This window comes from Corynebacterium sp. A21 (assembly GCF_052266655.1).
In the GTDB taxonomy this organism is placed as follows: domain Bacteria; phylum Actinomycetota; class Actinomycetes; order Mycobacteriales; family Mycobacteriaceae; genus Corynebacterium.
The window spans coordinates 1-115,343 of record NZ_JBQPQY010000007.1 but is presented as its reverse complement, the minus strand read 5'-3'; the positions used below and the strand labels follow the sequence as shown (position 1 = coordinate 115,343).

97 protein-coding genes (1 of these 97 running past the window's edge) are annotated in these 115,343 nt (G+C 63.3%); 60 read left to right on the top strand and 37 right to left on the bottom strand.

The genetic code is table 11. The annotated features are described in order from the left end of the window. From dnaK to ACTU46_RS11330, 6 genes are all read left to right on the top strand, one after another. On the top strand, positions 1–1,272 hold the 3' portion of the coding sequence (gene dnaK / locus ACTU46_RS11355) for a molecular chaperone DnaK (RefSeq protein WP_443381785.1). The gene continues 591 nt to the left of window position 1, outside the view; only the last 1,272 of its 1,863 coding nucleotides appear in the window; its start codon lies beyond the left edge, outside the window; the stop codon is at positions 1,270–1,272. Continuing rightward, positions 1,269–1,922 carry a nucleotide exchange factor GrpE gene (gene grpE / locus ACTU46_RS11350; protein WP_443381784.1) on the top strand — a complete coding sequence of 218 codons (654 nt, stop codon included), beginning with the start codon at positions 1,269–1,271 and terminating at the stop codon, positions 1,920–1,922. Before dnaK ends, grpE begins: the two co-directional genes overlap by 4 nt. A 357-nt stretch (positions 1,923–2,279) precedes the next feature. Further along, a complete protein-coding gene (dnaJ, locus tag ACTU46_RS11345) occupies positions 2,280–3,473 on the top strand; it encodes a molecular chaperone DnaJ (protein ID WP_443381806.1) in 1,194 nt (397 codons plus the stop codon). Between the two features lie 67 nt (positions 3,474–3,540). Further along, positions 3,541–3,996, top strand: a complete 456-nt coding sequence (locus ACTU46_RS11340) for a heat shock protein transcriptional repressor HspR (RefSeq protein ID WP_443381783.1) — start codon at positions 3,541–3,543, stop codon at positions 3,994–3,996. A gap of 265 nt (positions 3,997–4,261) precedes the next feature. Next, complete coding sequence (gene exaC, locus ACTU46_RS11335) at positions 4,262–5,782, top strand: acetaldehyde dehydrogenase ExaC (RefSeq protein ID WP_443381782.1); 1,521 nt, start codon at positions 4,262–4,264, stop codon at positions 5,780–5,782. A 484-nt stretch (positions 5,783–6,266) separates the two neighbouring features. Then, positions 6,267–7,505: an MFS transporter gene (locus ACTU46_RS11330; RefSeq protein WP_443381781.1), complete on the top strand. Its 1,239-nt coding sequence runs from the start codon at positions 6,267–6,269 to the stop codon at positions 7,503–7,505. 92 nt (positions 7,506–7,597) lie between these two features. Here the strand turns inward: ACTU46_RS11330 and ACTU46_RS11325 are convergent, their stop codons facing one another. Together ACTU46_RS11325 and ACTU46_RS11320 are read right to left on the bottom strand one after the other, a co-directional pair. Then, positions 7,598–8,779, bottom strand: coding sequence for an alpha/beta hydrolase (locus ACTU46_RS11325; protein ID WP_443381780.1), 1,182 nt, complete (start codon positions 8,777–8,779; stop codon positions 7,598–7,600). Then, complete coding sequence (locus ACTU46_RS11320) at positions 8,776–9,042, bottom strand: hypothetical protein (protein ID WP_443381779.1); 267 nt, start codon at positions 9,040–9,042, stop codon at positions 8,776–8,778. Before ACTU46_RS11320 ends, ACTU46_RS11325 begins: the two co-directional genes overlap by 4 nt. Before the next feature lie 91 nt (positions 9,043–9,133). Between ACTU46_RS11320 and ACTU46_RS11315 the strand changes: the two genes are divergently transcribed. Beyond that, positions 9,134–9,943, top strand: a complete 810-nt coding sequence (locus ACTU46_RS11315; protein WP_443381778.1) for a carbon-nitrogen hydrolase family protein — start codon at positions 9,134–9,136, stop codon at positions 9,941–9,943. Between the two features lie 27 nt (positions 9,944–9,970). Here the strand turns inward: ACTU46_RS11315 and ACTU46_RS11310 are convergent, their stop codons facing one another. From ACTU46_RS11310 to ACTU46_RS11300, 3 genes are all read right to left on the bottom strand, one after another. After that, positions 9,971–11,134 (bottom strand): FAD-binding oxidoreductase, encoded by a 1,164-nt coding sequence (locus ACTU46_RS11310; protein ID WP_443381777.1) that lies wholly within the window; start codon positions 11,132–11,134, stop codon positions 9,971–9,973. 46 nt (positions 11,135–11,180) lie between these two features. Further along, entirely contained in the window at positions 11,181–12,248 is a 1,068-nt protein-coding gene (locus ACTU46_RS11305; RefSeq protein ID WP_443381776.1) for an LLM class flavin-dependent oxidoreductase, read from the bottom strand. 84 nt (positions 12,249–12,332) lie between these two features. Further along, positions 12,333–13,475, bottom strand: coding sequence for an NAD(P)-binding domain-containing protein (locus ACTU46_RS11300; RefSeq protein ID WP_443381775.1), 1,143 nt, complete (start codon positions 13,473–13,475; stop codon positions 12,333–12,335). 148 nt (positions 13,476–13,623) lie between these two features. On the opposite strand from ACTU46_RS11300, the gene ACTU46_RS11295 reads away from it, so the two are divergent. After that, the gene (locus tag ACTU46_RS11295) at positions 13,624–14,997 is read left to right on the top strand and encodes a sodium/glutamate symporter (RefSeq protein WP_443381774.1); all 1,374 of its coding nucleotides are present in this window, start codon (positions 13,624–13,626) and stop codon (positions 14,995–14,997) included. Positions 14,998–15,186: 189 nt separating this feature from the next. Here the strand turns inward: ACTU46_RS11295 and ACTU46_RS11290 are convergent, their stop codons facing one another. Then, positions 15,187–15,318 (bottom strand): putative transporter small subunit, encoded by a 132-nt coding sequence (locus ACTU46_RS11290; RefSeq protein WP_443381773.1) that lies wholly within the window; start codon positions 15,316–15,318, stop codon positions 15,187–15,189. Continuing rightward, complete coding sequence (locus ACTU46_RS11285; protein WP_443381772.1) at positions 15,315–17,024, bottom strand: sodium:solute symporter family transporter; 1,710 nt, start codon at positions 17,022–17,024, stop codon at positions 15,315–15,317. Before ACTU46_RS11285 ends, ACTU46_RS11290 begins: the two co-directional genes overlap by 4 nt. A gap of 1,372 nt (positions 17,025–18,396) precedes the next feature. Between ACTU46_RS11285 and clpB the strand changes: the two genes are divergently transcribed. Continuing rightward, a complete protein-coding gene (clpB, locus tag ACTU46_RS11280; RefSeq protein ID WP_443381771.1) occupies positions 18,397–20,961 on the top strand; it encodes an ATP-dependent chaperone ClpB in 2,565 nt (854 codons plus the stop codon). Between the two features lie 177 nt (positions 20,962–21,138). After that, positions 21,139–21,555 carry a DUF4265 domain-containing protein gene (locus tag ACTU46_RS11275; protein ID WP_443381770.1) on the top strand — a complete coding sequence of 139 codons (417 nt, stop codon included), beginning with the start codon at positions 21,139–21,141 and terminating at the stop codon, positions 21,553–21,555. A gap of 14 nt (positions 21,556–21,569) precedes the next feature. Here ACTU46_RS11275 and ACTU46_RS11270 read toward each other — a convergent pair whose 3' ends face one another. Beyond that, entirely contained in the window at positions 21,570–22,070 is a 501-nt protein-coding gene (locus ACTU46_RS11270; RefSeq protein WP_443381769.1) for a hypothetical protein, read from the bottom strand. 36 nt (positions 22,071–22,106) lie between these two features. Then, the gene (locus ACTU46_RS11265) at positions 22,107–22,679 is read right to left on the bottom strand and encodes a hypothetical protein (protein ID WP_443381768.1); all 573 of its coding nucleotides are present in this window, start codon (positions 22,677–22,679) and stop codon (positions 22,107–22,109) included. A 119-nt stretch (positions 22,680–22,798) separates the two neighbouring features. Here ACTU46_RS11265 and ACTU46_RS11260 point away from each other — a divergent pair, with 119 nt between their 5' ends. Further along, entirely contained in the window at positions 22,799–23,380 is a 582-nt protein-coding gene (locus ACTU46_RS11260) for a TetR/AcrR family transcriptional regulator (RefSeq protein ID WP_443381767.1), read from the top strand. Positions 23,381–23,532: 152 nt separating this feature from the next. Further along, on the top strand, positions 23,533–25,242 hold the full coding sequence (locus ACTU46_RS11255) for an alpha/beta hydrolase (RefSeq protein ID WP_443381766.1): 1,710 nt from the start codon (positions 23,533–23,535) through the stop codon (positions 25,240–25,242). Here the strand turns inward: ACTU46_RS11255 and ACTU46_RS11250 are convergent. Further along, positions 25,236–26,654, bottom strand: a complete 1,419-nt coding sequence (locus ACTU46_RS11250) for an MFS transporter (protein ID WP_443381765.1) — start codon at positions 26,652–26,654, stop codon at positions 25,236–25,238. The genes ACTU46_RS11255 and ACTU46_RS11250 overlap by 7 nt on opposite strands. A 228-nt stretch (positions 26,655–26,882) precedes the next feature. Here ACTU46_RS11250 and ACTU46_RS11245 point away from each other — a divergent pair, with 228 nt between their 5' ends. The 12 genes from ACTU46_RS11245 (at position 26,883) to ACTU46_RS11190 (ending at position 39,240) form a co-directional block, all read left to right on the top strand. Then, positions 26,883–27,851, top strand: coding sequence for an ABC transporter ATP-binding protein (locus tag ACTU46_RS11245; protein ID WP_443381764.1), 969 nt, complete (start codon positions 26,883–26,885; stop codon positions 27,849–27,851). Between the two features lie 38 nt (positions 27,852–27,889). Next, positions 27,890–28,735 (top strand): ABC transporter permease, encoded by an 846-nt coding sequence (locus ACTU46_RS11240; RefSeq protein ID WP_443381763.1) that lies wholly within the window; start codon positions 27,890–27,892, stop codon positions 28,733–28,735. Between the two features lie 618 nt (positions 28,736–29,353). After that, positions 29,354–30,565, top strand: a complete 1,212-nt coding sequence (locus ACTU46_RS11235) for a sensor histidine kinase (RefSeq protein WP_443381762.1) — start codon at positions 29,354–29,356, stop codon at positions 30,563–30,565. After that, the gene (locus tag ACTU46_RS11230) at positions 30,562–31,185 is read left to right on the top strand and encodes a response regulator (protein WP_443381761.1); all 624 of its coding nucleotides are present in this window, start codon (positions 30,562–30,564) and stop codon (positions 31,183–31,185) included. The genes ACTU46_RS11235 and ACTU46_RS11230 overlap by 4 nt, the downstream gene beginning before the upstream one ends. Before the next feature lie 80 nt (positions 31,186–31,265). Next, positions 31,266–32,132: a sulfurtransferase gene (locus tag ACTU46_RS11225; protein ID WP_443381760.1), complete on the top strand. Its 867-nt coding sequence runs from the start codon at positions 31,266–31,268 to the stop codon at positions 32,130–32,132. Positions 32,133–32,215: 83 nt separating this feature from the next. Beyond that, positions 32,216–33,481: a hypothetical protein gene (locus ACTU46_RS11220; RefSeq protein WP_443381759.1), complete on the top strand. Its 1,266-nt coding sequence runs from the start codon at positions 32,216–32,218 to the stop codon at positions 33,479–33,481. 48 nt (positions 33,482–33,529) lie between these two features. Next, on the top strand, positions 33,530–34,084 hold the full coding sequence (gene pyrE / locus ACTU46_RS11215; RefSeq protein WP_443381758.1) for an orotate phosphoribosyltransferase: 555 nt from the start codon (positions 33,530–33,532) through the stop codon (positions 34,082–34,084). A gap of 25 nt (positions 34,085–34,109) precedes the next feature. Further along, complete coding sequence (locus ACTU46_RS11210; protein ID WP_443381805.1) at positions 34,110–34,775, top strand: TrmH family RNA methyltransferase; 666 nt, start codon at positions 34,110–34,112, stop codon at positions 34,773–34,775. Between the two features lie 61 nt (positions 34,776–34,836). Beyond that, positions 34,837–36,066, top strand: coding sequence for a glycoside hydrolase family 76 protein (locus tag ACTU46_RS11205; RefSeq protein WP_443381757.1), 1,230 nt, complete (start codon positions 34,837–34,839; stop codon positions 36,064–36,066). 140 nt (positions 36,067–36,206) lie between these two features. Further along, entirely contained in the window at positions 36,207–37,241 is a 1,035-nt protein-coding gene (gene fbaA / locus ACTU46_RS11200; protein ID WP_443381756.1) for a class II fructose-bisphosphate aldolase, read from the top strand. 42 nt (positions 37,242–37,283) lie between these two features. Then, entirely contained in the window at positions 37,284–38,480 is a 1,197-nt protein-coding gene (locus ACTU46_RS11195) for an FUSC family protein (protein WP_443381755.1), read from the top strand. 127 nt (positions 38,481–38,607) lie between these two features. Beyond that, positions 38,608–39,240 (top strand): septum formation family protein, encoded by a 633-nt coding sequence (locus tag ACTU46_RS11190; protein WP_443381754.1) that lies wholly within the window; start codon positions 38,608–38,610, stop codon positions 39,238–39,240. Here the strand turns inward: ACTU46_RS11190 and ACTU46_RS11185 are convergent. Then, complete coding sequence (locus ACTU46_RS11185; RefSeq protein WP_443381753.1) at positions 39,237–40,235, bottom strand: hypothetical protein; 999 nt, start codon at positions 40,233–40,235, stop codon at positions 39,237–39,239. The two genes, ACTU46_RS11190 and ACTU46_RS11185, sit on opposite strands and share 4 nt — an antisense overlap. Before the next feature lie 155 nt (positions 40,236–40,390). On the opposite strand from ACTU46_RS11185, the gene ACTU46_RS11180 reads away from it, so the two are divergent. Continuing rightward, a complete protein-coding gene (locus ACTU46_RS11180; RefSeq protein WP_443381752.1) occupies positions 40,391–41,683 on the top strand; it encodes an adenylosuccinate synthase in 1,293 nt (430 codons plus the stop codon). A gap of 97 nt (positions 41,684–41,780) precedes the next feature. Here ACTU46_RS11180 and ACTU46_RS11175 read toward each other — a convergent pair whose 3' ends face one another. The 3 genes from ACTU46_RS11175 to ACTU46_RS11165 all read right to left on the bottom strand — a co-directional run bounded on the left by ACTU46_RS11175 (position 41,781) and on the right by ACTU46_RS11165 (position 46,163). Further along, the gene (locus ACTU46_RS11175) at positions 41,781–43,307 is read right to left on the bottom strand and encodes an MFS transporter (RefSeq protein ID WP_443381751.1); all 1,527 of its coding nucleotides are present in this window, start codon (positions 43,305–43,307) and stop codon (positions 41,781–41,783) included. Positions 43,308–43,440: 133 nt separating this feature from the next. After that, positions 43,441–44,937 carry an MFS transporter gene (locus ACTU46_RS11170; RefSeq protein WP_443381750.1) on the bottom strand — a complete coding sequence of 499 codons (1,497 nt, stop codon included), beginning with the start codon at positions 44,935–44,937 and terminating at the stop codon, positions 43,441–43,443. Further along, positions 44,937–46,163 (bottom strand): amidohydrolase, encoded by a 1,227-nt coding sequence (locus ACTU46_RS11165; protein WP_443381749.1) that lies wholly within the window; start codon positions 46,161–46,163, stop codon positions 44,937–44,939. The genes ACTU46_RS11170 and ACTU46_RS11165 overlap by 1 nt, the downstream gene beginning before the upstream one ends. 195 nt (positions 46,164–46,358) lie before the next feature. Between ACTU46_RS11165 and purT the strand changes: the two genes are divergently transcribed. Further along, entirely contained in the window at positions 46,359–47,573 is a 1,215-nt protein-coding gene (gene purT / locus ACTU46_RS11160) for a formate-dependent phosphoribosylglycinamide formyltransferase (RefSeq protein WP_443381748.1), read from the top strand. An 18-nt stretch (positions 47,574–47,591) separates the two neighbouring features. Here the strand turns inward: purT and ACTU46_RS11155 are convergent, their stop codons facing one another. After that, a complete protein-coding gene (locus ACTU46_RS11155) occupies positions 47,592–48,113 on the bottom strand; it encodes a GNAT family N-acetyltransferase (RefSeq protein ID WP_443381747.1) in 522 nt (173 codons plus the stop codon). A gap of 99 nt (positions 48,114–48,212) precedes the next feature. Further along, the gene (locus ACTU46_RS11150) at positions 48,213–49,580 is read right to left on the bottom strand and encodes an FAD-dependent oxidoreductase (protein ID WP_443381746.1); all 1,368 of its coding nucleotides are present in this window, start codon (positions 49,578–49,580) and stop codon (positions 48,213–48,215) included. Positions 49,581–50,297: 717 nt separating this feature from the next. Between ACTU46_RS11150 and pta the strand changes: the two genes are divergently transcribed. Both pta and ACTU46_RS11140 read left to right on the top strand, forming a co-directional pair. Then, positions 50,298–51,692, top strand: coding sequence for a phosphate acetyltransferase (pta, locus tag ACTU46_RS11145; RefSeq protein ID WP_443381745.1), 1,395 nt, complete (start codon positions 50,298–50,300; stop codon positions 51,690–51,692). Between the two features lie 2 nt (positions 51,693–51,694). Next, on the top strand, positions 51,695–52,891 hold the full coding sequence (locus tag ACTU46_RS11140) for an acetate kinase (RefSeq protein ID WP_443381744.1): 1,197 nt from the start codon (positions 51,695–51,697) through the stop codon (positions 52,889–52,891). 54 nt (positions 52,892–52,945) lie between these two features. Here the strand turns inward: ACTU46_RS11140 and ACTU46_RS11135 are convergent, their stop codons facing one another. From ACTU46_RS11135 to ACTU46_RS11125, 3 genes are all read right to left on the bottom strand, one after another. Beyond that, complete coding sequence (locus ACTU46_RS11135) at positions 52,946–55,330, bottom strand: tetratricopeptide repeat protein (RefSeq protein WP_443381804.1); 2,385 nt, start codon at positions 55,328–55,330, stop codon at positions 52,946–52,948. Between the two features lie 493 nt (positions 55,331–55,823). Continuing rightward, positions 55,824–56,891, bottom strand: coding sequence for a glutamate ABC transporter substrate-binding protein (locus tag ACTU46_RS11130; protein ID WP_443381803.1), 1,068 nt, complete (start codon positions 56,889–56,891; stop codon positions 55,824–55,826). After that, on the bottom strand, positions 56,891–58,480 hold the full coding sequence (locus tag ACTU46_RS11125; RefSeq protein WP_443381743.1) for a hypothetical protein: 1,590 nt from the start codon (positions 58,478–58,480) through the stop codon (positions 56,891–56,893). Before ACTU46_RS11125 ends, ACTU46_RS11130 begins: the two co-directional genes overlap by 1 nt. 226 nt (positions 58,481–58,706) lie before the next feature. Between ACTU46_RS11125 and ACTU46_RS11120 the strand changes: the two genes are divergently transcribed. The 3 genes from ACTU46_RS11120 to ACTU46_RS11110 are packed head-to-tail and all read left to right on the top strand — an operon-like array spanning position 58,707 to position 60,994. Beyond that, positions 58,707–59,216: an NUDIX hydrolase gene (locus ACTU46_RS11120; protein ID WP_443381742.1), complete on the top strand. Its 510-nt coding sequence runs from the start codon at positions 58,707–58,709 to the stop codon at positions 59,214–59,216. Positions 59,217–59,239: 23 nt separating this feature from the next. Continuing rightward, complete coding sequence (locus ACTU46_RS11115) at positions 59,240–60,238, top strand: ABC transporter ATP-binding protein (protein WP_443381741.1); 999 nt, start codon at positions 59,240–59,242, stop codon at positions 60,236–60,238. Between the two features lie 6 nt (positions 60,239–60,244). Then, positions 60,245–60,994 (top strand): multidrug ABC transporter permease, encoded by a 750-nt coding sequence (locus ACTU46_RS11110; RefSeq protein ID WP_443381740.1) that lies wholly within the window; start codon positions 60,245–60,247, stop codon positions 60,992–60,994. A 195-nt stretch (positions 60,995–61,189) separates the two neighbouring features. Here the strand turns inward: ACTU46_RS11110 and ACTU46_RS11105 are convergent, their stop codons facing one another. Then, entirely contained in the window at positions 61,190–62,482 is a 1,293-nt protein-coding gene (locus ACTU46_RS11105; protein ID WP_443381739.1) for a Na/Pi symporter, read from the bottom strand. A 70-nt stretch (positions 62,483–62,552) separates the two neighbouring features. Then, a complete protein-coding gene (locus tag ACTU46_RS11100) occupies positions 62,553–63,011 on the bottom strand; it encodes a hypothetical protein (RefSeq protein ID WP_443381738.1) in 459 nt (152 codons plus the stop codon). An 8-nt stretch (positions 63,012–63,019) separates the two neighbouring features. Here ACTU46_RS11100 and ACTU46_RS11095 point away from each other — a divergent pair, with 8 nt between their 5' ends. Then, positions 63,020–64,249, top strand: a complete 1,230-nt coding sequence (locus ACTU46_RS11095; protein ID WP_443381737.1) for a multidrug effflux MFS transporter — start codon at positions 63,020–63,022, stop codon at positions 64,247–64,249. 31 nt (positions 64,250–64,280) lie between these two features. Here the strand turns inward: ACTU46_RS11095 and cls are convergent, their stop codons facing one another. Both cls and ACTU46_RS11085 read right to left on the bottom strand, forming a co-directional pair. After that, on the bottom strand, positions 64,281–65,792 hold the full coding sequence (cls, locus tag ACTU46_RS11090; RefSeq protein WP_443381736.1) for a cardiolipin synthase: 1,512 nt from the start codon (positions 65,790–65,792) through the stop codon (positions 64,281–64,283). Between the two features lie 14 nt (positions 65,793–65,806). Then, positions 65,807–66,616 (bottom strand): exodeoxyribonuclease III, encoded by an 810-nt coding sequence (locus tag ACTU46_RS11085; protein ID WP_443381735.1) that lies wholly within the window; start codon positions 66,614–66,616, stop codon positions 65,807–65,809. A 104-nt stretch (positions 66,617–66,720) separates the two neighbouring features. On the opposite strand from ACTU46_RS11085, the gene tatA reads away from it, so the two are divergent. After that, positions 66,721–66,891 carry a Sec-independent protein translocase subunit TatA gene (tatA, locus tag ACTU46_RS11080; RefSeq protein WP_443381734.1) on the top strand — a complete coding sequence of 57 codons (171 nt, stop codon included), beginning with the start codon at positions 66,721–66,723 and terminating at the stop codon, positions 66,889–66,891. A gap of 14 nt (positions 66,892–66,905) precedes the next feature. Here the strand turns inward: tatA and ACTU46_RS11075 are convergent, their stop codons facing one another. Both ACTU46_RS11075 and ACTU46_RS11070 read right to left on the bottom strand, forming a co-directional pair. Continuing rightward, positions 66,906–67,907: an N-acetylglutamate synthase, CG3035 family gene (locus tag ACTU46_RS11075; protein WP_443381733.1), complete on the bottom strand. Its 1,002-nt coding sequence runs from the start codon at positions 67,905–67,907 to the stop codon at positions 66,906–66,908. Between the two features lies 1 nt (position 67,908). Beyond that, positions 67,909–68,544: a peptide deformylase gene (locus ACTU46_RS11070; protein ID WP_443381732.1), complete on the bottom strand. Its 636-nt coding sequence runs from the start codon at positions 68,542–68,544 to the stop codon at positions 67,909–67,911. Between ACTU46_RS11070 and ACTU46_RS11065 the strand changes: the two genes are divergently transcribed. The 4 genes from ACTU46_RS11065 to ACTU46_RS11050 are packed head-to-tail and all read left to right on the top strand — an operon-like array spanning position 68,543 to position 71,312. Further along, positions 68,543–68,806 (top strand): DUF3263 domain-containing protein, encoded by a 264-nt coding sequence (locus tag ACTU46_RS11065; RefSeq protein WP_443381731.1) that lies wholly within the window; start codon positions 68,543–68,545, stop codon positions 68,804–68,806. The two genes, ACTU46_RS11070 and ACTU46_RS11065, sit on opposite strands and share 2 nt — an antisense overlap. A gap of 10 nt (positions 68,807–68,816) precedes the next feature. After that, a complete protein-coding gene (locus ACTU46_RS11060; protein WP_443381730.1) occupies positions 68,817–69,515 on the top strand; it encodes a LytR C-terminal domain-containing protein in 699 nt (232 codons plus the stop codon). Between the two features lie 41 nt (positions 69,516–69,556). Continuing rightward, positions 69,557–70,690, top strand: coding sequence for a glutamate--cysteine ligase (locus ACTU46_RS11055; protein WP_443381729.1), 1,134 nt, complete (start codon positions 69,557–69,559; stop codon positions 70,688–70,690). Then, positions 70,683–71,312, top strand: coding sequence for an alpha/beta fold hydrolase (locus tag ACTU46_RS11050; protein ID WP_443381728.1), 630 nt, complete (start codon positions 70,683–70,685; stop codon positions 71,310–71,312). The genes ACTU46_RS11055 and ACTU46_RS11050 overlap by 8 nt, the downstream gene beginning before the upstream one ends. 10 nt (positions 71,313–71,322) lie before the next feature. Here ACTU46_RS11050 and ACTU46_RS11045 read toward each other — a convergent pair whose 3' ends face one another. After that, the gene (locus tag ACTU46_RS11045; protein ID WP_443381727.1) at positions 71,323–71,847 is read right to left on the bottom strand and encodes a hypothetical protein; all 525 of its coding nucleotides are present in this window, start codon (positions 71,845–71,847) and stop codon (positions 71,323–71,325) included. Positions 71,848–72,083: 236 nt separating this feature from the next. Here ACTU46_RS11045 and ACTU46_RS11040 point away from each other — a divergent pair, with 236 nt between their 5' ends. Then, positions 72,084–73,451: a TrkH family potassium uptake protein gene (locus ACTU46_RS11040; RefSeq protein WP_443381802.1), complete on the top strand. Its 1,368-nt coding sequence runs from the start codon at positions 72,084–72,086 to the stop codon at positions 73,449–73,451. Beyond that, the gene (locus ACTU46_RS11035; RefSeq protein ID WP_443381726.1) at positions 73,444–74,136 is read left to right on the top strand and encodes a potassium channel family protein; all 693 of its coding nucleotides are present in this window, start codon (positions 73,444–73,446) and stop codon (positions 74,134–74,136) included. The genes ACTU46_RS11040 and ACTU46_RS11035 overlap by 8 nt, the downstream gene beginning before the upstream one ends. A gap of 70 nt (positions 74,137–74,206) precedes the next feature. On the opposite strand, the gene ACTU46_RS11030 is transcribed toward ACTU46_RS11035, so the two are convergent. The 6 genes from ACTU46_RS11030 to ACTU46_RS11005 are packed head-to-tail and all read right to left on the bottom strand — an operon-like array spanning position 74,207 to position 80,631. Further along, entirely contained in the window at positions 74,207–74,587 is a 381-nt protein-coding gene (locus tag ACTU46_RS11030) for a monovalent cation/H(+) antiporter subunit G (RefSeq protein ID WP_443381725.1), read from the bottom strand. Further along, entirely contained in the window at positions 74,587–74,862 is a 276-nt protein-coding gene (locus tag ACTU46_RS11025) for a monovalent cation/H+ antiporter complex subunit F (RefSeq protein ID WP_443381724.1), read from the bottom strand. The genes ACTU46_RS11030 and ACTU46_RS11025 overlap by 1 nt, the downstream gene beginning before the upstream one ends. A gap of 4 nt (positions 74,863–74,866) precedes the next feature. After that, on the bottom strand, positions 74,867–75,376 hold the full coding sequence (locus ACTU46_RS11020; protein ID WP_443381723.1) for a Na+/H+ antiporter subunit E: 510 nt from the start codon (positions 75,374–75,376) through the stop codon (positions 74,867–74,869). Continuing rightward, positions 75,373–77,136, bottom strand: coding sequence for a Na+/H+ antiporter subunit D (locus ACTU46_RS11015; protein ID WP_443381722.1), 1,764 nt, complete (start codon positions 77,134–77,136; stop codon positions 75,373–75,375). The genes ACTU46_RS11020 and ACTU46_RS11015 overlap by 4 nt, the downstream gene beginning before the upstream one ends. Then, positions 77,129–77,620: a Na(+)/H(+) antiporter subunit C gene (locus ACTU46_RS11010; RefSeq protein WP_443381721.1), complete on the bottom strand. Its 492-nt coding sequence runs from the start codon at positions 77,618–77,620 to the stop codon at positions 77,129–77,131. Before ACTU46_RS11010 ends, ACTU46_RS11015 begins: the two co-directional genes overlap by 8 nt. Positions 77,621–77,622: 2 nt before the next feature. Further along, on the bottom strand, positions 77,623–80,631 hold the full coding sequence (locus tag ACTU46_RS11005; RefSeq protein WP_443381720.1) for a Na+/H+ antiporter subunit A: 3,009 nt from the start codon (positions 80,629–80,631) through the stop codon (positions 77,623–77,625). A gap of 402 nt (positions 80,632–81,033) precedes the next feature. Here ACTU46_RS11005 and ACTU46_RS11000 point away from each other — a divergent pair, with 402 nt between their 5' ends. Continuing rightward, entirely contained in the window at positions 81,034–81,795 is a 762-nt protein-coding gene (locus tag ACTU46_RS11000; protein WP_443381719.1) for a TVP38/TMEM64 family protein, read from the top strand. Here ACTU46_RS11000 and ACTU46_RS10995 read toward each other — a convergent pair. Beyond that, positions 81,786–82,346 (bottom strand): acetyl-CoA acetyltransferase, encoded by a 561-nt coding sequence (locus ACTU46_RS10995; protein ID WP_443381718.1) that lies wholly within the window; start codon positions 82,344–82,346, stop codon positions 81,786–81,788. The genes ACTU46_RS11000 and ACTU46_RS10995 overlap by 10 nt on opposite strands. A 200-nt stretch (positions 82,347–82,546) precedes the next feature. Beyond that, positions 82,547–83,929 carry a dipeptidase gene (locus tag ACTU46_RS10990; protein WP_443381717.1) on the bottom strand — a complete coding sequence of 461 codons (1,383 nt, stop codon included), beginning with the start codon at positions 83,927–83,929 and terminating at the stop codon, positions 82,547–82,549. 186 nt (positions 83,930–84,115) lie between these two features. Here ACTU46_RS10990 and ACTU46_RS10985 point away from each other — a divergent pair, with 186 nt between their 5' ends. From ACTU46_RS10985 to ppk2, 13 genes are all read left to right on the top strand, one after another. Further along, on the top strand, positions 84,116–84,649 hold the full coding sequence (locus tag ACTU46_RS10985; RefSeq protein ID WP_443381716.1) for a hypothetical protein: 534 nt from the start codon (positions 84,116–84,118) through the stop codon (positions 84,647–84,649). A 5-nt stretch (positions 84,650–84,654) separates the two neighbouring features. Next, entirely contained in the window at positions 84,655–87,444 is a 2,790-nt protein-coding gene (locus ACTU46_RS10980; RefSeq protein ID WP_443381715.1) for a vWA domain-containing protein, read from the top strand. A gap of 74 nt (positions 87,445–87,518) precedes the next feature. After that, complete coding sequence (locus ACTU46_RS10975) at positions 87,519–91,121, top strand: tubulin-like doman-containing protein (RefSeq protein ID WP_443381714.1); 3,603 nt, start codon at positions 87,519–87,521, stop codon at positions 91,119–91,121. Further along, a complete protein-coding gene (locus tag ACTU46_RS10970) occupies positions 91,121–93,925 on the top strand; it encodes a hypothetical protein (protein ID WP_443381713.1) in 2,805 nt (934 codons plus the stop codon). The genes ACTU46_RS10975 and ACTU46_RS10970 overlap by 1 nt, the downstream gene beginning before the upstream one ends. Beyond that, positions 93,926–96,184 carry a hypothetical protein gene (locus tag ACTU46_RS10965; RefSeq protein ID WP_443381712.1) on the top strand — a complete coding sequence of 753 codons (2,259 nt, stop codon included), beginning with the start codon at positions 93,926–93,928 and terminating at the stop codon, positions 96,182–96,184. A 40-nt stretch (positions 96,185–96,224) separates the two neighbouring features. Continuing rightward, positions 96,225–98,288 (top strand): GAP1-N2 domain-containing protein, encoded by a 2,064-nt coding sequence (locus tag ACTU46_RS10960; RefSeq protein WP_443381711.1) that lies wholly within the window; start codon positions 96,225–96,227, stop codon positions 98,286–98,288. Then, positions 98,288–99,238, top strand: coding sequence for a hypothetical protein (locus tag ACTU46_RS10955; protein WP_443381710.1), 951 nt, complete (start codon positions 98,288–98,290; stop codon positions 99,236–99,238). Before ACTU46_RS10960 ends, ACTU46_RS10955 begins: the two co-directional genes overlap by 1 nt. Positions 99,239–99,242: 4 nt before the next feature. Continuing rightward, positions 99,243–100,643, top strand: coding sequence for a TRAFAC clade GTPase domain-containing protein (locus ACTU46_RS10950; protein ID WP_443381709.1), 1,401 nt, complete (start codon positions 99,243–99,245; stop codon positions 100,641–100,643). Then, positions 100,644–100,967, top strand: a complete 324-nt coding sequence (locus tag ACTU46_RS10945) for a hypothetical protein (RefSeq protein ID WP_443381708.1) — start codon at positions 100,644–100,646, stop codon at positions 100,965–100,967. Between the two features lie 294 nt (positions 100,968–101,261). Then, positions 101,262–102,902, top strand: coding sequence for a chaperonin GroEL (gene groL, locus ACTU46_RS10940; protein ID WP_443381707.1), 1,641 nt, complete (start codon positions 101,262–101,264; stop codon positions 102,900–102,902). A 630-nt stretch (positions 102,903–103,532) separates the two neighbouring features. Beyond that, a complete protein-coding gene (locus ACTU46_RS10935) occupies positions 103,533–103,721 on the top strand; it encodes a PorH family porin (RefSeq protein WP_443381706.1) in 189 nt (62 codons plus the stop codon). A gap of 95 nt (positions 103,722–103,816) precedes the next feature. Next, positions 103,817–103,942, top strand: a complete 126-nt coding sequence (locus ACTU46_RS10930) for a PorA family porin (protein WP_443381705.1) — start codon at positions 103,817–103,819, stop codon at positions 103,940–103,942. A 212-nt stretch (positions 103,943–104,154) separates the two neighbouring features. Continuing rightward, positions 104,155–105,054, top strand: coding sequence for a polyphosphate kinase 2 (ppk2, locus tag ACTU46_RS10925; RefSeq protein ID WP_443381704.1), 900 nt, complete (start codon positions 104,155–104,157; stop codon positions 105,052–105,054). A gap of 296 nt (positions 105,055–105,350) precedes the next feature. Here the strand turns inward: ppk2 and ACTU46_RS10920 are convergent, their stop codons facing one another. The 3 genes from ACTU46_RS10920 to ACTU46_RS10910 all read right to left on the bottom strand — a co-directional run bounded on the left by ACTU46_RS10920 (position 105,351) and on the right by ACTU46_RS10910 (position 110,156). Then, on the bottom strand, positions 105,351–109,247 hold the full coding sequence (locus ACTU46_RS10920; protein ID WP_443381703.1) for a Pls/PosA family non-ribosomal peptide synthetase: 3,897 nt from the start codon (positions 109,245–109,247) through the stop codon (positions 105,351–105,353). An 8-nt stretch (positions 109,248–109,255) separates the two neighbouring features. Next, a complete protein-coding gene (locus ACTU46_RS10915; RefSeq protein WP_443381702.1) occupies positions 109,256–109,702 on the bottom strand; it encodes a MarR family winged helix-turn-helix transcriptional regulator in 447 nt (148 codons plus the stop codon). A 160-nt stretch (positions 109,703–109,862) separates the two neighbouring features. Continuing rightward, a complete protein-coding gene (locus tag ACTU46_RS10910) occupies positions 109,863–110,156 on the bottom strand; it encodes a rhodanese-like domain-containing protein (RefSeq protein WP_443381701.1) in 294 nt (97 codons plus the stop codon). Positions 110,157–110,360: 204 nt separating this feature from the next. On the opposite strand from ACTU46_RS10910, the gene ACTU46_RS10905 reads away from it, so the two are divergent. The 7 genes from ACTU46_RS10905 (at position 110,361) to ACTU46_RS10875 (ending at position 115,273) form a co-directional block, all read left to right on the top strand. Beyond that, positions 110,361–110,729: a hypothetical protein gene (locus tag ACTU46_RS10905; RefSeq protein ID WP_443381700.1), complete on the top strand. Its 369-nt coding sequence runs from the start codon at positions 110,361–110,363 to the stop codon at positions 110,727–110,729. Between the two features lie 82 nt (positions 110,730–110,811). After that, positions 110,812–111,600 (top strand): DUF4178 domain-containing protein, encoded by a 789-nt coding sequence (locus ACTU46_RS10900; protein WP_443381699.1) that lies wholly within the window; start codon positions 110,812–110,814, stop codon positions 111,598–111,600. 118 nt (positions 111,601–111,718) lie between these two features. Beyond that, positions 111,719–112,333 carry a DUF4178 domain-containing protein gene (locus ACTU46_RS10895; protein ID WP_443381698.1) on the top strand — a complete coding sequence of 205 codons (615 nt, stop codon included), beginning with the start codon at positions 111,719–111,721 and terminating at the stop codon, positions 112,331–112,333. A gap of 3 nt (positions 112,334–112,336) precedes the next feature. Next, entirely contained in the window at positions 112,337–112,837 is a 501-nt protein-coding gene (locus ACTU46_RS10890) for a DUF2617 family protein (protein ID WP_443381697.1), read from the top strand. Then, a complete protein-coding gene (locus ACTU46_RS10885) occupies positions 112,834–113,247 on the top strand; it encodes a DUF4247 domain-containing protein (protein WP_443381696.1) in 414 nt (137 codons plus the stop codon). Before ACTU46_RS10890 ends, ACTU46_RS10885 begins: the two co-directional genes overlap by 4 nt. Positions 113,248–113,270: 23 nt before the next feature. Then, on the top strand, positions 113,271–113,696 hold the full coding sequence (locus tag ACTU46_RS10880) for a DUF350 domain-containing protein (protein ID WP_443381695.1): 426 nt from the start codon (positions 113,271–113,273) through the stop codon (positions 113,694–113,696). After that, complete coding sequence (locus tag ACTU46_RS10875; protein WP_443381694.1) at positions 113,684–115,273, top strand: polyamine aminopropyltransferase; 1,590 nt, start codon at positions 113,684–113,686, stop codon at positions 115,271–115,273. The genes ACTU46_RS10880 and ACTU46_RS10875 overlap by 13 nt, the downstream gene beginning before the upstream one ends. Positions 115,274–115,343: the final 70 nt, after the last annotated feature.

Here is a 115,343-nt window from a genome sequence, read left to right as displayed (position 1 = left end):
AAGCTCGGTGGCGATGACTGGGATCAGCGCGTCGTCGATTGGCTGGTTGAGAAGTTCAAGGCTGCCAACGGCATCGACCTGACCAAGGACAAGATGGCGCTGCAGCGTCTGCGCGAGGCCGCTGAGAAGGCCAAGATTGAGCTCTCCGCTTCTCAGTCCGCCAACATCAACCTGCCCTACATCACCGTTGACGCCGAGAAGAACCCGCTGTTCCTGGACGAGACCCTGTCCCGCACCGAGTTCCAGCGCCTCACCCAGGACCTGCTGGATCGCACCAAGAACCCCTTCAACCAGGTGATCAAGGATGCGGATCTCTCCATCTCCGAGGTCGACCACGTGGTCCTCGTCGGTGGTTCCACCCGTATGCCGGCCGTGACCGACCTGGTCAAGGAGCTCACCGGTGGCCGCGAGCCGAACAAGGGTGTTAACCCGGATGAGGTCGTCGCCGTGGGCGCTGCCCTGCAGGCCGGCGTGCTCCGCGGCGAGGTCAAGGACGTGCTGCTGCTCGACGTCACCCCGCTGTCCCTGGGCATCGAGACCAAGGGTGGCGTGATGACCAAGCTCATCGAGCGCAACACCACCATCCCGACCAAGCGTTCCGAGACCTTCACCACCGCCGAGGACAACCAGCCCTCCGTGCAGATCCAGGTCTTCCAGGGTGAGCGCGAGATCGCTTCCGCCAACAAGCTGCTCGGTTCCTTCGAGCTCGGCGGCATCGCACCGGCACCGCGTGGCGTCCCGCAGATCGAGGTCACCTTCGACATCGACGCCAACGGCATTGTCCATGTCACCGCCAAGGACAAGGGCACCGGCAAGGAAAACACCATCAAGATCCAGGACGGCTCCGGCCTGTCCCAGGACGAGATCGACCGCATGGTCAAGGACGCCGAGGCTCACGCCGAGGAGGACAAGCAGCGCCGCGAGGAGCAGGAGACCCGCAACTCCGCTGAGTCCATGGCCTACCAGACCCGCAAGTTCGTCGAGGAGAACTCCGACAAGGTCTCTGAAGACCTGAAGACGAAGGTCGAAGAGGCTGCCAAGGCTGTCGACGAGGCGCTGAAGGGCGATGACCTCGAGGCCATCAAGGCTGCCGTGGAGAAGCTCTCCACCGAGTCCCAGGAGATGGGCAAGGCCATCTACGAGGCTGACGCCAACTCCGGTGCCACCCAGGCCGAAACCCCGGATGCCGATGACAACGTCGTCGACGCCGAGGTTGTCGACGAGGACTCCGCTGAGGGCGCCGAGGATAAGAAGGAGGGTGACGCGAAGTGACCCAGTCCAACGGCATGCCGGAGAACCCCGGCGACCCGGAGAACACCGATCCGGAGGCAACTTCGGCGGAGCGTGCCGAGGCTGCTACCGAGGAGGCCGAGATCGGCCAGACGGCAGCGCCCGAGGATGCGGCTTTCGATGCGACCCTGGAGAGCGACATCAATGCCGCGCTCGCTGATCTGGACGCCGAGCTTGCCGACGCCGAGGCCTCCTCGGAAGAGGGGCTCGAGGCCAGCGTTGAGGCAGAACTCGCCGAGCGCACCGAGGATCTGAAGCGGGTCAGCGCGGAGTACGCCAACTACCGTCGTCGTACCGAGCGTGACCGCCAGGGTGTCATCGACACCGCCAAGACCACGGTCATCATCAAGCTGCTGCCGATTCTCGATGATCTCGATCTCGCAGAGCAGCACGGTGACCTCACCGAGGGACCGCTGAAGGTCTTCGCCGATAAGTTCCGTAGCACCTTGACGGAACAGAAGCTGGAATCCTTCGCGGTTGAGGGTGACCCCTTCGACCCGGAGATCCACGAGGCAGTCCAGGATCTGTCCTCCGGCGATGAGAAGGTCATCGGCACGGTCCTTCGCAAGGGCTACCGCTCCGGCGAGCGGATGATCCGCACCGCAATGGTCATCATCGCCGACCCCGCCTGAGATTGAACCAATCCTGACCGGTGTATACCGGTCAGAACATTCAATCGGGGATCAGGAACCCGCACCTTCTCATCGGAGAGCGTGCGGGTTCTTCTCGGCTCAGGTGCTGATGGATGCAGGTGTTGTGGCACAAAGTGCCGTGGGTCAAGTTCAAAAGCGCTGGCTGAAGGGAGCTTCGGTTCAACAGGCTCAGGCCGGGTACAGAGCATCAGAGGGACTGTGGTTTTCAGTGGGATCCAGCCTCAAACTTCAGTGCGTTAGACTCAACCACAAGTAATAACCAGCATTTGGCCGATGCTCTGCGGTTGCCGCTGAAATCAGTTGAAACGAAGTTCTACAGAAGTTAAAGGAGAGTGTCTGATGGCACAGAACGAGTGGGCAACTAAGGATTACTATGCCGACCTCGGGGTGTCTTCGACCGCCAGCGCGGAGGAGATCAAGAAGGCCTACCGAAAGCTCGCCCGCGAGAACCATCCGGACGCCAAACCCGGTGACACGCCCGCGGAGGAGCGCTTCAAGAAGGCCGCCGCCGCCTATGACGTGGTCGGCGACGAGAAGCAGCGCAAAGAATACGATGAGATGAAGGCAATGCTGGGTGGCGGAGGTTTCTCCGGCTTCGGCAGGGGCGGGGGCGCCGGATTCCCCGGCGGGTTTCGCCAGACGTCGGACTTCAACACCTCCGACCTCTTCGGCGACCGATCCAGTGGAGGATTTTCTGAAGACGGCGGTCTGGGCGATATCTTCAGTGGCCTTTTCAACCGCAGCGGCGGTTCTCGCGGGACAGCTCGGCCGACGCGGGGCGCAGATGTCGAAACGGAGATCACCCTTGATTTCGTCGAGGCGGCGAAAGGGACGACGATCCCGCTTCAACTGACCGGTGATGCGCCCTGCAATATCTGCCACGGTTCGGGATCCAAATCCGGCAACCCCTCCACCTGTGGCGACTGCTCCGGCACCGGCTTCACCTCAGAAAGCCGAGGTGCCTTCGGACTCTCCGCACCCTGTGCCACCTGCGGTGGCTCCGGCCAGGTCATCACCGACCCCTGTACCCACTGCTCCGGCACCGGTACGGTCAACCGCACCCGCTCCATCACCGTGCGGATTCCCTCCGGTGTGATCAACGGGCAGAAGGTTCGCCTCGCGGGCCAGGGCGAGGCCGGTCCCAACGGTAAGCCCGCCGGTGATCTCTTTGTCACGGTGCATGTCCGTGAGGACAAGGTGTTCACACGATCCGGAGATGACCTCGAGGTCACGGTTCCGGTGTCCTACACCGAGCTAGCCCTCGGCGAGACCATCACGGTGCCGACCTTGGATTCCCTGGTGCGGGTCAAGGTACCGGCGGGTACCCCGAATGGCCGCACTCTTCGGGTGCGGGGCCGCGGCGTCCCGAAGCGCAGCGGCGAGGCCGGTGACCTGCTGGTTACTGTGCAGGTGAAGATTCCCAAGGACCTGAATGCGGCGGCAACCAGCGCGCTGCGGACCTACGCCCAGGCCGAGAAGGACTCCGGTTTTGATCCCCGGGCAGAGTGGGCCGGAGCGCAGCGGAAGTAGTGTTCCGGGATTCCGGTGTGAGCTGATAGTGGTGGGATTCGAGAGCGGAGGGAGGTGAGGAGAAATCATGGCGACACAAGAATCCGGAACGTCTTCCGGCCAGGATCCGGTGGATTCCATCGAGGTCGGTGAGGTGTTCGTGATCTCGGTGGCGGCGGAACTGTCCGGCATGCATGCGCAGACATTGCGCACCTATGACCGGATGGGTTTGGTGACCCCGATCCGAACCTCCGGTGGCGGCCGGCGTTATTCGCGCCGGGACGTGGCAATGCTCCGAAAGATTCAGCGCCTTAGCCAGGACGAGGGGGTTAATCTCGCCGGTATCAAGGCGATTATTGAACTCACCGAGGCCAATGATGTGCTGCAATCCGAGGTGGCTGAACTTCGGGTGGCGAACCAGCAGCTACGTGATCATCTGGAACGTGGCGGCGGACGCTCCCGTGGGGAGATCGTGCACGTTCCCCGCTCCACCGCTGTGGTGATGTGGGAGCCGCGCCGTTCCCGACGCGAACGGCAACGTTAGCCAACTTCGCCGGGGATGCGCCCCTCCCCATCCTGGAAACCCTCGCCACCCCCATCTGGGGCGACGAGGGTTTTCTCTATTTCCTTCTGACCAGCGGCTATCGTGGAACCGTGTCATCTTCTCAGAATTTCCAATGCTGCAGTTCACACCTGGGAAATGAAAGTTGCTTGCGTCACATCTGGAGTGCGGATACAAAGGGGGGTAGTCATCACAGCCCCAGCAGGACTGTTCGGGCGACTCGAATTTTCAGAGGAAAGGCTTCACCATGACCGTGTATGCAAACCCGGGTACCGAAGGCGCGATCGCCAACTTCGAGAAGCGATATGAAAACTACATCGGCGGTAAGTGGGTGCCGCCGGTGGAGGGTCAGTACCTGGAGAACATCACCCCGGTCACGGGTGAAGTCTTCACCGAGGTCGCCCGCGGCACCGCCGCAGATGTTGAACTCGCGCTGGATGCCGCCCATGCCGCCGCTGATGCCTGGGGCAAGAGCTCCGTGGCGGAACGCGCCCTGATCCTGCACCGGATCGCTGACCGCATGGAGGAGCACCTCGAGGAGATCGCGGTCGCCGAATCCTGGGAGAACGGCAAGGCCGTCCGCGAAACCCTCGCCGCCGATATCCCGCTGGCCATCGATCACTTCCGCTACTTTGCCGGTGCCATCCGGGCGCAGGAGGGGCGCACCTCCCAGATCGACAATGACACCGTGGCCTACCACTTCCAGGAGCCGCTGGGCGTGGTCGGTCAGATCATCCCCTGGAACTTCCCGATCCTCATGGCGACCTGGAAGATCGCCCCCGCACTGGCCGCCGGTAACTGCATCGTCCTCAAGCCTGCGGAGCAGACCCCAGCGTCAATTCTCTACCTCATGAACATCATCGGTGATCTGCTCCCGGATGGTGCGCTCAACATCGTCAATGGACTGGGGGGCGAGGCCGGTGCGGCACTGTCCGGCTCCAACCGGATCGCCAAGATCGCCTTCACCGGTTCCACCGAGGTCGGCAAGATCATCAACAAGGCCGCCTCCGACAAGATCATCCCGGTCACCCTGGAGCTCGGCGGTAAGTCGCCGTCCATCTTCTTCAAGGACATCATGGACGAGGATGACGGATTCCGGGAGAAGGCCCTCGAAGGTTTCGCGATGTTCGCCCTCAACCAGGGTGAGGTCTGTACCTGTCCTTCCCGTGCGCTGGTCCACGAGTCCATCGCCGATGAGTTCCTGGAGCTGGGCACCAAGCGGGTCGAGGCCATCAAGATCGGTAACCCGCTGGATACCGAGACCATGATGGGCGCCCAGGCCTCCCTGGAGCAGATGGAGAAGATCAGCTCCTACCTCGAGCTCGGCCCGAAGGAGGGCGCCCAGACCCTGACCGGCGGTAACGTCAATAAGATTGAGGGTCTGGAGGGTGGCTACTACATTGAGCCCACCGTCTTCCGCGGTGACAACTCCATGCGCATCTTCCGCGAGGAGATCTTCGGCCCGGTGCTCTCCGTGGCCACCTTCAAGGATTTTGATGAGGCGATCCGCATTGCCAATGACACCAACTATGGCCTGGGCGCCGGTGTCTGGTCCCGCCAGAACAACATTGTCTACCGTGCCGGCCGCGCTATCCAGGCTGGTCGTGTCTGGGTGAACCAGTACCACAACTACCCGGCGCACTCCGCCTTCGGTGGCTATAAGGAGTCCGGTATCGGCCGCGAAAACCACCTGATGATGCTGGACCACTACCAGCAGACCAAGAACATGCTGGTCTCCTACACGGAGAAGCCCTCCGGCCTGTTCTAGGTTCTGCTACGAAAGTCGTGTGAGCCACCGGTCGATGTTCGCGATTCGGACGGTGGCATCGAAACACACTGCGAGGTCGTGTTTGAGCGCGTTAAACACCACGCAATGGATGTTTCGGCCCTTGTGCGCCCCCGGATCACCGACCGGTGGCCTGCCACCGCGTGATCCTTTCGCCGCGCGGTGGCTTTCTGGTTTTCTTTTATCGGAATCCATCGCTGCGATGGCTCGATGCCGCAGGTAGGGTCGGTTCGCCCGCGAAGGGGATGCCTTGTCCACCAACCGCCGATCCATCCGTTGTGGCGAGTCCCGGTGGTCAGGTTGCGCAGCTCGTGGCATCGGGGTCTGCCGGACTGCTGGGATGTGGGGAGCAGGGGGTGCAGTACTACCCATTAACTCAATCTTGCGGATAAACGCCGGTAAAGCCAGTGGAACTGGGCTAGGGTCACCTACCTAAAGCAACCTCTTAAACTAGGAGCTCCACGGCATGACCACTGTCTCGCAGCCGCCTACCCTCACCGGTCGACGATCGGGGAACGCGACGTGGATCGTCGTGGTGGTCTGTGGCGTCATCGCAGCGATGCACGTATGGAAACTTCCCAGTGCGCTCACGGAGGTCCAGGCCGATCTCAGCATCAGCCTGGTGCAGGCCGGCCTACTGTTGGGGCTGGTGCAGCTGGCGGGAGTATTCGGCGGAATTCCGGCATCCATCATGGGCGAACGCGTGGGGCTGCGCCGGACCGTGATCCTCGGCCTGGCCCTGCTGGTGACGGGCACCGTGATCAGTGCTCTGGCGACCACGTCAGCGGTGATGATGTCCGCCCGCGCCCTGGAAGGCATCGGGTATCTCGCAGTCACTGTGATGGCTCCGGCGTTGATCCGCCGCGACACCCCGACCGACCGGTTGACCATCGCGATGGGGGCCTGGGCGGGGTTCCAGGGGATGGCGACCTTCATTGCCGTGCTGGGCAGCTCACTTCTCCTGCAGGTCACTGATTGGCGCATGTGGTACTGGATCATGGCTGCCGTGACCGCCGTCGGGATTCCGCTGCTGCTGAAGTTCACGGCCCCAGATTCCCGGCGGGAGGGTGGCGTGGGAGCGGCCTTCGGCCGGGTCTGGGTGACGGTGCGCAGCTGGAAGCCGTGGATCGCCGGTGCGGTGTTCTCCTGCTACACCGTCCAATGGACTGCCGTGATCGGGTTTCTGCCCACCGTCTACGAGGCGTACGGGGTCGGCCCCGTGCTGGGTGGGGCGCTCTCGGCCGTCGCCGGCGGGGTCAACGCCGTGGGCGCGGTAATGGCCGGATTACTGCTGCGGCGCGGAATTGCCGTCCGCAAGCTGGTCATCACTGCCTTTGTGGTCATGGGCATCACTTCCTTCGGTGTCTACGCCGTGGATTGGTCTGTCCTACCCGGTACCTTCATCCCGCAGTTTGTGCTGGTCTGTATCTTTTCGATGGTTGGCGCCCTGATCCCCACCTCCATGTTTCGGATTGCCGTGGACCTGGCCCCGCCCGGGGGTTCGCCGCCCGGTGTGGTCGGGCTGATGCAGCAGATGCAGAACACCGGAAATTTCCTCGGCCCCATCCTGTTGGCATGGTTGGCCGCACAGGCCCATGGCTGGCACACCTCCTGGTGGCTCACCGCTGCCGCGGGCACCCTCGGCATCGCATTGATCATGCTCTTCTCCGAGGAACGGCTGGGTTTTTCCTTGCGGGAGAAGTAAGCGTCGAGGCATCGTCGAGGGGAAGCTCGCTGACCAGAAGCTAAAAAAGAACCACTGGTGTCCCGCGTTGAACAGCGCGGCACCTCAGCGCCTCATCTCCCGGCCACTACCGAGCGAAGCTGCCCGAGAAACTGCGGATCATGCCAATACTCGGAGTGATTGGCCGGTGATTCCCACACCGTGGCGCCAAAGGTCCGGGAGGTGGGGTCAACACCGTGGATCCCGCCTAAAGCGGTGGCAGAGAGGCCGATCGGGTCCGTTGATCCGGTAACCGCATGAACGCGGGGTGTCTCGCTGTCCAGATGAAGGTGCTCGGCTTTGGCCACCCCGACGCCGGGACTGCCGATCAAGACCACATCATCGGCGGCCAGCCCGGGTCCCCGCCGGTTCGCGGCCCGGCCGACCACCACTGATCCGTAGCTGTATCCGAGCATCACCCGATGTTGTCCCGGATTCCGGCGGGCCAGTTCAGATTGAAACTCACGGAGCTTTGGTGCCGCCTGTTCCGCGGGAATCCGGCTCAGTGCCTCGGGCACCGTGGCGGGGGCAGGGTGGCCCATCCACAGGACCGTGGCGGCACCGGTGGCCTGGGAGATATTCCGCGCGCGGTCAACGTAGGTGGGCCAGCTTTCGGGGGCCGCGGACCCGGTGCCAGCAGCGATGGTGACCACGGCATCAGCGGTGTCGATATCCCCGAGTGCCGCCACAAAGGTGCCTTCGCCGACCTCCAGGAACTGCAGCTCCGGGTGTTGGCCGGCCAGCTGCTCAAGTTCCGGCAGGAGATTCGGTAGATGGTATTCGTGGATGGCGGCGGCGGAAAGTCCCTGGAAGTCAGCGAAGGCTTCCGCTGGCGGCGGCACCTCCACCGCGCAACGGGCGGTGATTTCCCGGGCACACATGAAATCAAGGAGCTGGGCGGCCGCCGCCACCTGCTGCAGAATAACGGTTAGACCGGGGTGGTATTCGCCGAGGGCTTCCGCCAACGGGAGGGCCCGGTCCAGGAGTTCCTCCCAGGGGATCAGCAGCCCGGCCACCTTAGCGAGTACCTCGCTGACCTCAGTGATCTGCTGAGCGACCTGGGGGAGTGGGGCGTGCTGCAGGTTCAGGTGGCGGAATCCTTGCTCGAATCCTGCCCCGGACGCCGTTGCCGCCAGCGCCGACCACTCAGTCTCCCGATCGCTGGCCTCCCCCACCATCGCGGTGCCGCTATGTCGTAGCAGTTCAGCGAGGCTGAGCAGGTCTGGGCTGTGCAGCGGTAGCAGGGGTGTGCTCATCGGTAAGCCTTGAAACTCTCCGAGAACTCCCGGTCGGTGGATTCCAACGCCAGGCTGAACTCACGCAGCTGGGTCAGGTGATCTCCGACCGCCTGGGAAGCCAGCGTGCAGTGTCTTCGCCAGCGCTGTGTCGCCTCTTCCAGTGCGGTGGCGGTGCGACTGGTGCCCGGGAGAGATGTGGTCGGGGGAATGCGAAAAGGGTGGTTGAGCTGGGTCAGGGCAGCAGTAAGATGGGTGTCAAAGTTCAGGGCAGCGGAGTTCATGGGCACAGTGAAACTCACTTCCCGGTGATCAGGCAATCACCGGCTGCACCCATCTGTGGATAACTACCAGTTGTCCACATAGTCTGGGTTCATGCGCATCGCAGTGGTACAGCTTCAGTCCGGAGCGGATACGCTGGCCAATTTGGCCCAGGTCCGTGATACCGCCCGCCAGGCCGCCGGGGAGGGGGCGAAACTCATCGTCTTCCCCGAGGCCACCAGTCAGGCTTTCGGTACCGGCCGACTGGACCGCCACGCCCAGGAGCTTGAGGGGGAATTCGCCACCGGAGTCAAGGATCTTGCTGAGGAGCTCGGGGTGGTGATCATCGCCGGTATGTTCAGCCCGGCGGACACCATCGAGCGTGCGGGCAAGACGATCAACCGGGTTTTTAACCTGGCATTGGTCACCGGCGGTGGGCACCACACCGGCTACCGCAAGATCCACACCTATGATGCCTTCAATTACGCGGAATCAGATACGGTGCACCCCGGTGATCAGCTGCTCAACGTTGAGGTGGCGGGCCACACCATCGGCGTGGCGATCTGTTATGACGTGCGTTTCCCCGAGCAGTTCAAGGAGCTGGCACGCCAGGGGGCGAAAGCGATTGTGCTGCCGACCTCCTGGGCGGACGGTCCGGATAAGTTGGCCCAGTGGCGTACCCTGACGGCCGCCCGGGCTCTGGACTCCACCAGTTGGATCATCGCAGCCGGGCAGGCCCGTCCGGGTGGGGAGGCTGAGGGTGGCAAGCCCAGTGGGCCGACCGGCCTGGGACATTCCTGCGTGGTTGATCCCAATGGCAACCGGGTGGCGGAGGCCGGCTACGGCGAGGAGACGCTCATCCTTGACATCGACTTTGATCTGGTGGACAAGGTCCGAAAGGTACTTCCTGTCCTAGAGGCCTGATATATCCGCGTAGCACCGGGGGGAAAGTCACCAGGCTTCGTAGTGCACGTGGTTGAAGGGGACTCCACCGCGGTAGAGGGTGCGCACGGTCTCGTGCACGCCTCGGGCGGGACCTGCGACGAGTACCTCATGGTTGGGCCAGCGGCCTTGCGCCAGGACGCATGCGCCGAGGTCAGCGCTGACCTGAAGTTCCAGTCCCTCGGGCCGCTGCGAGGTGGTGGTTGCCCCGACCCACCAGGGATCGGTGTCATGTTCCACGACCGGGGTGATCTCGAGCCAGTCCACGGCCTGGGCGACATTCCACAGTGCGAGCAGATCATGCAGCTCGCCGGGGTATTCAGCGCTCATGATCAGGTGGACTGGCCGGTGCGGTCCAGGTTTTTGGAGCAGATCGAAGATGATGGCGCGCATGGGAGCCAGGCCCATCCGGTGGGCGATCAGCAGCAGTGGGGAACTGCTCTGGGGGACCAGGTTTCCGGTGGGGGCGCCGAGGGTCCAGAAATCGCCGACCCGGGGGGTGGCGAGCATCGGGGAGACGGTGCCCTTCTCATGGATCTGGATGTGGAATTCCAGCTGGCCGTAGTCATTGGCGGGCAGCGCCGGGGAGAGGTTCCGCCAGGTGCCGGGCAGAAAGTTCATGGCCACCGGGATGTGCTGACCGGCGTGGTATTTCATGCCCGGGGTTTCCAGGTGGACCACGCTGATCCGGCGGCTGCGGCGCTCAACGTGGGTGATGGTGGCCAGGTAGGCGGCCGGCACCCCGGCCAGGTCCTGCTCGAGGGCGGCGGCGGCCATGGACCGGCACACCTGGCGCAGCGCCTTCTGGGCGGCGGCGATGATGGCAGGGTTGGTGGCGGGAAGGGCATCGTCAAGCGCGGCCGCGAGGGCCTCGCCGAAGGGTTCATAGGCTTCGGAGGGGAAGCCGTGGCGGCGGTGCTGCACACCGTGGCCGGCCACATAATTGAGCACGTGCTGCGGTACCTCGCCGCTCAGGGGCGTCCGGTCTAATACATCTGTAATAGCCGGGACCAGCTGGAGGTGGGTGCGTTCCCGGGAGAGCGGGAAGATCGAGCGGGCCTCCAGGATGCTGGTGAAGAAGTGGTCATGCACCAGATCCAGGAACCGGGCCTCCTGAGCACGCACCTTGCTGGCTACATCGGAAAGCGTCTCGGAGGGGATCACGTTTCCCATTGTGCCCTATTGTCTCCAGCTGGTTCCAACGGGCGACACCGGGACCCTAGGAAATCTCATATCCCGTGGTCAGTCCTTCTTTCGCGGAGATCCAGCCGAGCGCCGGGGCGATGTGTTCGGCGAAGTTCTGCAGGATGGAGAGGTTGGCTTCCACACCCATCTGGTTGGGGATGGTCAGCATCAGCGAGTCTGCGGACATGACCGCCGGATCCGCCTTGAGCTGCTCGATGAGCACATCCGGCTCGGCGGCGTAGGAACGGCCGAAGGTGACCGGAATGCCCTCGCCGAGGGAACCGATCTGGTCCTTCTCGGAGGCCTGCAGGCCGAACATCTGACGGTCCTTCTCTGAGACGATCGGGAAGATGGAGCGGGAGACCGAGACCCGCGGGGTCCAGTCGTGGCCGGCCTGCTGCCAGGCGGCGCGGTAGCGACGGATCTGCTCGGCCTGGATCTCGCCGAGGGTGGAGCCATCGGCCTCGGAGACCAGAGTGGAGCTCATCAGGTTCACCCCATCGCGGGCGGCCTGCTCGGCGGTGCCGTGGGAACCGGCGCCCCACCACATGTGCTTGCGTAGGTTCGGGGCCTGCGGGAAGACCGGCAGGGGAGTGCCGGGGCGGTACATGTTCGGGTACTGCTTGCCGGCTTCGGCGGCCTTGGCCATGCCGTAGCCGTCGATGGCGGCGAGGAAGGTCTCCCACTTGGACCGCGCCATGTCAGCGCCATTGTCCTGCTCGCTGGTGTAGCCGAAGGCCTCCCAGCCCTTCTCGGCGGGCTCGGGTGATCCCCGGGAAACGCCGAGGGCGAGTCGGCCGTCGGAAATCAGTTCCAGGGCGGCGGCCTCTTCCGCGAAGTAGAGGGGGTTTTCATAGCGCATATCGATCACGCCGGTGCCGACCTCGATGTGCTTCGTCTTGCCGGCGATGGCGCCGAGCAGGGGCATCGGGGAGGCACCCTGCGGGGCGAAGTGATGGACGCGGAAGGAGGCGCTGTTGACTCCGATCTCATCGGCGGCGACCGCGAGATCGATGGCCTGGTGGAGGGTGTCACGGGCATTGGGTCCGGGTTGGTTGCCCATGGCGTAATGGCCGAAGCTGAGGAAGCCGAATGATTTCATGACAGTCATTGTAGTTGATGTGTCAACAACTGTCGAGGGGGAATGTTTTCCGCTTATCGACGCCGCGCCCTCCCCGGCCGGCAACTACTTCCCGCTCAGCCACTTCCAGGCCTTCCGGCCCGCCAGCCGCCCGGCTCGGGTCGCGCCCACCGTGGAGGCGGTGGAGCCGTATCCCACCAGTAGTACACGTGGATCGGCGGCCGGGGTGACCTCATCGATGAGTTCAATACCCTTTTTGCCGCGCAGCTTCATCGGGGCCAGGTGGCGCAGTGCCGCCCGGAAACCGGTGTTCCAGAAGATGACGTCCACCTTCTCGAGGTGCCCCTGCGGGTAGGGGTTCCAGCTCTCCGGTACCGCCAGCCCCTCGCCAGTGGCGGGGCCCAAACCTTCCTGGCGCTCGGACAGTGGCGGGCCGAAGCGGACGGTATCCGGGTAGATCCGGTCGATCATGCCCCGGCTGACCAGTGCGCCATCCTTCACTCCGGCCAGGTAATCCGGAAGCTGCGGGATGCCGGTGGTGCGCACCACCGAGGCCGGGGCCTGGCCGGCGTGGGTGCGTTCCCGCACCGCCTTTTCCACCGCCAGCCCCCAGCCGGCGTCAAACTCCCGGGCAGTGAAGTTCGGCGGGCGGCGGGTGGCCCAGATGGTCTCGGTGACCGGAGCCAACTCCAGGAGAAACTGCACCGCAGAGAGTCCGCCGCCGATCACCAGGGTCCGCTTTCCGGCAAAATCCTCGGCCCTGACGTAGTCCCTGGTGTGCAGCTGCCTGCCCTGAAAATTCTCGATCCCCGGAATGTAGGGGACATGCGGGTTGGTCCAGGTGCCGGAGGCGTTGAGGACCATGCGGGTCAGCCAGCTCCGACCGTCCCGGGCGCTCACCCGCAATAGGCCCTCGGCGGACTCCTCGACTCCGGTCACGTCCACCGGGCGGACCGTCTTCAGTCCAAAGGTGTCCTCATAAGTGCCGTAGTAATCCGTCACCAGCTGACTGGCAGGAATGTCGGGATCCGGGCGTTTCATGGCGAGTCCCGGGAGGTCGGCGATGCCGTGGGCCTTTCCCAGGGTGAGCGAGTCCCAGCGGTGGCGCCACGCGCCGCCCGGGCCGGGGTTGGCGTCGATAAGCAGGAAATCCTCGCCCGGCACCAGGCCGCGCCGGGCGAGCTCATGGGCGGCGCTCAGCCCCGCCTGGCCCGCTCCGATGATGATGGCCTGATACTTCGTTGTCATGTCAACAACTTTAGCATCATTGGGGAGGCTTTGTGAAGGCAATGTTTCGATTCAGTCTCTAAACTAATAGGAACACTGTGATGTGGACTAGGCTCTCCATGTTCTGTAACCCAGTCGATCAATTTTGAGAGGAAGTGCGCCCAACATCATGGAGTACACCCCTTTTAGTCTCTTGCAGGATGTGGGATGGATTTCCGCACTGATGGTGATCGGCAATGTGCTGCGCCGGAAAATCCCCTTCTTCCAGACCCTGCTGATTCCCTCACCCATCACCGCCGGCCTGATCGGAATGGCGCTGGGCCCGCATGTTCTCGGATGGATCAACTTCTCCGATCACATGGGCACCTACACCACTCTGCTCATTGCAGTGGTCTTCGCAGCCATGCCTTATTCCATGCAATTCAGTCGCTCGATGCGCTCCGGTGCGCAGAACATGTGGTCCTATTCCACCGGAATGTTCATGGGCCAGTGGGCGATCTTCATCCTGCTCGGCGTCTACTTCTTCCAGCCGGTCTGGGGCACTGAGGACTGGTTCGGCATGATGCTGCCCGTCGGCTTCGTCGGCGGCTTTGGTACCGCCGCAGCGGTCGGCAGTTCCCTGGAGGCCTCCGGCGCGGTCGCCGCCGCCTCCCTGGGCTTCACCTCCGCCACCGTGGGTACCCTGGCCGCCATCGTCGGCGGCATCATCTTCACCACCTGGGGCATCAAGAAGGGCAAGACCGCCGCGATGCCCACGAAGTTGCCCTGGGACCTGCGCTCCGGCTACATTGACAAGCTCTCCGAGCGTCCCAGCATCGGCAAAGCCACCACCAACCCCTCGGCCATCGAGCCGCTGGCCCTGCACGCCGGCATCATCGCCTTCACCGTGCTGCTCGCCTACCTGTTCAACCAGTGGATCACCTCGATGTTTTCGACGGTATCCATCCCGCTCTTCGCCACCTCCTTCGTGGTCGGCATCATCGGCATGGGCATCCTCCGCGCACTGAAGAAGCCGGAGTACCTGGACCGGGACACCGTCAACTCGATCTCCGGCGCCTCCACCGATTACCTGATCGCCTTCGGTATCGCCTCGATCGTCCCAGCCGCCATCGCGGACTACCTGGTGCCGCTGGTCATCCTCTTCGTCGCCGGCGTCGTCTACTGTGTTCTCTTCTTCTTCTTTGTCGCCCCGCGCTTCTTCGGCGAGAAGTGGCTCGAGCGTGCCGTCTTCGGTTGGGGCTGGGCAACCGCCGCCGTGGCCACCGGTATCGCACTACTCAAAATCGTCGACCCGAAGCTGAAGTCCGGGACCCTGAATGAATACGGCGTGGCCTACATCGGCTTCGCGCCCTTCGAGATCGGCATGACCATCATCGCCCCGATCGCGGTGATCGCGGGCATGACCGCCGGACTCGGCTGGGCATCGCTGATCGTGGCGGTGGCGGTGCTCGGCGCTGCCTTCGTCCTCAGATGGCTACCGGAGCGGGGTCATGTCCGCGGAGATGACCGGGAGCCGGAACCGGCCTCCGCCGGGGAAGCATGATCCCTGGATAATTCCCTCGCCAGCCGCATCGCTGCCATTGACTTCAGGTCTGGCACGCGGCGCTGGCATGGTGTGCGCAGCTGCGCACACCTGGCGGGGTGCGGGGGATTGCCATCACAGAGACAGCAAACGCCGCCGCGGCAGAACTGTGGGGACAGCTCTGCCACGGCGGCGGGTGAGATAAGTCGCTCAGACGACTTTCCGGTTCTCCCGGTGGGCATCCCGGTAATCGTTGATCACGCCGATGGTGAGCTGGATCAACACGATCGCAGCAAGTACCGGCCAGATCAGGATGTAGATGGTCATCAGTGCGGTGGTCATTCGCTGCCACCTCCCTTCGGGTCAGCATCGCTGCCACCATTGTCGACATCCGCAGAGCGGTGCGCCGACTGTGCTGCTTCATACTTCGAGGTATCAGCGGCATCAGCGTCCGAGAGAGTGGTCTTGCGGGTCGCACCACCCTGGAAGGACAGCACCCGCTGGTCGATGAGGTCGAAATCGAAGCGCTCATTGCTGCGGAGACTGATGGCCACGCACAAGGCGGTACTGATGCCGTAGGCGACCAGCGCGCTGAGCAGCACCGGGTAGTCGCGGAGGAACCCGAGGAAGAGCGGCACCATGGCGAGGAACATGATCGCTGCCGCGATGAAACCAGCTCGGCGACCGAAGACACCGAAGGCCAGCAGCCCCACTGCGCTCGCAGCACCGAGGGCGCTGAGGAGTTCGAAGACCACTGCTTGAACCCCGAACATCGGAATCAACTCGAAACGGGTCAGCAGGAAGAAGGTCACCGCCACCACCACGGAAATAACGAATGCCTTGCTGGTGATCCGGTTCCAATAGAAGCTCGCGATCACCGGGAAGACCAAGGCACCCCATAGACCGCCAACGAAGACCAGCAGGCCCAAGATATTGAAGCTGGCGAAGGCCAGGGCCACACCAGCGGCGGTCGCACCAACCATGGTCATCCGGCCGACCAGCAACATCGTTTTTGCCTTGACGCGGCCCCGGGCGATGTTCTTGCCGTAGATGTCGGTCATGGCGATCGAGGCCAGTGCCGAGAGATCGGAGTCCGCGGTAGAGGACAGTGAGCCGATCACCATGATGAACAACGCCACAATGAGGAAGGCGGGCAGGAACTCCACGCCCATCTGCGGAATGATGTTATTGGTGTTGCCATCTACCGGCTGCATGCCGATCATGGCGGCGAGGACACCGAGCATGCCCAGACCGATGACGGTGCCGGCGTAGCCGAGGGTCGCGGTGACGAAGGTTGATTTGATGTGGTCCACCCGCACCGCGAACAGTCGCTGCATGATGGTCTGGTTGCCGATCGCATAGGCCAGCACCGCCACCATGTAGGGCGCACCCTGATAGAGGAAGGCATCCTTCGACCAGAAGTCCGCCTTCTGGGGATTCTGCTCCCGCAGCGTATCCATGCCGACACTGATCATGTCGGGGCCGCCTGCGGCGAAGAAGATCACGGGAATGATGATGACCGCAGCCCCCATCATGGCCACAAGCTGGATATAGTCAGTGAGTACCGAAGCCCGGAACCCAGACCAGATGGTGTAGGCGAGAACGCCGATCGCAACCGCAACCACACCGGTTCCAAAGCTGAAGGGGGTCAGCATGTACACCAGTGCGCCGGCGGCGGTGAAGTTCGCGGTCAGGCTGATGAGACTGCCGGCGATATTCGATACCGCGAGCATCAGCTGACTGGAAGAGCCGTGCCGGGCGTGAACCATCTCCGCGAGAGTGTGCGCATGCGGTGCGAGTGTGCGGAAGCGCTTTCCGAAGGGGTAGATGCACAGAATCATCAGCGCGCCCCAGAGGCCATAGTGAATGGGACCAGAGATCCCGTAGATAAAGCCGGCCTCGGCTGCAGCGTAGAAGGAAGCTGCCCATACCCAGGTCGCGGTCATCGATGAAGCGGAGAAACCGTAGCCGATGGCTCCGCTGGACACCATGAATCCGTCGACGTTTTCCTTGCGTTCCCGGATAGTCAGGGTGATCAAGAAGGTCACTCCGAAAAAACCGACCAACATTAATATGGTCGCCCATGAACTGAACTGAAAGCCGTCCAAATCTCCTCCATACCTCGGGACCGAAGAATGAATTGACCCGCGGCATGAGGTGGCTGGGCGAAAATGCCGCAGCATTTTGGTCCCGATATAAAGTAAATACACATCCTCTGCCGGCGGGGCGATTTGAGTGCTGAATCACCATAACAACATTCGGAGTTCTAGCCGAATTGGGAATTCCCATATTTAAACGACATTTTTATTATGATATACTCAGGGGTTTTCGGGGAAAAGTTCTTTCTACTATATCGCCAGCGTGGCCGGTGTCCGGGCGGTTATTATCGGCTGCTTTTCGGGTGGGGCAGTGGGGGTGGTATTAGTTGAATCGCACGTCAGTCAATGATGTCGTGCGTGGCGGTGCGGGGGCTGGATGGGTCACTCATTTACCAATTTCGGGCTTTTATGGTGCCGCTATGGAGTGACTGGTGAAGTATTGGCGTTGTGGGTTAGCCACTTTGCGGGGGATATGAGTGGTGTGTTCTCTGGCGGCTTACGGGGGTGGTCTCGGGTTGGCCCGAAGGTGTTTATGCCGCCTATTTGGTTGGGGTTTTCATGGCTGGATAAAAGCTATTGTGGCGACACCTGGAAGGTGAAATCGGCGAGGGTCCTGTTGGGGACTTTGTCCGAATTTCCATATTGTAGATGGCCGAGAATTGATGTTTAGAAGAGGAGTTTCTGCGCTGTTGTGGCGCATATCTTCACTACTTTTCTATTCCTAATAGAATTCCGTCCCTATGGAATGTCAAAGAGACTAAGTGGCAAATTGATTGTATGACCCAGTGGTTTGTATTTTCTCTTCTGGGCGGCGGGGGCGGGCGGAAAGCGGCGAGGCGGAGACGGGCTTTCTGCGGTCAGTTCGAATGGTGGTGGCAGCGGCGGGATCTGGTGGGGCTCCCGGGGCATCTTCAGTCTGGAGTGGCACGGCGCCGAGGGCTGGACGGAGACGGCTGGAGGTATCTATCGGGAGGGGGCATCTATATCGGCCAGTTCTTCTCCGGTAGTCGCTGACCCCGTAGCGCCTCCTGCTTTCCGATGTCCGCTTGGCTGGCCCTGTAGCTGGGGGCGACTGCGGGTCGGCAGGGGTTCTGGGGTCCGGCGAGTGCAGGGTTTTTCCGGAACCGTAGTTGGGGTCGAGCCACTAGGCTGGGAAGTCATTAGGCTGGATAATGAGGGTGAAGTTGAGTCGCCTAAGCTCAAGAATTTTTGAAGAAATTTGAGGTTGAGTGGAACAGACTCAACTCCTTGTGCGTTATGACTAGTGAGATCGAAAAGAATGGCTGGTGAACACCAGTCACAGACTGGAAAGGAAAGGTGCATGAGCTCCTTCAATCCGACCACCAAGACCCAGGAAGCCCTGCAGTCCGCACTGCAGTCAGCCTCCGCCAACGGCAACCCGGACATCCGGCCGGCGCACCTGCTGGTAGCCATCCTCGACCAGGCCGATGGCATCGCCGCCCCGGTTCTCAAAGCCACCGGCGTGGATCCGCAGATCGTGTCCAGGGAAGCCCAGCAGCTGGTTGATTCCTACCCCAAGGCTGAGGGGCAGAACCTCGCCAACCCGAACTTCAACCGCGATGCTCTCAATGCACTGACCGCCTCCCAGGAGCTGGCCGGTGAACTCGGTGATGAGTTCGTCTCCACCGAGGTGCTGCTCGCCGGTATCGCCGCCGGTAAGTCTGATGCCGCTGATCTGCTCAAGGGTCGCGGTGCCAGCTATGACGCCATCAAGGGCACCTTCCCCTCGGTGCGCGGTTCCACCAAGGTGACCAGCCAGGACCCGGAGGGACAGTTCCAGGCCCTGGAGAAGTACTCCACTGACCTGACCAAGCTGGCTCGGGAGGGCAAGATTGACCCGGTGATCGGCCGTGATGCTGAAATCCGCCGCGTGGTCCAGGTGCTCAGCCGCCGCACCAAGAACAACCCGGTGCTCATCGGTGAGCCCGGCGTGGGTAAGACCGCCATTGTGGAGGGTCTGGCCCGTCGCATCATCGCCGGTGACGTGCCCGAGTCCCTCAAGGGCAAGACCCTGGTTTCCCTCGACATGGGCTCCATGGTCGCCGGTGCGAAGTACCGCGGTGAGTTCGAGGAGCGGCTGAAGGCGGTGCTCGATGAGATCAAGGCCGCCGACGGGCAGATCATCACCTTCATCGATGAGCTGCACACCATCGTCGGTGCCGGTGCCTCCGGCGAGTCCGCGATGGATGCCGGCAACATGATCAAGCCGCTGCTGGCCCGTGGTGAGCTGCACATGGTCGGTGCCACCACGCTCAATGAGTACCGCAAGTACATTGAGAAGGATGCCGCGCTGGAACGCCGATTCCAGCAGGTCTTCGTCGGTGAGCCAAGTGTGGAGGATGCCATCGGCATTCTCCGTGGACTGAAGGAGCGCTACGAGGTCCACCACGGTGTCCGGATCCAGGACTCCGCGCTGGTCGCCGCCGCCACCCTCTCGGACCGCTATATCACCAGTCGTTTCCTCCCCGATAAGGCCATTGACCTGGTTGATGAGGCTGCCGCTCGCCTGCGGATGGAGATCGATTCCTCCCCGGAGGAGATCGATGAGCGTGAGCGTATTGTCCGGCGCCTCGAGATCGAGGAGGTCGCGCTGAGCCGGGAGACCGACGCCGCCTCCAAGATCCGGCTGGAGAAGCTGCGCTCCGAGCTGGCCGATGAGCGGGAGACCCTCGGCGAGCTCAAGGCCCGCTGGAACAATGAGAAGGGTGCGATCGACCGCGTCCGCGAGGCCAAAGAAGAGCTGGAAAAGCTGCGCTCTGAGTCGGAGATCGCCGAGCGTGAGGGCGATTACGGCAAGGTCGCCGAGCTGCGCTACGGACGTATCCCCGAGCTGGAGAAGGAGGTCGCCGCCGCTGAGGGCAATGTCCAGGAGGGACAGAACAACGCCATGCTCTCCGAGGAGGTCACTCCGGACACCATTGCCGATGTGGTCTCCAACTGGACCGGCATCCCGGCCGGTAAGATGCTCGCGGGTGAAACCGAGAAGCTGCTGGCCATGGAATTGGAGCTGGGCAAGCGGGTCGTCGGCCAGCACCAGGCAGTGGAAGCGGTCTCGGATGCGGTGCGTCGTTCTCGGGCCGGAATCGCCGACCCGAATCGTCCGACCGGTTCCTTCCTCTTCCTCGGCCCCACCGGTGTGGGTAAGACGGAGCTGGCCAAGACCCTGGCTGATTTCCTCTTCGATGATGAGCGCGCCATGGTGCGCATCGACATGTCCGAGTACGGCGAGAAGCACTCCGTCTCCCGGCTGGTCGGTGCGCCTCCCGGATACGTCGGCTATGACGCCGGCGGCCAGCTCACCGAGGCCGTCCGACGCCGTCCCTACACCGTCGTGCTCTTTGACGAGGTGGAAAAGGCGCACCCGGATGTCTTCGATATTCTGCTGCAGGTCCTCGATGATGGCCGCCTGACCGATGGCCAGGGCCGCACCGTCGACTTCCGTAACAGCCTGCTCATCCTCACCTCGAACCTGGGTGCCGGTGGTACCCGCGAGCAGATGATGGAGGCTGTGAAGCGGACCTTCAAGCCGGAGTTCGTCAACCGGCTCGATGAGGTCGTCATTTTCGATGCACTGAGCGAGCGGCAGCTCACCCACATCGTCGATATCCAGGTGGCACAGCTGGCTGATCGGTTGCAGGGCCGACGCCTGCAGCTCCAGGTTTCCGATTCCGCCCGCCACTGGCTCAGCGAGCGTGGCTATGATCCGGCCTACGGTGCCCGCCCGCTGCGTCGCCTGATCCAGCAGGCCATCGGCGATCAGCTGGCCAAGAAGCTGCTGGCCGGAGACATCCGCGACGGGGACACCGTCCACGTGGATGTGGCTGATGGTGGCGAGAAGCTCGACATCAGCGGGGCCACCCCCTGAGCTACTTCTCGACGCCGCCCCGGGGATCCTCGGTTCCCCGGGGCTTCCTGGCTAGCAACTGGGCCATATGCAGTCCCCGAACACCGAGCAGGTCGCCGGGTACATCGGTAAGGGCACGCGCATCAGGAAAGAAAGTCACCAGTTCATGAGCAGGAGAAGTGAGGCCAGCTGATGCCCATGGCGGATGAACAGCAAGTGCTCCGAGTCCCAGTGGATATCCCCGGTGTGGAATCAGAGCAGCTCACAGTCCGAAGACTGGGCGGCGGGCACTTCCTGATCAATTGCATCCCGGTGACGGCCCGCGACCTCGCCCTCGGCGATATCGTGGCCGCCCACCAGGTGGATGAGGTGCTGGAATTTCAGGCCTTGATCCTCCGCGGCGGCAACCGCACCGTCCGGGTGCTGGTCGAAGCCCCCTTCAGGGAGCATCTTCTCCCGCAGTTGGAGAATCTCGGTTGCCGGGTGGAGCATCCCCTGCCGGATATGCTGGCGATCAATATCGCCCCGGACGCGCCGGGGGAGGGGATCAGCGCCTACCTCGCTGAGCTCGCGGAACAGGGGCTGGTGCAGATCGCACCGGGGGATGATCTTTAGTTCCGGTGTCGTTTTTAGGGCAGGACCGGCAAGATCAGCTCATTGTTCAGTCCATTGAGCATCACCTGAAGGCGGTAGTCCCCGGCGGGGCTGCCGTGTGCGGCGTCGATAAGCAGTTCAGTGCTACCGGCGCAGCTGCGCAGGCTGGGATCCAGGGTGATCAGCCGTCCCACGGGGTCGGTCAATGCGAGCATGCCCACGCAGTCATCGTGGGCCACCGGCTGCCCGATCATAAGCCCCTGCCAGGTGAATGTCACGGTCTCCGGTCCCGTGGCCAGGGAAACCGGGGACGTGGCACCGTTGTTCAGCGCAATGGCGTCGATGGGTTGGGTGGGCACGCGAATCTGGTCATCCGGGGATTCGCTGCCGGCGCTGCCCTCGTTGTCCGCGGCCACCGTGGTGCCACATCCTGCCAAGAAAAGCGCACTGATCAGAGCGATGCCGAGCATCACCGGGCCAGCAGCTGAACGCGGGCCGGAACGGCGGGAAGATGAGGTGTAGACGGCACTGGACATGCGGAAATCCTAACCCACCCGAGGCACGGAGCAGGCTCAGGCGCCCGCAGCGACGCTGATGGTCTGCTCGCCACTGGCCTGACTGAGCATCACAGAGACCACATAATCACCGGGTGGGGTTCCGAGGTTTTCACTGAGCAGGATGCCGGTGCTGCCGTTGCAGCCGGTGATCTCAGGTTCAAAGGTGAGGATTCCGCCATCCGGCATCATGATGGTGAGCATGCCTTCGCAGTCATCGGCGGCGATGGGAACACCGCCGGCGGTGGCCGCCCAGTGGACGGTGACCATGCCGCTGTTGACGGTCAGTCCCGCAGCGGGCTCAACCTGGAAGGAAATGGCATCGGGTTCAGCCTCAACCCGCTCGCCTTCGGCCAACGGGTTGAGGCCATGGTCAACGGAGCCATCGCCCTCCCCGGGAAGAACCTCCGGCAGCTCCGGGGTCTCCGGTAGCGAGGGGAGATCTTCGCCGGGAATTACAGATTCGGTGGCGCTGGCGGACTCAGCGGGGGCCGGAGCTTCCAGAGCGGAAGAACAGGACACCAGCAGGAGGGAACTCAGCGCGAGCGCACCGGCACGCAGGATCGCCCGGCTCGGGTGGGTGAAGGTCATAGGGGGAACAATAAACCTCCGATGCTCCCTGCGCTGGGGGTTTGGTGGTTTCTCCCCCGAAAGTGCCGGGAGTTCTGCTCACCCTGCGCTACTAGCTCAGTCGTAATAGAGTTCGCGCTATGGCGAGAAAGCAGAAGAAGGAACGGCGCAGGGAGGCCCTGGCTGCGGCGAAGCGATTGTTGGCCCGGGAGGGGATGCAGGCTGCCAGTGTTCGGCGGGTGGCGGAGGAGGCGGAGATGTCCGCCGGTTCACTGCGGCATATCTTCCCCTCTCATGATGAACTTTTCGTCGCGCTCTTCGAGGACGGCCGGAAGCGCTCCACTACCCGTCTCACGCAGCTGCAGGAAGCTCCGGCAGGGGCTGAGCTCTGCCTGGCCGCGGCCGTCGATACGCTGCTGTCCCTGCTCCCGCTGACTCCGGCCACCAGGGTGGATTATCTGGTGCAGCTTTCGGTGCAGACCGATCATCCGAATAATCCGGTCCTGATGGAGGCGTACCGGGAAAGTTCTGGGCAGCTTGATGAGCTCTGCCGCGCGATCGTCGCCACCACCTGCATCGCCCCGGAGATCGAGGTCGCCGCGCTGGAGCTGCGCCTGATGCTGGATGGCGTGACCCTGCGGGTGTTGGAGAATGGCAATTTTGGTGAGGCCCAGGCCCGCGAGGTACTCAGTGCCACCCTGCGTGGACTGCGTTTCCTCTGATAGTTAGATCAGGGTGAAACCCACACATTGAACCCCTGATCTGGGCGATAATGGCGGTTAAGGGTTGCGGCATGAAACGGTAGTGCCAGCCACCGCCCGGCTTGTCTCCCCCGGTAGTGTGTTCCGGGCCCTCCTGGAGTTTAAGGCATCCGATGTCCCCGAACACTGCGTTTTTCACCCGAGCATTGCCCACCAGGTTCGCCACCTATCTCCGCGGTTTCCACCCCGCCGGGTTGAGCCTCGCGCTGCTCTTCTTCACGTGGTCCTTGACCCCTTCCTTGCTTCCCCGGATGTGGTATTTCCAGGCCTTGGCCACCGGAATCAGCCTGGCCACCGGCTATGGCATCGGCATTCTGGGACTGAAGCTCTGGCGCTGGGCGGGCGTGGACTGGCAGCCCTCAGCCCAGCTCAAACGGATCGGTTGGTGGGTGTTGGCCGCCATTGCCTTGGTGGTGATTCCGTTTTTTGGGGTGCTCGGCGCGCAGTGGCAGCATGGGATCCGTGAACTGATCGGGGTGGAACAGGATTCCCGCAGCTTCTATGTGCTGGTCCTGATTCTCGCTCTGCTTATTGCTGTGCTGCTGATCCAGGCCGGCCGCGGTATCGGTGGATTCAGTGATCGGCTGAGCCGCTGGGGGCGGCGGGTCCTTCCTGCTCCGGTAGCCCGGATTGGCGGGATCATCCTGGTGTTCATCCTGGCCTGGGCACTCATCGAGGGAGCACTCCTCCGCGGTGTGCTGGCCGCCGCCGAGTGGTCCGCAGCCCCACTGGATCAGACCACGCGGGAGGGGATCGAGCGTCCGCTGGAGCCGGAACGCTCCGGCTCCCCGGACTCCGCTGAGGAGTGGAAGACGCTGGGACGTGATGGTCGCGCTTTTGTCGCTAGCGGCCCCCGGGCGGCGGAGATCACGGAGGTCACCGGCCGTGAGGCCAGGGAACCCATCCGCGTCTATGCCGGGGTCGCTTCGGCGGCGAGCGTGCCCGAGATCGCCGAGCGAGCGGTGGCGGAGCTGCACCGCACCGAGGCCTTCGAACGCAGCACTCTGCTGGTGGTGACCACCACCGGGCGTGGTTGGGTGAACACCGCCGGCGCGGAATCTCTCGAGTATCTGACGGGCGGGGATTCCGCGATCATCGGGATGCAGTACAGCTATCTGCAGAGTCCCATGGCATTCCTCGCGGACCGCAACACCCCGCTGGAGGCGGGCCGGGTGCTGCTGGAAAAAGTCTATGCGGAGTGGTCGGAAATGCCTGAGGATGATCGACCGAAACTGCTGGTCATGGGCGAAAGCCTGGGTTCCTATGGGGCGCAGGGGGCGGTCGGTTCCGAATCGGCGATGATTGCCAGCCTGGATGGTGGGCTGCTGATCGGCACCCCGAATTTCGCGCAGCCCTGGGCCCAGATCACCGAGGACCGTGATCCGGGTTCGCTGGAGCGCCTGCCGATCATCGATCAGGGCCGCCATATCCGGTTCGCCGGTCGTGGTGAGGATCTCTCCCTGCCTACCGGCGGGTGGGAGACACCCCGCTTCGTTTTTTGGCAACATGCCGGTGATCCGATCACCTGGTGGAGTTTTGAGCTGCTGCTGAACAAACCGGACTGGTTGGCGGAGGAGCGCGGCCCGGATGTTCACCCGGACATGCGCTGGCTGCCCTTTGTCACCTTCTGGCAGGTCACCGCTGACATGGCCCTTTCAGTGGGCGTGCCCGCAGGTTTCGGTCACCATTACGGTGAGGAGGCGGTGGATCTTTGGGTGGGGATCCTGGAACCTGAGGGCTGGGAGGAGCAGGATACTGAGCGGATCAGGGAGGTCCTCCGCGAGCCGGATTCTTCCCTGGCACCGCTGGGTGAGTTCTACTGAGCTTGAGAACCCGCCAGGTCCTGGGTGTGCTCGGCGTAGTACCGGCTGAGCTGCCGGTAGGGCCGGGAGATCAGCGCCAGCAGGACGATCACCAGCATGATCGCACCGGAGAGGACAAACATCAGCGCCATGCCGCGGGTGCTGCCTTCCCCGAGCAACCAGCCGAAGGCCGTCTGCCCGGCCGGGGAGTTCATCCACGGAATGACATAGGCCTGCGCCACAATCGCGATGACCACCGCCGACAGCGGGTTGGCTGCCATCTCCACGGCCATCGCCAGCCCGAAGACCCGACCCTGCTGCCGGAAGGGCACCACCCGCTGCAAAATGGTCTGCTCGGCGGCCTCCGCGAAGGGCATGAGCAACATGAAGAGGAAAATGCCGCCCGCGTAGAGCCACCACCATTCGCGCAGCCCGAAAACAATACCCAGCACCGCGACGGCCACATTGGCCAGCAGCAGAGTGCGCACCGGGTTCTTGCCCAGCCCGGTCTTTGCGATCAGCATGCCGCCGGCGATGAAACCGAGGCTGGAGCCACCGAGCACGAATCCCCACACCTGCGGACTGAACATCTCCAGTCCGTAGGGGTCCATCAGGGCGGTGTAGACGCCGCCGATGAAATTGTTGAAACAGGTGAAGAGGATCAGTGCCAGCAACCCGGGCACCCCCAGAATGATCTTCAGGGAACCGCGCAGGTCAATGCCCTTGCTTATCGACGCCCCCTCGGGCCCCGGTTGGGCGGGAACCACCGGGGTGGTGGTATCCGCCGCCGTGTCTTCGGCGGGAACCGGCGCAGCGGCGGCAGCGGCTTCGGCAGCAGTGAGAATCTCACGCTCGGGAATCTTGATCGGAACGAGGTGTACCAGAGCCACCAACGTCAGGGCAAGGGCGATCCAGAGAGTCAGTTCCATGCCGAGCCAACCGATGGAGGCACCCGCGATAACGCTGGTGACCAGGAAAGCCGCCCCTTGCACCATACCTACCAGTCCATTGGCCTTATCTCTTTCGTCCTCCGGGACCAGCAGTGTCACGGTGGTGGAGAGCGCGATATTGCGCATGTGTTCCACCACCGAGCCGGTCAGGATGAGAAGGGCGAAGAGCCAGAGCGCGGCATCATCAAGTCCGAGGGTGGCCGGATCAACCAGGGCCAACCAGACTCCACCGGCGGCGAAGTAGGTGACACAGGTGGCCACGGCAGCGAACATCATGACGTTCTTCTTGCGGTTGTGGTCGACGATGCTGCCGAAGAAGATCGAGCCGATCGCGATCAGGCCCATGTAGAGGGCATTGACGATACCGGTCAGAGCGACATCACGGGTCTCCAAATAGACCCAGAAAGTCATGGCGAACCAGAGATAGCTGGTGGTCACATTCGCGATCAGAGTGTTGACCAGGATGTGGTGAAAAGGCTTCACACGCGTGGATTCTCCTGTGGCTGGGGAATTGCAGTGGAAGGAGCATGGGATTCAGAATTTACTCCACATCGGCGGAGCTGGAAACCGTTAGCGCGGGGAGCGGGGAGTTTCCAGTGGTGTTCTTTAGCGGTAAATGACAAATGTCATGAACCAGTCATGACACTTGCACCTCAAGGTCCTGACATCCGGCCCTACCTGCGGAAACGATCCAGGGGCAAAGTAGAAGCCATGACACGGACACTTGCAGACGCCGAAAATGACAAGAACACCAACGTTCACCCCGCCACCGTCATCAAGGTCGAGGGATTGGGTCGCACCTACGGCACCGGAAAGAACACCTACACCGCTGTGAAGAACTCCACCTTTGAGGTCCGCCGCGGCGAGGTCTACGGGCTGCTGGGCACCAATGGCGCCGGTAAGACCTCAACCCTGGAGCTGATCGAGGGGCTGGCTGAGCCAAGCTCCGGGTCCATCGAAATCTTCGGCATGAACCCGGTGGCAGATCGCGCCCACCTGCGTCCCGAGCTGGGGATCATGCTCCAGTCCGGTGGCCTGCCCTCCCAGCTCACCGTCGCCGAAACCATGAAGATGTGGCACGGCACCTGCTCCACCCCGCGCGATATCCCCGAGGTGCTTGCCGACGTCGACCTGGGCCACCGGGTGGACGTCAAGGTCGGGGCACTCTCCGGCGGCGAGCAGCGTCGCCTGGACCTGGCCTGCGCCCTGCTGGGCGACCCGGCCATCCTCTTCCTGGATGAGCCGACCACCGGCCTGGACCCGGAATCACGCCGCAATGTCTGGGAACTGCTCACCCAGCTCAAGTCCCGCGGCGTCACCATGATGCTGACCACCCATTACCTGGAGGAAGCCGAGATTCTCGCGGACCGGATCTCGATCATGCACCGTGGTGAGATCGCGGTGGAGGGCACCGTCCAGGAACTGGTCGCCCGCGCGGGTGCTGAGATCCACTTCGAACTCGAGGTCAACTATCCACCACTGCCGGAGCTGCCCGGCGCGGATGTCACTCGTGATCAGCACAAGGTGACCGTGGCCACCAACCACCTGCAGCGCGACACCCAGCTGGTGTTGGGCTGGGCCACCGGGCACAACCTGCAGCTGCGTGGTTTCGCCGCCCGCCCCGCCAGCCTGGAGACGGTCTTCCTGCAGATCGCCGGGGCCGAAGCCCACAACGTCTAGTACCCCCTGCGAATCACAAGAGTCTGAGGAGATTTTCCATGAGTACCGCCACCACCGCACACAATGAACTTGCCCCTAAGCATGAAGGGAAGCGGGAGCTCTCCACCTCCCCGCAACGTTTGATCTCACTGGCCCGGGCCGAATGGCTGCAGTTCATCCGGAACAAGACCCTGCTGTTCATGGCCACCGTCTTCCCGATCGGTATCCCGCTGATCCTCTTCTTCATCGGGGACGGCACGGCCATCCAGGCCGCCAATTCCTTCGACATGTTCATCTTCTATACGTTGCTGTTCGTGCAGTTCTACACCGTGCTCTCGATGGCGACCACCCGCCGGGATGAACGTGTGCTCAAACGACTGCGCACCGGTGAAGCCCGCGATGTGGAGATCCTCGGGGCCATCTGTGCCCCCGGCGCGGTGCTGGCGGTCATCTTCGCCATCGTCATCGTCCCGTTGCTGATGGTGCTCGGGGCTCCGGCCCCGGTGAACCTGCTGCTGATCGCCGTCGCCCTGCTGCTTGGCCTGGCCATGACCAGCGCCCTGGCGCTGCTGACGAGCTCCTTCACCAAGAACGCCGAGGCTGCGCAGATCACCTCCCTGCCGGTGATGACCCTGGCGCTGGCGGGTATGGGCAGCCTGCGACCGATCTTCGGTGACACCGTCTTCGCGGAGATCATCGGCTACACCCCCTTCGCCGCGATCAGTGACCTGATCGGCACGGGTTGGGCCGGCGGTACCTTCACTCAGCTGCTGGCGGGTACTGCCCCGCTGGACTTCGCCGGCACCTTCGGTGCAGCGGTGCAGCCGCTGCTGATCCTGGTGGTCTGGACCGTGGTCTGTATTGTCGCCGCCAAGCGCCTGATGCGCTGGGACTCGCACCGCTAAAGAGCTTGGTTCTGTTCTGTAATACTGAAGCTCGTCTTCGCTCCACTATCACATGCATGGGTGGCTGAACCCTCGGTGGCTTGCTAGGGTGCTCATTTCTACCCCAAGGGCGGAAGGGAACGTCTGATTATCTTTCGCATACGCTAAACGATGAGAACCCTGCCGCAAGGTGAGGGTTCCTGGTCGTTCTTAGATGTGGCGAAATATGTGCAAGGTGAGGTGAAAGAGCCTGGAACAAGAGGGTTTTTGGTCGTTTTGCACATATTTTGCCTTGGAGTGGATTCTTGGGGACTGAAAACCTCGCGGGAGCTCTCCACGCCCCGTCAGAATCTACTTATGCTCCTGGTCCGTATTGACGAAATCGGCGAACCTGGTGCCTTTATCTCTCATCACCACCAACGGTTCGACACCGGCGTTTGGGTATGCCGGATTTATCATCCCAGCGAACAACGCTCGATCCTTTGGGGACATCTTCACCCGAGAGAAAAAACCTGCTTTGGCAGGGAGTTAACCGCAGCCAAGAATCCTGGACGATGGGAAGCTAAGGGGGGCAGATCTCTTGCAGCAAGATAAAATCGGCACCGCGTTAACATCGAGGAACCATGACTGAGAATAACAATGACTGAGAAGCACACCGCCGCCGAGAGATTCCGCGGAATCACCTCCCCGAGGCGGACCTGGCGGGGTATGAGCAACTCAGCCCGGTATATCGCCTATACCCGGATCTCGCTCCAATTCATCGGCCTCGGCATGTTGTTCATGCTGTTTCTACCGGTGTTCAGTCTTCCGGCTGAGCTGGATATCCCGCTGATGGCACCGCTGCTCTTTTTCGCTCTCGGCCTGGTCATCGTGGTACTCACCCTGATCATCTTCGAGCTTCACCCGGATCTGAATTCTCGGGGGCGTCGATCTGTGGTGCCGTTCTTCCGGGTCGGACTGGTGTTCAACGGCACCGCCTGGTTGCTCAGTTCGGCACTGGTGATGCTGCCACTTCCCGATGAGTTCCGGGCGATGAGCGCCTTAGCTTCAGTCTGGTTGATGTTCAATCTTTCCCTGGGCTACCTGCCGTGGCTCCGTTATCGCTGGTTGCTCTGCCTCGGGATGTCGATGATCACGCTGCTGCTGGTCCAGCAGGTGAGCGGGACCGGGATGGCGGCCTACCTGTGGAGCATCGGTGCGCTCTTTCTGCTGAGCTCCGTGATCATCACGATCTGGACCATCAACCTCTTCAAGGAGGTGGAATCCGCCCGGCACACCGAGGCCGCCCTGAAGGTCACCGAAGAACGGCTGCGCTTCTCCCAGGAACTGCATGACACCCTCGGCCAGCACCTGGCGGCGATGTCGCTGAAGGCGGAGCTGGCACTGGCGCTGGCACGCCGGGGAGATGATCGCCTGGAAGGTGAACTACAGGAATTGCAGCGGCTGGCCAAGACCTCGATGTCTGAGATGCACGAGGTGGTGCAGGGCTACCGGGCCATCAACCTCGCCACCGAGGTGGCGGGCGCGCAGAGCCTGCTGGCGGACTCCGGCATTGACCTGGACATCAACGGTGATGCCCTGGACGTCGATACGCGTGACCGGGAACTGGCGGCCTGGTTCGTGCGCGAAGCCACCACCAACGTGCTCAAGCACTCCGATGCAGACCGGGTTCTCCTCAAACTGACCCCCGGGGCGGTGAGCATGAGAAACGATGGTGCCACCAGCGAGATTCAACCGCTCTCCGGGTTGAAGGCGCTGGATACACGCGCCGGGAACTCCGGTGCCCAGCTGCTCGTCGAAAGAGACGGCACCACCTTCACCGCCAGCCTGATCCTGGGAGAAACACAATGATTCCTATCACCATCACCGATGATGAAGCTCTGGTCGCCAGTTCGCTGGCCACCCTCCTCGGGTTGGAGGAGGATCTGGCGGTGCTCACCATCTGTGGCTCCGGGGAGGAGCTGTTGACCTGGTGGCGCCGGCAGGCCACCACCGGCGGCCCGCTGCCCGAGGTCTGCGTGCTGGACCTCCAGCTCGGCGGGATGGATGGCATTGACACCGCCGTGCAGCTGCGTGAACTACAAGAAAACCTCGCCGTGCTGATCGTCACCAGTCACGCCCGGCCGCGCCAGCTCAAGCGCGCACTGGCTGCGGGGGTGCGGGGCTTTGTGCCCAAGACCTCCACCGCGGCGGAGTTCGCCACCGCGATCCGGAGCGTGCATGCCGGGCGTCGCTACATTGATCCGGAGCTCGCCGCGATGACGATCAGTGCCGGGCAGTCCCCGCTGACCCCACGCGAGGAGGAGATCCTCACCCTCGCGGGTAAGGGTGGCAGCGTGGAGGAGATTGCCGCGCAGGCGCACCTCGCGCCGGGTACCACCCGCAATTACCTCTCCCAGGCGATGAGCAAGGTCGGTGCGCAGAACCGTTTCGAGGCTTATACCCGGGCTCGGGAATTGGGCTGGCTCTGACACCGGCACCGGCGTTAACCCCCGCTGAACTCTTGGAATCGATCCTGCACAAGTCTGCCGGGGTCAATAGACTTCGCGGCATGAGTATCCTGAGGACCTCGTCCGAACTTCGTGACTCGATCTTCCACGCCGATAAGCAGATTATTCTGGCCAGCTACTGGGTGCCCCACAATGGCCCCGGGATGTCCGGCTATAATGGCGCCGGCCGCGCCGCCTTCAACTCCGAGCACATCCCCACCTCCATGTTCTGTGATCCTTCCGCTGCTTTGGCCGCGGTTCCCAGCTCGGGTACCGGCCGTAACCCGCTGCCGAACCTGGATTCCCTGGCCCGTTGGTTCACACGCTGGGGTCTGCGCAGTGACCGCGGCGTCGTCGTCTATGACCACGGTAAGGGGCTGTTCGCCGCCCGCGCCTGGTGGGTGCTCACCTGGGCGGGTGTGGCGGATGTGAGCATCCTTGATGGTGGTCTCGCAGCCTGGGATAAGCAGGGATACCCGGTGCTTGCGGGCCCTGGCAATCTGCAGTCCGATTCGGATGTCACCCCCCGGATCGGGCAGCTCCCGTTGGCCACGATGGAAGACGTGAAGAATTTCGGTGGGCAGCTTATCGACGCCCGCGAACCGAACCGGTTCCACGGACACAAGGAACTCTTCGATCTCAAGGCCGGGCATATTCCCGGTGCCATCAATGTTCCCTCCCGTGATCTGCTCAACCCGGACAACACCTATAAGTCCCCGGCGGAGATCCGGGCGCGCTTCGCCGAGGAAGGGATCACCGGCGAAGCGGAGATGATCGTCTACTCCGGTTCCGGGAACCACTCTTCCCAGGCGCTGGCGGCGATGCACATGGCGGGGCTGACCGGGGCGGCACACTATGTCGGTGGCTGGTCACAGTGGTCGGCGGACCCGGCGAATCCGATCGCCCACCCGGTGTCCCAGCGCCTCTGACTGGGCTGCGGGTGAGGTCGCCGCGACACAATCTCCCCGTCGATCCCCCTAAGTGCCTCCTCGCGCACTAATGTTATGGGTTAATGGAACTCATCGCCTTTGCCCTCGCAGGTGCGGCGGCCCTCGCGGGCGCCGCATTGTGGTTCGTCGATGCTTCCCGACGCCGCGGACCAGCAACTCCGCGGGCCACTGAATCAGACCGTCCGCCCACCTCTCTCGAGCACGCCCCGGACCAGGACGTTGAGCCTGAATCCGAGGCGGAGCCGCTCGAGGTTGAATTCGAGGATGAGACAGGGGAGCAGCCCCCAGCCCCCAGGCTCACGCCAGAACCGGAGCCGGAGCCGACGGAAGCTATGGTCCCGGTGCTCGAAGCGACCCCGGCGGCTGCGGCGGAACCTGCAGCGGTCGTCGATAAGCCAGAGCAGCGCAAGCGGCCGCGTTCCGGCATCGCCTTGCCCGGCGCCCAGCGTCGGGAGCGTCGCCTCTGGGCCGAGGCCCATGAATGGGAGTTCAAGCGCACCGACGAGTACCTCGATGATGAATGGTCCCGCGGTGCCGCCGCCAGTGGCGCGGTGGTGCGCGATGTCGTCAGTGGCGTGGCCTACGGCAAGGAGATGCACCTGGTGGACCTGGGTGGCATCACCGTGATGGCGATGCGGCGCGGCGCGGCCTCCGATGTGGTTGTCGATCTGCGCCGTAGTGAGGCCATCCCGGCGGATCGCACGGCGGAGTCCCCGGACCTGGTGCCGGTCACCGAGCTCAACGGCTTCCGGCTCTACGCCACGGAGACCGGCCCGGCGGAAAGATTCATTGATGAACGGGTCACCGCCGCACTGGAAGCCCTGCCGGAGATCGTCTCCGCGGTGTGGGTCGAGGGGGACTGGGTGCTCGGTCAGACGCTGAAGGGCTCGCACCAGGGTGATTGGGATGAGATGTGTGCCCCGCTGGCCGCGCTCGCCGATGCCGCGCGCACGCTGCCGCCGCCGATGAACAGCCCCCAGCTGCTCAACCACGAGGATCTTGATCCCACCCGGGCGATGCCGCCGAAGCAGGCACCGCTGAGTCAGCTGAGCGTGGTGCCTGATGCAGAGCCCAGCACCCCGGTGATCATCCGGCCGGAGGAACCCCTGGAACTGCCGAGTCGCACCCGCGCAGAGAGCCGTGGGGTGGTGGAACCCCGCGCCGTCGGTGCTGATGAGGTAGCCCCGATCGCGGAGCGGGCACCAGAGCTGGACCCGGAGCAGTTCAACGGCCTGCGGATGCTGCGCGACCTGTCTGAAGGCCCCAGTATCTTCGATGACCTCACCCAGGAGCTGGGTACCGATCCCTTCGATGAGGAGAGGAACTAATCTTGAGGGCTGAACCGTTCTTGTTCCTTATCGCCTGAGGAGGCCATCATGAACCGACCTGACCTGGATGCCCGACAGCTCGCCGAACTCGCCGAGCTCGTCAAAGAACTTGCCGTGGTCCACGGCAAGGTGACCCTCTCCTCGGGTAGTGAGGCTGATTATTATGTTGACCTGCGCCGCGCCACCCTGCACCACCGCGCCTCCCGCCTGATCGGTCAGCTGCTGCGCCAGGCCACCGCCGACTGGGACTTCGTCGCCGTCGGCGGGCTGACCCTGGGCGCAGACCCAGTGGCCACCGCGGTGATGCACGCTGAAGGCCGGGCGATCGATTCCTTCGTGGTGCGCAAGGAAACCAAGAAGCACGGCATGCAGCGCCGCGTCGAAGGCCCGGACATTGTGGGCAAGAAGGTCCTGGTCGTCGAGGACACCACCACCACCGGCAACTCCCCGCTCACGGCCGTGGCGGCGCTGCGTGAAGCTGGCGCCGAGGTCATCGGGGTGGCCACCGTCGTGGACCGCGCCACCGGTGCGGACCAGGTCATCGCCGAGGCTGGCCTGGAGTACCGCTACCTGCTGGGCCTCGAGGACCTCGATCTTGCCTGAGTCGTCTGAGTCACAGCCTGAGTCCCTGCCGGAGAACACCCCCGGTCCGACCGAGTGGGGGCAGGGGCGCCACGGCGTCGGCCCCTGGGCCGAGGAACATCCCGGGCAGCCGCTTCCCACAGATCCGCGTTTCGACGCCGACCTGCTCGCCGAGGGCGACCGTCGCAACGTGGTTGACGCCTACCGTTATTGGACCCGCGAGGCGATCGTCGCAGACATTGACACCCGACGTCATCCGCTGCACATCGCGATCGAGAACTTCGAGAATGACGCCAATATCGGGACCGTGGTGCGCACCGCCAACGCCTTTGCCGTGGACACCGTCCACATTGTCGGACGACGTCGCTGGAACCGGCGCGGTGCGATGGTCACCGACCGCTACCAGCACCTGATGCACCACCCCGATGTGGAATCCCTGCTGACCTGGGCGATCCGCCATGACCTCACCGTGGTGGCCATCGACAACACCCCGGGTTCGATTCCCCTGGAGACCGCAGCGCTGCCGCGGGAATGCCTGTTGCTCTTCGGCCAGGAAGGCCCCGGGGTCAGTGCGGCGGCACAGGAGGGCGCACTGATGACCTGCTCGATCGCGCAGTTCGGCTCCACCCGTTCGATCAACGCCGGGGTGGCGGCGGGGATCGCGATGCACAGCTGGATCCGGCAGCACGGTGACCCTGACGGTGCCCGCTAATAATCGTTACGATGAGGTAACGAAGATTGTCCGGGATCCTCACCAGGAGTGAAGAGCTACAGTGCTTGAGAAATGGGCGCACCGCGCCGACCTCGCCGAAGCGGCCATCAATGAGAGACACGCCGGTCGGCTGTGGGGTCTGCCCGGCACCAACCTGGCGGTGGTCAGTTGGCCGCCCACGGGTAAGGAATCCCTCTTCCTCCACTGGCACTACTGGTGGCAGGCGCACTACCTCGACTGTCTGGTCGATGCGGCCGCCCGCCGGGCCACCCCGAGCCGCCAGCAACGGATCCGGCGGACCATGAAATCCATCCGGATCCGCAATCTGGGCAAACTGAGCAACAACCGCTACTACGATGACAAAGCATGGCTGGCGCTCTCGCTGGCCCGGGCCGATAAACTCAAGAAGGTCAAGGCCCCGAAATCGCTCGGTGCCCTCGAATTCGATATCATCGCCGGCATCGACGGCCTGACCGGGGTGCTGCCCTGGCGCACCGGGGAAACCTACTACAACACCCCGACCAACGGACCTGCAGCCATCATGATGGCGCGCACCGGACGCCTGGACCAGGCCACCCGCATCGTCGACTGGATCTTTGACACCCTGCTCACCGAGGACGGGCTGATCGCCGATGGGCTGCGGATGCGGATGCATGGCCCGGAGATCGTCAAGGACATCCACCCCTACTGCCAGGGCGTGATGCTGGGGGCCTGCCTCGAGATCGCCCTGAACCTGCGGGAACGGGCCGGTTTCGGGCACACCGAGGAGATCAAGGATCTCGCTGATGCCGAGCGCGCCGATGAGGCGATGCCTTACATCACCCACATCCGTTCCCTGGTGCACGCCATCGCCCGGCACATGGCCAACCAGGACGGCGTCATCGACTGGGATACCGGTGACGGTGACGGCGGGCTCTTCAAGGGCATCCTGATGCGCTACCTCGCCGATGTGGCCATCCGGTTGCCCGCGGATAACCCGGCGAACAAGACTGTCCGGCGGATCGCCGCCCGCATGGTGCTGGGGAGTGCGGAGAGCGTATGGAATAACCGTCTGGAGGTGGACGGGCTGCCCGTATTCGCCACTGACTGGACCGAAAGTGCCCGATTGCCGCATAACTACGGACTTTCCTCCACCACGCTCTCGGAGCGGGTCGGCGCGATCAGGATTGCCGAACGCGACCTGTCGGTGCAGCTCTCCGGTTGGATGCTCATTGAGGCGGCGGCGCGAGTGGCGGCTGATGTGGAATTGGACGGGGCCACCCCATCGGGGGAGTCCAAGCGTGGTTCGTAGCACAGTGGGGTGGGGATCACCCTCATCACGAGAAATTCGCCTGCGACACAGGCATACTGGTGGCGGGCAGACGGATCCGAGCTATAAACCGGGACCGTCTCACAGCACCTGAAAAAACTTCTGATGGAGGAACCACCACAATGCCTATCGCAACCCCTGAGGTTTATAACGAGATGCTTGATCGCGCCAAGGCGGGCGGCTTCGCCTTCCCTGCGATCAACTGCACCTCCTCTGAGACGATCAACGCCGCACTGAAGGGTTTCGCGGAGGCTGAGTCCGACGGCATCATCCAGTTCTCCACCGGTGGCGCCCAGTTCGGTTCCGGCCTGGCCGTGAAGAATATGGTGGCCGGCGCCACCTCCCTGGCCGCCTTCGCCCACGAGGCCGCCAAGCACTACGGCATCAACGTGGCACTGCACACCGACCACTGCCAGAAGGAGGTGCTCGATGAGTATGTTCGTCCGCTGATCGCCATCTCCCAGGAGCGCGTCGACCGCGGCGAGCTGCCCCTGTTCCAGTCCCACATGTGGGATGGCTCCGCCGTGGCGATCGATGAGAACCTCTCCATCGCGCAGGAGCTGCTGGAGAAGGCCCGCAAGGCCAACATCATCCTTGAGGTGGAGATCGGTGTCGTCGGCGGCGAGGAGGACGGTGTCGAGGCCACGGCCGGCGCCAACCTCTACACCACCGCTGATGATTTCGAGAAGACCATCGACGCCATCGGTACCGGCGAGCACGGCCGCTACCTGCTGGCCGCGACCTTCGGCAACGTCCACGGCGTCTACAAGCCGGGCAACGTCAAGCTGCGTCCGGAGATCCTCCTCGAGGGTCAGCAGGTCGCCCGTAAGAAGCTGGGTCTGGGCGAGGACACCCTGCCCTTCGACTTCGTCTTCCACGGTGGCTCCGGCTCCGAGAAGGAGAAGATCGAGGAGGCCCTGCGCTACGGCGTCATCAAGATGAACGTCGACACCGACACCCAGTACGCCTTCACCCGCCCGATCGCGGCTCACATGCTCGCCAACTACGACGGCGTCCTGAAGATCGACGGCGAGGTCGGCAACAAGAAGTTCTACGACCCGCGCTCCTACCTGAAGAAGGCCGAGCAGTCCATGTCCGAGCGCGTCCTGGAGTCCTGCCAGGACCTGCACTCGGTGGGCAAGTCCGTCAGCAAGTAGCAACTCCGCCGCGAGTCGCCCGGGCCGACTAATGTGAGGGCCATGCCCAAGCAGAGAATCGGCACATTGGAGCGGCTCCGGGATCTCGATGACTCCCTGCACGCCCGTGCACGCCGCGTATACAAACGACGGCTGTCGGTGCTGCAGGGAGCACTTGCCGCAGGTGGGGCCTACTGGGTCGCCCAAGCCCTCTTCGGCCATGAGCAGCCCTTCTTCGCCCCCATCGCCGCCGTAATCATCCTCGGCCTGACCGGCGGCGAGCGCGTCAAGCGCGCGGTGGAACTCTCCCTCGGCTGTGCCGTGGGCGTGGGGCTGGGAGATCTGTTGATCTCCATCATTGGCTCCGGCGGTTGGCAGATTACCGTGGTGGTCGGCGCTTCCCTGCTGGTGGCCTCCTTCCTGTCGAAGGCGCCACTGGTGAGCAACCAGGTCGCCATCGGTTCCATCCTGATCGCCACGATCATGCCGCCCGGCTCCGCTGACGGTTTTGACCGCATGTTCGACGCCCTGATCGGCGGCGCCACTGCGATCGCGATCATCGCGATCATCCCCACCTCCCCCCTGAGCGCGGGGCGCCAGGAGGTCTCCAAGGTGCTCGGTATCGTCGCCAGTGTGCTTCACGACGTCGCGCTCGCCCTCCGGGAGGGCGACACCAAGGCCCTTGATGAGGCGCTGAATGCGGTGCGCGGCACCCAGCAGGACATCAACACCATGCTCGCCGCCGGCAAGACCGCCCGGGAAACCACCACCGTTTCGCCGCTGCTATGGAGCGAGCGAAGGCGGGTGCGTTCCCTGGAACGCATCCTCACCCCGGTGGACAACACCATCCGCAATGTCCGGGTGCTCGCCCGCCGCGCACTGGTGCTCACCGAGGACGGCGACACGATTGCTCCGGTGCAGATCGAGATCATCGATGAACTCTCGGATATCTCCCTGGCGCTTTCCGGGGTGTATGAGAAGAACGCAGTAGTCATCGAGGCCACCGAGATCCCCGAGCTCGTCCACCGGCTACGCGTGCTCGGCGCCCGCTCCGAGGTCTCGGTGGCGGAGGGCAAGGTGCTCTCGGCGCAGGCGATGCTCGCGCAGTCCCGCTCAATCATCGTTGATCTGCTCCAGGTCTGCGGCATGTCCCGGGAATCCTCGGTGGCGGTCCTCTCACCCTCATCCGAGACCCCGGCCTTCCCGCCGGAGGTATGGTCAGACGATGATTTTGAGGAGCCCGGCACCGAGGACCGGTAGCGGTGGGCCGGCGTGTGGCAGATGTCAGATGGATAACATTTTCATGATCAATTGGTGGGGCAGTGGGCACTCAGGATAGTTTCTTTTAAGAGATGCACATCACAATGAAGAACTGAGGTCCGCCGCCATGATCACCCGCCGTCTGCTCGCCACCACCGTCAGTCTCTCCGCCGCCTTCCTGCTCGTCGGCTGCAGCAGCATCTACTCGGCTGTCCAATCAGTCACCGGATCTGATTCCACGGAGGCGAGCTCTGCCAGCGCCACCCCGGCGACCACCGCCCTGGACACCACGAGCTCAGCGAGCACCAGTACGCAGGCCCCGACGGCGGAGAGCTCTGCTCCGGAAAGTCCCGCGAGCACGGCACCCGCCCCGGCTGAGGAACTGGACATCTTCGATGTGCAGGTGGGCGACTGCGTGGAAGACATCCACGCTATCGGCCAGACCGACGCGGGGGAGGGCGTGAACACCCTGGGCATCATTGACTGCGAACAACCCCATAACGCCGAGCTCTACCACCTGAGTGACGTGGGTGGAGACAGCGCAGAAATCCCCCCGGAGCAGGAACTCTCCGAGCAGGCGAACCAGATCTGCCTGGACGCCTTCGAGGGGTATGTGGGCACCCCCTACCTGCAATCCGAGCTGGACTTCACCCTTTTCCTACCGACTGCGGAATCCTGGCGCTATGGCGACCGGGAGGTCATGTGCCTGATCACCTCCGTGGAACCGGTCGCGGGCAGTGCGCAGGGGAATGTGCTTTAGAGCCGCACGATCTGCAGGTCCCGTAGGTGGCGGTAGAAGGTGGAACGCTTCACCGCCCGCTTGCTGCGCACCCCATCGACGGTGACCGCCAACTCCGGACCGCCGGCCTGCACCGCCCGCCCGGTCTTGAGTGACGCCGGAGCGACCAGTCCGGTGCGGGCCGGGGCAGTGCGAAGTGCCCCGGCGAAAAGTCTGCCCTGGCTGAGTTGCTGCAGGCGCTCCGGGGAGAGTCGACCTGCCAGCCAGGTGCCGAGGCCGGCCGCCGGGGCGTCGTCAAGCGGGGCGGCGGGGGAGGTGGCGCGCACCGCGGCAATACCGGGGGCATCGGTCATCGGGACCAGCCGGGTGCCGAAGGCCCCGTGGAAGCGGACGGCCGGGTCGCCCTCGTGGCGGACGAGGATGGCGTCATCGACGATGATTTCCCCGGTGAACTCGGCATTATCCCAGTTGGTGATCGTGGCAGAACCGGCGACCGCCAGACCGGTGTCCGTGCGGATCAACGGTACCGGGCGGACCGGACCCGCCACCGCGATCTCCAGGGCGGCCGCGCGATCGGTGGGGATCGCCCAGTTCAAGGCCGCTGGGCTGGACTCTTCAGTGGGGACATAGCCGACCTCCGCCCAGAGGTAATCTGCCCGCATCATGCGGGTCAGCACCGCAGCCAGCGCGGCATCGCTGCCGATGACGATCACCCGGAGACGCTCCGCCGGCTGCTGCGGGGCTGGCTTCGGGGTGCCCAGGTGCGCCACATCGGGTTGGGCGGAAATCTCATCCAGCGAAGGGGTGGGGTCCGCCGGCAGGATGTCCTTGGCCATCTCATCGAGGAAGTGCAGTTCCTTGCGGGCCGGTACCGCGCTGAGCAGGTGGTGGGAGAGGCGGGTTTCCGGGATGTCACGGCGGCGGAGAATCTCCGTCACCGCCCCCTCCTCGGGGGTGCTATTGTGTGTGTCCTCGTGACTGGTGTCGGAGTCACAGTGCAGAACCATCAGAGCCATGGTCAGCAATTCTACGTGGCGGCATATACGTCCTTGTCGGTGCGGCTGTTAGAATTTGTTAACGTCCTTGTCATGCAGTGCCCCGGGAGCCGGAAACGGCTGACCCCAGGCCAACCAGCATGACGAACACAAGCGATCGGATGTGACGTAAACCAATGGCTGCAATCGTGATTGTCGGCGCACAATGGGGCGACGAAGGTAAGGGAAAGGCCACGGACATTCTGGGTGGCCGCGTTGACTACGTGGTCAAGCCCAATGGTGGCAACAACGCGGGGCACACCGTGGTTGTCGGCGGTGAGAAGTATGAGCTCAAGCTCCTTCCCGCCGGCATCCTCTCCGAGAACGCCGTCCCGATCCTGGGCAATGGTGTGGTCATCAACCTGGAGGCGCTCTTCGAGGAGATCGAGGGGCTTGAGGCCCGCGGTGCCGATGCCTCCCGCCTGCGGATCTCCGCCAACGCCCACCTCGTGGCCCCTTACCACCAGGTCCTGGACCGGGTGCAGGAGCGCTTCCTGGGCAAGCGGGCCATCGGCACCACCGGCCGCGGCATCGGACCGAGCTACGCCGACAAGGTCTCCCGCGTCGGTATCCGGGTGCAGGACCTCTTCGATGAGTCCATCCTGCGCCAGAAGATTGAGTCCGCCCTCGAGGTGAAGAACCAGACCCTGGTCAAGATGTACAACCGCAAGGCGATTGTCGCCGAGGAGATCGTCCAGTACTTCCTGGGCTACGCCGAGCGCCTCCGCCCGATGATGATCGACTCGGAGTTCGTGCTGAACACCGCACTCGATGCCGGCAAGCACGTCCTCATGGAGGGCGGCCAGGCCACCATGCTCGACGTGGACCACGGCACCTACCCCTTCGTCACCTCCTCCAACCCGACCGCCGGCGGCGCCTGCGTCGGTTCCGGGGTGGGCCCGACGAAGATCACCTCCTCGCTGGGGATCATCAAGGCCTACACCACCCGTGTCGGTGCCGGTCCTTTCCCGACGGAGCTCTTCGACAAGTGGGGGGAGTACCTGCAGACCGTCGGCGGTGAGATCGGTGTGAACACCGGCCGTAAGCGTCGCTGTGGCTGGTATGACTCCGTGATCGCCCGCTACGCCTCCCGCGTCAACGGCTTCACCGATTACTTCCTGACCAAGCTTGACGTGCTCACCGGTATCGGCGAGATCCCGATCTGTGTGGCCTACGAGGTGGATGGTGTCCGCCATGACGAGATGCCGATGACCCAGTCGGAGTTCCACCACGCCACGCCGATCTTCGAGACCATGCCCGCCTGGGATGAGGACATCACCGGCTGCACCACCTTCGAGGAACTCCCCGAGAAGGCCCAGAACTATGTCCGCCGCCTGGAGGAGCTCTCCGGAGCTCGTTTCTCCTATATCGGTGTCGGCCCGGGCCGCGATCAGACCATCGTCCTCCACGATGTGCTGGAAGGTCAGTAACACCAGCGAACTCCACTGAGACAAGAGGACGGGGCACCTGCCGGAACCATGGCGGGTGCCCCGTCCCGGTTGTGCCCGGAGCCGGGTCTCAGGGTGGTCAGTGCCCCGGATGCTGTTCCGGGTGCGCCGGATGGGGTTGGTTATCCAACTGCTTGAAGGTTCGACCCTGCTGGGGGATGATCACCAGGATGGCGATCAGCGCACCCAATGCCAGCACCGCGTTAAACCCCACGCTGACCATCCCGGCGGTACGGATCAGCACATTGTCCTGATTGCCCACGAACTCCACATACTCCCCGATCAGGGGCAGAGAGGTGTTGCTGACCAGGGTGAAAATCGCGGAGGAGAGGGCGACACCGAAGGCCGCCCCCAGGGAAGAAGCCATCTTGAACACACCGGCACCGGATCCTGCCTTCTCTTCGGGCAGGGAGGAGAGTGCGGTATCAGTGGCCGGGGTGGCGAAGAACGCCAGCCCCAGACCATAAAAGGCGAAGCTGATGGTGGCGAGGACGATGTAGCTGACCTGCGTCAGCGAGGTGGGCAGCAGCATGATGATGGCGATGAAGATGATGCCGGCCCCCAGCGCCATGGGCTTGCGGGGGCCGACCTTCTGCAGCATCTTCTCGCCGACCCGGATGAACAGGATCACGCAGACGGCGTAGCCGACGGTGACATATCCGGCTGAGGCCGCGGACATCCCACCGGCGAATTGGAGAGTCCACAGGGTCACCGTCATGACGCCGATACTGGCGTTGAGCAGGGTGTTCGCAATCACTGCGCCGGTGAAGGAGCGGTCCTTAAACAGTCCGAAGTCCACGAAGGCATCTTCCTTGCCCCGCTCGGCACGGATGAAGACGAACAACCCGATGACCGTGACCACGATCAGCGCCAGAATCAGCGGGTGGGTCCACCCGAGAACGAATCCCTGGGCGGCCAGGACCTGTGCCGCGAGCAGCGTGATCATCAGGGAGGCCAGGCCGAGATAATCCATCTTGCGGTGGGCGGCCGACGCGGGCCTGGACTCCGGGATGCTGCGCACCAGCAGACCTGCGATCACCGCAATGATGATCGAGAGGAGGAAGATGCCGCGCCACCCGATGGCGGTGCCGGACAGATAGCCACCGAAGATGGCCGAGAGTCCGGAACCACCGAAGGTACCCATGGACCAGAGGGAGATGGCGCGTTGCCGCTGCGCCCCCTCCCAGTAGGTCTTGAGCAGGGCGAGGCTGGTAGGCATGATGAAGGCACTGGAGACACCCTGCAGGGCGCGGCCGAGCAGCATCATCGGGCTGGCCAGGGGGCCGAAAGCGGAGATGATCAGCAGGCAGGCGAGGATGCTCAACACCAGGCCGAACAGCAGGATCTTCACCCGGCCGAGGCGGTCGCCCAGATTGCCGCCGAGCACGATGAACATGCCGGTGAACAGTGCCGCCAGGGAGATCGCGGTGTTCATGGTCGGGGTGGAGACCCCGGTGTCCGCCGCCATGATCGGGCCGATGTTCAGTGCGGTCTGGGCGAAGAGGAAGAAGGTTATCACCGAGAGCACCAGACCCAGTAGGGCCCGGTCATTTCCGGCGTAGGGAGGGGGTGATTCCGGGATTCTCGCTTCGGTGGTGGCGGCCATCAGCTTCCCTTTCGGAGTGGAGTGAGGCTCTTATCCCAAGTTTAAGGGCCGCTGTGCAGCATGAGCGACACCCCGGTTCAGGTGGTTGATCATGCCCCGGATGCCTGGGAACACCGCGGGTGATCCAGGAAAACTAGCTGGCCTGCGGCTTCACCAGCTCATCTTCAGCCTCGGCGTCCTTCTGCTGCTTCGGGATGAAGATGATGATGGAGATCAGGGCGGCGATCGCCATCAGGGCGTTGAAGGCCAGGCCGACCATACCGGCCTCACGGACCGCGAGGTTGTCCTGGCGGCCGGAGAACTCGACAGCAGCACCGATGGCTTCGAAGCCGGTCGCGGACATGGCGGTGAAGATCGCGGCGGAGATGGCCACGCCGAAGGCAGCACCCAGGGAGGAAGCCATCTTGTAGATACCGGAACCGGCACCCGCCTGATCATCCGGCAGGTTGGTCAGGGCGGCATCGGTGGAGGGGGTGGCATAGAAGGCCAGGCCCAGACCGAAGAGCGAGTAGGCGATGGCAGCCAGGATCAGGTACTGCCACTGCAGGGTATGGGTGGCCATGAGCAGCAGGATCGAGGCCAGCACAATCAGGGTGCCCCACATCATCGGCTTACGCGGGCCGAAGCGCTGCAGCAGCTTCTCGCCGACCCGGATGAAGGCAATGATGAAGATGGCGTAGCCGACGGTCAGATAACCGGCGGTGGCGGCGGACATCCCGGCCGCACCCTGCAATACCCAGAGGGAGACCGTCAGGGCACCGGCGGTGCCGTTGATCAGGAAGTTTGAGATCGTGGCACCGGTGAACACGGTGTTCTTGAAGAGATTGAAGTTCACGAAGGGGGCGTCGATCTTCATCTCGGTGTTGATGAAGACACCGAAGGCGATGATGAAGACACCCACCAGAGCCCAGGTGATCAGGTTGGTCCAGCCGATCGCGGAACCCTGGGTGACCACGATGAGCAGGGCGGCCAGGCCAACAGCCATCGCGATGATGCCCACCCAGTCGGTCTTGCTGGTGCGCCCGGCGGCCGGGGCGGACTCCGGGATCTGGCGCATCAGCAGGATCGAGATGACCGAGACGACGGCGCAGATGATGAAGATGGAGCGCCAGCCCAGCACGGTGGAGGCCATGAAGCCACCGAAGATGGCGGTCAGGCCCGAACCACCCCAGGAACCGATGGACCACATGGAGACCGCACGCTGGCGGGCGGGGCCATCCCAGTAGACCTTCAGCAGCGCCATGGTGGAAGGCATGATGGAACCAGCGGCCAGCCCCTGGAGGATACGGCCCAGGAGGATCATCGGGGTGGCGGCATCACCGAAGGCGAAGGCGATCAGCAGGGAGCCGATGATGTTGAGGATATTACCGATCAGGACGACCTTGACGCGGCCGAACTTATCGCCGAGACCACCGAGCACCACGATGAACATGCCGGAGAACAGGGCGGAGAGCGAGATGGCGATGTTCATGACGGACATCGGCATGCCGACGTCCTCGGCCATCATCGGGCCGATGTTCATGGTGGTCTGGGCGAAGAGCCAGAAGGTGATGACCGCCAGGACGATACCCAGCAGGGCAACGTCATTGCCCTTGAATTCAGTGTTCTTGTTGGGGATGGCGGTGGTCATCAGGACTCCTTAACAAGCCACGGGGAAGCGGCGACGATGATGGCCTCGAGGCCGCGGTCCAGGGTGGGGTGGATATCGGGGGCGAAGAAGGGGGAGTGGTTGCCCGGCGCGTTCTCCTGATCGGCGAAACCACCGAGACCCCAGTAGGAGTAGGGCGAGTCGAAGGCATCGGGGATGATGGAGAAATCCTCGGAAGCCGGGATCGGGGCCAGATCGGTGGAGTTCTCACCGAAGTAGTCGTCGAAGGCGGCGCGGATCCTGGCGGTCGGCTCTTCGTGGTTCTCAGTCAGCGGATACTGATCGTAGTAGCGGAATTCCGGTTCCTTGGGGGAACGGGAAGCCTCGCATTCCTTGCGCACGATGCGCTCGATGGCCTCATGCAGGTGCTGTGCCACACCGGTGTCATAGGCGCGGGTGTTCAGCTGCAGCACCGCGGAGTCCGGGATGATGTTGGACTTGGTGCCGGAGTGGAAACTGCCGACGGTGACCACAGCGGTCTCCTGGGCGGCGATCTCCCGGGAGACGATGGTCTGCAGGCGGGTGACGATGGCGGCCCCGAGCACGATCGGGTCCACCCCCAGGTTCGGCATGGAACCATGGGAACCCTTGCCGTGGATGGTGATCTCGATGGAGGCCGCGGCGGAGAGCATCGCGCCGGGGCGGGTGCCCACGGAACCGCCGGGCAGGGAGCCCAGCACGTGCTGGCCCAGGTAGACATCGGGTTTGGGCAGCTTATCGACGATCCCGGCGGCCACCATGGCCTTGGCTCCGGCGGCGTTCTCCTCGGCAGGCTGGAAGACGGCGAGGAAGGTGCCGGCCCAGGCATCACGGTGGGCGTTAAGGAACTGGGCGGCCCCCAGCAGGGAGACGATGTGGACGTCATGGCCACAGGAGTGGGCGACCGGGGTCTCCACGCCGGTGTTCTCATCAACCTGGGTCACCCCCTCGGCGGCGTAATCCTTGCCGGACCGCTCAGCCATCGGCAGACCATCGATATCACCGCGCATCGCGACCACCGGGCCCTCACCGTTGTTGATCACGCCCACGACGCCGGTCTCGCCGATGCGGATGACCTCGATGCCATAGGCCTCGAGCTCCTCCTGAATCTTGGCGGCGGTCTGGTGCTCCTGCAGGGAAAGTTCGGGGTGCTGGTGGAAGTGCTTGTACAGTGCTTCCCGTGTTTCTCTGGTGGAATCGAGATCGGACAGAATCTGCTGAACTGACATGGGGCCTCCAATGCTCAGAAACTCGGTGGGTCTACCCCACGTTAGCCGCAGAATATGCTGGCTGCAGGACTTGTTAGGACAGGTGGAAGCCGCGGATAGGACCAGTACCTCCGCGCGGGCGGGGCAGGGAGATCGGGCCTTGCTGTGCGATAATCAGCGAAACCCACTTTCCGCGTCTAGGAGATCTGAACAACCGTGTATACCCCCGACCACATCGGCACCCCGCTTTCGGCGTCCGCGACCCGGGTGATGTTGCTGGGAGCCGGTGAACTGGGAAAAGAGATCGCAATCTCCTTCCAGCGACTGGGCGTGGAGGTCCATGCAGTCGACAGCTACCACGATGCCCCCGGGCACCAGGTCGCCCACGAGGGACATGTTGTTGATCTCAGCGACCCGGCCGCCATTCTCGAGTTGGTGGAGCAGGTCCGACCGCATCTGATTATCCCGGAACTGGAGTCGGTCGCGATTTCGGTGCTCGCCGAGATCGAGGCGGCCGAGATCGCCACGGTGATCCCCAATGCCAAGGCCGCTGAGTTGGCCCGCGACCGGGAGGCGATCCGTCGCCTGGCAGCCGAGCAGCTTGGCCTGCCGACCTCCGCCTACGCCATCGCCGCCGAGTACGGCGAGCTGGTCGCGGCCGTCGATAAGGTCGGTTTTCCCTGCGTGATCAAGCCGGTCTACGGCTCATCCGGCAGGGGGCAGTCCGTGGTGGACAATGAATCAGAGCTGGCGGCAGCCTGGGAGCATGCCTTCGAGGGCGCCCGCATTGCCGCGGACCGCGTGATCGTGGAACGATTCATCGACTTCGACTACGAGATCACTCTGCCCACGGTGCGTTCCATCGACCCCGAGACCGGCAAGGCCGCGACCTGGTTCTGCGAACCCATCGGGCACGTCCAACATGATGGTGACCTGGCAGAATGCTGGCAGCCGATCGCGATGCCCGCGGCCGCGCTGGACAATGCGCGTTCCGTGGCCGCGCGGATCAGCAATGCGCTCGGCGGGCGAGGGGTCTACGATATCGAGCTGTTCGTGGCCGGCGAGGATGTCTATTTCTCAGCCGTGAGCCCGCGGCCGCACGACACCGGCATGGTCACCCTGGCAACGCAGCGTTTCTCGGAGTTTGATCTCCACGTGCGCGCGATCCTGGGACTGCCGATCGATGTGACCCTGATTTCACCGGGTGCCTGCAGCGTCATCCGGGCCATCGATGAGGAAGGGCCGGTGACCTATCACGGTCTGGCCGAGGCACTGAGTGTGCCGGAAGCGGATGTGCGGCTCTTCGGCAAGCCGGTAGCCTACCCCGGGCGTCGCATGGGCGTGGCCCTGGCGACGGCGGAGAACGCAGAACTAGCCCGGGAACACGCCGATACGGCGGCCCGGGCCATGCGGCTGGAAGCCACCAATTAGGGCGGCTGAGGGGCAGGACTAGATGGCAGCCAGGGCCGGAAAACGCTCGGTCAGGATCGCGCCGTTCAGCTTCATCGGCAGGTGGGCCACCCCGGAGTCATCGAAGGCCTCACCGCAGACCTCGAAGCCGTAGCCCTCATAGTAGGACTGCAGCGGGGACTGGGCGGAGATGATGACATCCTTGCCCGGTGCCCGCTCGGCGGCGAAGCGCAGCGAATTCTCGATCAGCTCAGCGGCCAGGCCGGTGCCTCGCTCGGTGCTGGTCACGGCGATGCGACCGAGCCGGACGACCTCATCCCCGGCGAAGGTGTCGAGGTGGAGACGGGAGGCACCCACCAGTTCGCGGGAAACTTCGCCGTTGATCTTGGCGGCATTCCACGCGAGGACATGCATGGTGCCTTCGGCGGCGTCGATGTCTTCAATTTCCGCGTAGGCAGTGAGCTGCTCGTGGACGAAGATGTCCACGCGCAGCTTATAGAGTCGGTGAACCTCGAGCGAAGAGAGATCCGCGAGGTTGGAAACCGCATAGAAGATTGTCATGGGCGAGAAGTGTAAACCCCCCGCCCAATTAAACCAAAGCGGATTTCAGGGCTGCTCAGAATGTGTTTTTGGGGACGGATGGTACTACCCCCGAGGATTTCAGATCTCATATTCCGGGCCGGCGTGCTGGAGCATTTCATCCCACTCGACGATCTTCTTGCGCTCGCGGCCTTCAGCCTCGCCGAGGGCGCGTTCCGCGGCATCAAGCCGGTACCAGCCATCCCAGGTGGTCACGGCGATGCCGCGTTCCTTGAGCATGGTGGTCACGTCCTCGGAGGCCCGCTTGGTAGCCTCGGGAAGCATACCGGCGCTCCAATCGGCCAGCAGGATGTCGGTGGTCTCCTTGGCGTCGGACTTGGTGTTGCCGATCAGGCCGATCGGGCCACGCTTGATCCAGCCGGTGGCGTAGAGGCCAGGTACCGGCTCCCGAGACTCCAGATCGAGGACACGGCCACCATCATTGGGGATCACGGCGTTCTCATCATCGAAGGGGACATCATTGATCGCATCAGAGCGGTAGCCGACGGCGCGGTAGACGGCCTCGGACTTCCAGATGGTGAACTTGCCCGTGCCACGGACATTACCGTCGCCGGTCAGCTCCATGCGCTCGGTCTTGATTCCGGTGACGTGGCCATCCTCACCGATGACCTCAACCGGGGACTCCAGGAAGTGGATGTGCAGCTTGTGGGGGGCATCCGAAGGCTCGCGCATGGCGTACTGCTCGAGGGTCTGGCAGACCAGGTCCTGGGACTTGGAGGAACGACGGATTTCCTCGGAGGCGGCATCGTAGTCGATGTCCTCCGGGTTGACGATGACCTCGATGGTGGGGGAGTCATCGAGTTCCTTGAGCTCCTTCGGCGTGAACTTCGCCTGGGCCGGGCCACGGCGGCCGAACATGTGGACCACCTTCGCCCGGTTCTGGGAGAGGTTCTGGAACACATTGTCCGGAATCTCGGTGACCAGCAGCTCATCGGCGGTCTTGGCCAGAATGCGGGCGATGTCCAAGGCAACGTTACCCACGCCGATCACGGCGACATTCTCAGCGGAGAGGTCCCAATCACGGGCGAAGTCCGGGTTGCCGTCATAGAAACCGACGAACTGGCCGGCACCGTAGAACTCCGGCAGCTCCGAGCCCGGGATAGCCAGATGGCGGTCAGCGGTGGCGCCGGTGGAGAAGATGATGGCGTCGTAGTAATCGCGCATCTCCGCAACGGTGATGTCCTTGCCGATCTCAATATTGCCCAACAGCCGCAGCTCCGGCTTGTCCAGCACATTGTGCAGGGACTTGATGATGCCCTTGATGCGCGGGTGGTCCGGGGCGACACCGTAGCGGATCAGGCCGAAGGGGGCCGGCATGCGCTCGTACAGGTCAATACTGACCTCCGTGTCAGACTTGATAAGAAGGTCTGAGGCGTAGATTCCGGCGGGGCCGGCACCGACAACGGCGACACGCATGGGTCGTGACATGGTGAGGGGCATCCTGTTCTGACGTGGGGCTGAATATAGCCAGTCTACGTTGCCTGTGGAGGGGATGAAAGGTCACCCTTATAGGGGGCCTGGGTGATCGACGCCCGATTTATGTGCTGCTGGGCACGATTCAGATATCAGAAGATGATCTTGGGGGTCAGGTGCCGCGCCTGCGCAATAAGGTCAGGCGCATGGGTGTGCGCAGCGGCGCGCATACCCTTGATGGTGTGCGCAGTGGCGCGCAGCTCAGCGCCCGATCTGGTTGTGGGCTCAGGGATGCTGGACGCCGCTTATCCTGCAGTCTTGCAGCCCCACAGCCTGGCGGCCGTCGAGAATCGCAGCCCGCGAGGCGGATTTCTGCCGGACTCCGCGGTGGTGTTGCGGTGGTGTTGCGGTGGTGTTGCGGTGGTGAGGAGTGCAGGACGGTTTGGGTCATCGTGGCGACAAGATAGTCGGTGGTGTCCTGCATTCCACCCGGCGCGCAGCGCTCACCTCGCGGCAGCTTCGGACACCCGGCGAAATCCTTGTTAAGGGAGCACTTTTAAACAGTCGCAAAAATTTGCAGGCCAGAAGTAATGAAAGGTCGCGGCTGCAAAGGTAGGGTTAGCATTAATCACATTTCAATGATGAATGTGCCCTCCGGCACAACCGTGCGCCGAAGGCGTGCACAATAGGCTCGTTAACCTTGCAGGGAAACCCCATAGAGAAAGGGACCGCATGTCAGTCCAACCCAGCCCGGTCGCACCCAGTGCCGTCGTACTCAGCGCCATCGGTCGCAGCCTCGACGGCTTTGATGTCAAGGCCTTCGCCGATAGTCTCGGCCTCGCCGGCATCCTCGATCTCACCAAGGTGGAGCCGGATCTCGGCGATATTTATGGTTCGAAGCCACTCTCCGCAGGACCGGTACTGATCCTCAGTTCCGGAAACCTCAGCTTCGACTGCGAGGTCGGTGGTGCGCTGGGCGCGCCATTGGTGCTGCTGGTCGACCAGCCCGGTTCCCATGTGGACTTGGCGCAGGCCCAGGCCAAGCGCCTGCACGCCACGGTGGCCGGCGCCTTCACGGCCGCTGAACTGGCGGACACGCTGCGGGTTCGGGAATCGCTGAAGATCGAGTCGCCGGAGATCATCACCCCGCCGGTTTTCGAGTCCTTCCTGCTGGAGCGCGCCCGCAGGGCCAAGGCCCACATCGTGCTTCCCGAGGGTGATGATGACCGCATCCTGCTGGCGGCGGACCGGCTCCTCGAGCGTCATATCTGTGAGATCACCATCCTGGGTGATCCGGATGCCATTGAGAACCGGGCGCAGCAGCTCGGTCTGAACCTGGACAACGCCCACGTGATCAACCACCTCCACGATCCGCACCTGGAGGAGTTCGCGGTGGAGTTCGCTGAGCTTCGTAAGAAGAAGGGCATCACCCTCGATGAGGCCCGGGAGACCATGAAGGATATCTCCTACTTCGCCACCATGATGGTCCACCGAGGTATGGCGGACGGTATGGTCTCCGGCGCCGCACACACTACCGCGCACACCATCAAGCCCTCCTTCCAGATCATCAAGACCGCCCCGGATGTTTCCGTGGTCTCCTCGATCTTCCTGATGATCCTGCGCGGCCGGCTCTGGGCTTTCGCGGACTGCGCGGTCAACCCGAACCCCACCACTGAGCAGCTGGGTGAGATCGCGGTGGTCTCCGCCCGGACCGCCGCCCAGTTCGGTATCGACCCCCGGGTGGCCATGCTGTCCTACTCCACCGGACTCTCCGGTGCCGGCCCGGATGTTGAGGCCACCATCGAAGCCCTCGAGCATGCCCGCCGCATCAACCCGGACCTCTGTGTGGATGGCCCGCTGCAGTTCGACGCCGCCGTGGATCCCAGTGTGGCGAAGAAGAAGATGCCCGATTCCCGGGTCGCCGGCAACGCCAATGTCTTCATCTTCCCAGACCTGCAGTCCGGCAATATCGGCTATAAAACCGCACAGCGCACCGGTTCCGCACTGGCGGTCGGCCCGATCCTCCAGGGGCTGAACAAGCCGGTCAATGATCTTTCCCGGGGCGCCACCGTGCCCGATATCGTCAACACCGTGGCCGTGACTGCTATCCAGGCCGGAGGGCAGTGAACATGACCTATGCACTCGTCCTGAACTCCGGTTCCTCCTCGATCAAGTTCCAGCTCCTCGATCCGGCCAACAGCGCCACCGATGAACCCTTCGCCTCTGGCCTGGTCGAGCAGATCGGTGAACCCAACGGCCGCATCACCCTCAAGTTCAACGGGGAGAAATACCAGCTGGAGGAGCCGATCCCGGATCACTCCATCGGTTTGAACCGCGCCTTCGAGTTGATGGCGGAGCACGGTTGCGGCCCCTCCCAGGTGCACATCACCGCGGTGGGCCACCGCGTGGTGCACGGCGGCATCCTCTTCTCCGCCCCGGAGATCATCACGGATGAGATTGTCGGGATGATCAAGGATCTGATTCCGCTCGCCCCGCTGCACAACCCGGCGAATGTCGACGGCATTGAGGTGGCCCGTCAGATTCTTCCGGATGTCCCGCATGTCGCGGTCTTTGACACCGGTTTCTTCCACACCCTGCCGCCGGCCGCCGCGATCTATGCGATCAACTCGAAGGTCGCGGCTGATAATGGGATCCGTCGTTATGGCTTCCACGGCACCAGCCATGAGTATGTCTCCGGCCGGGTGCCTGAGCTGCTGGACAAGCCCGCCAATGAGGTCAACCAGATCACCCTGCATCTGGGCAACGGTGCTTCCTGCGCCGCCATCCGTGGTGGTGAGGCGATTGACACCTCTATGGGGATGACTCCGCTGGCGGGACTGGTGATGGGCACCCGAACCGGTGATATCGACCCGGGAATCGTCTTCCACCTCTACCGCACCGCGAACATGAGCATCGATGACATTGATAAGCTGCTGAACAAGCAGTCCGGGGTCAAGGGGCTTTCCGGGGTCAATGACTTCCGTGCCTTGAGCCAGATGATCGAGGATGGTGACCAGGATGCCTGGTCGGCCTACCAGATCTACATCCATCAGCTGCGCCGCTATATCGGTTCCTACATGATCACCCTCGGCCGGGTGGACGCCATCACCTTCACCGCCGGGGTCGGCGAAAATGCCGTGAACGTCCGGGCGGATGCCCTGGCTGAGCTGGAGATGTACGGCATCAAGATTGATCCGGAGCGCAATGCGCTGCCCAATGACGGTGCCCGGGAGATCTCCACCGATGACTCCACCGTCAAGGTGTTCGTCGTGCCCACCAACGAGGAATTGGCGATCGCCCGCTACGCCACCAATCTCGCCAGCTGAGCACCCCTGCTTATCGACGCCGCGCCCACCCCGGCGCGGGCGTCGATAAGCGCGTTAGAACCAGGTCACCGGGCGCACCTGATTCGCCGTGTCGACCAGCGAATAGCGGTGGCGGGAGAAGGGCGCCTGGCGGGCCTGCTGGCGCAAGGTGTCCGAGAGTCCGTAGCGCAGACCGCGTTGGGTGAAGGAGAACTCGAAAAGATCATTCGAGCTGGCCGCTGATTTCAGCTCCGCATCACGGAGGAAATTCAGCGCCGCGGAGATCACCGCTGTCTTGATCTGGAAGAAGCGGGGCTCATTGGTCGGGATCTCCTCCAACCGCCGGGCAGCACGTCGGATCCGGCTCTCCGTGAGCTTGCCGGAGATCAGCTCCAGGATGGTGGTCAGCTGTGCCATCCGGTGGTGGCGGGAGGAGGTAGGTACCTTGTCCAACGCCGTGACGGCCATCTCGATCTGGGCCTCCGAGGTCAACTGCCGGGAGAGCCCGAAAGCGGAGGAGACGGTGGTGGGGTTGGTGCGCCAGACCAGGCCGTAGAGGCGCATCGAGACGAAACGCAGCATCGCCGGATCCTCGGTGGTGTGGGTCCAGACATCATTGATCGCGGTGAAGGCCTCATGATTCATCTCGGTGGAATCGAGGTCGAAGTTCGCCGCCATCCGGGTTGCTGCCGGGTCGAGCAGGGGGGTGCGGTCATAGCCGAGCTGTTGCAGCAGCAGCTCATTGACCGCAGCGATCGCCAGTTTCGGGGCGGCCTCGCCGGGCAGGATATTGAGCACATTATTGAAGTGCTCCTGGGCGGCGGCGAAATCATCGAGCAGCAGATCGGTCACCCCGGAGTACCACTGGAAGCGCCAGTCGTGGCCGAGACGTTCCTCCAGGCTGGAGAGCCAGGAGCGTGCCTGGCCGGTGAAACCCAGGTCCAGCAAGGCGCGCACCACACCCAGGGGGATCTCCGAGGAATGCTGGTACTCCTCGGTCTTCATCGCCTGCCGTAGCGTCTCCAAGGCCTCCTGCGGTTCGGTGTAGGAGGAACCGGAGAGCATGGCGGCACCGACATCGGAACGGTCGATCAACGGGGACGCCAGGGCCGAGACGACCTCGGAGGAGGTGATCCGGGCGGTGCGGTCGATGCCGTCGATAAGCTGGTCCGTGCGGAAGACCAACAGCTTGGTGCCGAAGGTGGAACGCTGCGGGGAGAAGAGGGAGTGCTGGGCGGGGAATTGGCGGCCGTCGCGGATCGCGAGGATCTCCCGGAGCACCCCGAACAGCTGGGTGCGCATCTCCTCGATATTGCGGAAACGTCGGCCCGGATCCGGGTGGGTCGCCCGCTGCAGGAAGCGGTAATAGGAGAGGTAACGTCGGAAGACCGGGTCCTCCGCCGGGGTTGGTAGCCCGGGCAGATAGACACCTTTCTCATCGGTGGGCAGCTGTAGCGTCAGCGCCGCGAGGGTGCGGCCGATGGTGTAGATATCACTGGACACGGAGGGTCCCTCGACGGAGACATCCGGGGCCTGGAAACCTCTGGTGCCGTAGATATAGCCGAAGGCACCGATGCCGCTGACCGCCCCAAGGTCAATGAGTTTGACCTGGTCCTCGGTGATGATGATGTTGGAGGGTTTCAGATCGTTGTAGACCACGCCGCGAGAGTGCAGATAATCCAGCGCCGGCAGCACCTCCAGGATGTAGCCGATGGCGATGTCAATGGAGAAGGTCCGGTCCGGCAACACATTCCGCCGGTCCCGGAGCGAGGGACCACCGACGTATTCCATGACGATGAAGCCACCGGGGACCCGGGGATCATCGATGAAGTTGAAAATCTTCACGATGCCGGGGTGGGTGATATCCGCCAGGAACTCGCGCTCGGCTTCGGCGGTACCCTGATCCTCCAGAGACTTCTCCGCCTGCATGCCCTTGAGCACCACCTGACGTCCGGAGACATTCCGGTCTTCAGCCAGGTAGATCCAACCCAGGCCACCATGGGCGATCGCCCCCAGAATCTGATACTGATCCGCGACGAAGTCCCCCGGCGACAGCTGCGGCGGGGCAACCTTGGCAGCCTTGATCTCCGCCTCACTCTTCAACGCCGCTGCGGCATTGGTCAGCCCCACAAAAGGTAGATGGACCATGCCGTCCGCGACGGTGCGGCCCACGCGCCGGGTCCCGCGCCGCTGGCGGAAGGTGGAGATGGCCTGCTGCCGAGAGCGGGCGCTGGTATCGGTGGCCAGTGCATCCGCGTGTGGCTCGGTGCCGTGCTCATCGGAGATAGTGGGGAGATTGCTCACCAGGCTGCCACCGGTCAGCGTCAAACCTTCGCGGGCATCCTGCGGGTTGAGAGTGGGTGTCTCCGGGACCCCCTCCGCATCATGCTCCGGGCTGCCCTGCGCAGACTTCTCCCGGAGTGCGCCGAGTTCCTGGAGTAGCGCCCCGATATCACCGATGTCCTCGTCGAGTAGTTCATCCTCGTCCTCATCCTCATNCCCTGCGCAGACTTCTCCCGGAGTGCGCCGAGTTCCTGGAGTAGCGCCCCGATATCACCGATGTCCTCGTCGAGTAGTTCATCCTCGTCCTCATCCTCATCATCGGCGAAAGGATCGAACTTCACCGCCTGGGTGCCCTCATAGTTCAGACTCGGATGGAGGTGTTCAGCGGGTCCGCTGGAACTGTCGGTGGCCTCGCTCTCGTCCTCATCCTCATCATCGGCGAAAGGATCGAACTTCACCGCTTGGGTGCCCACGTATTCCGGACCGACCTCGACATCATCGTCGAATTCGATCTCGTCTTCCTCATCATCGGCGAAGGGATCAAATTTCGCCGCCTGGGTACCGATCCCCTCTGTGGCGGGGGGATCGGCTGAGGTGACGCGGGACGTCTCCGGTGAGGCTTCGCTGCGTGGGTCCTGCTCGACGGTTTTTTTCACGGGCCGATCGGTGCTCACGGTGCCGCCTCCTCGGTCTGGGTTTCAGTTGCGCCTGTTTCAGAATCGTCCTGGTAGGGCTCGGGTTCCACACGGTAGTTCAGTGGTGGCGGCCCGGAGGTACCGAGGTAGGCGGAGAACCAGCGGTCGTACATCCGCCACCAGGTCCCATCCGCCCGGATCCGCTCCATGGTGGCATTGACCTGGCGGATCAGGTCCTCGGAGTTGTCGTTGAAACGGGGGTCCGCTGCGGCGACGGCATACTCGGAACTGTCCAGGGACTCCCCGACGAGGGTGGTGTAAGGATCCTGGGCGGTGATGCCGGAGAGGATGAAGTCATCGGAGATGATCGCCTGGGTCTGGTGCTGCTGGAGCGCGACCAGACAGTCCGCCCAGTTGCGGGTCTTCAGGATCGGGGAGTGCGGGGCATACTGCCGGGCGGTCTGCAGTCCGGTGGAGTCCTCCGCCACACAGACGGTTTGGCCGGGCAGGGAAGCGAAGGAGGTGATACCGGAGTTGGCCATCACCAGCAGTCGGGTTTCGGTGCTGAGATAAGGGGTGGAGAAGATGAAATCTTCCTGGCGGGTTCTGGTCACCGACATATTGCGGATCACCAGGTCCACATCCCCAGAGCTCAGGGTCTCATCCCGGTCGCGGCTGTCGACAAAGCGGAATTCAATCTGGGTGGGATCCCCGAAGATGTCCCGGGCAATTTCGCGGGCCAGGTCAATCTCGAAGCCCAGCAGATCACCGGTGACTGAATCGCGGTAGCTGAGCAGGTACTGGGATTGATCCACACCGACGATGAGGCGACCCCGTTCGACGATCTCGGGGATTCGTTCCTCGGGGGTGGCATCGCCGGGGCGCAGTGAACCACTGATATTTTCGGTGTCGACCGGTTCCGCCGGGAAAGCTCCCGCCGGTTCCACCGCAGCATCGGCGGGCAGCGGTGGACCATAACTCTCGGCGCGGTCGATCCGGTTCGGCCGGGGGGTGGCATCCCGGTTCAGGATCAGGGAGCAGGAGCTGAAGCTCAGCGAAGCGATGAGCAAAATGGTGGCGGCGAAGAAGAGTCTGCGGATCATCACAGGTACTCCCGGAGTCGGGGTCGGATACCCAGCCATACCGCGATGATGGCAGCCAGGGAAAGTAGCAGCACCACAGTGGAGACCAGTTTTGTGGCGGCCAGACCGTCATTGATGAAGGCCCGCATGGAGGCGCGGGCATCCGAGATCAGAGCACTCAGGGCAGAATCCAGCGCAGCATAGGAGGACGAGGAGGTGGGGCTGCCACCATTTTGCTCAGGGGTGCCGGTGGAGAGGATGATGGCTTTCTCGTAGTCACCGTTATTCAGGGCGGTGCCCAGTCCCTGGTGCGAGTTCTCCCAGTGCAACAGGGCTTCCCTGGCCTGGTCCAGGACCCGGTCATTATGGCTCTGGTCGGTATGTCCCTCCGCCTGCGCGAAATCATCGAGGGCGACGGTGATGGAATCCACCGTCTCATCGAAGGTGGATTGGGTCTGCGCCAGAGACTGGCGGCGCACCAGAACCAGAGTTTCGGCGGTGCGGGTCTGCTGCGCCATGATCCGGGAGGCGGTCAGCGAATCCCAGGGCATCGCAGCTTCAGCGAAGCCCCGGTTACCGGCCTGCCAGGTGGCGAAGTTGGAGGCGGATACCCACAAGATGGCGGTGAGCATCAGTGCGGTGGCGGCCAGGAACCCCTTGTTGAGTCGACGGTGGGTCAGCCGCCACAGCCACCACTGGGCGATACTGAGAAATGAGACTGCGGCGAACAACCCGGAGAGCGGCACCCACTGGGGTAAAGTGAGGTTACGCTGCGCCTCAGAGACCCGCGTACTGGTCAAGGTGAACAGCTCGGACGCTGCTGGCAGGATGGTTTCCCGCATCAGTGAGGAGGCCTCGGCCATGTAGGCCACACCTACGGGATTACCCACCCGGTTATTCACCCGGGCACTTTCCACCATGCCGGTGTAGACCGGCAGCTGCCGCTGGATATCGGTGATCAGCCGCATGGAGTGGGCATCGGTGGCCGGAATGCTGGCCGCTGATTCTGAGGCGGCGACCGAAGCACGGTCGATGGCGGCGTTATAGCGCGATCGGGTGTCGGAGGACTCGACCCCAGCCTGCACGAACCCCGTGGTGGCGATGGTGTCTGCCAGCGAGAGTGAGGTGTAGAGGTTATGCGCCGAGTAGCTCATCGGTTCGGTGGTGCTCAGCAGGACATCCAGCGCACCTTGCCGCTGGTCAGCGGACTGGGACATGGAATAGCCAGCGGCGAAGATCGCCACTGAGAGGATCGCCGTCAACGCGAGCATCTTGCCCGGGGTGGTGGCGATATAGGTGAAGAGTTGCCGGGACCAGTGGATGGGCACGGCGAAGGAATCATAGAGGACATTCCAGAAGTTGAGCTTATTGGCGGCCTCGTTGGTGGAGATATGATCGAGCCAGTGGTCCTGGGTGTCCTCGGGAACTTCACTATCGTCAATCAGCGGGGCAAGACCCTTGGGCTTGCGGAGCTGCCGGACCGGCTCCTGGCGAAGCCGGGTTCGGGAATAGGCGAACTGCTGATCCGGGGAACCCAAAGTATCCAGGTCCGCCGGGATATCGGAAAGCGGCTCACTCTTTGGCGTAGGTGAGCCCTTATCGCCGTTCATTCTCCCAGGGTAACCAATGCGAGTGCGAAAGTGGCGACTGTTGCGGTGATTGCCGGGTATTTCTTTGGTGGAAGGGAATACCGCTCTCGGAAAGGGGTACCGCAGGGCAGTATGCACCCCGTATCGCACCCCGGCCGGAGAGTACCTCGCGCCACTAATTCCCGCACGCCGTGAGATTGACAGGTTTTCCCCCATGAGTGAGCCCGGACTAGCTACGCTCAGAGGCATGAATGGCGACGGAAATGGCTGGGCGGCGGGGCCCGATGGTTCGAAAGTATGGGGCAGATTCGGCGCTGCTGGTCTATTCCTGGTTGCAGATGTTCCCTCCGGCCCCGAGGTGCTGATGCAGCATCGGGCGCTGTGGACCAATGCGGGTGGCACCTGGGCCCTGCCGGGTGGGGCCCGGGACTCAGATGAGACTCCGGTCCAGGCGGCGATCCGGGAGGCCACGGAAGAGACCGGGATCATCGCCGATGACGTCGAAGTACTGCATGCAGAGATCACCGCCGGACCCTTCCCCATGGACCCGGAACGACCGAAGCTGGCCGGCGACTGGACCTATACAACTGTGATTGCCCGCACACGTGACAACGCCCGCCTGGCAACCACCCGCAATGAGGAATCAGTGGAACTGCGCTGGGTATCGCTGGACTCCATTGCTGAGCTGCCGCTCTTATCTGCTTTCGCCGCGTCTCTGCCGACGCTGCATCAGAAGACCTCGGAGCTACTGGCTTAGCGGGTTATGGCAATCTGGGGTCCATGATTGAAGTTCAGGGACTAACCAAGCAGTACGGGGAGGTCCGGGCGGTCGATGATCTGACATTTTCAGTGAAGCCCGGAATCGTCACCGGCTTTCTGGGGCCCAACGGCGCCGGAAAATCCACTACGATGCGGATGATCCTGGGACTCGACACCCCCTCCGCCGGAACCGCCACGATCAAGGGCAAACGATATGTCGAACTGAAAAATCCGCTCACCGAGGTGGGTGCGCTGCTCGATGCTGGTGCCCGTCACCCGAACCGCAGTGCCGCCAACCACCTGAAGTGGATTGCCCGGGCCAACGGACTACCAAATGAGCGCATAAAGCAGGTCCTTGAGATGGTCGGCCTGACCGAGGTCGCCGCCAAGTCATCAGGCGGTTTCTCCCTGGGAATGGGCCAGCGTCTCGGCATCGCCGGTGCACTACTCGGCAACCCCGATGTGCTGATCCTCGATGAGCCGGTCAACGGCCTCGACCCGGAAGGTATCCGCTGGGTCCGTGATCTGATGAAGTCGCTGGCTGCGGAAGGCCGCACTGTGATGGTCAGTTCCCACCTCCTTTCGGAGATGGCGCTGACCGCTGATCACCTGATTGTCATCGGTCGAGGCAAGCTGATCGCGGACACCCCGACATATGACTTCATCAAGGACAATTCCGCGACCACCGTTGTCGTCCGTTCTGGGCACATCGATGAGTTCAGTGCGGCGCTGCGGTCGGAGGGCATCTCCTTCGCTCAGGTGCAGGATGCGGAGGAACGTGCGGCACTGGAGATTCCGGACCGCACCACCGATGAGATCGGTGCGCTGGCGTTCTCCACCGGTGTGGCCCTGCAGGAGCTCAGCCTCCGTCAAGCCTCCCTGGAGGAGGCCTTCATGGGGATGACCGGCCATGCAGTGCAGTACCACGCATCCGATGTCCCAGGTGTGGCCGGTGCTGCCGCACCGGCGTCCCCCGCGGGCGTCGATAAGCAGCCGAGCGATGCTGCAGAGGAGAAGTAGTACACCATGTTCTTAAATACCCTTTCCTCGGAATGGATCAAGCTGCGCACCACCAAGTCCTTCTGGTGGACTTCGGCGCTCTTCATCTTCTTCAGTGTCGGCATTGCCGCCTTGATGGGTGGCTTCTCAGAAGCCGGCGGTACGCCGCCGCCGGATCTAATCGTGACGGGTTTGTACATGTTCGGCTTCATCGTGATCGCGGTGCAGGCGATCATGGTGGTCACCAGCGAATACCGCCACAAATACCAGTCTGTCACCTACCTGGCCACTCCTAAGCGGTGGACCGTGGCAGTGGCGAAACTGCTGCTCTACATGGTGATCGCCATGGTGCTGACGCTCATTACCGTGGTGCTCTGTTTCCTGGTGGCTGGCTGGCTCCTGCCTTCGGAGATGAGCGCCAGCTACGATCCCTTCGGCTCTGAGTCCGGGCAGCGCATCCTCTGGATCTACCCTGTCATGGCTGCCATGATGGTCATTTTCTCCCAGGGCATCGCGCTGCTGCTGCGCCAGACCGCAGGCGCGGTCACCCTGGTGCTCATGTGGTTCCTAGCGTTGGAAGAAATCATCGGTTTCCTGCCGAAGATCGGCGAAAACATCAAGAACTACCTGCCCTTCGGCAACCTGAACGCCTTCGTCGCGGACTTCGCCATCCCCGATTTTCACTGGGGTGCCACTGGCAGCGGGCTCTACTTCCTGGCCTGGGCCGTGGTGATCTGGCTGGTCGGCGTGATCGTGCTGCAGCGGCGCGACGCCTGACCCTTCTCAACCTGACTCCCCATCCGTGCCGGAATTGGCGCAGGTGGGGATTTTTTGTGTGCGCAGCTGCGCACACCTGAACCCTGCGCACACTCGAGCCCTGCGCACATCAAGGTGCAGCGGAGACGCTTATCGACGACCGGGAGAAACTGGCGGCTGGGGTGTTGGAAGAGCCAAGGAGTGCGCAGTGGCGCACTAAACGACCAGTGAATAGAGGCCGATGACCGCAGCGGGCAGGAGGAAGAAGAAGGTCAGCAGCAGCACGAAAGTGGTGGTGTAACTCTTTTCCGCGAGGCTGGCGAGGCGCAGCGACAGGAAGAGGATGAGCTTGCGATAAGGCGGGAACAGGAGAACCAGCAGGGTCCCGAGGACGTTGAAAAGCAGGTGCACGATGGCGGCCTGGAGGGCGAAGGTGCCGAGATCGCCGGGGAAGGTCAGTGCAATGAGCAGGGAGCTCAGGGTGGTGCCAACGTTGGCACCCATCGTCAGGGCCAGAATTTCCCGCAGTTTCAGGGAACCCGAAGCCGCGAAAGGGAGGAGCGAGGAGACCGTGACGCTGGAGGCCTGCAACACCATGGTGCCGGCGGTTCCGGTGAGGAAACCCAAGGCATCGGAAGCACCGGAGGAACGCTCAAGAAGTGTGTGGGTGGTGGCGGCCATGAGGGTGCGAAGTTGAGAGCTGATCACCCGGATGCCGAGGAGAATCAGGGTAGTTCCCAGCACCAGACAGAAGGCAGCCCCCAACGTGGGATTGAAGAGCAGACCGATGAGACCCCGGGTGCCGATCAGATCGACCAGGGGTTGGAAGGTTGCGGTGAGGAAAGTCGGGGAGTCGGGGGCGACGAGATCCTCGCTGAATGCCGAGGTCGCCATCATCCCCGAGATCCGTTGCATCGGTTGGAAGATCCACTCGATGGGAAGGAGCACCAGTGCCAACAACAGGTTGAAGATGCCGTGCGTTGAGGCGGAGGCGAAGGCGCGACGAAACTCTTCACGGTGGCCGAGATAGCTGAAGGCGACGATGAAGACTGTGACGGTGGTGCCGATATTCGCGCCCAAGATGATGGGGATGGCCACGGGTACGCTCACCGCGCCGACACCGACTGTGGTGACGGTCAGCGCGGTGGTGGTGGTGGAGGACTGGAGAACTGCGGTCGCGAGAATGCCCACCATCAAGCCGATCAGCGGGTTAGTCGCCAGATTGAAGAGCTCCTGGACGCGGGAACTGCCCAGGCCGTAGACACCGTCGATGATCAGGCTGACTCCGAGCAACATCACCAGGATCCCGAGAATGACGGCCACCCAACGCACCGACTTACCCGGGGCGGAGAGCATCACCATGTCTTCTTCGGGGGAGATGGACTTGGGGTTGATGAACTGCTGGGTACCCAAGGCCGCTCGGCGAAGCACCTGGTTCTGATTCGCCGAAGGAGTGGGCTTCGCGATTGCGGCCTGAGTTATGGGGTTGGGCGGCTGTTCAGAAGTCACTGTCGTGTCTCCCCTTTCACTGCGGAACCCTTATCTCGGATATCAGTCTAAAACTGACACTGACCTTAGGCTAACGCCAGCCTAAAGCTAACGTCAGCCCATCGCCGATCTCGAACCAATACTCCGTGGCAATAGTGTCCTGCTGTGTATCCACGGATAGGGATTCAGCCGGTGGAAACCAGCGGTTGGCGCATTCCTGGCGATCCTCGTCGGGTGCCTCTCCAGAATGATTTGAGAGTACACCCTCCAACAAACTCACCGACAACCTCAGCACCTTAAAAATACCATCCGCCAGATATAAAGCGATGCTCAATGTTTGGGAGCGCGGAGCCATGAATTCAACTCGATTCTGCATTGCCGCAAAGTTGGGTAGGGCTGGGTTACTATTCATCCCGCCATAGCCCCTGTTCCCTGATCCCCGAATCTCGGTTACCTGGGGGCTTTCCGAGCCGGAAGGTGCCCCTGTCAGCACCCCGTGCCGAGGTGAACTGACAATGCTGGTGACTGCCACCACGGAGAAGAAAGACACGATGATCCTTGGCCACGAATAACCCCCATCATGAGGGCCGCGGGAAACCCCGCCAGGAGCTGAGTTCCGGCCTGCTCTTCGGCCTAGCCCTGCTCTCTGCGGCGGCACCGCTGTCCACTGACATGTATCTGCCGGCACTGCCCAATATCGTCGATGAGCTGGACACCACCCACGCGATGGTGCAGCTGACATTGTCCGGCTTCATGTTCGGCATGGCGATCGGCCAGCTGATCATCGGCCCGATCTCAGATGCGACCGGACGTAAGAAGCTGCTGGTCGGTGGCGCGGTGGTCGCCCTGGTCGCGTCGGCGATCGCGGCGATGGCACCGAGTATCGAGATTCTGATCCTCTGCCGTCTGTTACAGGGCCTGGGGTCAGGTGCCTGCACCGTGCTGGCACGGGCCGTGGTCCCGGATCTCGCTGTCGGTAAGAAAGCTGCCAAGGCCTTCGCCCTGTTGATGACGATCCAGGGCATCGCCCCGGTGGTGGCACCGGTCCTCGGTGGTGTCCTTCTCGAACCGATCGGCTGGCGGGGGATCTTCTGGGTGCTGGCTGCGATCAATGTCGCCCAGCTCCTGGTCGCAGTCCTCGTGGTGCGGGAATCACTGCCCGCCGCAGACCGCACCGATCTGAGCCTCGGGGGAGTTTTCGCCAACTACCTCTATGTCCTCAGAAACCCCGTCTACCTGGGGTATCTCATCTCCTTCTCCTTCGGTTTCGCCACCTTGTTCAGCTACATTTCTTCCTCCCCGTTCCTGGTGCAGGAACAGATGAATTTGTCGGTCACAGCATTCACCGTGGTGTTCGCGGTGAACGCACTGGGCATGATGATCGCGAACATGATCAACTCCAAACTGATCGACAGATTCGACACCCACGCCATCCTGCGCACCGCCCAGCTGCTCCTGGTCTTCTTCGCGGTGGCATTCCTCATCGCGACGCAGTTCACCCTTTCCCCATGGGTATTGTTCCCGCTGCTCTTCTTCGCGGTGTCCATGCTGGCGCTAATCATGGGTAACTCCACCGCACTCGGTACCGGGGTGGTTCGTGAGCGTGCCGGATCCGGTGCCGCGGTCATGGGATTTTTGCAGTTCGGCCTCGCAGCTCTGGTCAGCCCGCTCATGGGGTTGGGTTCCAACCCTGCCCTGACCATGGCTACCGGCATGGTCGTCTGCGCGCTGGTGTCCTTCGCTGGCCAGCTCTTCGCCGGCAGGCAGCAGGGTCGGAAAAGCGCCTGAGCGTTCCGGACCACACCGGTGCCGCCTCCGGCTACTGCAGTGCGCTGCTCAGCCGCATCACATTGTCGATGTAGCGGCGGAAGAAGCTGCGCTTATTCCACTCCTCCAGGGTCAGTTCCTTGGAGACCCGCTGATAGTTGTCCGCCAGGTCACGGAGCTGGCGCAGCAGGTTGCCCTGGGTGACCATGAGGGAGACCTCGTAGTTCAGGCCGAAGCTGCGCATGTCCATGTTGGAGGAGCCGAGCACACCGAGCGGGTCACCGGCGCTGCCATCGGGGTCGGCGATCACGAATTTGGTGTGCAGGACGAAGGGGGCAGGGAATTGGTGGATCCGGACACCGGCCTCCAGCAGCACCTGGTAGTAGCTGGACTGGGCATGGTGGACCATGAACTGGTCGGCCTTTTCACTGACCATCAGTTCGACCTGGACTCCGCGGTAGCAGGCCGTGGTCACGGCCTCGAGCAGGGATTCATCGGGGATGAAGTAGGGGCTGCAGAGGACCAGCCGGTCCTTGGCGTGGTGGACCACGGAGTTGAACATCCGGAGGTTGGGTTCAGTGGTGTAACCGGGCCCGGAGGGGACCAGCTGGACCACGTTCAGCGCGGAGGTCTCGGGGGCCTCGGCATGCGCATGGGTGGGTAGCTTCGTGTTGGGGGAGTGTTGTTCGATCGAGAGGGTCTCATCGGATTCGGAGTACCAGTCGACCGCGAAGAGCATCTCCATCGACGCCACGATGGGGCCACTGAGCTCCACCATCACATCCACCCACTGCCGCCCGGCTTTCACGTTCTGGCGCACCAGGTAGGAGCGGTCGATCATGTTCATCGAGCCCATGAAGGCGATCCGGCCATCGATGATGAGCATCTTCCGGTGGTTGCGGAGGTCTGGGCGGCGGAATTTACCGCGCCAGGGCTGCAGCGGCAGCATGAGATGCCAGTCCACGCCGATGGCACTCAGCCGTCGCCCCAGTCTCAGGTAGCCCGGGTACTTGAAACTTCCCACCTGGTCGAAGAGCAGCCGCACGGTAACCCCGCGCTGCACCGCGCGCTCCAGGGAGCGGAAGAATAAGTCGGTGGTCTCGTCCCAGGACATGATGTAGATCTGCACGTGGACGTACTCTTCGGCTTCGTCCACCGCCTCAGCCATCCGTCGAATGGCACCCTCGTAGTCCGCCAGTAGGCCATGATTATTGCCGGCGACGGCCGGGGTGCCGGTGAGGAAGCGGTTCTGCCGGATCAGGGAGGCCACCTCACGGTCAACGGTGGCGTTCTCGGGGTAGTTCGGCACGTCCTCCAGGACGTTTTCCACCATCGCATTCGCCTCCTGCTGGATGCGGTGGCGCCGTCGGTTGATATAGGGGCTGCCCATCAGCAGGAAGAGCGGCAGGCCAACCACCGGGAGCAGCAGAATGGTCAGCAGCCAGGCGTTGGAGGAGCTGGGGCGGCGGCCTTCGGGGACGAAGCCGATGGCGAGAATCTTGATGCTGTAATCGATGATCAGACCGATGGTCTGCCACAGCTCAAGATTGATGGAGAGACTCACGGTCCGGGCCGCGCTTAAGGTACTGGGTTGGTGCGGTAATCGACGATGACCGGCGCATGGTCGGAGGCACCCTTGGTGCTGCGCTCCTCGACGTCGATAAGCCCGCCGGTGGCGGTGCCCGCGAGGGCAGCGGTGGCCAGGTGGAAATCGATCCGCATGCCCTCGCCCTTCTGGAAGCGCATGCCCTTGTAATCCCAGTAGGTGTACCGGCCCTCGGTGAATTGGCGGGAGACCTCCGTCAGGCCGCGCTCAAGCAGCCCCTCGAAGGAGGCACGTTCCGGTTCGGTGATGTGGGTCTTACCCTCGAAGAAATTGAGGTCCCAGACGTCCTCATCGCGCGGGGCGATGTTGTAGTCGCCACAGAAGACCAATTTGGCCGCAGGATCAGCCTGGAGGGTGTCGGAGACGTGGATCCCCAGGGCGAAGAGCCAGCGCAGCTTGTAGTCATAGTGGGGGTCAGCGATTTCACGGCCGTTGGGTACATAAAGGCTCCACACCCGCACACCGCCGCAGGTCGCCCCGATGGCGCGTGCCTCGATGGCCTGCTCCTTGGTGGGGTCCTTGTCGAAGCCCGGCTGGGCGGGAAAATGCTTCTCGACGTCCGCCAGACCGACGCGGGAGATGATGGCCACACCATTCCACTGGCTCAGGCCGAAATGGGCGACCTCATAGCCGAGCTCTTCGAAACGTGCGGTGGGAAACTGCTCATCCGTGCACTTGGTTTCCTGAACTGCGAGGACATCCACATCCTGCCGGACCAGGAAATCCACCATGCGGTCTACCCGGGTGCGGGCCGAATTCACGTTCCAACTGGCAATGCGCATGTGCACTACAGTAGCTGCTCCACCTGCGCGATGAACCGATGCGGGGGAGAACCCGAGTAGGGTGTGGGCAACCAAAACTTGAGGCTCTCTGGAAGGACTTTCTCATGACCGGCATCGGCCCAGCCCAGCTACTCATCATTGCCCTGATTTTCGTGGTGCTCTTTGGTGCGAAGCGGTTGCCTGACGCAGCCCGTGCGCTCGGCCGCTCACTGCGGATCTTCAAGGCCGAGGTCCGCGAACTCGAGCAGGATAAACCCACCGGCACCGCCAACTGACCGACACCGCTGTCCTAGTTCAACTGGTGGGCATAACGGTGCCGGTGGTGCTCGACGAAGCCGAGCTTGCTGTAGAGCCCGATGCCGGCCACATTGCTGGCAATGACCTGCAGATAAGCCTCCTCAGCACCGTGTTCGGCACCCCAGCGCAGCATCTCCGCACCCAGCCGGGTGCCCAGACCACGGCGGCGCCAGGCTGGGGCGACCTCCACGGCGGAGTATCCCAGGAAGACCCGGTCGTTCTCGGCGGCGGTGATGGTCCCGCGGGTGATGGCGACGGTGTCGCCTTCGGGGGTGAGCAGCCGGCCGAAACCCATCGCGCCGTCGATACGCGTGCGCAGCAGTTCCAGCGCCCGGTGGGGCAGCGGCTGGCCACGGAAGTGGTACAGGCCGAGCCAGTCCTCGTCGGGTTGCTCATCGATGTGGAAGCTCAGGACCCCGGGGTCCCCGATGAGCGGCGGTAGCGCGAGATCGCGGTGCATGATGATGATCTCGGGGCCGAACTCCCAGCCATCGGAGCTGACCATCCGCAGCGCCGGATTGCCGAGGCGCTCCGGCAGCAGCAGTCGGACGGGTAGCTGGTGGGAGCGGTAGAAATCGACGATCTCATCGATCGGCACAGAATCAAAACCTGCGGAGGGGCCGAGCGGGGCGGCCGAGTTGGAGCGTTCGGTCACCCCGTCGCCGGCGCGCAGCAGCCACTGCCCGGACTCCGACCATCGGTGGTCGATGCCCGGGAAGGCTTTGGCGGTGGCAGCCTCGATGGCGCGGATATCGGAGTTGCGGATCCGGCGCGGCGATAGTTTCTTCACGATCTTGATCAACTCGGCGGGGATCTCGATGGCTGGGGCCTGGCTGGGGAAACCACCCACGGACTGCGGGCGGAGCACCAGTGGATCCACGCTCAGGATATGACCGATCACATCGCTGAGGTGCCCTGGGGTATCGGGTAGCACGCGGCGCACGACCACCCGGTCGCCCACGGTGATCGGATCAGATCGGAAGATTCCGGGCATATTAGCTTTCTTCAGCCTCGTCGAGGTCATCATGGCCGAAGGGGTCTTCATCGACGCCCGGCAGCCAGGTCAGCCCGGCCTCGGTCCAGCCATTGCGCTTGATGGTTTTCTTGGCGGCGCGCTTGTAGCGGCCGATCAGGACATCGGTGTAGAGGAAACCGTCGAGGTGGCCGACCTCGTGCTGCAAGCAGCGGGCGAAAAAGCCATAGCCCTCGATGCTGACCGCCGCACCGTTCTCATCGGTGCCGGTGACCTTGGCCCAGTCTGCGCGCGGGGTGGGGAAACCTTCACCGGGGACGGAGAGGCAGCCCTCATCATCGGCGCCGTCATCGGCGGGCATGGTCTCCGGGATCTCGGAGGTTTCCAGCACCGGGTTGACCACGCAGCCGCGGCGCAGGCGCTGCTCCGCCTCCGGCAGCGGCTCGCCTTCGGGGCCGTCGATGTCGGGGCAGTTGTAGACGAAGAGGCGCTTGCCCACGCCAATCTGGTTGGCGGCCAGGCCGACACCATTGGCCACCTCCATGGTCTCGTACATGTCGGCGATGAGCTCTGCCAGCTCAGCCGGGGTTTCGCTCACCTCGGCAGTGGGATTGTGCAGCACGGGGTCGCCGTGGATAACGATTGGACGAACAGTCATGCCCTACAGTTTAGGCATGCCAGAGCTAGCTGACTTCGATGCCCGTCTCCTCACCTTCGAGTCGGGTGCCCCACGCAGCCTCGGCGCCAAGGAGGAAGCCATCCGCCGGGAACTGGGAATCAGCCCGGTCCGTTACTATCAGCGCCTCAACCTGCTTATCGACGCCCCCGCGGCGATGGCCGCGCATCCCGTGCTGATGGCCCGGCTGCGGCGGATCCGGGATCAACGCGCTGAGGAGCGGGCCCAGGCCGACGACCGCTAGACTCTGAGGGGTGTCGAACAACAACCCGGAGACCCAGAAATCCCCCGCTACTGGTGGCCTGCCGCTGCGCGGCCTGGCCATGGTGCTCATTGCAGTGGCTGTACTGCTGGGACTGTGGGGACTGTATTCCCTGACCCAAGACGGTGAGGATCCCACCCAGACCGCTGAGTCCACCAACTCAGCGCCCGCGAACACCGCGGATGGCACACCGGCTGAGCCCGGCAGCGCCGGTGCCGGTGCCCCCGCGGATAACCCCGATCCGGCGGTACCCGCTGATCCTGATGCCCCGGTGTCCTCGGATGATGCCGCTGACGCCGACCGGGATCCGGCCGGTGAGGAGGACGGTGCAGCTGCGAGTACCGGAACCGCCTCACCCGCTGATCCCGCTGCCGGTGGGGGAGCGCCTGCGGCAGCTCCCGCAAAGCTGAACGTGCTGAATAACTCCACCGTTCCGGAACTTGCGGCCAGCGTGTCCGAGAAACTCGGCGGAGAGGGTTACCAGCTGGGTGAGGTGGGCAACTTCTCGGATGAGATCTTCCCCGAGACCACCGTCTTCTTCCAGGGTGGAAACTCCGAGGCTGAGGCCAAGGCACGCGAGCTGGCTTCCCGCCTGGGTGGCGTCGCCCGCGAACACGTCGATTCCCTGCCGGAGGGCACTGATGGTGCCGATGATCTGACACTGGTACTGGTCAAGGAAGTTATTCTCTAATACACCTGTTCCAGAACAACTTCAGCGGAAGGGAGGTCCTCATGGCCGCCATTAAATTCAAGCGTTCGCCCCGCCCCACACTCGGGGTGGAGTGGGAGATCGCCCTGGTGGATCCGGAGACTCGCGATCTGGTGCCGCGCGCCGCGGACATCGTCGAGATCGTCGAGCGCGATCACCCCGAGGTCCACCTCGAACGTGAGTTTCTCCAGAACACCGTCGAGCTGGTCACCGGTATCTGCGATACCGTGCCGCAGGCCGTGGCCGACCTTGACCGTTCCTTGCAGGCGGTGACGGATGCCGCTGATGAACTGGGCCTGCGGGTCTGGGGTTCCGGTTCACATCCCTTCTCCGATTTCCGCGCCCAACCGGTCTCGGCGAAGGGTGCCTATGACGAGATCATCGCCCGTACCCAGTACTGGGGATCCCAGATGCTGATCTGGGGTATCCACGTCCACGTCGGCATCAGCCATGAGGACCGCGTCTGGCCGATCATCAACGCGCTGCTCACCAAGTACCCACACCTGCTGGCGCTGACCGCCTCTTCCCCGGGCTGGGATGGGATCGATACCGGCTACGCCTCCAACCGGACCATGCTCTACCAGCAACTGCCCACCGCGGGCCTGCCCTACCAGTTCCAGAACTGGCAGGAGTGGCTGGACTACATGCACGACCAGGACCGTTCCGGGGTGATCAACCACACCGGCTCCATGCACTTTGATATCCGTCCGGCCAGCAAGTGGGGCACCATCGAGGTGCGCATCGCGGATGCCACCTCGAACCTGCGGGAGCTTTCTGCGGTGGTCGCCCTGACCCATTGCCTGGTGGTCCACTATGACCGGATGATCGACCGCGGGGAGGACTTGCCCACCCTGCAGCCCTGGCATGTGTCGGAGAATAAATGGCGGGCCGCCCGTTATGGCTTGGAAGCCCAGATCATTGTCAACCGTGCCACCGATGAGCGCTGGGTGACCGAGGAGCTCGCTGAACTGGTCTATGAACTCGCTGATCTGGCGAAGGAACTGGGCTGCGCGGGCGAGCTGGCCCTGGTTCAGGAAATCCTCGAGCGCGGAGCTGGTTACCACCGCCAGCGCCGAATCTTCCAACAGACCGGATCCTGGATCCCGGCCGTTGACGCGACCTGCAATGAACTCACCGAGCTGAGACCCCTTGACTGAAAACCTGATTCTGCTCAGTGGCGCCGGGCAGCTACCGGAGGTCTGGACCGAGGTGGTCAATCAGCTTCCCGCCGGGGTCAAGCCGCGGCTCCCGCTGCTTTCAGGTGGTTTCCCGGAGCAGCTGGAGGGGCTGCGGGACCATCTGCAGCGCCATGAGATCGGCTACTGCTATCTCGGTGGCCACGGTCAGGGGGCGATGCTCGCGCTGCGCTTCGCCGCCACTTATCCCTCGCGGGTCCGCGGCCTGGTGCTCGCTGACCCGATGCTGCGTCTGGGGGAGAAGGAGCTCAAGCAGACCCGTTCCGCCCTGAAACTGATGCCCAAGTTCTTGCTGCGCCGTCGTGGCCTGGACAAGGAGGCGCTGCTCGGCCAGCTTGATGATGCCGCCTCCCTTGATCTTGGCGGAGATCTTGAGGCGATTGCGCGCACCGACATGCCGGTGGAGGTGCTTTCCGGGGCCCCGGTGATGCGGGGTGCTGCCGAGGAGGTGGCCGCTGGCCTACCTCAGGCTCAGCTGCGGCAGGTCGAGATAACCGCGACCCCCGGCGCCGGTGCCTGGTTCCAGACCCAGCCCGAACCCTTCGCCGCAGCGGTGGCCCGCGTTTTAGGACGGACCAGTTGATGGGCGGGGCCTATTCGGCCTGATTCAGGTCATAGAGATCGATGATCTCCCGGTCACCGATCGGGGATTCGGTCTTGATCTCGACGCGATAGAAGCGGAGAACAGCCGGGCACAGTATTGGCAGCCCTCCCGTTCCCGGGTGGGGAGACGTGGACGGTTCATCTTCGGTGGTGCGGGAACCGGAGTAGAGGGAGACGATGATCTCCGAATCAGATTCAAGCGCCTCCAGCCGGTATGTGCTGCAGCTTGGGTCGCCACCGTCGAAGAAGATCTGCAGGGTGTGCTGGTCGACCACCCTATGCTCGCGCCATGGGGTCAACCGCCCGCCGTAGGCCTGGTCGCCGACCGGCACATCGCTGATGTAGTAACGATGATCGATGTCTTGGGCAAGGGGTTCCTCCGGGGTGGAAGAGCCTGGGGCGATTCCGGGGCTGAGAACGGTGAGCGCGGACAGCATCAGGGCGAGTAGGGGGCTCAGTGCACCACCGAGGGAGGAAGACAGGGATGAAAGGCTTGATAAGGCGAGGGACAGCATGGCAGGGAGTGACCTCCGGGTACGTGGGGCAGTGGTCTCCGGCTATCCCGGTTTTCGGTGGGCAGCAGGATGATAACTTGATCCTAGATCAGGTAATTGCCAGGTTTCTCCAAGTTTTCTTTCGGGGGTAATATCCTTGAGATTCACCGCGGTGCGGGTCCGGCAGCTCGAGGAGGCCCCATGACTCCTGGAAATGATTCCGGAAAAGGGTTGTGCTCCGCCAAAAGCGGACTAGTATCACCCGGGTGAATCGACTTCGCGCGGCGCAGATCGCCGCCGCAGGTTTTCTCGGCCTCATCTTGGCTGGCGCGCTATTACTCACCCTTCCCTTCGCCTCGGCGGCAGGGGAGGGCACCGCCTTTCTTCCGGCGTTGTTCACCGCCACCTCGGCGGTCTCGTTGACCGGGCTGGTGGTGGTGGACACCGGGAGCTATTGGAGCTTCGGTGGGCAGGCCCTCGTGCTGGCCTTGATTCAGCTGGGTGGATTCGGCATCATGACTTTGACCACTTTGATGGGCATGCTGATCACGGGAAAAGTCAATCTGCGCTCGCGTCAGCTCATAGCGGCTGAAGGACGTCCGTTGTCGCTGGGTGGGGTGAAGAAGACTCTGCTGGCCAGCTTAGTGCTCACCGTCTTCACCGAAGCGGTGGTGGCCCTGGCCCTCGGAGTCCGCTTTGCGGTGGATTATGGGATGTCTCCGCTGCGTGCCAGTTGGGAGGGGATCTTCCACGCGATCTCGGCCTTCAATAACGCTGGCTTCGGACTGCGCTCGGACAGTCTGATCCCCTATGCCAGCGATGCCTGGATCCTGCTTCCGCTGGCCGGGGCGCTGATCATCGGCGGGTTGGGCTACCCGGTCCTCGCAGAACTGGTGCAGCGTCTGGTGGAGCGGCTGCGGTTCTGGCGGCGAGGTAACGTGCCGGGGGCCCGGAGATTATCCTTGACCACGCGCATCACACTTTCCGGCACCGCTGTGCTCCTGATACTCGGCACCATCATGGTGGCTGTGCTGGAGTGGAATGGCGTGCTGAAGGAGATGGCGGTGGGGACGAAGCTGCTCTCGGCCTTCTTCCAGGGCACTTCACCGCGCACCGCCGGTTTCAACTCGGTTGACTATGCGGACATGAATCCGGTGACCCTGATGGGCACTGACATCCTCATGTTCATCGGTGGCGGTTCCGCCGGTACCGCCGGTGGTATCAAGGTCACCACAGCAGTGGTGTTGTTGGCGGCCATGACGGCCGAGTTCCGGGGCCAGGCAGGCACGACACTCTGGCACCGGTCGATTCCGCTGGCAGTGGTTCGCCAGGCGATGACGGTGGCTGCCGCCGGGGTGGTCGTGGTGGCGCTCGGGGTCGGCTCGGTGCGTCTGCTGGACCCGGGGTTCTCGGCGGATCAGGTGACCTTTGAGGTGGTTTCCGCCTTTGCCACGGTGGGACTGTCCACCGGGATCACCGCAGATCTCAGCGGTGGCTCACAGCTGATCCTCTGCCTGATCATGTATCTCGGTCGCGTCGGGCCGATCACCCTCGTCGCGGCGCTGGCGGCGCGTAATATCGCGCTCAGGTTCCACTATCCCGAAGAGAGGCCCTTCATTGGCTAAGTTTCCCGGTCCCTTCAGCCGGAACAGACACCGTATCGATATCCCACCGGTCTTGGTCATCGGGCTGGGTAGGTTCGGTTCCTCACTCGCCCGGGAACTCGCCAACCACGGGGTGGAGGTGCTGGGGGTTGATTGTGAGGAGAAATTGGTCCGCGAGCACTCGGCAGAGCTGATGGATTCCGCGGTGGCGGACACCACCGATCCCGAGGCGCTGCGCCAGCTCGGCGTGGAGGAGTTCGAGCGGGTGGTCGTCGCGATCGGGGAAAACCTGGAGGCCTCCATCCTGACCACCTCGAACCTGGTGGAACTGGGAATCCAGGATATCTGGGCGAAGGCGGACACCGATCCCCAGGCCCGGATTCTCACTCGGGTGGGGGCCCATCATGTGGTGCGCCCCAACCGGGACACCGGCCGCCGGGTGGCGCACCTGCTGGGTGGTCGGATCCGGGACTTCGCCCCGGTGGATGAGAACTACGGGGTGATCACCCTGGCACCTCCGGCGGTACTGCTCTCCGCTCCGCTGAATCTGAACCAGGTGTGGCGTGACCACCGCGTCCAGGTGATTTCAGTGCACGTGGGCAAGAACTCCTGGGAGCCCGTGGCGACGGGACATCAACTCACCGCCACCGACTTCATCGCGGTTGCCGGCAGCCCCGATGATCTGGAGGCCTTCGCCGGGCGCTGAGTCCTCGGAAGCTCAGCCGCCCGGGAGCCTGCTGAGGTGTCGATGAACGCGGTGTCGATAAGCGGTGTTCCTAGCGACGCCGCAGGGAACGCTCCGCTGGGGCCTCGTTCTTGGTCATGGTCTCCTTCTTGCCGTAGAGACCTTCACGCCGGCTGATCCGGCCGATGCGCTGCGCGGTGACCGGGCTGGTGATCAGTGCGAAGATGATCAGCAGCAGGAGAACACCGAGGTCGCCGCGCTCGGCGATGCCGAATTCCTCGCTGCCCATCACCCGGATGATCGCCCCGATGACGGTCAGGATCAAGCCGGTGGTCTGCGGCTTGGTGATCGCATGCACCTTGGACATGGTGTCTTTGAAGCGGATCAGGCCGACTGAGGCGGAGAACGCCAGGAAGCCGCCGACCAGGATCAACACCAGGGAGATGACGTCGGTAAATAGTTGCAGGGTCATCAGGAACCATCCCGCTTTCGGAATCGCGCGACACTGACGGTGCTGATGAATCCCAGCAGCGCGACCACCAGCATGGCATTGGAGACGGTGGTGTCAAGCGTCCAACAGATGTACATGGCCAGGGCACACTGGATCATGGCGATCAGCCCGTCCAGACCGAGCAACCGGTCCAGGGAGTTCGGGCCGATCAGAATCGCCCACACGGTCATCAGGAAGGAGGCACAGAAGAACAGTGAGGCCAGGAGGAGAATTGAATTGTAGATGCTCGGGTCCATGGGCCTAGCTCCTTTCAAAGGTGTCGATGAGGCGGCGTTCGAGGGTGGCCACACCGGCGATCTCGCGCGCCAGAGCTTCCTCGTTGTCGGTGTCCAACAGGTGGATTGTCCACATGCGGTTGGCGATGTCGATATCGGAGACCGAACCACCCGGCTGCAGATTGAAGAGCACGGTGCCGAAGGCGAGGACCAGTTCACTCTGAACCCGCATGGGCACCTGCACGATGGAGGTCTTCGGCGGGGCCTGCGGGCGCAGCGCCAGCCAGGCGACCTTGACGGAAGCCATCATCAGACTGACCACCCAGGATCCCATGAGCCGGAAGAAGGGGAGCCAGTTGAGCCGCAGTCCATGAACCGGCATCGCCGGTAGCGGTAGCCCGAAGATGATGAGGAGCGCGATCGTGAACCCCGCGAAGAAGTTGGCCCAGTTGAATTGCCCCTGCAGGCCCATCCATAGGACGGTCAACCAGACGATCGACCAGGGGCGGAAACGGTTTTTCAGACCAGATTTCACTGCTCATCCTCCTGCGGATTACTCTGGTTCAGCCCGGGGACAGCGGCCGAGGACGTGTCATTGACCGGTGGGGGCACCGGAAGACCATGTTCCCGGTGTTCGCGGTCATCGGTGCCGTCATCCAACCGACGCTGCTCCAGATTGCGGGTCGGGTTGTCCTGGTGGTCACCGAGTACGGCGCTGCGGTAGATGCTCACATCCTGGGCGGATTCGGCTGCCCGGTCGGTAATCCCGGAGAGCGGGCCCGCTGCCACGGTCAGCCCGAGTGAGGCGATGACCAGGACGCTGGTGGCACCGACCATGCCGAAAGGCATGCGTCCCACATCTTCGCGGTCGGTGAACTTCACTTCATCGGTGACATCAGCCAACGGGGCGGGACGCGCCATCGCCACGGAACCTTCGGGGGCGTCCATTCGGTCGCGCCAGAAGCCCTTCGACCACACCAGAACCATGGTGTAGAGGGTCAGCAGGGAGGTGATCACCGCACCGGCGATGAGTACCCAGGCCAGCCAGCCACCTTCATTGGCACCGGCCTGCAGCAGGATGATCTTGCCCAGGAATCCCGAGAACGGTGGAATACCACCCAGGTTGATGGCCGGAATGAAGTAGAGCAGGGCCAGGACCGGGGAGATATAGGCCAGGGACCCGAGACGACGCAGCGAGGAAGTACCGGCCTGACGTTCGATCATGCCGACGACCAGGAAGAGTGCGGTCTGCACCAGAATGTGGTGCACCGCGTAGAAGATGGCGCCGGACAATCCCTGGGCGGAACCCAGGGCAATACCGAAGATCATGTAGCCGATATGGCTGACCAGGGTAAATGACAATAATCGTTTAATGTCATTCTGCGCCATCGCGCCGAGGATACCGACGAGCATGGTCGCCAACGCCACCCACATCAACATGGTATCCAGCGCGCCGTCGGTGAACACCACCGAACGCACCCGGATGATGGAGTAGACACCGACCTTGGTCAGCAGGCCAGCAAAGACAGCGGTAACCAGGGACGGGGCAGTGGGGTAGGAGTCCGGTAGCCAGGCATCCAGCGGGAAGACCGCCGCCTTGATACCGAAGGCGACCAGCAGCGTGCCGAAGATGGCGGTCTTGGTGCCCGAGGGGACATCCTCCATGCGGATGCCGATCTGTGCCAGGTTCATCGTGCCCACCGAGGCATAGACCATGGCCAGCCCGAAGAGGAAGATCATGGAGGAGACCATGGAGACCATCACATAGCCCACGCCGGCCCGGACCCGGGAGGGCGAACCACCCAAGGTCAGCAGCACATAGGAGGCGACGAGGAAAACCTCGAAGCCGACATAGAGGTTGAAGAGGTCACCGGTGAGGAAGGAGAGGTTCACACCCATGCTCAGCAGCAGGTAGGTGGGCATGAACACCGCCACCGGCTCATCCTTGCCACCATCGCGGATACCCTGGCTGATGGCGTACCACATCACGCAGAAGAGTACGAGGGCGGAGATGGTGAGCATCACCGTGGAGAGTCGGTCAGCGACCAGTGTGATACCGACCGGAGCGTCCCAGCCGCCGATCTGCACCGTCTGGATGCCGGCACCGTCGACGATCCAGGCCATGGTGGCGGAGAGCACGATCACCAGGAACAGGGTGGTCAGGGCGACCAGCCGTTGCAGATTCGGGAAGCGGCTGAGCAAAAGTGCCAGCGCGGCGGCGATCGCCGGCAGGACGATCGGCAGCGGGATCAGGAAGGGGATCAGGTCCAATAGTGCGGACTGAATGTCAGTCATCCTCTTCTCCCTTAACCGGAGCCTCGAAGGACTTCGGGCCGAAGGAGTCACCCTCGGAGGTCAGGCGGCCGGTCTCCGGGTCATCGGAAGCGTCGTGGTCAGGTGCCGCCGAGGCTGTTGAGGGGCGTGCCGCGATGGCGGCATCCTCAGTGTCATCCTCGATGACATCGGCGGTGCGGTAGCGGTACTGGCGATAAGCCAGCGTGAGGATGAAGGCGGTCAGCGCCATCGAGATGACAATGGCCGTCAGGATCATCGCCTGCGCCAGCGGGTCGGCGATGGTGTCACCGTAGACCTCGGAGTCGCGGTTCATGATCGGCGGGGAGCCAGCCGAACCACCGGCAATCAGGATCATCAGGTTGGCACCATTGCCCAGCAACAGGATGCCCATCAGCATCTTGGTCATGGCGCGGTCGAGGATGAGGTAGACACCGGCGGAGATCAGCGAAGCTGCCGCCAACAGCAGGAAGAGATTGGCTACCATGCTCAGCTCTCCTTTCCGGTGGTGGTCTTGGTGCTTATCGACGCCCTGTCGGGTGGCGCTGCGCCAGCGGCAACCTTGGCGGCGGACTTCTGCTGCGCCGCGCGGCGGCGCTCCACCGCCCGGGCCATCGAGCGGGCCCGGTCACGGGCGCGCTGCTTACGCATTTCTTCGTCCTGGTCGAGCTGGCCGCCCAGGGATGTCAGGATGTGCATGATCAGACCGACGACGATGAGGTAGACGCCGGCGTCGAAAAGCAGCACCGAAGCGATGTGCATCTCGCCGATCAACGGCAGCTGGAGATCCCACATCTGGGAGCTCAGCGGTGGCCGGCCCCAGAACATCGGTACGACCACGGCGGCGGCCGCAAGCAGCAGACCAGAGCCGAGGATACGGCCGGCATCCACCGGTAGGGCCTCCTCCAGCTCATCGCGGCCACCGGCCAGGTAACGCAGGGTGAAGGCCAGCGCGGCGACCAGGCCGCCGGCAAAACCACCACCCGGGGCGTTGTGCCCGGCGAAGAAGAAGTAGAGCGAGACAACCATCATCGAGGGGAAGAGGATACGGGTGACGATGTCGACCATCAGGGAACGGTTCTGCCCCTTCTCGGTTTCCACCGTGGCCGCCAGCCAACGACGCCCCGTCACCCGAAGCGTCGGACGGCGGGAATCGCGGTCGAAGGAACGGGTGCGGTAGATCAGTGAGGCCACACCGGTCGCGGCGATCACCAGCACGGAGATCTCACCAAAGGTGTCAAAGGCACGCAGATCCACCAGCAGCACGTTGACTGCATTGGCGCCATGGCTGATCTCATAGGCCAGATCCGGCATATACGTCGAAATTGGATCATGGGAGCGGGCATTGATGGCGAACAGGGCGACGATCGTCACCGAGACCCCCACCGCGATGGACAGCCAGGCGCGGAACCGGTTGCCCCGCGGGGTGCCCTTCCACTCGGTTTCCGTGGGCAGCTTGCGCAGCACCAGCATGAACACCACCATCACGATCGTCTCCACCAGGGTCTGGGTCAGCGCGAGGTCCGGGGCACCGTGCATCGCGAAGATCACCGCCATGCTGTAACCGGTGACACCGACCATGATCACCCCGGAGAGCCGGTTCTGCGACTGGGTGGCGGCGATGGCCATGATGATGATGACCGCCGCAGCTATGCCCTGGTAGGGGGTGTCCCAGAGTTCCATGCGGACCTCATTGCGCTCGCCCAGGATCAGGGCGCTCAACGGCAGGGCGATCAGCACCATGAAGATGATGCCCAGGTTGATGGTCAGGGAACCACGCTGGGTGGAAGCCGTCAGTCGCAGCGAGATCTTACGCAGCTGGTCCAGGAACCAGTCATAGGCGGAGTCCGCATTGCCCAGCGCGGGTTCCTCGAAGGTGAACCGGGAGATGATCAGGTCGCGCTGCCAGAACAGCAGGGAACCACCGAGGATGATGATCAGGGAGAGCAACAGCGGCAGACTGAAACCATGCCACAGAGCGAGGTGGGAAGCTTCCTCGCCGGCAGCCAGCGGAAGGACCGCATCCAGGTGCAGCTCGATCGGCCAGGAGAGCATCCCCGGGAACAGTCCCAGTGTGATGGTCAGAATGGTCAGCACCATCGGTGCGAGCCAGAGCTTGAAGCCGATGCCGTGCATCTGCTCAACTGCCGGTGCGATACCACCGCCGGAGACATGTGCCGACTTCTTGGTGGCAAAGGCCCCGTAGATGAAATACAGGCTATAAGCCATGGTGAGGATGGAACCGACCACCATGGCCACCAGCATCATGCTCCGGGGCATGCCCACCAGCAGTGACTCATGGAGGACCGCCTCCAAGACGGTCTCCTTGGCCACGAAGCCCAGCAGCGGCGGGATACCTGCCATGGAGGCCGCAGCAATGACCGCCATGGCCATAACGAGCGGTTGTTTCCGGCCCAGGCCGGAGAGCTCCCGGATATCACGGGTGCCGGTGGTGTGGTCGATTGCACCGACGATCATGAACAGGGTGGCCTTGAACAGTGAGTGGGCGAAGGTCAACGCCAGTCCCGCCATCATCGCCTCGCGGGAACCGATGGCGATCACCGACATGATGAAGCCCAACTGGGAGACCGTGCCATAGGCCAGGATCAGTTTGAGATCCTTCTGCCGCAGCGCCATCCAGCCAGACATGATCATGGTGAACAGACCCAACGGGATGACCACCAGGTGCCAGGTATTCACCGCATTGAAGTCCGGGGCCAGCCGGGCCACCAGGTAGATGCCGGCCTTCACCATCGCCGCGGAATGTAGGTAGGCGGAGACCGGGGTGGGGGCAGCCATCGCACCGGGCAACCAGAAATGGGTGGGGGCGATCGCGGACTTTGAGAGCGCACCCGCCAGGATCAGGATGATCGTGGCGGTGAGATAAGGCGTGAACTCGAGGTTGGCGTAGTGCGGGATATCGGAGAAATTCCAGATTCCGGTCTGCCGACCGAGCAGGATGATGCCCACCAGCATGGCCAGGCCACCCAGGGTGGTCACCATCAACGCCTGCCCGGCGGAACGGCGGGAGGAGGCACGCTCACCGTAATAGCCCACCAAGAGGAAGGAGAGCACCGAAGTGATCTCCCAGAAGACGTACATCAGCAGAATATTGTCCGAGGCCACCAGACCGAACATGGCGCCAGCGAAAGCGACCATCTGGCCACCGAAGTAGGCCAGGCGGCGTGGGTTGGAGTCGAAGTAGCCCCAACAGTAGATCAGCACCAGGGCACCCACACCCAGGATGATCAGGCTGAATAAGCCCGCCAGGGCATCCAGGCGAAGATCCAGGTTCAGGTTTGCCGAAGGCATCCACCTGAGGCGGAATTCCAGGGCACCACCATTGTCGAAGGTGCCCTGGAAGAACTGTGAAAGGACCCAGGCGAACCCTGCACCCGGTACCAACGCCAGGAGGCCGAAAGCGGGTCGACCGATGAGTCGGATTAGTGCGGGGGCGACCACCGCTGCTGCAGCGAGCGCAATAAGAAGTATCAGCACGTGCCCGAAGCTCCCCTATTCATTGAGCGGACAGGACAATGCCGCTTCCAGTTGTCGTCGCCAGCGTGCGTGCTGCCCCCAGCAGCAGAACGAACCTATAGAGAGAACTTCTTACTGAGAAACACCCATTTCAGGCGGCGTCGTTAACGGCGCGGCCAACAAGTCCAAAGTGTACCTGTGTGCCCATCCCTTCGGTAGTTGAAAACCACGGACACAGTATTATATGGAGCTTCTGTGGAGGGTTCTTTTCTCATGTTTGAGCTGCTGAACATGAGGATTTAGCGACTTTATCGGAGGCTGAGAAATTCCTTGATGAACTTTCCCGGATCGCCCCGGTATCTCGGCTGCTACCCGTTTATGGGTGGTCCGCTGCCGCAGCTTCAGGCTGTGTACTCTCGCACTGTGACTGAAGCCGAGAAATTCCCGGGTCCTGATCGTCGGCGCTTCGATGTGCAGTGGGGATCTCTGCTGCGCGGTGGCGGACTGCTGGTCTTTGTGGCGGTGATGCTCTGGCTCGCCTTTAATGTCCGGCTCCCCGAGCTGGACGTCCTCCAAGGCTGGATTGACGGACTGGGCTGGGCCGGATTCCTCGGCTTCATCCTGCTCTATGCCCTGGTGGCCCTGACCCCGATCCCGGTGAGCATCATGGCGGTGGCCGGCGGCCTGCTCTTTGGCGTGGTAATCGGTAGTGTGCTTTCGGTGATCGGGGCGTTGCTCGGATGTTGGGGTGCCTACTGGTTTGCCCGCGCCCTGGGGGCGGAGACCGTCCGGAAGATCCTGGGCAGCCGCGGTGCAAAGGTGGAACAACACCTCGATGGCGCCGGTTTCCAGGCGGTGTTCGCCCTACGGGTGATGCCGGGCTTCCCTTATTGGCCGGTCAACTACGGCAGCGGCGTCTTCGGAATCACCCAACGTGACTTCCTGGTGGCTAGTGCGATCGCCACCATTCCCGGCCAGGTCTCCCTGACCTCAATCGGTGGTTTCATCGCGCAACCCTCGATCTTGCAGGGCGTGGTGGTGGCGGCATCCTGGATCGTGGTGATCTCGATGACGGTGTGGGCCTACCTTACCTGGCGGGCTGCCGCCGGGACTCAGGATATCGCCCTCACCGGGCAACCTGTGGCCGGTGAGTCGACCTCCCCGGGCGAGACTGCTCAGCCGTAGAGCAGCTGGCCGCCGGAGCTCAGGGCTGCAGCGATGGAGCTCTCCGGGCTGGGGCCGAAGCCGATGGCCCAAACGGTCTGGCGGTCATCGGTGACCTTGATGAAGGTGGCGGTGGCCTCGAAGATCTCCAGCTGGTGGAAATTCAGGATCTCGATGCGACGACCAGCCTCAGCCAACAGACTGGTGCAGGCGGAGGTCGGGCCGGTGGCGATGATCTCCAGCTGGTCGGTGTGGGCGTCGGCAGTCTTGGAGGTGTGGGTCCGGTCAGTGTGGAAGCGGAAGAGTCCGCCGCGCAGCTGCTCGATGTCCCGGTGGCTCAGTCGAATCTCGGCACGCGGGGCATAGGTGGCGGTGAACAGGTTCCAGTCCATGCCGGCTGCCTCTTCGCGGAGTCCGCGGGGCAGGCGATGGCCGGTGCCGAAACGATTCTGCAGCGGATCTTCGCTGCGGGTTTCGGTCTGCCGCTGGTTCAGGGATGCCGTCTCCCGCAGGAAATCAAGCTGATCCTGATCGGTGGGCTGGAAAGATGCGGTGCGGGTGCTGGTGAACATTATGTCGGTCCTTCGCGTTAAGCGGAATGTGGTGGGGACCGACTCTTCAGTGAGTGTCTAGGTAGCTAACGACTACTTCCCCATGCACGGGGAGTCAGTCCCTGTCCCGTGCTGGGGTACGTAGCCTCGGCTACTCGCTGAAGAGAAATGTTCTGGATCACACCAACAAAGGTAAGGCAGATCACAAATTAATGCAAGTTCTAACGGGAAGAACCATAGTTGAGCAGGAACAATGCCTCCGCCGCGGCGATGTGGATAATCTCTCCCGGGTCCACGGACTCATTGGGGGAGTGGATGGTGGACTGCGGTTCCTCCACGCCGAAGAGCGCGATCTCGGCATCCGGGTGCGCCGCCTGTAGCGCGGTGCACAGCGGGATGGAACCTCCGGAACCCACGGTGCCGGTGTGCTCGGTGCCATAGGCACTGGCCAGGGCATCACCTAGCAGGGACAGCGCTGGGCTGTCGGTATCAGCACGGAAGGGCTCATTGACATCGCCGACCGTGACCTCGACCTGGGCTCCCCAGGGAGTGTTATGGCGCAGGTGGGCAGCCAGCTTCTCGGCGGTATCCGCCGCAGAGGTGCCGGGCCCGACCCGGAGGTTCAGTTGGGCGCTGGCGGTGGCGGGTACCGCATTGATGGCCGCCGCTACCGGGGTGGAGGTGAAACCGGTGACGGTCACCGCCGGCCGCGCCCACACGAAATCGGCCGGGGAATCGGAATCATCGCCCATCAGCTCCACGCCGTCGAGCACCCCGGCATCGGCGCGGAAGGTTTCGGCGTCATAGGGCTCGCCGGTCCACCGCGTGGTGGTGTCCACGCCGTCGATGACGGTCCGGCCACGGTCGTCGCGAAGCGTATCCAGCAGCCGGATCAGCGCGGCCGTGGCATCGGGGGCGGCACCGCCGAACATGCCCGAATGGACCGGGGTCCGCAGGGTGTTGAGGGTGACGGTGACCTGCGCGCCACCACGCAGCGTGGTGGTCAGCGTGGGCTTTCCGACGGCCGCGTTACCGGTGTCGGCGATCAGGATGACCTCGGCGGCAAAGAGCTCCGGGTGCTCGGCGATGAGCTGGTCCAGACCTTCGCCGCCCTGCTCCTCAGAACCCTCGATCAGGACCTTGAGATTGACGGTGGGAGTTTCCTCGAAAGTCTCCAGGGCCTGCAACGCCGCCAAGTGCATCACCAGGTTTCCCTTGCAGTCCGCCGCGCCGCGACCGTACCAACGGCCATCGCGCTCCGTGAGGGTGAAGGGGGCGGAGGTCCACTTGGCGGGATCACCGGCGAGAACGACATCATAATGCGAATAGAGCAATACCGTCGGGGCATCTGCCGATACCTGGCGCTGGCCCAGCAGGGCAATGGAACCATCGGCGGTGACGATCTCATCGACCACCAGACCAGCGGACTGCAGTGCCTCACTCACCCAGGCGGCAGCGGAACGGCAATCCTCCTCATGCCCGGGGGCACCGTGGACGGAGTCAAAAGCGACGAGCTCAGCGAGCTGGCGGAAGATCTCCTCCTGCCGGTTGCGGACATGCTCACGGATTTCAGCGGACAGGGGCAGATGCGTGGGAGAGCTCATGGTGGCAATCCTAGTGAGGGCATGTCGCGCGCGGGTGGGCAGGGGATCGGGTGAGGTGGGTAAGCTGCGAGGGGTGGGGGAAGCCGGGGAACCGGCACCCGGCGCTGACATATAACTGCACACTAACTAGGCTTTTCAGACAGTTCTTGAATCTTTCCTGTTCCCGATGTGATGCCGGAGTCGCTGATGTCCCAAGGATTCCCACCCTTTCCCGGTGATACACCCGAGTCCTCACCGGGAGGTTTTGGCGGTTCCGGCACCGGTGGATTCGGCGGTGCACCGGGCGGGTTCGGCAGCCCAGTCGGCTCCGGCGGCTTCGGTGGTTTTGGCGGCCCGGGAGCTGACTCCGGTTTCAGTGCTCCTGCCACCGGCGCCGCAACCGGGTCCCGTCGGGCAACCTCGGCACCGGTCGGACATCTGATCCCCAGCCTGGTGCTCGGCCTGATCGGGGTCATGCTCAACGCCTGGCTGAGCTTCAGCTCGACGGTGGCCACCGACACCTCCTTCGGGATCATCGCGGGTGTTGCCTGGATCCTTTCCGGCCTGTTCGGCATCATCTGTCTGGGGCGTTATTTCACGGCTAATGCCCAGCGAAAGGCCACCGGGTTCTACTCCCACATCGGCTGGAAGAAGACCCTCCTATACTTCACTGCCCTGGTGCTGCTCATCGCCGTGGTCTGGTCCGCCATCGACATCGCCCTCTGGGTGGGAAAGCTGTGAACTCCATGAAATCAAAGTTCACCCGACCGCTGGGATTTATGGCGGCCGCCCTGCTCGCGGCGTCGATAAGCGCCCCGGGAGCGGTAGCCCAGCCCACCGGGGATCAGGCTGCCGCGCCGGGTACCTCCCTGGAACAGGTCGGCGCCTGCATTGCGGATAAGGGTGCCCTCGACGTCATCGTCATGATCGACGAAACCGAATCCCTGATCCACGAGGCCCGCGACGGCCGGGTCAACCCCGATATTCCCGGCGCAGACGCCGAGCACCACCGCGTCCCCGCTGCCCAGAGCTTCATCGAAGAACTGCTGGCCAAGCAGGCCGATGAGGGATTCCAGACCACCGTCCGCGTCGCCGGCTTCGGTCAGGAGTACAAATCCGGTGCCATGGACCCCGAGAACTACGGTCAGTGGCAGGAACTCAACCAGGATTCCGTGGCGCAGACCCAGGCTGAGATCGGGGCTTTCGCGGAGCGCACCGCCGAGCAGTACACCAACTACGCGGCCGCCATCGACGGTGCCTACCAGGACTTTTCCCGCTCCGGTTCCGGGGATGCCTGCCGAATGCTGGTGACCTTCACCGATGGTGCCCTCACCGCCGCGGAGGGTGCCGACGTCGCGCAACAGGCGCTCTGCGTACCTGGCGGGGTCACCGACCGACTGCGTACCGCCGGCATCACCCACATCGGCATCGGGCTGTCCTCGGTGGACAACCCCTCTGATTTCAGCCTGCTCCAGGGCATCACCGAAGGCACCCGCGCCGGGGGAGGGGAATGCGGCGAGGCCGCCCCCAACGGGGCCTTCTTCACCGCGGACAATGTCGGCGGACTCTTCGCAGCCTTCCGTGAAGCCCTGGCCACCGGCGGTGAAGCTACCGCCGAAACCCGCGCCGGGGAGCCTTTCACCTTCACCCTGGACAACTCGGTGAACTCGGTGCGCTTCACCGCGATCGCGAAGGATGATCTGGGCTCCGCGGCCCGTCTGGTGCTCACCGCGCCCAACGGTGAGACCGTCGAACTGATCGATGACGGCGAGGGCTCCCTGAATTCCGCGAACCTCACCTGGGATTCCGAGAGCTCCCCGGTGCAGATGGCTGACGGCACCCTGATGTTGCCCGAAGGCGGAAGCTGGGCGGGGGTGTGGCAGCTGCAGTTCCAGAATTTCGATCCAGCCGCAGCCGATGGCCGCATCTTCAACTCCGTGGAGATCCAGCCGGACCTGCAGATCCAGTTCAACGGCGGCAATGCCGAAGGCGAGACCGGACTGAACCTGCGCGATGATCAGGCGCTGCAGCTGCAGCTGGTGGACCGTGCGGGCAACCCCCGCGCCCTCGAAGGTGACGCGGTCCTCGACCTCAGTTTCACCCGGGCCGATTCCGGTGAACAGGTGATGCTGGCTGAGGGCATGGACATCTCCAGCGGCCAGGCGGAACTGCCGCTGGACGCCATCGCACAGCTGCCGGCGATCGGAGCGATCGAAGCCCGCACCGCCATCACCACCGCCGGGGTGGACGGCAACCCCGGCACCGCGCTGAGCCCGATCCTCAACACCACCAGACTGACCCTGACCCAACGCGATATGCCCCAGCTGCCCGGAAACATCCACTTCCAGGCCGACGCCGATACGGTCACCGTCGACGTTCCAGTCAACGGTCCCGGCCGGGTCTGGTTGCCCGCAGACGCGCAGCTCTCGGGAACGCTTCCCGAGGGAGTGGGCGGCATCGCCGCCAGCAGCCAGTTCGACAGCGCCGAGAATGCGCTGGTCCTCGGCCTGGATGAAAGCGGCAGCTTCCCGGTCACCCTGACCATCGATGAGCTCAGTGACGGCCTCGTCAACGGTGCGCTTCCGATGCAGATCGCGAATCCCGAAGGGGCGAATGAAACCACGGTGGAGGTACCCACCGAAGGCAGCCTCAGCGTGCCGATCAACACCGCCAGGTTCGCTGCGGCGCTGGCGGCAGCGCTGATCCTGGCGCTGCTCATCCCCCTGCTGGTGCTCTACGCGGTCCGTTATCTCACCGCGAAAATCCCGGACGGTGCCATGAGCGCGGTCCGCATCCCGGTCGAACTCAAGGAGGGTGTCCTCTACTACGACGGCCAGCCGCGCCCCGACATCGAATCCCGCAACACCACCCAGAATCAGGTCCACAGTCAGGGGCGTGAGTTCAACGCCGACGGCTACCAGGTGAAGGTCAAGAGCTTCCAGCTCCTCCCCACCGCCGAACCGGTCGCCCTGGTCAATCAGGCGCCCTCCATCAGCTCCGAGGGGAAACAGCACAAATTCCACGCCAAGCTGCCGCTCGTGGTTCAGGGAACCTGGTTCCTCAGCGCCCGTAACACCGGCTCCACCGAGCTGGATCTAGTGGCCTTCCCCTTCCTGCCGACCGACCGCGACCAGATGAACACCCTGGTCAATGACATCGTGCACAAGGCACCTGAGCTGGCCCGCACACTATCGGAACAGATTGATAGCGCCGCTGCCACGCCCGGCAATGCCCCTGCCGGTCCTGCTGGATCTACCAGTCCTGGCCCGGGTGCTACGCCGGAGCCGCCAGCGGCAGGCGAGTATCAGCCGCCGAACTTCGGTGGTGACGGCGGATTCGGCTCCGGTGGCGGATTCGGCGGTGGTTTCGGTTCCGGCGGTCCGGGTGCTCCGGGCGACTCCGGTGGCCAGGGTCCCCAGAGCGGTGGGTTCGGTGGTGGTTTCGGCTCCGGCGGAAACTCTGAGGGAAACTCCGGTGGTTTCGGTTCTGGTGGTTTCGGTGGCTCCGGTGGTTTCGGTTCGCCGCGAACACCCTAGACTCCCCAGCTAGCCTGGACAGAAAACTCAGTGATTTTCAGCTTGCACGTGATTAGTTAAAGAAAGAGTGGATCATGCACAAAGTTCTCGTCGTCGGTTGTGGCGGCTCTGGAGCCAAGACCCTGGCCTACATGATGGACCAGCTGAAGACCACTCTGGCGGACCGCCTGCCGGACCGTTATGACAGCCCCAAAGATGTGGAGTTGCCGCGGGCCTGGCAGTTTGTCTCGGTCGATGTGCCGACCGTTCCGGAGCGTCCCGGCCCGAACCTGCCGAACGTGCCGGAGGCCGGTGGCCGTTATATCTCCTGTGGCTCCTCGGACCGTTATTCCACCGTGGACACCGCTGTCTCCAATCAGCTGGCCAGCCGCCGGGAGTTGGGCACCATTGCCAGCTGGGCACTGGCGAACCCAGAGTCCGAGACCACCCCGATCGGTTCCGGTGCTGGCCAGTACCGCTCGATCGGCCGCATGCTGATCCTGAGCAAGCTGCAGGAGATCCAGCAGGAGCTGCGCAAGTCCTGGGATGTTTTGTTCAGCGGGGACACCGAGCGTGAGCTGGCTGACCTGCGCTCCCAGCTTTATGGCCGCACCGTCTACAGCGGTGAGAGCGCCAAGGAACAGCCGATGGTGTTCGTGGTCTCCTCCATGGCTGGTGGTGCGGGCGCGTCCATGGCCATCGATATCTGTCGCCTGCTCACCGGACTTGAGGGCAACGCCGTCGGTCTGAACTCACTGTTCATGGTGACCCCGGATATCTTCTCCCAGCTGTCCCCGGATGCGGTGGCCGGCACCAACCCCAACGCCCTGGCGATGTTCTCTGAGCTGGCCGCTGCCCAGTTGGGTTCCGCCACCGAGGCGGACCAGCGGATTTTCGAGGCCCTCGGCGTTCCGGTGGGCAATGATTCCATCCCGGTCGGCCGGATCTTCCCGGTGGGCGTGCGCTCGGGTGAAAACGGCGCCCTGCTCGGTGACGGCAAGCCGGACACCGTCTACCGCGCCCTGGGCCGTGGCCTGGCGGCACTGATGTCCGATGAAGTGTCCATGGAGAACTACAAGGCCTTCACCCTGGGTAACCGGGGTGGTGCCGGGGCGGATCAGAGCAAATTTGCCTGGGGCGCCGCCGAGCCCAAGAACGTTCCCTGGGGGACCTACGGTTATGCCCAGCTGTCCATGGGCCGTGACCGCTACGCCGAGTATGCGGCCCAGCGGCTCGCCCGCTCGGCGGTGGACCGCCTGCTCCGGGGCCACTATGACGAGACTGATGAATCCCCGGCGGACCTGCAGATCCGCAAGCGCCTGGACAATAACCGGCTGGGTCTGGAGAACCAGCTGAGCCGGATCCTGCCGCCCCCGGGGCAGGCAGGCGACTGGATCAGCGGTAACTTCCGGGTGGTCATCGAGAACTGGACCCAGCGGATGATGCAGGGGGTGAAGAATCAGATCCCCAACGCCAACAACAAGCGTGGTTCGGAATGGTTGATCGACGTTCAGAAGGCCATGCAGTCCAGTAGCCAGCAGGTTGATCATGACCACAAGAAGGAGCTTTACGCCGGCGTCGCCGAATGGGCCAGCGCCGGTATGCTCCAGGAGGGGTTATTGGGGCTGCTGCGTGGGGAAATCGCGAAGTTCGGCGTCCCCTATGGCATGGCCCTGCTCAACGAGATCCGGCACCAGATCGAGGGAAACTCCATCGCGGAGCTACAGCAGATTTTCGAGCGCCGGGCACCGCAGGCGCTGGCACTCGATGAAACCCAGCGCAGCATGCTGGAGGGCAACCGCGGCCGGATCGATGATTCCACCGCCCGGGCGCAGGAGATCATCGCCACGACCGGCCCGCAGCTGCGATCCCGGGCGGTCGCGATGATCTCCCACCACATGGCCAACGTGCTGCGGGATTTCGTGAACAACTTCCTCACGCCCCTGCAACGCAGCATCCAGGCACAGCATGAGGACCTGGAGAAGATCACCGAGCTGACCAATGACTCCAACCTCGGTGTCGCTCAGCTCAAGACCAATGTGCCCGCACTCTGGCCCGATGAGTCCCAGAACACCGTGCCCAACCGTTTCAGCCAGGCTGCCAATGAAGTCTTCCTGACGGAGGTGGATTCCTTCATCGGCCAGTTCATCTCGGACATCATCCAGTCCGCCCGGACGGAGGAGGTCAAGGACTTTGACTATGACCAGGCGCTGCGTGAATCCTCACAACGGGTGATCAATGGTGAGTGGGAGGCCCTGTCCGGAGCGGAGAAGGCCCCGCAGGATCTGATTGCGCTGCGTGAGGTGTGGGTAGCCCGGGAACTGATTCAGGACCCGCAGAACCCGGGGGTCGTCCGCGATCCCCGCCCCGCCCGCTTTGATTTCCGCATCAGCACCGAAGATGTCCTGGAGCGCTCCCGCCAGTACATCCGCCGACCGGGTTTCTCCTTCCAGCAGTTCATCTCCAGTTCCCTGCGGGAGTTCGTGACCACCCCGGGTCTCTCCGAGCATGAGCGCCGGGAGCGTCGCCAGCAGGTGCTGAGCAAGTTCAGCGAGGCGATGACCTACGCCCTGCCGCTGGCCCAGATCAATTCCCAGCTGGTGCGTTCGATCTACAACGATGAGGTGCGCTATAACTTCAACTTCTCCCGCATCCCCTTCGGCGGCGATGATCTCGGGGAAAGCCTGAAGCAGGCGGTTCGTGACTACCCCAACCACCGCCCGGCGGACATCACCCAGCCCCTGGGTAAAGCCCTGGTCAACCAGGGTGAAGAGCGTTCCATCGACATCTTCGGGTCCTACCCGAACTATGCTCCGATCGTCTTCGATTCGCTGCTGCCACCGATCGAGAAGCAGTGGCGCCAGACCACCGGCACCCGCGCGGAATTCTGGCACGGGCGTCGTACCCGGCCGCTGCCGGCGGCCCTGCCGATGACCGATGCCGAGCGCAAGGCCATGGTCAAGGGCTGGTACATCGGCCGGATGGTCGGCCGGATCTTCTTCCCCGAGACCCTGGACACCGGGGACAACACCCCGGTGCAGATCCACGATGAGCAGGCCAAACAGTGGATCAACTTCGACACTCCGCTGCTGACCCCGGTCTCCCGGTTCCGGGCCGGTCTGGACTGGTTGCCTAACCTGCTGGAGTCAGCGGCCCTGGCGTGGGCGCGTGCCGGCGAGCAGCCGCTCTTCCGCTCGGTCCACCCCTATATCCTGCTGCGTCAGTTGTGGGATGACGCTGCCAGCCCCTCCCTGCCGGGCCGCACCACCCGTGGGCGTCGCCTGCTGCACCAGTGGCTCTACAACGGCGAGCGGATGTCCGGCGAGGTCAACCAGGTCAAGGGTACCGGGATCGCGACCACCCCGACGGAGCGCTTCGAGGCCGCCACCGCCTGGCTGCGGCGTCAGAATGAGATCGCGCAGGCGTATGTCCCGAGCTCAAAGCTGGGGGAGGGACGCCTGTTCAACACCTCCGAGCGCCCCTTCGCCGATATCACCGACCGCGTCATCGCCTCCCAGGTGCCGGTCTTCTCCGATCTGGCTCCCGATGTGGTGGACGCGACCCGGGAGATCATCGAGATCCTGGAGCAGTGCCTGCAGGAAGGCCCGCCGCAGACGAACACTGGTTTCATCCCCGACTTTGACCCGCGCGGCGCGCAGTCGGGTTCGGTTGAGATGCCCGGGGCCGGTGAGTTCTAATGACTAGCGCACATCCGCTGGACACCACGCTGACGGTGTTTCTGGGGCGGGGCAACCTTTCCCAGGGCATCCGACAGACCCTGGAGGATTTCACCGCCACGGGCCTGATCCGTGATCTGGTGTGGGTGGATGCTGATTCCTTCCGGAACTCCTCCTCCGAGGTGACCCATCTCCGGGTCACCCCGGCGGGTACGCCGGAGATCACCAGGAAGTCCTTCACTTCCCTGGTCTCCCATTCGGGGACCAAACGGATGAATCTGGGCGTGATCAATGTGGTCGGCGCCCCGGACAGTGCGCTGACCTGGGCGGAGATCGACCCGCTGACCAAGGCCATCGGCAGTTTCAGCGTAGGCCGCGACATTCACCGCACGAATCTGATGATCACGGCAGTGGGCTCCCCGCTGGTGGGTGATCTGCCGATCCTGCGCGGCTACACCAACCTGCTGCTGGCCCCGGAGGACAGCCCCGGCCCGGACACCTCCACGGTGGCCTATCATTTCGATGACCTGGACTCCCGCTTCACGCTCCACTGTGTGGCCGGGATAGCCAGCCTCTTCGGCATCTGGGAGGGCAGCAGTTCCGCCCCGGTGACGCAGCTGGCGGCCAATAATGGTGCCAGTTTCCGGCTGGTGCGCTCTTTCTACCGGCGTATCGACGGCCAGGCGGTGCAGGCCAGCCTCAAAGCCAGGATCCTGGACACAGACACCAATCCACTGCCCCGGCTGGACCGTCCGGGCCGGGAACTGACCGCCCAGCACACCCAGAACCCCGCGGCTTTTGCGGCTGCTGCCGCTGAGAAACTGCTCATCGATTTTGAAGAGAAACTGGTGGGGACCAGGGTGGAACCCACCGCCGAGAAAACCCGTCGGACCAGCACCGGTGCTGCCATCAGGGAATTTTTGGGCCGCTGGGCCAAGAACATGATGAGCGGCCCGCGACGCGCCGGGCGTGATCTGCGCGCGGAATCCGGGGCCTTGGTCGAAGACACGGTCCAGGCCACCCTCTACGGCGAGACCGGCTCGCGCACCCAGGTGGGCGGCAGCCCGCTTAACGACGCCCCGCTCAGCCCGGTCTTCGGCGGCTCCAACGCCAGCCGTGTCCAGGTCGACCAGGAGCTCCAGGCTGCCGCTGAGCTACAGCAGGTGTGGGATGCCTACAAGAATGTGGCCATGAGTCTGCTTGATGCGGCACCCCGGCAGATTGCGCAGGGTGAGGCGCGACTGCCGCAGGTGGTCAACAACGGCACCTCCCCCAACGTGACGGTCGCCCGGCGGGCCGCTGACGTGATCCCCGGTCCGGACAGCAACTTTGGCTCAGAGCTGCCGTTCGCGATCCGGGCGGCGCTCGATGGCAGTGAGGTTGCCCCCTATGACGTAGTCGGCGTCCAGCAGTATGAGCAACGGTTGGCCAGTGATGGCCAGGTGAATAAACGCCAGGTCGGTCAGGTCATCGGTGATTTCCAGCAGTGGCAGGCCCGGAACTCCGAGAGCTTCGCTTTTTTCACCGGTCGGGGCCTACAGCGCAAGCTGAAGCATGAGCAGCAGCGCGAGCGGGAACTCCATGATGAGATCCGGCGGCTGGAGCGGGAGAAGAACGAGGATGAGACCAGCGGGTTGATGGGCAAGGTGTTCCGTTGGTTGGGCTGGGTCTCCTTTTGGTCGGCGGCCCTCTTCGCGGGTCTTTGGGCGGTGATCAATCTCCGGGCAGGGGCCAACGCGGACCTGGTGCTGTGGGTCCGGCACCTTAATGATGCTGAACCCGCCACCAAGGCAAAGCTCTTCGGGATCTGGCTGTTGATCTGGTTGATCTGCTGGATTCTGCAGGGGGTCGGCGAGACCCTCGACGGGCTGCGTTTCAGCCACCGCCGCACCGCAGTGGACTCCCGCTTGGCGGCGGCGAAGGAGAATCTCATCCGGACACATGATGCGATCATCCGCCTAAATGTCGGCTACCAGCAGTTCCTCTCCACCTCACAGATCATTGGCACCCTGCTGGAACGCCCCTTCGGTAAGATCCGCCACACCCAAGTCGATGCTGCTATCCCGGTGAACACCATGCCGGCGTCGGTGGTCTTTGCCGAGGCAACTCCGGATGATCACACGGTGGATCAGCTGGCGCTGCGATTCCGCAAGGAGATCTTCAGCGAGGGATGGCTGCAGGATTATGTCAACGGTGGCATGCAGACAGCGGCCGCTGACTTCGCCTCTGACATCCACAACCCGATCGATGTCGACCATGTCTTCAGCACCACCGGTCAGGGGAGCAGCGGTGAGCTGGCGCGCTTCGCGGAGTGGATCATCGGTGATCGTTTCCGCTCCCGTGATCGGAGCGCCGCCAAGTGGAGCTCCATCACCGGAGATCTGGCACGGGATGCTCGACATGAAGGTGCCGAGGTGCTCACCTCGCTGCAGTTCTACCGCGCAGGTCAGAAAATCAGCGCCCCCAACCGGGCACCGCTGGAACATAACCGGTTCCAGGGCTTCTTCAACAGCGAGATTGCCTCCGAAAGTGGCCAGGTCGGCGGGGTCCTGCAGCTAGACACTGCCTTCTGCACCCATGAGCGACACCCCAATACCTTTGATGCCATCGGGGTCAGCGAGGTGCTGGTGCAGATCGGTCATTCCGCGGATCAGTCTGATGTGGCATTCACCAACCCGGAGGCTCAATCCTCGCGTCCGGAGATCATCGATCAGATGCCGACCGAAGAGAACCATCAGGCACCCGACTCAGGTCTGGACACCAGACCATATTCACCTGAATCTGATCCGCGTGATCAGCAAATGCCCGGAATGGGGGAGTTTTAGATGCCGTCGTCGACGGAGTACCAGATCCTCGAGGCTTATCACGAGTGGCACAAGGCGGCCCAGACCATCCATCCGGTGGAGAGCCTGCCCTCGGACACTGAACTCCTCGCGGCTGCGCAAGATCAGACTCAACTAGATCCCGGCAGCCGCAATCCCGCACTGCTGGTGTGGGCTTCGGCGCTCCGCCGGGCCCGGATGCTGGCGTTGATTGGGGATCTCGAGCCCATCATCAACCGCAGCGACCCGCGACTTTTTGAGCCGGACATGGATATGGTGGCGGCTCCTTCAAGCACCCCGCTGGTGGCGGAGGTGGTGGCGGAACCTCTGCCACCGGAGCCGACACCCGAGCATGTGGAGCAAGGGATGCCGGAGGCGGACATCGCCCTCGGATATGAGGAGGAACCCGAACCCGAACCTGCACCGGAACCTATACCGGAGCCGGAGGTCAGCTGGGAGGTTGAACCCGAGCCGGAGCCGACGGCAGCGGAGGGCCACCGGCGTTCCCGGTACCGTGCCGAGGATGAGTCGGATGAGAATCTGCGCTATTTCGCGGCAGATGAGTTCCGGGCCGTCGACTTCTTCGCCGAGGTGGTTGAGGTACCCGGCGCAACACTGCGGATTCGGCCCACCAATTCCGGTGGACTGCAATTGGAATGGGACATTCCCATGCGGGCGGGCGCCAAGGTGCGTATCTTCCGCATCCTCAGTGATGAGACCGAGTTTGCGAGGGATCTCCGCCACGGCGAGCCCCGGGTGGCCACCATCGGTACCCGGTGGGTGGATCAGGAGCAGCTGACCAAGTCCTACCGGATGTATCAGGTCTGGATGTATGAAGGTTTTTCAGAAGCCGCCGCGGTGCAGTCTGAACCCCAGCTGGTGGGGGAGAAGTACTTCATCCTCCCGGTGGAGAATATCGAACTGTCGGTGGCGGGTTCCGTGATCACCGGACAGTGGGAGCCGGTGGACAATACCCATCGGGTGGCGGTTTTCGCCGCCCAGGACAGTGAAAGACGTACCCGTAGTCCACTCAATGAGATTGCGAAGAATGAGCGGAATCTGCAGGGTTTCCAATTCTCCCCGCAGCAGCGTGGGGTGAGGTACAAGTTCGTCGCTGAGCGCTTCGTGATGATCGGTGGGCATGAGGTCTCCGCCGATATCTCGGAGGAGTTCACCATCGACATGCCGGCCGAGGTCGTCGAGGTACCGATCGAGGTGAAGCAGACCGGCAGCAACACTGATATCCGCTTCAATGTCGCCTGGAATACCCCGCACTCCGGGGAGGTGCGGATCTACCGCACCGAGAAGCCGCCGGTGGATGGCCTACAGGACCGGGTGGTGGAGGTTGATCAGCTCGAGAGCTTCGGGCTGCCCATCCGGGACCACAAGAACTTCCGGGAACTGGGCGGCACCTCCTGCATCGTCGACTGGCCCGAAGACTGGTACTCGGTGTTCATCACCCCGGTCAGCGTGGTGGGCAACCAGGCGCTGGTGGGTAAATCGCATTCCTGGGTACGAGTTGGTGAGGTGAGCAACGCAAAGCTCCATCAGCGGGTGAGCACCCAGCTGCTGACCTTCGGCTGGCCGGAGGAAGCCCACCTGGTGACCGCGATTATGGTGGCTCCCGGGGCCGGTGACCTGAGCAACCTCACCCCGGATCAGCTCGACCCCACCATCGCCTCTTCGGCCGGTGCCATCACCTTTGAAGATTATGAGGATGAGGGCGGAATGCGGGTTTACCTGAGCAGCCCGGGAGAGGTGTTGCTCTATCCCTCCCGTGCCTATGCCGGGCAGCAGATCTGGGGAAAACCACAGAAGGTCTCCTATGAGGGCTTGCGGACCTTCCGTTACCGGCTGAGTGCAGGAAACCAGAACCAGATTCAGCTGGCGATCTTCAGCGACCGGGAAACCCATGAACACCGGAACTTCACGCTCTGTGTCCGCCCCGACCGCCTCCCGCTGGAACCCGATGACGGCGAACCGGTGCTGGCACGGAAATACAGTGCCGCCCACAATGGGCCGGAGGGCGGCTTTGAGCTGGGGCTCAACGCCATCAACCTCAACTCTGCCGAGGTAGCGCCGGTGGAATACTGGGAGCTCGACCCCGAGCTCCTCAACCGCTGGCACTCGGGATTCCTGCGGCTGTTCATCACCCAGGAGAATGTTCCGGGCACGCCAGTCAACGCGCTGATTGACCCGGCCCCTTGGGAGCTCTCCATCAGTGAATGGATTGGTCGCTTCTCCGCCGCAGAGAGGCGATGACACCATGATGCCCACCGGAACCACCACACGGTGGACACACGTGACCTACGCGTCCTTCCGCAATGCCTCCGGGCAGGGCGGGTGGAGCGCGGGGCCATCGATAAGCGCCTCCGAGGCAGACCGCCAGCGGGTCGCCGAGTTCGCCCCCACCAGCCTGCTGCCGATCCAGAGCTTCGATGATTTCATCGGCTCCGCGGAGATCGCCGCCCTGCCACGGCGTTTCGAATACCGGCTGCTTCCCGAAGGAGCACTGCTGATGCAGTCAGTCCCCTCCGGAAAGGATGCCACCGGCCGGCCGGGCAATGTCTTCACCCACGCGGTGATCGACCATGACCTGAATACACCACTGCGGGCGCACTACCCGATCAACTTCTTCGGCTCCCCGGACCTGCGGACCCCCTTCCGGGCAGCTGCGGTGAACGCGGTGGAATTACCGGCCGGCCTCGGTGAACCGAAACCCGGCCCGATGGCTGATCTGATGGCCGCCTGGATGATGGTTGATGACATGTACGGGAACCGTCGGGGTGCGCTCTACCGCCTCCAGGATGCCTTGCAGCAGGGCCGGGAACTTCCGGTGCTCCTACTCCAGAACCCGAAGGAAGCGGCCTATTGGCTACTGGCGTTGTCCTCCACCCTGACCCCTGCCGAGGCCCGGCGGCTGCTGCATTTCTCCACCTTCGAACGAGCCGCGACGCTGCCGGCCCCGGAAGTAATCAATGGGGTGCTGCCTGTCCTGGTCATACCCCGTGAGGATCGGGAACAGTTGGCGGGACGCAGTGGGATCTGCCTGGTGGACCCGGCGGATCCCGCCACCCATGCCGCACAACCGCAGTCTTCCTGGTCCCAGCTGACCGCCGGATTGCTGGCGGACCCAGTTGATCCGGCGGACTTTGTTCAGCAACTGATTGAAACCAACGAGGCGGTGGAGAGCTCGCCGACGGCGCAGTTCCAGCTGGGAGATGGGCTGGCGAGGCTGGTGCGAAAGCGCGCTGGGAAGGTTTCCACAGAGTTACTCAAGCTGGCCAAACAACATCTTTCCCAGGAACCCCACCCGCCGGCAGGTGCGTTCCGGAGTTCTCACCAGGAGGATCTGGCGCTGGTGGAGCGGGTGATTGCTGATCCGCTCGCCGCTTCCAGGATGCCGAATGGTCCGATCCTGGGCACTGGGCGTCTCTCCGATCACCAGCTGTGGACGCTGGTGGATTCGGCGGCTGAGGGGATTTCAGCCCTGCGGGAGGCCTCGGCCGCGGAGTTGATCGCCTACCTGGATTTTCTGCTGCACAATCGCCTGATCTTGCTCGAGCGAATCGGTGACCCGGATTTCCGGAAGCTCTTCGCGGGCTTTCCGGCGATGGATCAGTGGCGTAATAGCCCCCTGCCGCTGGGCGCTCATCCGCAGTTGCAACCCTTGTTGGAGCTGGCGGAGCAGGATACCCAGGCGCTCAAACGCAGCCGGATCAGTGCTGAGCGGGTGATGAATCAGCTCACGCAGGCCCAATCTGTGAAGCTACTAGTGGCCTGGCTGGAGCAGCGGGATACCCCGGCGAAACTGCAGCGGCTCCTGGCTGAAGCCGTGATCGAGAACAGCACCACGGACTATTCCGAGGATCTGCTGCGGGTGTATTACTCGGTGGTCATGAGTTGCCGCTTCTCTCCGATCATCACCGGGGATCCAAACCGCGATGCTGAGCTCTCAGAATTGCTGACGGAGCTGGCGCAGCGGGCGGTGCAATGGCGGCTGAACCGGGCTAAAGCTGCGGGCAGGGAAGTCGCGCTCAAACCATTTCAGGTGCTGGGACGGAAAATCATGCACCGGGATTACTACGATATTGAGGCCGGTAGTGAGTTGATGGAACAGCTCACCGAGATCATCGGGGAACATACCTCGATCCGGGGGTTGCCTTTTCCCCGCGAGCTCAACGAGATTTTCGCGGCGGTCGCGCGGGGAATGATCTCCGAGTTGCGGGACATATCTGCAGCGGCCCCAGCGCCGAAGACCCCAACCCAGAAGATCGAAGCGCCGAAGACCCCGGCCCAGGGGAGCGCAGTGCCGAAGCCCCGGCGAGTACCACCGAAGCAGAGAAATAATAAGGAGAAGTACTGATGGCGGTCATTCGTCTGGCCTCGGGCCAGTCCCATAGGGTCCCCAAGGACGGCTTCATCGCCCAGTTGCGGATCTTCGTGAGCGGGGATCTCAACTTTGAGGTGGAGACCGGTCCGACGCTGGAGTCCTTCCGGCGTGCCAACAGCGACATTGTGGCGCTGCGTAACCCCACCGGTGATGCTGAAATCACTGTGCTTCCGGGGCACGGCTACCCGCAGTTTCCCACCGGCACCAGCCTGCATGCCACCCTGACCATCGGACAGGGGGAGGAGACCCGGCTGGAGCTGCCGGCTTTCGAGGTGGGCGGTCTGAGAGCCAGCACGATCGCCTGGGTGGTCTCGGAAGGGGATGAGATCCGGCTGCAGGCCGGCGAAACCGGCAGCGCCGGTACCCTCGATGCCGGCTCGGCCGGGGTGCGCTCCGCGCTGCGTAGTTCCATCGACCGTGGCGGCCTGCCAGAAGGGCGGCGCCGTGATGTCACCCTGCTGGTGGATGTCACCTCTTCGATGGCGCACAGCACTTCGCAGGCGGCCTTTGAGGCCATGTGCACCTTCGCCGCGGGGGTGCTCTCCACCGCCAGTGATGACCGGAGAATCCGACTACTGACCAGTAGTGACAGCATTCCTCCGGAGCAGTTGGCCGGCACCGAAGGTGTTCGTGAACTGGGAAAACGAGAATTTGCGCGGCGTGAGGTCGGCTGGGGGGTGGATCTGGCGCAGCTGGAACCCGATGAAGCCTTGGTGGTGATCTCCGATGATCTGCCTGCCGAGGTGCTGAAATTCCAGGGGGTGGTGCATCTGCTCAGTTCCCGGGCCCCGCTGGCGAAGCAGGGCATCACGGCCACCGTCTTCGATGAAAAGCTGATCCGTGCCGTACAGGAGCAGAACGCGAGCGTGCTGACCGGACCCACCAGAATTATGTATGACACGTTGACCAGGGGAGAGAAGTAGGACCATGACAGCCCCACAGAATCAGATGATGCACTCAGACCACGGGCGGCTTCCCACCCGCTGCCCCTACACTTTCCGGATCATGGACGATCCGGCGGCGGCGCAGTCGCCCTTCCTGCCCACCCGGATGCAGGAGGAGTTCCGCCTGCCCAAGGGGTGGCAGAATTCCGGCACGATCACCTTCGCCATGGCCGGGGCCCGTTCCTCGGGCAAGAGCCTGTACATCGCGGTCGTCGTGAAGCTGCTCAAGCGGTTGGTGGTGGAGAACGGCGGCACCTTCCGCTACGCCGATGAACACACCAAACGGATCTACGAGGAGAAATACCAGAAGCCGTTGTTCGAGCAGATGGGTCTGCTGCCACCGACCCCGCCGGCTGCGGCCCAGGATGCGCATCAGCAGCGCCCGCTGATCTTCGCGATCACCACCCCACAACACGCCGGACAGCGGATCTTCGTGGTCTTCCGGGATGTGGCCGGTGAGGATCTCAAGGAGGAGAACTTCACGGAGCGCCAGGCTGAGCTGGACTTCTTCTGTTATGCCAACCGGGTGATCTTCCTCTATGACCCGATGGCGGTACGTGAGATCCGGAAGTTGCTGGAGGGGACGGTGCCCAGCCATGAGGTCGGTGATGATGATCCGACTGCGGTGCTGCAGAATGTGCTCAGCGTGCTGGGTCGGGAACACCGGCCGAAGATCTCGCTGTGCCTGTCCAAGTTCGACACCATGCAGCATTTGGCGGAGGTCAACCAGGACCACTTCTACGGTGGTGGCAACCGGGTGAACTGGCCGCGGGTGATGAGCAACTACGGGGCGACCTTCCGACGTGACAGTGCCCCGTTGACCGAAGCCTTCGACCGGAATACCAGCGCCTTGCTGGATCTGGAGGTCCGTAGTCTGTTGAGCTGCCTGGGTGCCACTGAGCTGCTCAACCAACTCAATATCCCGATGATGGGAACTGAACCCTATTTCTTCAGTTGCTTCGCGGTTTCGGCACTGGGCGCACCGCCGGAGGGCGATCGCATCAGCCGTACCGGTATCGCCCCCTTCCATTGTCTGGATCCGGTGCGCGAGGTGTTTGCCGAGCTCGGGCTTTTCGACGGCGCGAATTCGACGGTGCCTTTTACCTCCGCACCCCAGCAGGTAGCCGGGGGAGGGCTCCCACCACAGGTGGCACACCCGGGCCAGCAGCACTACCCGGCGGAACCGCTGCCGCAGGCCCGGGCCCAGCAGTCGCCCGCTCCGCAGCAGCCGCACCCGGGCCAACAGAATTACGAGCACCAACAGGACTCTCCGGAGCCACAGTATCCGCAGCATCAGACGGCGGCACTTCCCCAGCAGCAGCAACCCCGACCGACGGCTCCACAGCCTCCCCGGGAGAAGAAGAAAAGGTTCAGGTGGTTTTAAGTGGGCTTCCAGAATTCCAGCTCCGGCTGGGTCACCCCGGAGTCAGAGCCCTTTGATTCCCGGCCGCAGCGCAGCTCCGCCAACCAGGGGGTGAGCATGGCTGCGGTGGAGATTGCGGAGGCCCAGTCCCAGGATCGTCGGGACCGGGACAAGAGCCGCCGTCGCCGTCTCCTGGGGTGGGTGGGCAGCGCGCTCATCGTGATCATCCTGGTGGTGGTGTTGATGATCTGGCTCTGGTCCACGGAATTATTTGTGGCGGCGGAAATCGCCGGCACCGCCGCCGACCTGGCCGGGAATGCCGCGAGCGCCGGTGAGGACACTTGAGTCATCGCCGCGGATATCTGCCCGTAGCGCCGCAACCGGCACCGCCGCCGAATCCGGTGGGAAGTGGGACCCGATACGGCCCAGACCTGGCTTAACCTTGCCAGATCTTGCACTCGGAGGGTGTGAGTGCTAAAACGGAGTCTGGCACTCGAACTATTTGAGTGCCAGATTAACGATACTGAAAACAAGCAGGTGAGGTTGGTTCACACTCACCGACCGTGCCGTCGCGGGCGCCTGCTTGAAGCTCAGACGTGAGTGTCGTCTTCGCAACACTTGAATCAAGGAGCACAACACATGGCAAAGATGATTGCCTTCGATGAAGAGGCACGTCGTGGCCTTGAAAAGGGCCTGAACATCCTGGCTGACGCTGTCAAGGTCACCCTTGGGCCCAAGGGCCGCAATGTCGTCCTGGAGAAGTCCTGGGGCGCCCCGACCATTACCAACGACGGCGTTTCCATCGCCCGTGAGATCGAGCTTGAGGATCCCTACGAGAAGATCGGCGCTGAGCTGGTCAAGGAAGTTGCCAAGAAGACTGACGACGTCGCTGGCGACGGCACCACCACCGCCACCGTGCTGGCACAGGCACTGGTCCGCGAGGGCCTGCGCAACGTTGCCGCCGGTTCCAACCCGATGGGCATCAAGCGCGGCATCGAGCAGGCCGTCGCCCAGGTCACCGAGCACCTGCTGAGCCAGTCCAAGGAGGTGGAGACCGAGGAGCAGATCGCTGCCACCGCCGGTATCTCCGCTGCTGACCCGGCCATCGGTGCCCAGATCGCCAAGGCCATGTACGCCGTCGGCGCTGGCAAGGCCAACAAGGATTCCGTCATCACCGTCGAAGAGTCCAACACCTTCGGTGTTGAGCTCGAGGTGACCGAGGGTATGCGCTTCGACAAGGGCTACATCTCCGGCTACTTCGCCACCGACACGGAGCGTCTTGAGGCTGTCCTGGAGGATCCGTACATCCTCTTCGTCTCCTCCAAGATCTCCAACATCAAGGATCTGCTTCCGCTGCTGGAGAAGGTCATGCAGTCCGGCAAGCCGCTGCTGATCATCGCCGAGGATGTCGAGGGCGAGGCCCTTTCCACCCTGGTCGTCAACAAGATCCGTGGCACCTTCAAGTCCGTCGCCGTCAAGGCGCCGGGCTTCGGTGACCGTCGTAAGGCGCAGCTGCAGGACATGGCCATCCTCACCGGTGGCCAGGTCATCGCTGAAGAGGTCGGTCTCTCCCTGGAGACCGCTGACCTCCCGCTGCTGGGCAGCGCCCGCAAGGTCGTCATCACCAAGGATGACACCACCATTGTCGAGGGTGGCGGTTCCGCAGAGCAGATCGAAGGCCGCGTCAACCAGATCCGTGCCGAGATCGAGAACTCCGATTCCGACTATGACCGTGAGAAGCTGCAGGAGCGCGTGGCCAAGCTGGCCGGCGGCGTTGCAGTCCTCAAGGTCGGTGCCGCCACTGAGGTTGAGCTCAAGGAGCGCAAGCACCGCATCGAGGATGCCGTCCGAAACGCCAAGGCTGCTGTTGAAGAGGGCATCGTCGCCGGCGGCGGCGTCGCTCTGCTCCAGGCCGCCAAGTCACTGGACAGCCTGCAGCTGACCGGAGACGAAGCTACCGGTGTCCGCATCGTCCGTGAGGCACTGTCTGCACCGCTGAAGCAGATCGCCTACAACGCCGGCCTCGAGCCGGGCGTTGTCGCGGACAAGGTCTCCAACCTGCCGGAGGGTGAAGGCCTGAACGCCGCCACTGGTGAGTACGAGGACCTGATGGCCGCTGGCATCAATGACCCGGTGAAGGTCACCCGCTCTGCACTGCAGAACGCGGCCTCCATCGCGGCCCTGTTCCTGACCACTGAGGCTGTCGTTGCTGACAAGCCGCAGCCGGCCGGTGCTGGAATGCCGGGCGCTGATGAGATGGGCGGCATGGGCGGCTTCTAAGCTTTCCTGCGCTATACCTATCTATATCTGAGCCACCCTCAATGCCCCGCTCTGGGGCGTTGGGGGTGGTTTCCCATCTGTTCGGGTGGACCCCCTTCACGGCATGCTTAACGGACTTCTCTGTGCTTCTGGTGCCATGTGTGGGTGGGGGAGGTTCTCAGCTTGGGATGGCGGGAAGCTTTTGGCGCTGATACTATCCTCAGGCAAAACTTCATTCGCTTGCGGAGTGTTCCTTGATACTCTTTCTTCAGGGGTGGGCTGAAGGCCTGTGAATTTCTTATTTGCCGGCAATATCACCCCCGAATTGGGTGATTACGGCTAGCATATTTCGCAGAAGATCGCTCAAATATCGGGAAACCCGCGAAACTGTTACGGCCGACTTGTGCAGTTCACCCCCAGTTAATGGGACTAGCTCTAAAAACCGCAGATAGGGGAGCTTTAGTCCCTTAGAGTTAATTTGGTTTTCAAGTGAGCGTGCTGGATTTGGTGCTCAGTGACAGCACAGGACGTGGTCAGAAAGACTTGACGCGAGACTGAATTGTGACAGAATGATTCCTTGTGACGCCCTGAGGGGTGTCAGTAAACTGGAAACCCACCAGCTTTCTGCTGGTCCTCTCAAGGAGTAACTTCATGGAACTTGATTTCGCAATCGATCAGCTTGACACCTTCTCCACCTTCGGCGAGAACATCGGCGAGGCTCTGCAGACCATTCCGGAGCTGCTGCAGACCATCATCTCCTTCTTCGCTGGCGCTGAGGGCAACGCTGAGACCACCTCCTCCATCCTCGGCTCCTCTGCCGATGCTGAGGTTGAGGCTTAAGTCTCCCTGCTGCTTCGGCGGCACCCTGGCTTGAGCTTCAAAGCTCGCGCCAATCTCCTGAATTCAACTTTCTTTAATACTCACAAGGAGTACACATGTCTGACTTCCTCGATACCTGGTCCGCAGCTTCCTCCGAGGGCATCTTCGGCGCACTCTTCCCGATCCTGGACACCGCTGGCTCCTGGGCCGGCGCTGTCGCCGACCTGATGGGCCTGCTGTAATTAGCACCCTTCAAGGTTGAGTCAGCTTTAGGCTGACCGCGTTTGATCCCGATCCTTATTAGGATCGGGATTTTTTGCATGCCCAGGCAAGCGCATAGCGGAGCGTGGGCGGGGACGTCGATAATCGGTGCCGGGAGGGCATTGGGGAGCGGGAAGATGAACTTCCCCCGTTTCAGCGAGCCATTTCCCGGCCAGGCAGTAGAATCGTCAGCATGGCTGAACACAATGGTGATGAACTCCCCGTCATCGATCTCGCACAGATCGAGGGTTATGTCGTCGATGATTCCGACGAAGATGATCCGGTACTACTGCGTCCCGATGGAACTGCGATCGAGACCTGGCGGGAAAACTACCCTTATGAAGAGCGGATGACCCGCGAAGAATATGAGCACAAGAAGCGCGCTCTGCAAATTGAGCTCCTGAAGTTCCAGAATTGGACCAAGGAGACCGGGCAGCGCCACATCGTGCTTTTTGAGGGTCGTGACGCCGCGGGCAAGGGTGGCACCATCAAGCGCTTCAACGAGCACATGAACCCCCGTGGCGCCCGCACCGTCGCGCTGGAGAAGCCCTCCCCGCGGGAATCCACCTCCTGGTACTTCCAGCGCTATATCGAGAATTTCCCGGCTGCCGGCGAGATGGTCTTCTTTGACCGCTCCTGGTACAACCGTTCAGGTGTGGAACGCGTCATGGGTTTCTGCACCGAATCCCAGCACGCTGAGTTCCTGCGTGAGGTCCCGATGCTGGAGAATATGCTGCTCGGTTCCGGGATTTCGCTGACCAAGTTCTGGTTCTCGGTGACCCGCAAGGAACAGCGCACCCGCTTCGCCATCCGGCAGGTGGATCCGGTGCGTCAGTGGAAGCTGTCGCCGATGGACCTGGCTTCCCTGGATAAGTGGGATGACTACACCCGTGCCAAGGAAGAGCAGTTCCGCTACACCGACACCGATGAGTCCCCGTGGATCACCATCAAGTCGAATGACAAGAAGCGTGCCCGGCTCAACGCGATGAGCTATGTCCTGGATAAGTTCGAGTACACGGACAAGGATCATGAGGTGGTCGGCAAACCCGATCCGAAGATCGTGATGCGCGGCATCGACCAGATCGGTGATTAGTTCTTAACAGCTGAAGGTATTTTCGCAGACTTGTGAATTCAGTCTGATGGCCCCGGCAGGTTCATTCCTGCCGGGGCCATCCGCATCTTCGGCCCCATCCCGGACCGGGCAGCCAAGAGTCGCAAGGGGGCGATTATCGACGTCCCAGGTGCCGGGTGGGTGCCTACCCTGTGGCCATCCCCCCCGCGCTGGGTGATCAGCAGGTAGCCGAGATCGTCAAGTCACGGCTCTGAACGGGAAGAACAAAAATGGTCCTTGTGTGCAGCTGCACACAAGGACCATTTCCGGGGGACTAACTAATCTTTCCAGGGCTCAATCGGATTGCCCTGCCAACGGGTGTTGCTGGGAACCTGATCACCACGCATCACCAGGGAGCCGGGGCCCACGGTGGCGGCGGCACCCAGCGAGGCTGCCGGCAAGGCCACCGAGTGCGAGGCCAGGGTCGCGCCGTCGCCAAGGGTGACGGTATCCAGACTCATGACGCGGTCCTGGAAGAGGTGGGTCTGAACCACAGTGCCGGGGCCCACGGTGGCGCCCTTGCCGATGGTGATCAGATCCGTCTCCGGGAACCAGTAGCTGTCGATCCAGGCGCCGCGGCCGATCTTGACACCCAGCAGACGCAGGGCGGTGTTGATCTGGCCGGTGCCCAGGTTCGGGATGAGGAACCACGGGCCGGCAACGGACTCGACGAAGGCATCCTGCAGCTCATTGAGCCACACGAACCAGGAGAACAGCGGATGATCGCCGGCCTTGTGCTTACCCACACACAGCCACTTGACGATGATGGTCACGAGCATCGCCAGCACACCGGTGAGCATCAGGATCAGACCACCGAAGAGCCAGGCCAGGCCGAGCCCGGCCAGGCCGCCGCCATACTGCAGCAGCAGCTGCATCAGGCCGAGTGAGAAGGCGAGCAGCATGGCGGAGAACATCGGGGCCAGCAGCCGCAGGGTCTCGATATAACCACGCGTGATCTTCACCCGCAGGCCCGGACTGTAGGTCAGGGTATCGCCGCCGTCGGCCTCGACGGTGACACGGCGCATGCGCTCCGGCGGGGAACCCCACCAGTTGGCGTTCGCCTTGGTCTTCTTCGGGGTGGAGGAGAGCACCGCCACCAGCGAGTTTTTCGCGAGTTTACGGCCGGTACCGACGATGCCGGAGTTGCCGACGAAGGAGCGCTTGCCCACGCGGGACTCACCGGTCATCATCCAGCCGCCGCCGAGCTCATAGCCACCGATCAGGGTGTCATCGGCGAGGAAAGCACCATCCCGGATATCGGAGAGCTTGGGCACCATCATGGCGGTGGAGATCTCCACGTCCTTGCCGATCTTGGCACCCAGGCTACGGAACCAGGTCGGGGTCAGCTGTGCGGCATACAGCGGGAAGAGGTGGGTGCGGGCATCATCCATGAGACGCTCGGTGGCCCAGATCTGCCAGCCCTTGCGGGAACGGACCGGGGTGACGCCCGGGGTCAGGCCGATACCGAGCAGACGGACACCCAGCCAGGTCATGGCCATATAGGTGGCGAAGGCAGCCAGTCCACCCAGCGGGGCGAAGAGGAGTGCGCCGAGGAAGGCATGTCCACCGGTCAGCCCCAGGAGCCACAGCACCAGTGCGACACCGACGCCCAGTGCCACCAACGGGTGCAGGGAAAGCAGGATGGAGGTTAGGCCGTAGACGGGGACCCAGCGGCTGCGACGCGGCGGGTGCTCATCCGGGAAGCGGTGCTTGGAGCGGCCCACCTTGATGGCGGGGCTGCCAGCCCAGCGTGACCCGGCCTTGACGATCTTGTCACCGGTGACCGTGGAGCCGGCCTCGATATGGGCATCGGCGCCGATGACCGTGCCGGGCAGGAGGGTGGAACGGGTACCGACGCGGGCGTTGGGGCCGATCTCGATGGCGCCGACCCGGAGGATGTCACCGTCAATCCAGTAGCCGGAGAAGTCCACCTCCGGCTCGATGGAGGAGTGCTGACCCAGGGTCAGCAGACCGGTGACCGGCGGCAGGGAGTGTAGATCCACGCCCCGTCCGACCTTCACCCCGAGGGTGCGGGAATAGTAATTCACCCAGGTGGAGCCGGCGATGCTGCGGGCACCCGAGGCGTCGGAGAGCCGCTCCGCCGCCCAGATACGCAGGTGGATGGAGCCGCCACGGGGATAATTGCCCGGGGTGATACCGGCGGTGATGATGCGGGCACCCCAGCCACCGATCGGCAGGCGACCCAGCGGGGTTGCCAGGATCAGCACCATGGCGATCACCGCCCACCAAGGCAGGGACACCGCCCAGGGGGCACCGAGTTCGACCGCGACATTATTGATCAGGGCGAGCCAGGCGACCCAGGAACCAGCCTGCAGGGTCATGATCGGAAGCTGCACCAGCGCCTGCATCAGGCGGCTGCCGAAGCCCACCGGTTTGACCTCGCGGGGCGGGTCTGGTGGGGCGTCGTCAAGCGTGAGGCCGGATTTGATCGCGATGTTTTCCACGGTCTCGGCGAAGGACCCCAACCGCGGGTGATCATAGAGGTCACGGACGGCGACGGTGGGGACCTTTTCCCGGACCCGGCCGACCAGAGTGGCCGCAGCCAGGGAAGAACCGCCGAGGGAGAAGAAATCAGCATCGGCATCCGCGATCGCGGTGCCGAGGACATCCACCCAGATCTGGGCCAGCCAGGTCTCGGTTTCGCTGAGGTTGGTCGCTTCGACGCCGACCCCCGGCAACGGCCAGGGCAGCGACTTCTTGTCGACCTTGCCGGAGGTGGTCACCGGCAGATCCTCCAGCACGCAGATGCGCGGGACCAGCGCGGCAGGCATGGTGTCCGCCAGCCGTGCGGCGGCACTGTCCTGGTCGAAACCGGTGTCCTCATCCTCGAGGGAAACATAGGCGACCAGCACCTTCTGATCCGCGCCGGTCGTCTGGACGACCACGGCGGAGGAGCGGACATTGGGCAGCGCGGCGACATTGGCGTCCACCTCACCGAGCTCGATGCGGCGGCCACCGATCTTGACTTGGTCATCAACGCGACCGACGAAGTAGAGGCCGTCTTCCTCGAGGCGGACATGGTCGCCGGAGCGGTAGGCGCGGGACCAGCCCACGGAAGGCAGGGGGGCGTACTTCTCGCGGTCCTTCTCCGGATCGAGGTAGCGGGCCAGACCCACACCACCGATCACCAGTTCGCCGACCTCGCCGACTCCGACGGGGTTGCCCTCGCCATTGACGACGACCAGATCCCAACCTGCCAGCGGCAGGCCGATGCCCACCGGCTGACCGGCGTAGAGCTGGGTGCCACAGGCCACGACGGTGGCTTCCGTCGGGCCGTAGGTGTTCCATACCTCGCGGTCCGGGGTGGACAGTCGCTCCACCAGCTCCTGGGAGCAGGCCTCGCCGCCGACGATCAGGAGGCGGACATGGGAGAGCGCTTCAGCGGGCCAGAGGCCGGCCAGGGTGGGCACCGTGGAGACCACGGTGATATCGCGGCGGATCAGCCAGGGGCCGAGGTCCATGCCGGAACGCACCAGGGAACGCGGTGCCGGAACCAGGCAGGCGCCATGGCCCCAAGCCAGCCACATTTCCTCGCAGGAGGCATCGAAAGCCACGGAGAGGCCGGCGAGCACGCGGTCATCGGAGCCCAGCGGGCCACCGGGGGAGTCAACCAGGAACATCTGCGCCTCGGCGTCGACAAAGGCAGCCGCGGAGCGATGGCTGACGGCCACACCCTTCGGCTTGCCGGTCGAACCGGAGGTGAAGATGATCCAGGCGATGTCATCCAGTGAGGGGCGACGGGTATCGCCACCGGCGGTCGGGCGCAGCATGCGGAAGCCCTCATCGGTGAAGATGCCGTTGATCTTGGCCTCACCGAAGACCATGTCCGCGCGCTCATCCGGGTCATCGGCATCAACCGGCACATAAGCTGCACCGGCGGCGATGGTTGCCAAGATGGCGATGTAGAGGTCCTTGGTGCCCGAGGACATGCGGATGCCGATGCGGTCACCGCGGCGCACCCCATTGGCGTGCAGTTCGCGGGCTGAATCATGGACGGCATCCATCAGCTCGGAATAGGTGATGATCTCGCCGTCATCAATGGCTGCGGCCTCGGGATTTAAGGCAGCAGTGGTGGCGAGCACCTCATAGAGCGTGCGTTTGGGCGGGGCTTCTGCGGCGCGGAGAAATTGCGCCGGTACGTCACTGAGCGACACTTTTAATCTCAGTCCTCTTCCGTTGCGATGATGCTGGATGCGAGCTTGCGTAGATGTTTGAGCTGCTTTGAGGTGGACTCGTCGAGAGCCCGGTCCTCGGCTTCAGTCACCAGGGTGGCGAGTTTGGCCTGGGCGGTGCGCCCCTTCTTGGTGGTGGTCACAATCTGGCGGCGGCGGTCCTTGGGATCGCGTTCGCGGGTAGCCCAGCCATGAGCCTCGAGGGCGTCAATGAGCCGAACCATGTCGGAGGCGTCGATAGCCAACAGGTCACTGAGGTAGGACTGGCTGGCGGCGTCACGGTCAACAAGGCAGGTGAGCACCCAGTACTCCCGGAGGGAACTGTCCTGGGTGTTCATGGCGTTCTCTGCTTCGTCGCGGGTGCGACGACGCAAGCGCTCAAGCTGGAATGACGGAGATTCCAGCAATGCTTGGGGGATCTCATTCATGGAAGGCATAGGATGATCATAAGTCGCCACGATGGATTTGTAAAAAGATGGGTGATGGCCAACTAATATTTCCCCCCACTGATTCATCGCCGAAAATTCCACTTGAGGTGGCAAATCACCTGGCTGTGGGGTTGCCGCAGGAAGATTCGGGGCAGCCCGGCAGGTGGGGTTATCCCATCGGCAGCCCGGCATCACGCCAGGCATCGGTGCCGCCATCGACGTTGATGACCTCGATATTCTCGACCTTCTGCTCCAGATACTGGCCAACCTGTGCGGAGCGCCCGCCGACCTTGCAGATCAGGTAGACAGCGCGGTTATCATCGATTTCCCCGGCACGGGCGACGAACTCGCTCATCGGAATGTGCACAGCACCGGCAGCCCGATCGGCGGCCCACTCATCGAGCTCGCGGACGTCGATCAGCTGGGCATCTGCCGGGACCTCATGGACGGTGACGGTCTTCATCTTCTGATTCCTCCTGGAATGATTGACTTGGGGATAAACTTTCATGACTGGCCACTTGATCCTTACTCAAGACTTGCCTGAGTACCGGGTTGCCGGGCTCTGGGGAGCAGCCAGTTTCCTACAGAGTAGTGACTCCCACGAAATATTGAGCGCTGAGTACCGCGGGCTCAACAACCAGGAAGAAGATGGGCACAGTTCATGGATGTGGCACAGCAACGCGGACTCACATGGAGCATCGCTTTCCGGTTATGGATCGTCGTGGCGGTCACCGGGGTGGTGGGCTGGCTCTTCCTGCAGTGGGTGGTGCTGCTCGCACTCGGCGCCACCATGGCCACCCTCTGCGCGCTGACCCTGCCCATCGCGGTGATCACCCTGCTCGCGGCCCTGCTGCGCCAGCCTGCGGCGCGCCTGCCCCGCTGGATGCTGTTCACCGGGGCGGCGGGCTCGCCGGTACTGGTGGTTCTGCTGCTCATTGATCCGGCGCCCTGGGCGATGATCGCCCTGTCACTCGCCGTCTGGCTGCTGGTGGTCGGGGCGATCGCCGCGGTGGTGCAGCAGATGTTCCGGAGCTGAGCGGGATGGTCGGCGTGTCCGGGCCCACAGGTACGCTGGTTTCAACGAATTCGGCTGCGGTATCTGAGAGGGAGACGTTGAGATGAGCATCTGGTTGTGGGCGGTCATGGCAGGCCTGGTGATCGCCGCCATCGCACTCTGGTACGGCCTGGCCAACAAGCAGAAACAGCAGGTTGAGCTGGAACGTGAACGATATGGCAGCGCGCTGGCGACCCAGGCGCCGGAAGCTCCCGAGGAGGAGTGGCGGGAAGGCTCGGAAGGATGGGTCGGGGAGGTGACCGAATCCGGTCCGGCCCCCACTGTGCAGGATGCACCGGCGCACCCGGAGCTCAACATCACCTTTGAAGGGGTGGTGGGGGCCGAGAAATTCGGCCCCACCGTGCTCGCCGCCGGCAGCCACCTCACCTTCGAGGGCGTCCGATACCTCGTCGCCGGCACCGGGGCACTGAAGGTGGGGGGCCTGGACACCGAAGGCAAGCCCGACCCGGATAATGCCGAGCCGCGGATCTGGTACGAACATATGCTCCAGGGGGGAGACACCCCACACTGGATCAGTGTGGAGGATATCGCGGGCCGGATCCGGCTGGGCTGGTGGGAGAACCGGGCCGAGCTGAAGATCGATGAGACCGCCACCGAGGTTGAGGTCGAAGGCATCACCTACCGTCGGGTGGCTGAGGGCGGTGCGCTTTTCGCGGTCTCCGGGCTCAGCGGTACGGTGACCCAGGGACAGTACTTCTACACCAACTTCGAGGCTGCTGGTGCGTTGCTGCGGTTGGAGACCTGGGGGGTGGAAGCCTCACCCGGCGCCTCGATCGGTCGCTATATCTCCCCTGATGAAGTGGTGGTGGAATCCCCGCAGCCTCCGGCGTGACCGTTGGTGCCCGAGGTGCTTCTGATTTTCACGTGAGTTTCCGGTCCGGTGGTTGTCACCCCCAAAAGGTAAGCTGTGCCGCGTACCGCCCTGACCTCAACTGCTTTGGGAGAATTTCATGAGCTCCGTCTGGCTGATCCTGGCCGTCATTCTGGTGATCCTCGCCGCCATTTTCCTCTACATCTCCGTGAAGAAGAAGGACGATGACGGCATCGGCCCCCGTGAGAAGGTCCGCCAAGACCCGTTGAAGGATGCGGATGGCTCCCAGAGCTTCGGCCCGGACATCCTCGGCCCCGGCGCCATCGTGTCCTACGGCGGCGTCGACTATGTCTGCCGCGGCGCAATCACCCTGCGCCAGGGCCAGTATGTCTGGCATGAGTACCTGCTTGAGGGTGGCAAGGGCGGGGAGTATCTCAGCGTCGAATATGACGAGGGCACCCTCAATCTCGGCTGGTGGATCTCGCGCCCCGACCTGGATGTGAAGCCGGAATCGGCCCTGACGATCGAGGGCGTGCGCTACCGCAAGGTTGAGAGCGGGGTCGGCAGCTACCAGTCGGAGGGCACCACCGGTGTCGGCGAAAACGGCCGCTACAAGTTCTGGGACATGGCGGAAACGGGGGGGCCGCGCCTGCTCAGCTTCGAGGTCTACGGCGAAGAAGGCCCCACGGAGGCCTCGCTGGGCTGGAAAATTCTGCCCGGCGAACTCAAGGTCTACCCGGCACCGAAGCACTAGCCGATGCTTCAGCAACTGGACTGCACCCCGGCGGATGTCGAGGCCTCCCAGCTCGGCGTGAGTTGGAACGGGGAGCTGCCGGAGATCCTCGCGGAGCGGCTTATCGACGCCCCGAATCACCGGACCTCCCTCCACCTCGCGGTGATCGGTGGCTCCCACGTGGTCACCGTGGAAGCACCCGGTGGGCGCTTCCGGGAGGAGATCTCCTGCGACGCCCCCGGCGCGCCGGGGGCGTGCTGGCCCTTGCCCCGGGACGTCGAGAAGCTGCATTACCGGTTGCACACCGATACCCGGACGCTGACGACCGAGGCCTTCGACATTGAGGCAGAGGAGATTGCCCAGGGTGGCCCCGAGTGGCTGATCGCCAGTTTCCCGGGGGTTGGCCGACACCACCTGACCGCCCTAAAAGGTGAGTTCGCCGCGGGGGAGTGGGTCTGGTGGACCCATCATCTCTACCCCGGGGAACTGACCATCGTGAGCACGAGGAGCACCTACCGACCATGAGCGCAAAAACAGCCCGATCGATCGGCATTATCCTGCTGGTTCTCGCGGTCATCTGCGTATTCGCGGCGCTGATCACCCGAAGTACCCTGGGCGGCCAGATCTCAGATCGCTGGCAGGGCAATAACGGCAGCTATTCCTGCGCAAATGAAACCGGCGTGGCAGATGAGGTCGTTAAGATGAGCTCCCCGAAGGAGCGCAAGACCGACCCCACGACCGGTGACACCTACCTGCGATACAACAAGAACCTGGTCATCATCTCAGGTGAAGGTACTCCGAACTGCCGGATCACCATCGAGGACCTCGCCCGCGTCAACAACGGCACCTTCATCTGGCTCGGCGGCGGCTTCGGCCCGTCCTCGCCGAGCAGCTCCAGCGGCGGATCCTCCGGGTCCGGCGGTGGCGTCAAGTAACCAGCAATCTTTAGGAGAAAGCAATGTCTGAGTATCTGCTCACCGGCGTCACCGGAACCCTCGCGTATTTCGTTCTCGCCGCCGTCATCCTGGTCGTCGGCTTCATCATTCTGGATCTGATCACCCCAGGCAAGCTGCATGAACTCGTTTTCCTGCACCACCTGCCCAATGCTGCGATCATTACCGCCGCCCAGCAGGTCTCCATCGGCATCATCGTGGTCACCGCGGTGCTCACCTCCTCGGATGTGTTGAGTGAGGGGCTACTGGAGACCGCGGTCTTCGGTGCCCTGGGGCTGGTGATTCAGGTGCTGGTGATGGTGCTGCTCGAGGTACTCATCCCGGGGCGTTTCCGCGACCTGGTGGAAGATCCGAAGCTGCGTTCCGGCGCCGTGGTTGCCGCCGTCATTCTCATTGTGGTGGGAGCCGTTAACGCTGCATGTCTGATCTAGCTTCACCTGCTGCTCCACCGACGCCTGCCCCATCGCCGGTGGAGTTGCGCCCGCTGTGGCGCTGGCTGCTGCTGGTCTCGGTCGCCATCTGCGCAGCCTCCGGCCTGGTTTATGAGCTCGCCCTGGTCTCCCTGTCCACCAGCCTCAACGGTGGCGGCATCGTGGAGACCTCCCTCATTGTCGCCGGCTATGTGGCTTCCCTCGGGCTCGGCGCCCTGTTGGTCAAACCCTTCCTCCGCTGGCCCGCCCAGACCTTCCTCGCGGTGGAGACCCTGCTGGGACTGATCGGCGGCACCTCGGCGATCGTGCTCTACCTGACGTTTGCCACCATCGGACAATCCGTCTGGGTGCTGGTGCTGGCCACCGCCCTGATCGGCATCCTGGTCGGGGCGGAACTGCCGTTGCTGATGACCATGATCCAGCGCGGCCGGCTCGCTGATGCCCGCACCATCGGCTCGCTGGTGGCGACGCTGAATGCCGCCGATTATCTCGGTGCGCTGATCGGCGGACTGTCCTGGCCCTTCATCCTGCTGCCCTGGTTGGGCATGATGCGCGGTGCCGCCGCAGCCGGCATGATCAACCTGCTGGCCGCCCTGTTCGTGGGCTGCGTGCTGCTGCGGCACCTGCTACCGGTGCGGCATTTCGTGGTGTCCCTGGTGGCGCTGCTCCTCGCGATCGGGGTGCTCGGCGTGCTGCTGATCCGCTCAGATGGGATTGTCACCACCGCCCGCCAACAGCTCTACAAGGACCCGGTGATCTATGCCCAACAATCCGATTACCAGGACATCGTGGTCACTGAACGCGGCCAGGACCGGCGACTGTACCTGAACGGCGGGCTGCAGTACTCCACCCGCGATGAGCACCGCTATACCGAATCCCTGGTCTATCCGGTGCTGCATTCCGAAGCCGCTGAGGTGCTGATCATCGGGGGCGGTGATGGGCTGGCCGCACAGGAACTGCTGCGCTTTGCGGAGATGTCGATCACCCAGGTGGAATTGGACCCCGAGGTCATTGAAGTAGCCAACACGATCCTGCGGGAGGACAACGGCGGCGCCATGGAGGACCCCCGGGTCCAGGTGATCGCCGATGATGCCTTCACCTGGCTACGGGCCGGTGGCCTGGACGGCGCGAGGTATGACGCGATCATCGTTGACCTGCCTGACCCCAACAACGACACCATGGCCAGGCTCTATTCCGAGGAGTTCTACACCCTGGCTCGTGCGCGACTGAACGAAGGCGGGCGAATGGTCGTCCAATCCTCCAGCGCGTACACCACCCCGGATGTCTTCTGGCGGGTCGGCGCCACACTCACCGCCGCGGGTTGCCAGAAGGTCATTCCGTATCACGTACACGTGCCCACCTTCGGTGACTGGGGTTTCCAGTTGTGCGGGCCGGAACCGATGGAGTTGGGCTTGCGCTCAGACACCCCGCCACTGGATTATCTGAATGATGAGGTCCTGGCTGCGGCCGGGGTCTTCGGCCTGGACAACCAGCCGCGGGAGCTCGCGCCCTCCACCCTCGACCATCCACGCGTGGTGGAGGATCTCCGGCGCGGTTACCGGCAGGCGGGGGAGTAGTACTTCTGCTGGGGTGCTGGGGTGCAGGGTGCTGGGTGCACCAGCCGCCACCTGGGGTTTGACGTTTAGG

What these genes read in the sequence shown, in the direction of transcription:
- ACTU46_RS11075 (WP_443381733.1), bottom strand. Translation starts at nt 67,907, where the DNA reads ATGCCCGGAATCTTCCGATCTGATCCGATCACCGTGGGCGACCGGGTG.
- pyrE (WP_443381758.1), top strand. Translation starts at nt 33,530, where the DNA reads ATGAACCGACCTGACCTGGATGCCCGACAGCTCGCCGAACTCGCCGAG.
- ACTU46_RS11255 (WP_443381766.1), top strand. Translation starts at nt 23,533, where the DNA reads ATGTCCCCGAACACTGCGTTTTTCACCCGAGCATTGCCCACCAGGTTC.
- ACTU46_RS11150 (WP_443381746.1), bottom strand. Translation starts at nt 49,580, where the DNA reads ATGTCACGACCCATGCGTGTCGCCGTTGTCGGTGCCGGCCCCGCCGGA.
- fbaA (WP_443381756.1), top strand. Translation starts at nt 36,207, where the DNA reads ATGCCTATCGCAACCCCTGAGGTTTATAACGAGATGCTTGATCGCGCC.
- ACTU46_RS10910 (WP_443381701.1), bottom strand. Translation starts at nt 110,156, where the DNA reads ATGAAGACCGTCACCGTCCATGAGGTCCCGGCAGATGCCCAGCTGATC.
- ACTU46_RS11300 (WP_443381775.1), bottom strand. Translation starts at nt 13,475, where the DNA reads ATGACAACGAAGTATCAGGCCATCATCATCGGAGCGGGCCAGGCGGGG.
- ACTU46_RS11295 (WP_443381774.1), top strand. Translation starts at nt 13,624, where the DNA reads ATGGAGTACACCCCTTTTAGTCTCTTGCAGGATGTGGGATGGATTTCC.
- ACTU46_RS11085 (WP_443381735.1), bottom strand. Translation starts at nt 66,616, where the DNA reads ATGCGCATTGCCAGTTGGAACGTGAATTCGGCCCGCACCCGGGTAGAC.
- ACTU46_RS11275 (WP_443381770.1), top strand. Translation starts at nt 21,139, where the DNA reads ATGGCGGATGAACAGCAAGTGCTCCGAGTCCCAGTGGATATCCCCGGT.
- ACTU46_RS10985 (WP_443381716.1), top strand. Translation starts at nt 84,116, where the DNA reads ATGTCCCAAGGATTCCCACCCTTTCCCGGTGATACACCCGAGTCCTCA.
- ACTU46_RS11125 (WP_443381743.1), bottom strand. Translation starts at nt 58,480, where the DNA reads ATGAACGGCGATAAGGGCTCACCTACGCCAAAGAGTGAGCCGCTTTCC.
- ACTU46_RS10880 (WP_443381695.1), top strand. Translation starts at nt 113,271, where the DNA reads ATGTCTGAGTATCTGCTCACCGGCGTCACCGGAACCCTCGCGTATTTC.
- exaC (WP_443381782.1), top strand. Translation starts at nt 4,262, where the DNA reads ATGACCGTGTATGCAAACCCGGGTACCGAAGGCGCGATCGCCAACTTC.
- ACTU46_RS11225 (WP_443381760.1), top strand. Translation starts at nt 31,266, where the DNA reads ATGAGTATCCTGAGGACCTCGTCCGAACTTCGTGACTCGATCTTCCAC.
- ACTU46_RS11155 (WP_443381747.1), bottom strand. Translation starts at nt 48,113, where the DNA reads ATGACAATCTTCTATGCGGTTTCCAACCTCGCGGATCTCTCTTCGCTC.
- ACTU46_RS11330 (WP_443381781.1), top strand. Translation starts at nt 6,267, where the DNA reads ATGACCACTGTCTCGCAGCCGCCTACCCTCACCGGTCGACGATCGGGG.
- ACTU46_RS10980 (WP_443381715.1), top strand. Translation starts at nt 84,655, where the DNA reads ATGAAATCAAAGTTCACCCGACCGCTGGGATTTATGGCGGCCGCCCTG.
- ACTU46_RS11260 (WP_443381767.1), top strand. Translation starts at nt 22,799, where the DNA reads ATGGCGAGAAAGCAGAAGAAGGAACGGCGCAGGGAGGCCCTGGCTGCG.
- ACTU46_RS11185 (WP_443381753.1), bottom strand. Translation starts at nt 40,235, where the DNA reads ATGGCTCTGATGGTTCTGCACTGTGACTCCGACACCAGTCACGAGGAC.
- ACTU46_RS11120 (WP_443381742.1), top strand. Translation starts at nt 58,707, where the DNA reads ATGAATGGCGACGGAAATGGCTGGGCGGCGGGGCCCGATGGTTCGAAA.
- ACTU46_RS10890 (WP_443381697.1), top strand. Translation starts at nt 112,337, where the DNA reads ATGCTTCAGCAACTGGACTGCACCCCGGCGGATGTCGAGGCCTCCCAG.
- ACTU46_RS11170 (WP_443381750.1), bottom strand. Translation starts at nt 44,937, where the DNA reads ATGACCACCGCCATCCCCAACAAGAACACTGAATTCAAGGGCAATGAC.
- clpB (WP_443381771.1), top strand. Translation starts at nt 18,397, where the DNA reads ATGAGCTCCTTCAATCCGACCACCAAGACCCAGGAAGCCCTGCAGTCC.
- ACTU46_RS11240 (WP_443381763.1), top strand. Translation starts at nt 27,890, where the DNA reads ATGAGTACCGCCACCACCGCACACAATGAACTTGCCCCTAAGCATGAA.
- ACTU46_RS11235 (WP_443381762.1), top strand. Translation starts at nt 29,354, where the DNA reads ATGACTGAGAAGCACACCGCCGCCGAGAGATTCCGCGGAATCACCTCC.
- groL (WP_443381707.1), top strand. Translation starts at nt 101,262, where the DNA reads ATGGCAAAGATGATTGCCTTCGATGAAGAGGCACGTCGTGGCCTTGAA.
- ACTU46_RS11190 (WP_443381754.1), top strand. Translation starts at nt 38,608, where the DNA reads ATGATCACCCGCCGTCTGCTCGCCACCACCGTCAGTCTCTCCGCCGCC.
- ACTU46_RS11045 (WP_443381727.1), bottom strand. Translation starts at nt 71,847, where the DNA reads ATGCTGTCCCTCGCCTTATCAAGCCTTTCATCCCTGTCTTCCTCCCTC.
- ACTU46_RS10885 (WP_443381696.1), top strand. Translation starts at nt 112,834, where the DNA reads ATGAGCGCAAAAACAGCCCGATCGATCGGCATTATCCTGCTGGTTCTC.
- ACTU46_RS10915 (WP_443381702.1), bottom strand. Translation starts at nt 109,702, where the DNA reads ATGCCTTCCATGAATGAGATCCCCCAAGCATTGCTGGAATCTCCGTCA.
- ACTU46_RS11305 (WP_443381776.1), bottom strand. Translation starts at nt 12,248, where the DNA reads ATGAAATCATTCGGCTTCCTCAGCTTCGGCCATTACGCCATGGGCAAC.
- ACTU46_RS10990 (WP_443381717.1), bottom strand. Translation starts at nt 83,929, where the DNA reads ATGAGCTCTCCCACGCATCTGCCCCTGTCCGCTGAAATCCGTGAGCAT.
- ACTU46_RS11065 (WP_443381731.1), top strand. Translation starts at nt 68,543, where the DNA reads ATGCCCTACAGTTTAGGCATGCCAGAGCTAGCTGACTTCGATGCCCGT.
- ACTU46_RS11270 (WP_443381769.1), bottom strand. Translation starts at nt 22,070, where the DNA reads ATGTCCAGTGCCGTCTACACCTCATCTTCCCGCCGTTCCGGCCCGCGT.
- ACTU46_RS11055 (WP_443381729.1), top strand. Translation starts at nt 69,557, where the DNA reads ATGGCCGCCATTAAATTCAAGCGTTCGCCCCGCCCCACACTCGGGGTG.
- ACTU46_RS11175 (WP_443381751.1), bottom strand. Translation starts at nt 43,307, where the DNA reads ATGGCCGCCACCACCGAAGCGAGAATCCCGGAATCACCCCCTCCCTAC.
- ACTU46_RS10950 (WP_443381709.1), top strand. Translation starts at nt 99,243, where the DNA reads ATGACAGCCCCACAGAATCAGATGATGCACTCAGACCACGGGCGGCTT.
- ACTU46_RS10935 (WP_443381706.1), top strand. Translation starts at nt 103,533, where the DNA reads ATGGAACTTGATTTCGCAATCGATCAGCTTGACACCTTCTCCACCTTC.
- ACTU46_RS11010 (WP_443381721.1), bottom strand. Translation starts at nt 77,620, where the DNA reads ATGGTAGCCAATCTCTTCCTGCTGTTGGCGGCAGCTTCGCTGATCTCC.
- ACTU46_RS10930 (WP_443381705.1), top strand. Translation starts at nt 103,817, where the DNA reads ATGTCTGACTTCCTCGATACCTGGTCCGCAGCTTCCTCCGAGGGCATC.
- ACTU46_RS11310 (WP_443381777.1), bottom strand. Translation starts at nt 11,134, where the DNA reads ATGGGAAACGTGATCCCCTCCGAGACGCTTTCCGATGTAGCCAGCAAG.
- ACTU46_RS11265 (WP_443381768.1), bottom strand. Translation starts at nt 22,679, where the DNA reads ATGACCTTCACCCACCCGAGCCGGGCGATCCTGCGTGCCGGTGCGCTC.
- ACTU46_RS11315 (WP_443381778.1), top strand. Translation starts at nt 9,134, where the DNA reads ATGCGCATCGCAGTGGTACAGCTTCAGTCCGGAGCGGATACGCTGGCC.
- ppk2 (WP_443381704.1), top strand. Translation starts at nt 104,155, where the DNA reads ATGGCTGAACACAATGGTGATGAACTCCCCGTCATCGATCTCGCACAG.
- ACTU46_RS11115 (WP_443381741.1), top strand. Translation starts at nt 59,240, where the DNA reads ATGATTGAAGTTCAGGGACTAACCAAGCAGTACGGGGAGGTCCGGGCG.
- ACTU46_RS11070 (WP_443381732.1), bottom strand. Translation starts at nt 68,544, where the DNA reads ATGACTGTTCGTCCAATCGTTATCCACGGCGACCCCGTGCTGCACAAT.
- ACTU46_RS11130 (WP_443381803.1), bottom strand. Translation starts at nt 56,891, where the DNA reads ATGATCCGCAGACTCTTCTTCGCCGCCACCATTTTGCTCATCGCTTCG.
- ACTU46_RS11220 (WP_443381759.1), top strand. Translation starts at nt 32,216, where the DNA reads ATGGAACTCATCGCCTTTGCCCTCGCAGGTGCGGCGGCCCTCGCGGGC.
- ACTU46_RS11110 (WP_443381740.1), top strand. Translation starts at nt 60,245, where the DNA reads ATGTTCTTAAATACCCTTTCCTCGGAATGGATCAAGCTGCGCACCACC.
- ACTU46_RS11025 (WP_443381724.1), bottom strand. Translation starts at nt 74,862, where the DNA reads ATGGACCCGAGCATCTACAATTCAATTCTCCTCCTGGCCTCACTGTTC.
- ACTU46_RS10900 (WP_443381699.1), top strand. Translation starts at nt 110,812, where the DNA reads ATGAGCATCTGGTTGTGGGCGGTCATGGCAGGCCTGGTGATCGCCGCC.
- ACTU46_RS11165 (WP_443381749.1), bottom strand. Translation starts at nt 46,163, where the DNA reads ATGTCAGTTCAGCAGATTCTGTCCGATCTCGATTCCACCAGAGAAACA.
- ACTU46_RS11340 (WP_443381783.1), top strand. Translation starts at nt 3,541, where the DNA reads ATGGCGACACAAGAATCCGGAACGTCTTCCGGCCAGGATCCGGTGGAT.
- tatA (WP_443381734.1), top strand. Translation starts at nt 66,721, where the DNA reads ATGACCGGCATCGGCCCAGCCCAGCTACTCATCATTGCCCTGATTTTC.
- ACTU46_RS10955 (WP_443381710.1), top strand. Translation starts at nt 98,288, where the DNA reads ATGGCGGTCATTCGTCTGGCCTCGGGCCAGTCCCATAGGGTCCCCAAG.
- pta (WP_443381745.1), top strand. Translation starts at nt 50,298, where the DNA reads ATGTCAGTCCAACCCAGCCCGGTCGCACCCAGTGCCGTCGTACTCAGC.
- ACTU46_RS11325 (WP_443381780.1), bottom strand. Translation starts at nt 8,779, where the DNA reads ATGAGCACACCCCTGCTACCGCTGCACAGCCCAGACCTGCTCAGCCTC.
- ACTU46_RS10965 (WP_443381712.1), top strand. Translation starts at nt 93,926, where the DNA reads ATGCCGTCGTCGACGGAGTACCAGATCCTCGAGGCTTATCACGAGTGG.
- ACTU46_RS11245 (WP_443381764.1), top strand. Translation starts at nt 26,883, where the DNA reads ATGACACGGACACTTGCAGACGCCGAAAATGACAAGAACACCAACGTT.
- ACTU46_RS10970 (WP_443381713.1), top strand. Translation starts at nt 91,121, where the DNA reads ATGACTAGCGCACATCCGCTGGACACCACGCTGACGGTGTTTCTGGGG.
- ACTU46_RS10895 (WP_443381698.1), top strand. Translation starts at nt 111,719, where the DNA reads ATGAGCTCCGTCTGGCTGATCCTGGCCGTCATTCTGGTGATCCTCGCC.
- ACTU46_RS11015 (WP_443381722.1), bottom strand. Translation starts at nt 77,136, where the DNA reads ATGACTGACATTCAGTCCGCACTATTGGACCTGATCCCCTTCCTGATC.
- ACTU46_RS11140 (WP_443381744.1), top strand. Translation starts at nt 51,695, where the DNA reads ATGACCTATGCACTCGTCCTGAACTCCGGTTCCTCCTCGATCAAGTTC.
- ACTU46_RS11320 (WP_443381779.1), bottom strand. Translation starts at nt 9,042, where the DNA reads ATGAACTCCGCTGCCCTGAACTTTGACACCCATCTTACTGCTGCCCTG.
- ACTU46_RS11230 (WP_443381761.1), top strand. Translation starts at nt 30,562, where the DNA reads ATGATTCCTATCACCATCACCGATGATGAAGCTCTGGTCGCCAGTTCG.
- ACTU46_RS11195 (WP_443381755.1), top strand. Translation starts at nt 37,284, where the DNA reads ATGCCCAAGCAGAGAATCGGCACATTGGAGCGGCTCCGGGATCTCGAT.
- ACTU46_RS10975 (WP_443381714.1), top strand. Translation starts at nt 87,519, where the DNA reads ATGCACAAAGTTCTCGTCGTCGGTTGTGGCGGCTCTGGAGCCAAGACC.
- ACTU46_RS10875 (WP_443381694.1), top strand. Translation starts at nt 113,684, where the DNA reads ATGTCTGATCTAGCTTCACCTGCTGCTCCACCGACGCCTGCCCCATCG.
- ACTU46_RS10995 (WP_443381718.1), bottom strand. Translation starts at nt 82,346, where the DNA reads ATGTTCACCAGCACCCGCACCGCATCTTTCCAGCCCACCGATCAGGAT.
- ACTU46_RS11180 (WP_443381752.1), top strand. Translation starts at nt 40,391, where the DNA reads ATGGCTGCAATCGTGATTGTCGGCGCACAATGGGGCGACGAAGGTAAG.
- ACTU46_RS11030 (WP_443381725.1), bottom strand. Translation starts at nt 74,587, where the DNA reads ATGACCCTGCAACTATTTACCGACGTCATCTCCCTGGTGTTGATCCTG.
- ACTU46_RS11290 (WP_443381773.1), bottom strand. Translation starts at nt 15,318, where the DNA reads ATGACCACCGCACTGATGACCATCTACATCCTGATCTGGCCGGTACTT.